This window comes from Pedobacter antarcticus (assembly GCF_900103515.1).
Lineage (GTDB): Bacteria > Bacteroidota > Bacteroidia > Sphingobacteriales > Sphingobacteriaceae > Pedobacter > Pedobacter antarcticus.
In genome coordinates this window covers 410,343-525,685 of the sequence record NZ_FNGZ01000003.1, presented here as the reverse complement: position 1 = coordinate 525,685, position 115,343 = coordinate 410,343, and the positions used below count along the sequence as shown (strand labels likewise).

The 115,343-nt window shown below is 40.8% G+C and carries 103 protein-coding genes and 7 tRNA genes (2 of these 110 cut by a window edge); 47 read left to right on the top strand and 63 right to left on the bottom strand.

Annotated elements, in window-relative coordinates; genetic code table 11:
- A protein-coding gene (locus BLR53_RS09585; protein WP_244889474.1) for a lipocalin family protein crosses the window boundary here: on the bottom strand, positions 1-292 show its 5' portion. 92 nt of this gene lie to the left of the window's left edge; only the first 292 of its 384 coding nucleotides appear in the window; the start codon lies at positions 290-292; its stop codon lies beyond the left edge, outside the window.
- Complete coding sequence (locus BLR53_RS20225; RefSeq protein ID WP_280513382.1) at positions 292-414, bottom strand: hypothetical protein; 123 nt, start codon at positions 412-414, stop codon at positions 292-294. The genes BLR53_RS09585 and BLR53_RS20225 overlap by 1 nt, the downstream gene beginning before the upstream one ends.
- 198 nt (positions 415-612) lie before the next feature.
- Here BLR53_RS20225 and BLR53_RS09580 point away from each other — a divergent pair, with 198 nt between their 5' ends.
- Together BLR53_RS09580 and BLR53_RS09575 are read left to right on the top strand one after the other, a co-directional pair.
- Positions 613-1,551 (top strand): malate dehydrogenase, encoded by a 939-nt coding sequence (locus tag BLR53_RS09580; protein WP_037439855.1) that lies wholly within the window; start codon positions 613-615, stop codon positions 1,549-1,551.
- A complete protein-coding gene (locus BLR53_RS09575) occupies positions 1,552-2,007 on the top strand; it encodes an aspartyl protease family protein (RefSeq protein WP_051759783.1) in 456 nt (151 codons plus the stop codon). It begins immediately after the preceding gene.
- 69 nt (positions 2,008-2,076) lie between these two features.
- Here BLR53_RS09575 and gyrB read toward each other — a convergent pair whose 3' ends face one another.
- Positions 2,077-4,035, bottom strand: a complete 1,959-nt coding sequence (gene gyrB, locus BLR53_RS09570) for a DNA topoisomerase (ATP-hydrolyzing) subunit B (protein ID WP_037439870.1) — start codon at positions 4,033-4,035, stop codon at positions 2,077-2,079.
- A gap of 183 nt (positions 4,036-4,218) precedes the next feature.
- On the opposite strand from gyrB, the gene BLR53_RS09565 reads away from it, so the two are divergent.
- Positions 4,219-4,824, top strand: coding sequence for an OmpH/Skp family outer membrane protein (locus BLR53_RS09565; protein WP_037439857.1), 606 nt, complete (start codon positions 4,219-4,221; stop codon positions 4,822-4,824).
- Positions 4,825-4,909: 85 nt separating this feature from the next.
- Here the strand turns inward: BLR53_RS09565 and BLR53_RS09560 are convergent, their stop codons facing one another.
- Positions 4,910-5,311 carry an RNA-binding S4 domain-containing protein gene (locus tag BLR53_RS09560; RefSeq protein ID WP_037444008.1) on the bottom strand — a complete coding sequence of 134 codons (402 nt, stop codon included), beginning with the start codon at positions 5,309-5,311 and terminating at the stop codon, positions 4,910-4,912.
- Between the two features lie 77 nt (positions 5,312-5,388).
- Here BLR53_RS09560 and BLR53_RS09555 point away from each other — a divergent pair, with 77 nt between their 5' ends.
- The 6 genes from BLR53_RS09555 to miaA all read left to right on the top strand — a co-directional run bounded on the left by BLR53_RS09555 (position 5,389) and on the right by miaA (position 11,271).
- Positions 5,389-6,207 (top strand): 2,3,4,5-tetrahydropyridine-2,6-dicarboxylate N-succinyltransferase, encoded by an 819-nt coding sequence (locus BLR53_RS09555; RefSeq protein WP_074589187.1) that lies wholly within the window; start codon positions 5,389-5,391, stop codon positions 6,205-6,207.
- A 212-nt stretch (positions 6,208-6,419) separates the two neighbouring features.
- On the top strand, positions 6,420-7,565 hold the full coding sequence (locus tag BLR53_RS09550) for a glycosyltransferase family 4 protein (protein ID WP_074589184.1): 1,146 nt from the start codon (positions 6,420-6,422) through the stop codon (positions 7,563-7,565).
- 32 nt (positions 7,566-7,597) lie between these two features.
- Entirely contained in the window at positions 7,598-8,164 is a 567-nt protein-coding gene (locus tag BLR53_RS09545; RefSeq protein ID WP_074589182.1) for an L-threonylcarbamoyladenylate synthase, read from the top strand.
- Between the two features lie 66 nt (positions 8,165-8,230).
- On the top strand, positions 8,231-9,652 hold the full coding sequence (locus BLR53_RS09540) for a CCA tRNA nucleotidyltransferase (protein WP_037444000.1): 1,422 nt from the start codon (positions 8,231-8,233) through the stop codon (positions 9,650-9,652).
- Between the two features lie 45 nt (positions 9,653-9,697).
- Positions 9,698-10,342: an IS1096 element passenger TnpR family protein gene (locus tag BLR53_RS09535; protein ID WP_037443997.1), complete on the top strand. Its 645-nt coding sequence runs from the start codon at positions 9,698-9,700 to the stop codon at positions 10,340-10,342.
- A gap of 8 nt (positions 10,343-10,350) precedes the next feature.
- A complete protein-coding gene (gene miaA, locus BLR53_RS09530; protein ID WP_074589180.1) occupies positions 10,351-11,271 on the top strand; it encodes a tRNA (adenosine(37)-N6)-dimethylallyltransferase MiaA in 921 nt (306 codons plus the stop codon).
- On the opposite strand, the gene BLR53_RS09525 is transcribed toward miaA, so the two are convergent.
- From BLR53_RS09525 to BLR53_RS09425, 21 genes are all read right to left on the bottom strand, one after another.
- Positions 11,255-11,569 (bottom strand): DUF3467 domain-containing protein, encoded by a 315-nt coding sequence (locus tag BLR53_RS09525; RefSeq protein ID WP_037443991.1) that lies wholly within the window; start codon positions 11,567-11,569, stop codon positions 11,255-11,257. The two genes, miaA and BLR53_RS09525, sit on opposite strands and share 17 nt — an antisense overlap.
- Positions 11,570-11,690: 121 nt before the next feature.
- Positions 11,691-15,983 (bottom strand): DNA-directed RNA polymerase subunit beta', encoded by a 4,293-nt coding sequence (rpoC, locus tag BLR53_RS09520; protein ID WP_074589305.1) that lies wholly within the window; start codon positions 15,981-15,983, stop codon positions 11,691-11,693.
- A gap of 84 nt (positions 15,984-16,067) precedes the next feature.
- The gene (gene rpoB / locus BLR53_RS09515) at positions 16,068-19,871 is read right to left on the bottom strand and encodes a DNA-directed RNA polymerase subunit beta (RefSeq protein ID WP_037443988.1); all 3,804 of its coding nucleotides are present in this window, start codon (positions 19,869-19,871) and stop codon (positions 16,068-16,070) included.
- Between the two features lie 153 nt (positions 19,872-20,024).
- The gene (gene rplL, locus BLR53_RS09510) at positions 20,025-20,399 is read right to left on the bottom strand and encodes a 50S ribosomal protein L7/L12 (protein WP_037443985.1); all 375 of its coding nucleotides are present in this window, start codon (positions 20,397-20,399) and stop codon (positions 20,025-20,027) included.
- Positions 20,400-20,462: 63 nt separating this feature from the next.
- Entirely contained in the window at positions 20,463-20,984 is a 522-nt protein-coding gene (gene rplJ, locus BLR53_RS09505; protein WP_037443983.1) for a 50S ribosomal protein L10, read from the bottom strand.
- 2 nt (positions 20,985-20,986) lie between these two features.
- Positions 20,987-21,685 (bottom strand): 50S ribosomal protein L1, encoded by a 699-nt coding sequence (gene rplA, locus BLR53_RS09500; protein WP_037443981.1) that lies wholly within the window; start codon positions 21,683-21,685, stop codon positions 20,987-20,989.
- A gap of 23 nt (positions 21,686-21,708) precedes the next feature.
- Positions 21,709-22,152 carry a 50S ribosomal protein L11 gene (rplK, locus tag BLR53_RS09495; protein ID WP_037443979.1) on the bottom strand — a complete coding sequence of 148 codons (444 nt, stop codon included), beginning with the start codon at positions 22,150-22,152 and terminating at the stop codon, positions 21,709-21,711.
- Between the two features lie 77 nt (positions 22,153-22,229).
- Entirely contained in the window at positions 22,230-22,772 is a 543-nt protein-coding gene (nusG, locus tag BLR53_RS09490; RefSeq protein ID WP_037443977.1) for a transcription termination/antitermination protein NusG, read from the bottom strand.
- Between the two features lie 8 nt (positions 22,773-22,780).
- On the bottom strand, positions 22,781-22,978 hold the full coding sequence (gene secE / locus BLR53_RS09485; protein ID WP_037443976.1) for a preprotein translocase subunit SecE: 198 nt from the start codon (positions 22,976-22,978) through the stop codon (positions 22,781-22,783).
- Between the two features lie 13 nt (positions 22,979-22,991).
- Positions 22,992-23,062 (bottom strand) — tRNA-Trp (locus BLR53_RS09480).
- A 77-nt stretch (positions 23,063-23,139) separates the two neighbouring features.
- Complete coding sequence (tuf, locus tag BLR53_RS09475; protein WP_037443975.1) at positions 23,140-24,327, bottom strand: elongation factor Tu; 1,188 nt, start codon at positions 24,325-24,327, stop codon at positions 23,140-23,142.
- Positions 24,328-24,461: 134 nt separating this feature from the next.
- Positions 24,462-24,533 (bottom strand) — tRNA-Thr (locus BLR53_RS09470).
- A gap of 71 nt (positions 24,534-24,604) precedes the next feature.
- Positions 24,605-24,677, bottom strand: a tRNA-Gly gene (locus BLR53_RS09465).
- Positions 24,678-24,688: 11 nt separating this feature from the next.
- Positions 24,689-24,771: transfer RNA gene (locus BLR53_RS09460), tRNA-Tyr, on the bottom strand.
- A gap of 38 nt (positions 24,772-24,809) precedes the next feature.
- Positions 24,810-24,882, bottom strand: a tRNA-Thr gene (locus tag BLR53_RS09455).
- Positions 24,883-25,057: 175 nt separating this feature from the next.
- Positions 25,058-25,405 carry a ribosome hibernation-promoting factor, HPF/YfiA family gene (gene hpf, locus BLR53_RS09450; protein ID WP_037443974.1) on the bottom strand — a complete coding sequence of 116 codons (348 nt, stop codon included), beginning with the start codon at positions 25,403-25,405 and terminating at the stop codon, positions 25,058-25,060.
- Positions 25,406-25,419: 14 nt separating this feature from the next.
- Positions 25,420-26,304: a tyrosine-type recombinase/integrase gene (locus BLR53_RS09445; RefSeq protein WP_037443971.1), complete on the bottom strand. Its 885-nt coding sequence runs from the start codon at positions 26,302-26,304 to the stop codon at positions 25,420-25,422.
- A 689-nt stretch (positions 26,305-26,993) separates the two neighbouring features.
- Positions 26,994-27,188 (bottom strand): 30S ribosomal protein S21, encoded by a 195-nt coding sequence (rpsU, locus tag BLR53_RS09440; RefSeq protein WP_008243148.1) that lies wholly within the window; start codon positions 27,186-27,188, stop codon positions 26,994-26,996.
- Between the two features lie 216 nt (positions 27,189-27,404).
- The gene (locus tag BLR53_RS09435) at positions 27,405-28,577 is read right to left on the bottom strand and encodes an acyl-CoA dehydrogenase family protein (protein ID WP_074589177.1); all 1,173 of its coding nucleotides are present in this window, start codon (positions 28,575-28,577) and stop codon (positions 27,405-27,407) included.
- Positions 28,578-28,737: 160 nt separating this feature from the next.
- Positions 28,738-29,265, bottom strand: coding sequence for an adenine phosphoribosyltransferase (locus BLR53_RS09430; protein WP_074589175.1), 528 nt, complete (start codon positions 29,263-29,265; stop codon positions 28,738-28,740).
- Entirely contained in the window at positions 29,258-30,157 is a 900-nt protein-coding gene (locus tag BLR53_RS09425; RefSeq protein WP_074589172.1) for a ComEA family DNA-binding protein, read from the bottom strand. The genes BLR53_RS09430 and BLR53_RS09425 overlap by 8 nt, the downstream gene beginning before the upstream one ends.
- A 78-nt stretch (positions 30,158-30,235) precedes the next feature.
- Here BLR53_RS09425 and BLR53_RS09420 point away from each other — a divergent pair, with 78 nt between their 5' ends.
- Positions 30,236-31,987, top strand: coding sequence for a bifunctional lysophospholipid acyltransferase family protein/GNAT family N-acetyltransferase (locus BLR53_RS09420; protein ID WP_037443283.1), 1,752 nt, complete (start codon positions 30,236-30,238; stop codon positions 31,985-31,987).
- A gap of 60 nt (positions 31,988-32,047) precedes the next feature.
- Here BLR53_RS09420 and BLR53_RS09415 read toward each other — a convergent pair whose 3' ends face one another.
- The 9 genes from BLR53_RS09415 to rpsT all read right to left on the bottom strand — a co-directional run bounded on the left by BLR53_RS09415 (position 32,048) and on the right by rpsT (position 43,126).
- Positions 32,048-33,496 (bottom strand): hypothetical protein, encoded by a 1,449-nt coding sequence (locus BLR53_RS09415; protein WP_074589169.1) that lies wholly within the window; start codon positions 33,494-33,496, stop codon positions 32,048-32,050.
- Positions 33,497-33,639: 143 nt separating this feature from the next.
- Entirely contained in the window at positions 33,640-36,429 is a 2,790-nt protein-coding gene (locus tag BLR53_RS09410; protein WP_074589167.1) for a TonB-dependent receptor, read from the bottom strand.
- A 114-nt stretch (positions 36,430-36,543) separates the two neighbouring features.
- Entirely contained in the window at positions 36,544-37,071 is a 528-nt protein-coding gene (locus tag BLR53_RS09405; RefSeq protein ID WP_037440502.1) for an Mpo1 family 2-hydroxy fatty acid dioxygenase, read from the bottom strand.
- Between the two features lie 80 nt (positions 37,072-37,151).
- Complete coding sequence (gene rny / locus BLR53_RS09400; RefSeq protein ID WP_074589165.1) at positions 37,152-38,714, bottom strand: ribonuclease Y; 1,563 nt, start codon at positions 38,712-38,714, stop codon at positions 37,152-37,154.
- A 252-nt stretch (positions 38,715-38,966) separates the two neighbouring features.
- Positions 38,967-39,257, bottom strand: a complete 291-nt coding sequence (locus tag BLR53_RS09395) for a cell division protein ZapA (protein WP_037440512.1) — start codon at positions 39,255-39,257, stop codon at positions 38,967-38,969.
- Positions 39,258-39,289: 32 nt separating this feature from the next.
- Positions 39,290-39,580, bottom strand: coding sequence for a hypothetical protein (locus BLR53_RS09390; RefSeq protein ID WP_037440500.1), 291 nt, complete (start codon positions 39,578-39,580; stop codon positions 39,290-39,292).
- A gap of 51 nt (positions 39,581-39,631) precedes the next feature.
- A complete protein-coding gene (pheT, locus tag BLR53_RS09385; protein ID WP_074589163.1) occupies positions 39,632-42,031 on the bottom strand; it encodes a phenylalanine--tRNA ligase subunit beta in 2,400 nt (799 codons plus the stop codon).
- 81 nt (positions 42,032-42,112) lie between these two features.
- Positions 42,113-42,811, bottom strand: a complete 699-nt coding sequence (gene radC / locus BLR53_RS09380) for a RadC family protein (protein ID WP_037440498.1) — start codon at positions 42,809-42,811, stop codon at positions 42,113-42,115.
- Between the two features lie 60 nt (positions 42,812-42,871).
- On the bottom strand, positions 42,872-43,126 hold the full coding sequence (gene rpsT / locus BLR53_RS09375) for a 30S ribosomal protein S20 (RefSeq protein ID WP_037440496.1): 255 nt from the start codon (positions 43,124-43,126) through the stop codon (positions 42,872-42,874).
- A gap of 406 nt (positions 43,127-43,532) precedes the next feature.
- On the opposite strand from rpsT, the gene purN reads away from it, so the two are divergent.
- From purN to rodA, 7 genes are all read left to right on the top strand, one after another.
- The gene (purN, locus tag BLR53_RS09370; protein WP_037440494.1) at positions 43,533-44,111 is read left to right on the top strand and encodes a phosphoribosylglycinamide formyltransferase; all 579 of its coding nucleotides are present in this window, start codon (positions 43,533-43,535) and stop codon (positions 44,109-44,111) included.
- Positions 44,112-44,184: 73 nt separating this feature from the next.
- Positions 44,185-45,711 (top strand): bifunctional phosphoribosylaminoimidazolecarboxamide formyltransferase/IMP cyclohydrolase, encoded by a 1,527-nt coding sequence (gene purH, locus BLR53_RS09365; RefSeq protein WP_037440492.1) that lies wholly within the window; start codon positions 44,185-44,187, stop codon positions 45,709-45,711.
- 85 nt (positions 45,712-45,796) lie between these two features.
- On the top strand, positions 45,797-46,819 hold the full coding sequence (locus tag BLR53_RS09360) for a rod shape-determining protein (RefSeq protein ID WP_037440490.1): 1,023 nt from the start codon (positions 45,797-45,799) through the stop codon (positions 46,817-46,819).
- Positions 46,820-46,886: 67 nt separating this feature from the next.
- Positions 46,887-47,726 (top strand): rod shape-determining protein MreC, encoded by an 840-nt coding sequence (mreC, locus tag BLR53_RS09355; RefSeq protein ID WP_037440488.1) that lies wholly within the window; start codon positions 46,887-46,889, stop codon positions 47,724-47,726.
- Positions 47,716-48,231 (top strand): hypothetical protein, encoded by a 516-nt coding sequence (locus BLR53_RS09350; protein WP_037440486.1) that lies wholly within the window; start codon positions 47,716-47,718, stop codon positions 48,229-48,231. Before mreC ends, BLR53_RS09350 begins: the two co-directional genes overlap by 11 nt.
- On the top strand, positions 48,231-50,150 hold the full coding sequence (gene mrdA, locus BLR53_RS09345; protein ID WP_074589159.1) for a penicillin-binding protein 2: 1,920 nt from the start codon (positions 48,231-48,233) through the stop codon (positions 50,148-50,150). The genes BLR53_RS09350 and mrdA overlap by 1 nt, the downstream gene beginning before the upstream one ends.
- Positions 50,150-51,415, top strand: a complete 1,266-nt coding sequence (rodA, locus tag BLR53_RS09340; protein WP_074589154.1) for a rod shape-determining protein RodA — start codon at positions 50,150-50,152, stop codon at positions 51,413-51,415. The genes mrdA and rodA overlap by 1 nt, the downstream gene beginning before the upstream one ends.
- On the opposite strand, the gene BLR53_RS09335 is transcribed toward rodA, so the two are convergent.
- Complete coding sequence (locus BLR53_RS09335; protein WP_143007853.1) at positions 51,412-52,614, bottom strand: hypothetical protein; 1,203 nt, start codon at positions 52,612-52,614, stop codon at positions 51,412-51,414. The genes rodA and BLR53_RS09335 overlap by 4 nt on opposite strands.
- Before the next feature lie 102 nt (positions 52,615-52,716).
- Between BLR53_RS09335 and BLR53_RS09330 the strand changes: the two genes are divergently transcribed.
- Entirely contained in the window at positions 52,717-53,292 is a 576-nt protein-coding gene (locus tag BLR53_RS09330) for a thymidine kinase (protein WP_037440482.1), read from the top strand.
- A gap of 151 nt (positions 53,293-53,443) precedes the next feature.
- Here BLR53_RS09330 and BLR53_RS09325 read toward each other — a convergent pair.
- Positions 53,444-53,516, bottom strand: a tRNA-Phe gene (locus BLR53_RS09325).
- 224 nt (positions 53,517-53,740) lie between these two features.
- Between BLR53_RS09325 and BLR53_RS09315 the strand changes: the two genes are divergently transcribed.
- The 3 genes from BLR53_RS09315 (at position 53,741) to BLR53_RS09305 (ending at position 58,319) form a co-directional block, all read left to right on the top strand.
- Complete coding sequence (locus tag BLR53_RS09315) at positions 53,741-54,325, top strand: RNA polymerase sigma-70 factor (protein ID WP_074589142.1); 585 nt, start codon at positions 53,741-53,743, stop codon at positions 54,323-54,325.
- Positions 54,326-54,399: 74 nt separating this feature from the next.
- Positions 54,400-55,389, top strand: coding sequence for a FecR family protein (locus BLR53_RS09310; protein ID WP_074589137.1), 990 nt, complete (start codon positions 54,400-54,402; stop codon positions 55,387-55,389).
- A gap of 131 nt (positions 55,390-55,520) precedes the next feature.
- Positions 55,521-58,319 carry an outer membrane beta-barrel protein gene (locus BLR53_RS09305; protein ID WP_074589134.1) on the top strand — a complete coding sequence of 933 codons (2,799 nt, stop codon included), beginning with the start codon at positions 55,521-55,523 and terminating at the stop codon, positions 58,317-58,319.
- Between the two features lie 126 nt (positions 58,320-58,445).
- Here BLR53_RS09305 and BLR53_RS09300 read toward each other — a convergent pair.
- Positions 58,446-58,518: transfer RNA gene (locus BLR53_RS09300), tRNA-Phe, on the bottom strand.
- A 211-nt stretch (positions 58,519-58,729) separates the two neighbouring features.
- Between BLR53_RS09300 and BLR53_RS09295 the strand changes: the two genes are divergently transcribed.
- Genes BLR53_RS09295 through BLR53_RS09285 form a run of 3 tightly spaced genes read left to right on the top strand, consistent with a single transcriptional unit; the run spans position 58,730 to position 61,691 of the window.
- A complete protein-coding gene (locus BLR53_RS09295; RefSeq protein ID WP_074589130.1) occupies positions 58,730-60,025 on the top strand; it encodes a 4Fe-4S dicluster domain-containing protein in 1,296 nt (431 codons plus the stop codon).
- Positions 60,026-60,049: 24 nt separating this feature from the next.
- A complete protein-coding gene (locus BLR53_RS09290) occupies positions 60,050-60,850 on the top strand; it encodes a (Fe-S)-binding protein (protein ID WP_037440466.1) in 801 nt (266 codons plus the stop codon).
- A complete protein-coding gene (locus BLR53_RS09285; RefSeq protein WP_074589124.1) occupies positions 60,840-61,691 on the top strand; it encodes an MBL fold metallo-hydrolase in 852 nt (283 codons plus the stop codon). Before BLR53_RS09290 ends, BLR53_RS09285 begins: the two co-directional genes overlap by 11 nt.
- Here BLR53_RS09285 and BLR53_RS09280 read toward each other — a convergent pair.
- The gene (locus BLR53_RS09280) at positions 61,618-62,091 is read right to left on the bottom strand and encodes a hypothetical protein (RefSeq protein WP_037440464.1); all 474 of its coding nucleotides are present in this window, start codon (positions 62,089-62,091) and stop codon (positions 61,618-61,620) included. The two genes, BLR53_RS09285 and BLR53_RS09280, sit on opposite strands and share 74 nt — an antisense overlap.
- 136 nt (positions 62,092-62,227) lie before the next feature.
- Between BLR53_RS09280 and BLR53_RS09275 the strand changes: the two genes are divergently transcribed.
- Positions 62,228-62,707, top strand: a complete 480-nt coding sequence (locus BLR53_RS09275; protein ID WP_037440463.1) for a hypothetical protein — start codon at positions 62,228-62,230, stop codon at positions 62,705-62,707.
- A 31-nt stretch (positions 62,708-62,738) separates the two neighbouring features.
- Here BLR53_RS09275 and BLR53_RS09270 read toward each other — a convergent pair whose 3' ends face one another.
- Both BLR53_RS09270 and mtgA read right to left on the bottom strand, forming a co-directional pair.
- Positions 62,739-63,770, bottom strand: a complete 1,032-nt coding sequence (locus BLR53_RS09270) for an isoaspartyl peptidase/L-asparaginase family protein (RefSeq protein WP_143007852.1) — start codon at positions 63,768-63,770, stop codon at positions 62,739-62,741.
- Complete coding sequence (gene mtgA, locus BLR53_RS09265; protein WP_051760059.1) at positions 63,770-64,522, bottom strand: monofunctional biosynthetic peptidoglycan transglycosylase; 753 nt, start codon at positions 64,520-64,522, stop codon at positions 63,770-63,772. Before mtgA ends, BLR53_RS09270 begins: the two co-directional genes overlap by 1 nt.
- 101 nt (positions 64,523-64,623) lie before the next feature.
- Here mtgA and tal point away from each other — a divergent pair, with 101 nt between their 5' ends.
- Both tal and BLR53_RS09255 read left to right on the top strand, forming a co-directional pair.
- Positions 64,624-65,718, top strand: a complete 1,095-nt coding sequence (gene tal / locus BLR53_RS09260) for a transaldolase (protein ID WP_074589122.1) — start codon at positions 64,624-64,626, stop codon at positions 65,716-65,718.
- A 96-nt stretch (positions 65,719-65,814) separates the two neighbouring features.
- Positions 65,815-66,108, top strand: coding sequence for a hypothetical protein (locus tag BLR53_RS09255; RefSeq protein ID WP_037442652.1), 294 nt, complete (start codon positions 65,815-65,817; stop codon positions 66,106-66,108).
- A 65-nt stretch (positions 66,109-66,173) separates the two neighbouring features.
- On the opposite strand, the gene rplI is transcribed toward BLR53_RS09255, so the two are convergent.
- The 4 genes from rplI to BLR53_RS09235 all read right to left on the bottom strand — a co-directional run bounded on the left by rplI (position 66,174) and on the right by BLR53_RS09235 (position 68,095).
- A complete protein-coding gene (gene rplI, locus BLR53_RS09250) occupies positions 66,174-66,617 on the bottom strand; it encodes a 50S ribosomal protein L9 (protein WP_037444029.1) in 444 nt (147 codons plus the stop codon).
- A gap of 10 nt (positions 66,618-66,627) precedes the next feature.
- Positions 66,628-66,891 carry a 30S ribosomal protein S18 gene (gene rpsR / locus BLR53_RS09245; protein WP_008244392.1) on the bottom strand — a complete coding sequence of 88 codons (264 nt, stop codon included), beginning with the start codon at positions 66,889-66,891 and terminating at the stop codon, positions 66,628-66,630.
- The gene (gene rpsF / locus BLR53_RS09240; RefSeq protein ID WP_037444035.1) at positions 66,891-67,253 is read right to left on the bottom strand and encodes a 30S ribosomal protein S6; all 363 of its coding nucleotides are present in this window, start codon (positions 67,251-67,253) and stop codon (positions 66,891-66,893) included. Before rpsF ends, rpsR begins: the two co-directional genes overlap by 1 nt.
- A 98-nt stretch (positions 67,254-67,351) precedes the next feature.
- A complete protein-coding gene (locus BLR53_RS09235; RefSeq protein WP_074589120.1) occupies positions 67,352-68,095 on the bottom strand; it encodes a ThuA domain-containing protein in 744 nt (247 codons plus the stop codon).
- Between the two features lie 104 nt (positions 68,096-68,199).
- Here BLR53_RS09235 and BLR53_RS09230 point away from each other — a divergent pair, with 104 nt between their 5' ends.
- Positions 68,200-70,029 carry a DNA polymerase III subunit gamma/tau gene (locus BLR53_RS09230; protein WP_074589118.1) on the top strand — a complete coding sequence of 610 codons (1,830 nt, stop codon included), beginning with the start codon at positions 68,200-68,202 and terminating at the stop codon, positions 70,027-70,029.
- 8 nt (positions 70,030-70,037) lie between these two features.
- Here BLR53_RS09230 and BLR53_RS09225 read toward each other — a convergent pair whose 3' ends face one another.
- Positions 70,038-70,463 (bottom strand): hypothetical protein, encoded by a 426-nt coding sequence (locus BLR53_RS09225; protein ID WP_037444037.1) that lies wholly within the window; start codon positions 70,461-70,463, stop codon positions 70,038-70,040.
- A gap of 130 nt (positions 70,464-70,593) precedes the next feature.
- Between BLR53_RS09225 and BLR53_RS09220 the strand changes: the two genes are divergently transcribed.
- The 3 genes from BLR53_RS09220 to BLR53_RS09210 all read left to right on the top strand — a co-directional run bounded on the left by BLR53_RS09220 (position 70,594) and on the right by BLR53_RS09210 (position 75,569).
- Positions 70,594-71,829, top strand: a complete 1,236-nt coding sequence (locus BLR53_RS09220) for an isocitrate dehydrogenase (NADP(+)) (protein ID WP_037444039.1) — start codon at positions 70,594-70,596, stop codon at positions 71,827-71,829.
- 360 nt (positions 71,830-72,189) lie between these two features.
- Positions 72,190-73,512 (top strand): PQQ-dependent sugar dehydrogenase, encoded by a 1,323-nt coding sequence (locus BLR53_RS09215; RefSeq protein ID WP_074589116.1) that lies wholly within the window; start codon positions 72,190-72,192, stop codon positions 73,510-73,512.
- The gene (locus tag BLR53_RS09210) at positions 73,512-75,569 is read left to right on the top strand and encodes a TonB-dependent receptor (protein ID WP_074589114.1); all 2,058 of its coding nucleotides are present in this window, start codon (positions 73,512-73,514) and stop codon (positions 75,567-75,569) included. The genes BLR53_RS09215 and BLR53_RS09210 overlap by 1 nt, the downstream gene beginning before the upstream one ends.
- Positions 75,570-75,627: 58 nt before the next feature.
- Here BLR53_RS09210 and BLR53_RS09205 read toward each other — a convergent pair whose 3' ends face one another.
- Positions 75,628-75,963 carry a single-stranded DNA-binding protein gene (locus tag BLR53_RS09205; protein ID WP_074589112.1) on the bottom strand — a complete coding sequence of 112 codons (336 nt, stop codon included), beginning with the start codon at positions 75,961-75,963 and terminating at the stop codon, positions 75,628-75,630.
- A gap of 162 nt (positions 75,964-76,125) precedes the next feature.
- Here BLR53_RS09205 and BLR53_RS09200 point away from each other — a divergent pair, with 162 nt between their 5' ends.
- From BLR53_RS09200 to BLR53_RS09185, 4 genes are all read left to right on the top strand, one after another.
- Positions 76,126-76,488 (top strand): hypothetical protein, encoded by a 363-nt coding sequence (locus BLR53_RS09200; protein ID WP_037445249.1) that lies wholly within the window; start codon positions 76,126-76,128, stop codon positions 76,486-76,488.
- A 144-nt stretch (positions 76,489-76,632) separates the two neighbouring features.
- Complete coding sequence (locus BLR53_RS09195) at positions 76,633-77,346, top strand: YqjF family protein (protein WP_037445247.1); 714 nt, start codon at positions 76,633-76,635, stop codon at positions 77,344-77,346.
- A gap of 6 nt (positions 77,347-77,352) precedes the next feature.
- Entirely contained in the window at positions 77,353-77,985 is a 633-nt protein-coding gene (locus tag BLR53_RS09190) for a hypothetical protein (protein ID WP_037445244.1), read from the top strand.
- Positions 77,986-78,041: 56 nt separating this feature from the next.
- Positions 78,042-79,247: an MFS transporter gene (locus BLR53_RS09185; RefSeq protein WP_037445241.1), complete on the top strand. Its 1,206-nt coding sequence runs from the start codon at positions 78,042-78,044 to the stop codon at positions 79,245-79,247.
- On the opposite strand, the gene lgt is transcribed toward BLR53_RS09185, so the two are convergent.
- Positions 79,237-80,073 carry a prolipoprotein diacylglyceryl transferase gene (lgt, locus tag BLR53_RS09180; RefSeq protein ID WP_037445238.1) on the bottom strand — a complete coding sequence of 279 codons (837 nt, stop codon included), beginning with the start codon at positions 80,071-80,073 and terminating at the stop codon, positions 79,237-79,239. The two genes, BLR53_RS09185 and lgt, sit on opposite strands and share 11 nt — an antisense overlap.
- A 129-nt stretch (positions 80,074-80,202) precedes the next feature.
- Between lgt and BLR53_RS09175 the strand changes: the two genes are divergently transcribed.
- The 5 genes from BLR53_RS09175 to BLR53_RS09155 all read left to right on the top strand — a co-directional run bounded on the left by BLR53_RS09175 (position 80,203) and on the right by BLR53_RS09155 (position 90,573).
- Positions 80,203-82,107, top strand: a complete 1,905-nt coding sequence (locus BLR53_RS09175) for a 7TM diverse intracellular signaling domain-containing protein (RefSeq protein WP_037445236.1) — start codon at positions 80,203-80,205, stop codon at positions 82,105-82,107.
- A 332-nt stretch (positions 82,108-82,439) separates the two neighbouring features.
- On the top strand, positions 82,440-85,331 hold the full coding sequence (locus BLR53_RS09170; RefSeq protein WP_037445233.1) for a SusC/RagA family TonB-linked outer membrane protein: 2,892 nt from the start codon (positions 82,440-82,442) through the stop codon (positions 85,329-85,331).
- A 12-nt stretch (positions 85,332-85,343) separates the two neighbouring features.
- A complete protein-coding gene (locus BLR53_RS09165; protein ID WP_037445231.1) occupies positions 85,344-86,762 on the top strand; it encodes a RagB/SusD family nutrient uptake outer membrane protein in 1,419 nt (472 codons plus the stop codon).
- Between the two features lie 57 nt (positions 86,763-86,819).
- Positions 86,820-89,114: a glycoside hydrolase family 3 N-terminal domain-containing protein gene (locus BLR53_RS09160; protein ID WP_074589109.1), complete on the top strand. Its 2,295-nt coding sequence runs from the start codon at positions 86,820-86,822 to the stop codon at positions 89,112-89,114.
- 43 nt (positions 89,115-89,157) lie between these two features.
- Entirely contained in the window at positions 89,158-90,573 is a 1,416-nt protein-coding gene (locus BLR53_RS09155) for a glycoside hydrolase family 30 protein (RefSeq protein ID WP_074589107.1), read from the top strand.
- An 88-nt stretch (positions 90,574-90,661) separates the two neighbouring features.
- On the opposite strand, the gene BLR53_RS09150 is transcribed toward BLR53_RS09155, so the two are convergent.
- Together BLR53_RS09150 and panB are read right to left on the bottom strand one after the other, a co-directional pair.
- The gene (locus BLR53_RS09150) at positions 90,662-91,348 is read right to left on the bottom strand and encodes an RluA family pseudouridine synthase (RefSeq protein ID WP_037440811.1); all 687 of its coding nucleotides are present in this window, start codon (positions 91,346-91,348) and stop codon (positions 90,662-90,664) included.
- A 40-nt stretch (positions 91,349-91,388) separates the two neighbouring features.
- Positions 91,389-92,204 carry a 3-methyl-2-oxobutanoate hydroxymethyltransferase gene (gene panB, locus BLR53_RS09145; RefSeq protein ID WP_037440810.1) on the bottom strand — a complete coding sequence of 272 codons (816 nt, stop codon included), beginning with the start codon at positions 92,202-92,204 and terminating at the stop codon, positions 91,389-91,391.
- Between the two features lie 257 nt (positions 92,205-92,461).
- On the opposite strand from panB, the gene carA reads away from it, so the two are divergent.
- From carA to BLR53_RS09120, 5 genes are all read left to right on the top strand, one after another.
- Entirely contained in the window at positions 92,462-93,574 is a 1,113-nt protein-coding gene (gene carA, locus BLR53_RS09140) for a glutamine-hydrolyzing carbamoyl-phosphate synthase small subunit (protein WP_074589105.1), read from the top strand.
- Positions 93,575-93,662: 88 nt separating this feature from the next.
- Positions 93,663-94,430 (top strand): ABC transporter ATP-binding protein, encoded by a 768-nt coding sequence (locus BLR53_RS09135; RefSeq protein ID WP_037440808.1) that lies wholly within the window; start codon positions 93,663-93,665, stop codon positions 94,428-94,430.
- A 21-nt stretch (positions 94,431-94,451) separates the two neighbouring features.
- Entirely contained in the window at positions 94,452-95,543 is a 1,092-nt protein-coding gene (locus BLR53_RS09130; RefSeq protein WP_037440807.1) for an ABC transporter permease, read from the top strand.
- Between the two features lie 110 nt (positions 95,544-95,653).
- A complete protein-coding gene (gene eno, locus BLR53_RS09125) occupies positions 95,654-96,946 on the top strand; it encodes a phosphopyruvate hydratase (protein WP_037440806.1) in 1,293 nt (430 codons plus the stop codon).
- A 187-nt stretch (positions 96,947-97,133) separates the two neighbouring features.
- Positions 97,134-97,433, top strand: a complete 300-nt coding sequence (locus tag BLR53_RS09120) for an FtsB family cell division protein (RefSeq protein ID WP_037440804.1) — start codon at positions 97,134-97,136, stop codon at positions 97,431-97,433.
- Here BLR53_RS09120 and BLR53_RS09115 read toward each other — a convergent pair.
- From BLR53_RS09115 to truA, 12 genes are all read right to left on the bottom strand, one after another.
- Positions 97,430-98,041, bottom strand: coding sequence for a trimeric intracellular cation channel family protein (locus tag BLR53_RS09115; protein WP_037440800.1), 612 nt, complete (start codon positions 98,039-98,041; stop codon positions 97,430-97,432). The two genes, BLR53_RS09120 and BLR53_RS09115, sit on opposite strands and share 4 nt — an antisense overlap.
- Before the next feature lie 108 nt (positions 98,042-98,149).
- Entirely contained in the window at positions 98,150-98,893 is a 744-nt protein-coding gene (fabG, locus tag BLR53_RS09110; RefSeq protein ID WP_037440799.1) for a 3-oxoacyl-[acyl-carrier-protein] reductase, read from the bottom strand.
- Between the two features lie 81 nt (positions 98,894-98,974).
- Entirely contained in the window at positions 98,975-100,030 is a 1,056-nt protein-coding gene (locus BLR53_RS09105) for an agmatine deiminase family protein (RefSeq protein WP_074589102.1), read from the bottom strand.
- Positions 100,014-100,889, bottom strand: a complete 876-nt coding sequence (locus tag BLR53_RS09100; protein WP_037440794.1) for a carbon-nitrogen hydrolase — start codon at positions 100,887-100,889, stop codon at positions 100,014-100,016. Before BLR53_RS09100 ends, BLR53_RS09105 begins: the two co-directional genes overlap by 17 nt.
- A 62-nt stretch (positions 100,890-100,951) precedes the next feature.
- Positions 100,952-101,155 (bottom strand): cysteine-rich CWC family protein, encoded by a 204-nt coding sequence (locus BLR53_RS09095; protein ID WP_074589099.1) that lies wholly within the window; start codon positions 101,153-101,155, stop codon positions 100,952-100,954.
- Positions 101,156-101,302: 147 nt separating this feature from the next.
- Positions 101,303-103,681, bottom strand: coding sequence for a ribonucleoside-diphosphate reductase subunit alpha (locus BLR53_RS09090; protein WP_037440793.1), 2,379 nt, complete (start codon positions 103,679-103,681; stop codon positions 101,303-101,305).
- 55 nt (positions 103,682-103,736) lie between these two features.
- Positions 103,737-104,714, bottom strand: coding sequence for a ribonucleoside-diphosphate reductase small subunit (locus tag BLR53_RS09085; RefSeq protein ID WP_037440826.1), 978 nt, complete (start codon positions 104,712-104,714; stop codon positions 103,737-103,739).
- Positions 104,715-105,024: 310 nt separating this feature from the next.
- A complete protein-coding gene (locus BLR53_RS09080; protein WP_037440824.1) occupies positions 105,025-105,408 on the bottom strand; it encodes a septal ring lytic transglycosylase RlpA family protein in 384 nt (127 codons plus the stop codon).
- A gap of 109 nt (positions 105,409-105,517) precedes the next feature.
- A complete protein-coding gene (locus BLR53_RS09075) occupies positions 105,518-106,006 on the bottom strand; it encodes a methionine-R-sulfoxide reductase (RefSeq protein WP_037440791.1) in 489 nt (162 codons plus the stop codon).
- A 159-nt stretch (positions 106,007-106,165) separates the two neighbouring features.
- Entirely contained in the window at positions 106,166-107,038 is an 873-nt protein-coding gene (sucD, locus tag BLR53_RS09070; RefSeq protein WP_037440790.1) for a succinate--CoA ligase subunit alpha, read from the bottom strand.
- Positions 107,039-107,121: 83 nt separating this feature from the next.
- Positions 107,122-108,894, bottom strand: a complete 1,773-nt coding sequence (locus BLR53_RS09065) for an ABC transporter ATP-binding protein (RefSeq protein ID WP_176763531.1) — start codon at positions 108,892-108,894, stop codon at positions 107,122-107,124.
- A 1-nt stretch (position 108,895) separates the two neighbouring features.
- On the bottom strand, positions 108,896-109,681 hold the full coding sequence (truA, locus tag BLR53_RS09060; protein ID WP_244889472.1) for a tRNA pseudouridine(38-40) synthase TruA: 786 nt from the start codon (positions 109,679-109,681) through the stop codon (positions 108,896-108,898).
- Between the two features lie 52 nt (positions 109,682-109,733).
- Here truA and BLR53_RS09055 point away from each other — a divergent pair, with 52 nt between their 5' ends.
- Positions 109,734-110,192: a DUF4293 domain-containing protein gene (locus BLR53_RS09055; RefSeq protein ID WP_037440787.1), complete on the top strand. Its 459-nt coding sequence runs from the start codon at positions 109,734-109,736 to the stop codon at positions 110,190-110,192.
- Between the two features lie 84 nt (positions 110,193-110,276).
- Complete coding sequence (locus BLR53_RS09050) at positions 110,277-112,148, top strand: DEAD/DEAH box helicase (protein ID WP_037440779.1); 1,872 nt, start codon at positions 110,277-110,279, stop codon at positions 112,146-112,148.
- A gap of 380 nt (positions 112,149-112,528) precedes the next feature.
- On the opposite strand, the gene ggt is transcribed toward BLR53_RS09050, so the two are convergent.
- Both ggt and BLR53_RS09040 read right to left on the bottom strand, forming a co-directional pair.
- Entirely contained in the window at positions 112,529-114,226 is a 1,698-nt protein-coding gene (gene ggt / locus BLR53_RS09045; protein ID WP_074589094.1) for a gamma-glutamyltransferase, read from the bottom strand.
- 159 nt (positions 114,227-114,385) lie between these two features.
- Positions 114,386-115,343, bottom strand: the 3' end of a protein-coding gene (locus BLR53_RS09040; protein WP_074589092.1) for a TonB-dependent receptor. Its footprint extends 1,823 nt past the window's final position; only the last 958 of its 2,781 coding nucleotides appear in the window; the start codon falls outside the window, past its right edge; the stop codon is at positions 114,386-114,388.

Sequence of the window (115,343 nt, the reverse complement as noted above, 5' to 3'; positions counted from 1 at the left end):
CTTTGCGACGACAGCGTTCGATGATTTCTGCTGCTAGTTCTTCATCCAGAAATGGTTTCCTGGACAAGATGCAGAGCTGCTTTTGCTTGGGATGTCCAACAACAGCATATGAATAATCTTCTGCCAGTTCTATAATCCAGTAATCCATTCTTACCGGCCATACAAACTGTGATTTCATCTCAGCATTCCCAGTTCCCCGGACCACAAAAAGTTTCGACCTCACATATTTTTGACCGTCATCGCCTGGTAACCGGTACGTGGTAAAGACAGCGTAATAACCATCAGGATGAATTACATAGGTTTCCGTATAGTATCTCTCCAGCTCTTATCTACTGTTGCGGGAAGCGCATATATGACAAACCACCTTCCTGCATAAGACATGATATCGACTTTTTCTACCGGTGTATTATCCATGATATGATTTAATGTTTTGCGGATATAAAGCAAATGTAAATTCTTTAAGATAAAACCACGAAGCATACATAAAGTTTTAAAAAGCGTTTTTTAAAACTCCCTTAATTTTTCTACCTTGTGCGAATTGTCAGGCGTTTTAACGGGTGTTTTTTAGCCCCAAATTTCCTGATATATTTGATCATCATTTAAATATTAACTATGAAGATTACGGTTGTAGGTGCAGGAGCCGTCGGTGCTACCTGTGCAGATAATATCGCCCGCAAAGATCTGGCTGAAGAGTTGGTTTTATTAGACATCAAAGAGGGTTTTGCCGAAGGTAAAGCCATTGACATGATGCAAACTGCTGCTTTACTCGGCTTCAATACCCAGGTAAGCGGAGTAACTAATGACTATAGCAAAACAGCAGGCTCTGCTGTCGCAGTAATTACTTCCGGTCTTCCCCGCAAACCTGGCATGACACGTGAGGAACTCATTGGAATTAATGCTGGTATTGTTAAAGGCGTTGCTGAAAATATCCTGAAATATTCACCGGATGCGATTATTATCGTGATCAGTAACCCGATGGATACAATGACTTACCTGGCTCTGCGTTCTTTAGGTCTTCCTAAAAACAGGATCATCGGTATGGGTGGTACCCTGGACAGCGCACGCTTCAGGTATTACTTGAGTGTTGCCCTGAAATGCAATGCCAACGACCTGCAGGGATTTGTAATCGGCGGACACGGAGATACAACAATGATCCCACTGACAAGATATGCAACTTACCAAAGTTTACCGGTATCGGAATTACTTGATGAGGCTACTTTAGCAAAGGTTGCTGCCGATACAATGGTAGGTGGAGCGACGCTAACCGGCCTGATCGGAACTTCTGCATGGTACGCGCCTGGTGCTGCCGGAGCTGCTCTGGTAGAAAGTATCGTCCGTGACGAGAAAAAATTATTTACCTGCTGTGTATCTCTGGAAGGAGAATATGGTCAGCAGGATATCTGCCTGGGTGTACCGGTAATCATCGGCCGTAACGGATGGGAAAAAATTATAGACTTTAAGCTGGATGATGCAGAGAAAGCTGCATTTGCCAAAAGTGCTGACGCAGTCAGAAGCATGAATGCTGTACTTAAAGAAATGAATCTTATCTAAATGCAGCGGATTAAAATTCCTTTAAGGCTCATTAGCCTTAATGATGACGGTTTCCACCTTTTGGTGGAAATTGTTGTTTACGGGCAGAAAAGCTGGGCTGTACTGGACACCGGCGCCTCACGTTCTGTATTTAATAAATCGTTTATTCAGCAATACAGTCTTGACTATGCGACTACAGAAACAGGAGCCACTACATTATTCAGTACGACCGATACCGTCCAGACCGTCTTCCCGAAACTTAAGATCGGCAAGCTAAAAATCAAGAATTACACTGCTGTCGGCCTTGACCTGGATTCGGTAAATGAGGCGTACCAGCAAATGGGGCACCCTGCTGTGGTAGGAATCGTCGGTTGTGATATTTTGCAGACCTACAAAGCGATTATCAACTGTAGCAAGCTGCATATGACATGCAAGCCCAGCTTCGCAAAGAAGAGTAAGAAAAATAAAAAGAAGTAGAATAAGATTTTAACAAAAAAAGGTTCCTCTATTATGGAGGAACCTTTTTTGTTTAATATGTTTTTCTGACTATGCGTCGATCTTAGCATATTTTGCATTACGCTCAATGAACTCTCTTCTTGGTGCAACCTCATCTCCCATTAACATAGAGAAAGTATGGTCACATTCTACAGCATTTTCAATTGTAGCCTGCATTAAAGTACGTGTAGCCGGATTTAAAGTTGTTTCCCACAGTTGTTCTGCGTTCATCTCTCCTAAACCTTTGTAACGTTGAATATGTACGCTTTCTTCTTTACCCTGTCCTTTAAGACGTTGAACAGCTATATCACGCTGCTGATCATTCCAGCAATATTCCTGCTCTTTACCTTTTCTAACCAAATAAAGTGGTGGCGCCGCAATATAGACGTAACCGGCTTCGATAAGTGCTTTCATATATCTGAAGAAGAATGTCAGGATCAGTGTCGTAATGTGTGATCCGTCAATATCAGCATCCGTCATAATCACAATCTTGTGGTAACGCAGCTTAGTTATGTTTAAGGCTTTATCATCTTCAGGAGTACCGATACTTACACCTAAAGCAGTAAACATATTCTTGATCTCGTCATTTTCATAGATCTTATGTTCCATTGCTTTCTCAACGTTCAGAATCTTACCTTTTAATGGAAGGATAGCCTGGAAATTACGGTCACGGCCTTGTTTCGCCGTTCCACCCGCTGAATCTCCCTCGACAAGATACAATTCGCATTTAACCGGATCACTATCAGAACAATCTGCAAGTTTACCAGGTAAACCCGATCCACCCATTACGCTCTTACGCTGAACCATCTCACGGGCCTTCCTTGCTGCAGCTCGCGCTGTTGCTGCCAGAATAACCTTATTAACGATCATTCTCGCTTCTTTAGGATATTCTTCCAGGTAAATACCCAATGCTTCACCAACTGCAATATCGACAGCCCCCATAACCTCTGTATTACCCAGTTTAGTCTTGGTCTGTCCTTCAAATTGAGGCTCCTGAACTTTTACAGATATAACCGCAGTCAGTCCTTCACGAAAGTCATCACCGGTAATCTCAAACTTCACATTTTTCAGTAATCCAGATTTCTCAGCATAGGCTTTCAATGTACGTGTCAGACCTCTTCTGAAACCTGCAATATGCGTACCCCCTTCATGTGTATTAATGTTATTCACATAAGAGTGTACATTTTCTGCGTAACTGTCATTGTATTGCAGTGCAAGTTCTACAGGGATACCGTTTTTAATTCCTTCTACATAAATAGGTTCAGGAATAAGGGAAGGGCGTCCGCCGTCAAGGAACTGTACAAATTCTTTTAATCCGCCTTCTGAATGAAATACTTCATTCAAAAATGTGCCATCTTCCAGCTCTTCACGTTCATCTGTCAGCGTAAGCGTAATTCCTTTATTCAGGAATGCAAGTTCTCTCAGACGTGAAGCTAAAGTATCATAACGGTACTCTGTAGTCTGTGTGAAAATTTCGTCATCCGGTGTAAAAGTGATGATAGTACCTCTTTTATCAGTTGTACCTACTACTTTAACATCATATTGAGGTTTACCTTTGCTGTACTCCTGAACAAAAACTTGTCCTTCGCGATGTACTTCGGCCTTCAAATGAATAGAAAGTGCATTTACGCAACTTACACCTACACCGTGCAAACCGCCAGATACTTTATAAGTGTCCTTATCGAATTTACCACCAGCATGCAGAACCGTCATAACGACTTCCAGTGCTGACCTGTTCTCTTTCTTGTGGATTCCTGTTGGAATACCCCGGCCGTTATCTTCCACGCGAATGGAATTATCTTTCAGGATATTAACATAAATGGTATCGGCATGGCCGGCAAGTGCCTCATCGATAGAGTTATCTACTACCTCGTATACTAAATGGTGTAAACCTTTAAATCCTGTATCTCCTATATACATCGAAGGGCGCTTACGCACCGCTTCTAAACCTTCTAATACTTGTATATTATCTGCCGAATAATTTGACTTTGAATCTTTTTCTTCGCTCATAAATGTTAATAAAAAATAAGATTCAAAAATAACCATTTAAGCCCAATTAAAGGCAAATGTGGATAACTATTTGATGCTAAACCGCTAATAATGACGCAAAAAAAACTACATATTTAGGATACTAATTTTGAAATTTTATATTTGCTGAAATTTGAATTGAAAACATTTAATAAATTACCATAAATGAACAACAAATCCTTTAAACTAGGCACTCTGGCTACAGCTGTAGCATTAGTTTCCGTAATGGCATCCTGCCAGAATAAAGACAATGGCGCAGCGACAGGCAGTACCGCTAAAACTGAAACAGCTTCAGTTAAAAGTGGAGAGCCGATTGTTTACGTTGATTCGGACTCTTTATTAACAAAATACCAGTATTTCAAAGATTTAAAAGTGAAACTGGATGCAAAATCTAAATCTGCACAAACTGACCTGGCTTCTAAGCAACAAGCCTTTCAACGTGAAGTAGCGCAATACCAGCAATCACAAAATACGATGCCTGCTGACCAACGTGCTTCTACTGAAGAAAGATTAGGCCGTAAGCAACAGGAATTACAGACTTATCAGCAAAACGCAGGTGCAGCATTACAAAATGAGCAAGCTGAAGAACAGGAAAAACTGTACAACAAAATTGCAGATTACCTGAAAGTATATGCTAAGGGTAAAGGTTATAAAATGGTGCTGACTTACCAAAAAGGTAACAGTGCAATCCTATTTGCTGATGCATCACTGGATGTTACAAGTGAAGTTATTGTAGGTTTAAACGAAGGTTATAAATCAGACAAAAAATAAACGTCACGGTATTAAAACAAAAAATCCCTGCCATATAGCGGGGATTTTTTGTTTTAATTGTATTGAATAAGTATCCCGCACTAGATTATTTATCTTCCTCAAACAGGTTATCTGTAAGGTCGTCAATTTCACGCCTGTCCCTCTTAGTCGGTCTGCCTGCGCCTCTATCTCTGATCAAAACCGGAGAATGAAATACAGATTTATAACCTTGTGTTTCTTCCAGTGGAGTAATATCTTTGTATTTGGTTACCGCAATCTTTGACTCCACTCTGTTATAAAGGAGTTCTACTACTTCTATGATTTTCTTTTCTATACCTTTAGATACCTGATAAACATCTCCCGGTTTAACTATCGCCGAAGCTTTGATATTTTGCCCGTTCTGTTTTATCCTTCCAGCTTTACATGCTTCAGTTGCTAAAGTTCTGGTTTTAAACAATCTTATTGCCCATAAGTATTTGTCTATCCTTAGTTTTTCCTGCTCTGCCATAAAAATCAAAAATACAGCAATAAAAGATCGCTCAATACATAAAATTCATTTATTTTGCGAATAAATAAAATTTAACAATGATTCAGGATTTGAAAAAATTAATCGAGGCTGCCTGGGAAGACAGGACCTTGTTAGAATATCCACAATATTGTGAGGCGATTGAAACCGTAGTCATGCACTTAGACAGTGGTGAAATGCGCGTTGCAGAACCAGTATTAAATTCATGGGGAATTAACGAATGGATTAAAAAAGCGGTTATCCTTTATTTCCCGATCCGGGAGATGAAAGAAATTCAGGCCGGTCCTTTCGTGTTCCATGATAAAATGAAATTAAAAACCAATTATAAAGAACTAGGTGTACGTGTTGTACCTGGAGCAAGTGCGCGTTTTGGTGCGTATATCGCTAAAGGTGTAATTCTGATGCCTTCTTATGTGAACATTGGTGCTTATATTGATGAAGGTACAATGGTTGATACCTGGGCGACCGTTGGTTCATGTGCACAAATTGGGAAAAATGTTCACTTAAGTGGTGGTGTTGGTATCGGTGGTGTACTGGAGCCGATTCAGGCTGCACCGGTTATTATCGAAGACAATTGCTTCCTTGGTTCAAGAGCAATCGTTGTCGAAGGTGTGAAGGTAGAAACTGAGGCTGTTTTAGGCGCGAATGTAGTTTTAACTGCTTCAACGAAAATTATCGATGTTTCTGGCAGCACTCCTGTGGAATATAAAGGCGTTGTTCCGGCAAGATCTGTAGTTATTCCTGGGAGCTATACTAAGAAATTCCCTGCTGGTGAATACCAGGTTCCTTGTGCGTTAATCATTGGTAAACGTAAAGAATCTACAGATAAAAAAACTTCTTTAAATGATGCGTTGAGAGAAAACAATGTAGCTGTTTAATCAGATCTGGCCAGGGTTTTGTAAATGTGCAAACATTCAATACTCCTGGCCAATCTTATTTTTCAGATTTAATCTTCCGCCCCCCGGCAGATAATTCATAAGACTCGAAGCGAAGATCCCAGCTTTCATTATGTGTATTTTTCATTCTTCCGCCAGCTTGTCGAAATATGGTGCGCATAAATAAATTAGTATAGCAAAAGCGAAATGAAACCATGAAAATAGGCTTTGACGGAAAACGGGCTGCGAATAACCTGACAGGTTTAGGTAACTACAGCAGATCCCTGATTGAACAGTTAGCCGGATATTTCCCGGAAAACACATATTTTGTTTATACGCCTAAAATTAAATCTTCCGGACAGATCGGCGCTTTCTTCAAGTTACCGGGCATCCATTTGTGTCTTCCGCCTTCAGGCACCTTACTGAAAGCATTGTGGAGAAGCATTGGTATAGGCAGGCAGCTGATAAAAGATAATATCGACATCTACCATGGCCTGAGCAATGAAATCCCTTTGCAGATTCCCGTAGGTACAAAAAAAGTTGTCACCATCCATGATCTGATCTATTTGCGTTTCCCTCAGCATTATCGCTGGACGGACCGTCTCATTTATAATATTAAAAGCAAATATGCCTGTCGGCATGCAGATCTGATTATTGCTATTTCAGAAAGAACAAAAGAAGATATCATCCATTACTATCAGACGCCTGCAGACAAAATCAAGGTGCTCTACCAGAGCTGTGATGATAGTTTTAAAACACTTTTACCTACAGATCAGAGAAATGCTATTCTGAGTAAATATAGTCTGACAACGCCCTCGGGGGAGCCTGTAAAATACATTCTTAATGTCGGTACTATAGAGGCCCGGAAAAATTTATTGCTGATCATTCGCGCTTTACCAAAAATAGACACTGCCTACAAACTCGTTGTAGTTGGAAAAAAACAGGCCTATGCAGTCCAGGTTGCCGAAGAGATCTCAAAACTGCAATTACAGGACCGTATTATCTTTCTCGAAAACATTCCTTTTACCGACCTGCCTGCTATCTATCAGGGTGCCGCTTTATTTATATATCCTTCATTTTACGAGGGTTTCGGTATTCCGGTTATTGAGGCCATGTACAGTGGTATTCCAGTTATTGCTGCGACAGGATCTTGCCTGGAGGAAGCTGGCGGGCCAGATTCCATTTATATCAGTCCGGATGATCCAGAGGCTCTTGCTGAAGCCGCGAACAAGGTTATACAATCGGCAGAACTTACATCGCAGATGATTAGCGCTGGTTTTAAATACCTGGAAAAGTTTAATACAGCCGGATTGTCCTCTCAGCTGATGTTCGCCTATCGGGATCTGATCTATAAGTCCTGATTCCTGCGGAATATTTAATAAATTCGCATATTATGTTAAAGCAGGAAATAGAAAAGGCACTTAGTGTGCTTAAAAATGGTGGAATAATCCTATACCCTACTGATACAATCTGGGGTCTGGGCTGTGATGCAACGAACCCGGAAGCTGTCGACAAAATCAGCAGGCTGAAAGGACGTGGTCAGGATAAGAGTTTCATCATTCTACTGGATAATGATAATAAGCTGCAGAGTTATGTAAAAGAGGTACCTGAAGTGGCTTATGATTTGATTGAATACGCAGAAAACCCACTGACAATCATTTTTTCCGGCGCAAAAAATCTGGCGCCGAACGTGATCAATTCCGATGGATCAATTGGCATTCGTATTGCAAAACATGAGTTTGTCGAGTCGCTGCTTCAGCGATTCCGTAAGCCTATTGTGTCTACTTCCGCTAATATTTCCGGCCACCCTTCCCCTGCTTTTTTTGATGAGATTGAGGAAGAAATTATCAATGGTGTCGACCATGTGGTCGATTGGGAACAGGAAAACAGAACTCCGCGCAAACCATCAACAATCATGAAACTGGGACCATCAGGTCAATTTTCCTTCATAAGGAAGTAAGTTTTTGTACTTTTGCAAATCCATTTAACCTTTCTGGGGTTGACCGGGTAAACAATTATATACACATTGAAAAATAATCTAGAACACCCTGTTTTTAATATCCTTGCCGATATCGCTGCTGAAAATAACATTGAGGCGTATGTGATCGGTGGTTATGTCAGGGATATATTTCTGAACAGGCCTTCCAAAGACATTGATATCGTTGTATTGGGGAACGGAATTGAATTTGCAGAACTCAGCGGCAAACAGCTGAAAAGCAAAGTTTCCGTATTCAAGAGCTTTGGGACTGCTATGTTACGTTACAAGGATCTTGAAATAGAATTTGTAGGGGCAAGAAAAGAATCTTACCGGGCTGATTCCAGAAAACCCATCGTAGAAAACGGTTCTATACAGGACGATCAGCTAAGAAGGGATTTCACCATCAACGCACTGGCTTTATCGTTAAATAAAAACAACTTCGGACAACTGGTAGATCCTTTCATGGGACAGGAAGATCTGGAACGAAGAATCATTCGTACTCCACTGGATCCGGAGCTTACCTTTTCAGACGATCCGTTGCGTATGATGCGCGCAATCCGTTTCGCAACCCAGTTAAATTTTGAAATAGAGGAGTCTGCATTGGCAGCTATCGCAAGTCAAAAAGACCGGATCAGCATTGTTTCAAAAGAACGTATCACCGACGAACTGAATAAAATCATCAGCGCACCGGTTCCATCTATAGGATTTAAACATTTATTTAATACAGGTTTACTCCAATTGATATTTCCGCAAATGGCAAATTTGTATGGTGTAGAGATCATTAAGGGTAAAGGTCATAAAGATAACTTCTATCATACGCTTCAGGTGCTGGATAATATCTGTACAGTGACTTCAGACCTGTGGTTAAGGTGGGCAGCGATTTTACACGACATTGCAAAACCGCCCACTAAACGTTTCGAAGAAAAACAAGGCTGGACGTTTCACGGGCATGAGGACCGGGGAGCGAAAATGGTACCTCAAATTTTTGCTCAATTAAAACTTCCGCTGAATGAAAAAATGAAGTTTGTTCAGAAATTGGTTCAGCTGCACTTGAGACCAATCGTACTGGCACAGGAGGTCGTAACCGATTCTGCGGTAAGGAGACTGCTCTTCGATGCCGGAGACGATATCGAAAGTCTCATGCTTCTCTGTAATGCAGATGTAACCACTAAAAATGAATATAAGGTAAAGAAATACCGAAACAATTTTGAACTGGTTAAACAAAAATTGAAAGATGTAGAGGAAAGGGATAAAATCAGGAACTGGCAACCTCCGGTAACGGGTCAGGATATTATGGACTATTTTGGTCTGCCCGCCGGAAAAGAGGTCGGACTGATAAAAAATGCAATCCGCGAAGCGATTCTGGAAGGTGATATAACCAATTCTTATAGTGACGCCCTTGCTTTTATGCTAAAAAAGGGCAAAGAGTTCGGTCTTAGTCCTGTCAGAACCCCGGATTCTGCTAATTAATATATTTAATTTTTATAATTTTATAGATCGAAAATCAGCTTAACAATGGCAATTTATAGATTCAGACTTACTTTTGATGATTACGATGAAGTGATCAGAGAAATCGATATTAAATCCAATCAAACTTTTGAGGATTTACATAAGGCCCTACACCGCTCTACAGGATATAATTCTGAAAAATCTTCGTCTTTTTATGTGAGTTCAGACCATTGGATAAAAGGTGACGAAATTGCATACCTGCCTAACCAGAAAAAAGTAGACAGAGGCGTGGCTACCATGGAGAAATCAAGATTGAGCAACTTTATTGAAGACCCACACCAAAAATTTTATTATATATATAATTTTGACCGCCCTTATGACTTCCATGTCGAACTGGTTAAGATTATTCTACAGGCAGATGCCAATATTGAGTATCCTGTGCTTTTTAAAAGTATTGGAGAAGCGCCTAAAATTTTTGATGCTAATAATTTTACGGCAGCAACAACTACGGCTGCAGTCTCAACCGACTTTGATTTCTTGAATGAAATGGACTTTGTACCTGAAGATACAGAAGAATTGGAAGCTATGGATGGTCGCGGTATTTCTACTTCATCTAAAAGTGATGATCATGAAGACGAGTCGGAAGAAGATGAGTTTTCTTCCGGAGATGATTATGATGCTGAAGACTACGACAGCAAAGAGGATTATTAAGCCAATATATGGCCTTATATAAAACACTTATCGTTATTGCGGGCCCTACGGGCATTGGTAAGACAGCTCTTGCCATTACCCTGGCCCGCCATTACGCAACTGAAATCCTATCCGCAGATTCAAGGCAATTCTTCAAAGAAATGTCCATTGGCACCGCAAAACCGGATGAGACTGAACTCGCTGGCGCAAAACACCATTTTATCGATTCGCATTCTATACACGATTTCTTTAGTACAGGAGATTTCGAGATCAGCGCATTGCAAACGCTTGAGGAAGTATTTAAAGTTAATGACCTTGCGATTATGGTAGGCGGTTCTGGATTATATCTGGATGCAGTAACCAAAGGTCTTGATGTACTACCTGAAACGGATATGAAGATCAGGGAAGAGTTAAATACACTTTTTAGGCAACAGGGACTAGATTCCATACGCGAGCAGCTATCCGCTGCCGATCCTGAATATTATGCAAAAATAGATCAGTCCAATCCTCAGCGAATGATCAGGGGACTAGAGTTTTTCCTCTCTACAGGAAGCAAAGTTTCGTCTTACCTGACGAATTCTAAAAAAGAAAGGCCTTTTCAGATTATCAAGATCGGCCTGAATACAGAACGGGCTAATCTTTACGCAAGAATCAATAAACGAGTTGATCTGATGATAGCCCAGGGTCTTCTTGACGAAGTAATAGGTTTGACAGATTACCGTGAACTGAATGCTTTAAAAACAGTCGGCTATGCAGAACTCTTCCGCTACCTTGATGGTGCAATTACATTAGAAGACGCAATTGTACAGATTAAACAAAATACCAGGAGGTTTGCAAAAAGACAGCTAACCTGGTTCCGCAGAGACTCCGAAATTAACTGGTTTGAACCGGGAAATGATAATGCTGTTATCTCACTGATTAATGAGCAGCTAACTAAGCCTGCGCAGTAGGGCCACCAAAATTCATTGGAAAACCTTCATTCTCATCGGGTGATTTAATTCTGCCATTAATATTCTCGAACTTTTCTATATTATCCTCTAATGCTGTCATTAGTCTTTTGGCATGTTCAGGCGTAAGTATGATTCGGGACTTCACTTTAGCTTTTGGAATTCCGGGCATCACGCGAATAAAATCAACTATAAATTCAGTATTAGAGTGGGTAATTATCGCAAGATTTGAGAATATACCTTCAGCTATCTCCTCGGACAGCTCAATATTAAGCTGGGTGGCATTTGGTTGATTTTCCATATAGCAAAAGTACCTTTTTATCTGGATTTAGTGGTAATTAACGTTAAAAAATTAGCTTAAATGTTAACAAAAAAAAGAGGGTACCTCTTCAGGCACCCTCTTTTTTCTCTACTGGAGATAATTATGCATCAACTTCTTCTTCTTGTTTAGAAGCCAGTAATTTATCGTATTCTTCCTGAGAACCTACAATAATACGTTCGTATCCGCGTACACCTGTTCCCGAAGGAATTAAGTGACCTACGATAACGTTTTCTTTCAGTCCCAGCATATTATCACGCTTACCTGCGATAGCAGCCTCGTTCAATACTTTAGTTGTTTCCTGGAAGGAAGCAGCTGAAATGAATGACTTGGTACCTAATGAAGCACGGGTAATACCTTGCAGTACTGAACTTGCAGTTGCAGACCTCGCATCACGAACCTCAATCTGTTTCAGGTCTTTACGTTTTAACTGAGAATTTTCATCTCTTAGTTTACGCATAGACAGAATCTGACCTGGTTTAATCGTATTGGAATCACCTGCCTCAACTACTACCTTTTTATCATAGATCTCATCATTTTCAATCATGAAGTCCCAACGATCTACAGAATTATTCTCTAAGAATGTAGTATCTCCCGGATCTTCAATATGAACTTTCTGCATCATCTGGTGAACAATCACTTCAAAGTGTTTATCATTGATCTTCACACCCTGAAGACGATAAACTTCCTGAATACCATTTACAAGATACTCTTGTACAGCAGCAGGTCCTTTAATCGCTAAGATATCAGCAGGAGAAATAGATCCGTCAGATAAAGGCATTCCAGCCTTTACAAAGTCATTATCCTGAACAAGGATGTGTTTAGACAATGGAACTAGGTATTTTTTGATCTCACCATCTTTTGATTCGATAGTCATCTCTCTATTACCACGTTTCACACCACCAAGTGTTACCACACCGTCAATTTCAGTTACAACTGCAGGGTTAGATGGATTACGCGCTTCGAATAACTCCGTTACACGTGGTAAACCACCAGTAATATCCCTTGTTTTACCGGTTGCACGAGGAATCTTAACCAAGATCTGACCAGTTTTCACAGCATCTCCATCATCAATTGAAACGTGTGCTCCTACCGGAATGTTGTATTGTCTGATCAACTCACCTTTTTTATCTAATACCCTTACAGAAGGATTCTTAGTTTTATCACGGGTGTCAATAATCACTTTTTCACGGTGACCAGTCTGCTCATCAGATTCTTCACGGAAAGTTACACCCTCAATGATTGCGTCAAATTCGATCTTACCAGCAAATTCAGAGATAATAACCGCATTGTATGGATCCCATGAACAGATCTTATCACCTTTTGAAACTTTAGCACCTTCCTCAATATAAAGGAATGAACCATAAGGGATATTGTTGGTCATGATTATTTTACCAGTACCTTCTTCAACGATTTTAAATTCGCCGGAACGTCCAAGTACAATTTGTTTAACACCTTCTTCACCAGTATCATTCGCTACAGTACGAACATTTTCAAATTCGATGATACCATCAAATTTAGCATTGATCTGAGATTCTGCAGCAATATTGGAAGCTGTACCACCGACGTGGAACGTACGTAATGTTAACTGTGTACCCGGCTCACCGATTGACTGAGCAGCAATTACACCGACAGCCTCACCTTTTTGAACACGTTTACCTGTTGCAAGGTTACGTCCATAGCAAAGTGCACAAACACCGCGTTTGTTTTCGCAGGTTAATACAGAACGGATTTCAACACCTTCTAAAGGAGATTCTTCAATAGCCTTAGCGATATCTTCATCAATGTCCTGACCAGCTCCAACTAACAATTCACCATCAAGCGGATTGAAAACATCATGTAGTGAAATACGACCTAATAATCTGTCATATAACGGCTCTACGATATCTTCATTATCTTTTAATGCAGTTGTGTACATACCTCTCAGCGTACCACAATCTTCTGCATTAACGATCATATCCTGTGCTACATCATGTAAACGACGCGTTAAATAACCCGCATCTGCCGTTTTTAATGCCGTATCCGCCAAACCTTTACGCGCACCGTGGGTAGAGATAAAGTACTCTAATACCGACAGTCCTTCTTTAAAGTTTGAAAGAATTGGATTTTCAATAATTTCACCACCTGAACCAGATTTCTGAGGCTTAGCCATCAGTCCCCTCATACCGCAAAGCTGACGAATCTGCTCTTTGGAACCACGGGCACCAGAGTCAAGCATCATATATACAGAGTTAAAGCCCTGGTTATCGCTCGATAACTGCGTCATCACGAATGATGTTAAACGGTTATTAATACGAGTCCAGATATCGATAATCTGATTGTAACGCTCATTATTAGTAATGAAACCCATGTTGTAGTTATTTCTAACCTCTTCAACTTCTGCAGAAGCCTGTTCTAACAGAATTTGTTTCTCAGCAGGAATATTAACATCCTGTAAGTTAAAGGAAAGACCACCACGGAATGCCATCTGGAAACCTAATTCCTTAATATCATCAAGGAACCTTGAGGCGCGTGCCATACCAGTTACCTTAACAACATCACCGATGATATCTCTCAGGGATTTTTTAGTTAACAACTCATTGATATAACCTACTTCTTCAGGTACCATTTGATTAAACAGTACACGTCCAACAGTTGTATCAGTAAGTTTATTTACAATAATTCCGTCATTGCCCTTCACGTTTACCTTTACTTTAATAAAGGCATGCAGGTCAATACGTTTTTCATTATAGGCAATGATAACTTCTTCCGGAGAATAGAAAGAAGAATCCTGTCCTTTAACTACACGACCTTCGTCAGTTCTACGGCCTTTAGTAATATAGTAAAGACCCAAAACCATATCCTGAGACGGTACCGTAATAGGCGTACCATTCGCAGGGTTTAGAATATTGTGTGCAGCAAGCATCAGTACCTGGGCTTCCAGAATTGCAGCATGACCTAAAGGTAAATGCACAGCCATCTGGTCACCGTCAAAATCCGCGTTAAATGCAGTACACACTAATGGGTGCAACTGGATCGCTTTACCTTCAACCAATTTAGGCTGGAAGGACTGGATACCCAATCTGTGCAGCGTTGGCGCACGGTTAAGTAACACAGGATGGCCCTTTAAAACATTCTCCAGGATATCCCAAACTAAAGGATCCTTTCTGTCTACAATTTTCTTAGCAGATTTTACTGTTTTAACGATACCACGCTCGATCATCTTGCGAATGATAAACGGTTTGAACAGCTCAGCTGCCATATCTTTAGGTAAACCACATTCATGTAACTTCAGGTTTGGACCTACGACAATTACAGAACGCGCAGAATAATCCACACGTTTACCCAGTAAGTTTTGACGGAAACGACCTTGTTTACCTTTCAGAATATCAGAAAGGGATTTCAGGGCACGGTTACCTTCAGTTTTTACTGCGTTAACTTTACGTGAGTTATCGAAAAGAGAATCTACAGCTTCCTGTAACATCCTTTTCTCATTACGTAAAATTACCTCCGGTGCCTTAATCTCGATCAAACGTTTTAAACGGTTGTTACGGATAATTACACGACGGTATAAATCATTTAAATCTGAAGTCGCGAAACGACCACCTTCAAGTGGTACTAATGGACGCAATTCAGGTGGAATAACGGGAACGATCTTGATGATCATCCACTCCGGATTATTTTCAATACGGGTTCTTGCACCACGGAAAGCCTCTACAACCTGTAAGCGTTTTAAAGCTTCATTTTTACGTTGCTGAGAAGTCTCAGTTGCAGCCTGGTGACGCAGATTGTATGACAAAGCATCCAAATCGATACGTTTTAATAAATCCTCTAATGCTTCAGCACCCATTTTGGCGATGAATTTATTAGGATCTTTATCATCCAGATATTGATTTTCTTTTGGTAATTTATCCAAAATATCCAGGTACTCTTCTTCTGTTAAGAAGTCCATATACTGAATACCTTGTTCTTCCATTAAGCCAGACTGAATAACTACATAACGCTCGTAGTAAATAATCAGGTCTAATCTCTTTGTAGGAAGTCCTAGTAAATAACCGATTTTATTAGGCAATGAACGGAAATACCAGATATGCGCAACAGGAACAACTAAATTGATGTGCCCCATACGTTCTCTACGTACTTTTTTCTCCGTTACCTCAACACCACAACGGTCACAAACAATACCCTTATAACGAATACGTTTATATTTACCGCAATGACATTCGTAATCTTTAACCGGACCAAAAATACGCTCGCAGAACAAACCATCACGTTCAGGTTTGTAAGTCCGGTAATTAATAGTCTCAGGTTTTAACACCTCACCACTAGAGCGCTCTAAAATAGCCTCCGGCGACGCCAAACTAATGGTAATCGAGGTGAAATTGCTTTTTAATTTATTATCCTTTTTGTAAGACATAGCTCTGTTGTTTGAATTTGAAAATTTAAAAAGCCGGAACGGCATCGGGTTGCCCCTGCCGTTCCGACATTAAAAAATTCAACATTAGTCTAACGTAATATCTAAACCTAAGCCGCGCAGCTCATGTACCAGTACATTGAATGACTCAGGTACACCAGGCGTAGGCAGGTTCTCACCTTTTACGATGGCTTCATAAGTTTTAGCTCTTCCGATAACATCATCCGACTTCACAGTCAGGATCTCCTGAAGAATATTAGCAGCACCGAATGCCTCTAATGCCCAAACCTCCATCTCACCAAAACGCTGACCACCGAATTGAGCTTTACCACCCAACGGCTGTTGTGTAATTAATGAGTACGGACCGATAGAACGGGCGTGCATCTTATCATCAACCATGTGACCAAGTTTCAGCATATAGATAATACCTACTGTAGTCGGCTGATCAAATTTCTCACCTGTTAAACCGTTATGCAGATAAGTTCTACCTGAAGCTGGAACACCAGCCTTAGCAATCCATTCTTCTACCTCGTAATGTTTAGCACCATCAAAGATCGGAGTTGCAAATTTTACACCTAGTTCTTTTCCAGCCCAAGCAAGTACTGTTTCATAGATCTGACCTAAGTTCATACGTGAAGGTACACCCAGTGGGTTCAACACGATATCAACAGGAGTTCCATCATCCAGGAACGGCATATCTTCATCACGAACAATCCGGGCTACAATACCCTTATTACCGTGACGACCAGCCATCTTATCACCTACTTTTAACTTACGTTTCTTAGCTACATATACTTTAGCCATCTGAACAATACCTGAAGGCAGTTCGTCACCCACACTAATCGCAAACTTATCGCGTTTGTACGCTCCAAGTTCTTCGTTTACACGAATACCATAGTTGTGAATCAATAATTTGATCTGATCGTTTTTATCATCATCAGTTGTCCATTTGTATGGGTTGATGTGCGCAAACTCCAGGTCAGCTAAACTTTTTTGAGTGAATTTGGCGCCTTTAGGGAACAACAGTTCTTTATAGACGTTATAAATTCCCTGAGAAGTTTTACCGTTAACAATCTGGAAAAGTTTGTCAACAAGTTCATTTTTCAGGTTGGTTGTAGCCAGATTATATCTCTTATCTAATTTTTCAATCGCTGCTTTTTCTTCAGCTTTTGTAGTTTTTTTAGCTCTTGAGAATAATTTGGTATCAATTACCACACCTTTAATTGAAGGCGGAGTTTTAAGGGATGCATCTTTTACATCGCCAGCTTTGTCACCAAAGATCGCGCGTAATAATTTTTCCTCCGGAGAAGGGTCAGATTCACCTTTAGGTGTGATTTTACCGATCAGAATATCACCTTCTTTTACTTCAGCTCCAACGCGAATGATACCATTCTCGTCAAGATCTTTAGTCGCTTCTTCTGAAACGTTAGGGATATCTGGTGTCAGTTCTTCCTCGCCACGTTTAGTATCACGAACCTCCAGTTCAAATTCTTCAATATGAAGTGAAGTGAAAATGTCCTCACGAACGATACGCTCGCTGATTACAATCGCATCCTCAAAGTTATATCCCTGCCAAGGCATGAATGCCACTTTTAGATTACGACCAAGGGCTAATTCACCATTTTCAGTCGCATAACCTTCACAAAGCACCTGACCTTTAACAACTTTTTGGCCTTTTTTAACAATAGGTTTTAAGTTGATACAAGTGTTCTGATTGGTTTTTTTGAATTTGATTAATTTATAAGTTTTGCTATCACCTTCAAATGAAACCAGACGGTCTCCATCATTTCTGACATATTTGATTGTGATTTCATTAGCATCAACATATTCTACAACACCATCACCTTCGGCGTTGATCAGCGTTCTGGAGTCACGCGCTACACGTCCTTCCAGTCCTGTACCAACGATCGGTGCTTCAGGACGTAATAAAGGCACGGCCTGACGCTGCATGTTGGATCCCATCAGGGCTCTGTTCGCATCATCATGTTCTAAGAAAGGAATCAATGAAGCTGCAATAGAGGTAATCTGATTTGGAGCAACATCCATCAAGTCTAATTTCTCAGGCTCGATAATCGGGAAGTCACCTTCATAACGTGCTTTAACACGTGGAGTTGTAAAGTTACCTTTGTCATCATACTCAGCATTTGCCTGTGCGATAGTTTTACCATCTTCATCTTCAGCAGATAAATAGATAACGTCTTCGTCAACAGCAACAATACCATCTCTTACAATTTTGTAAGGTGTTTCTATGAAACCTAAAGTATTGATCTTGGCATGTACACACAGAGAGGAGATCAGACCAATATTTGGTCCCTCAGGAGTCTCAATCGTACATAACCTTCCATAGTGAGTATAGTGAACGTCACGTACCTCGAAACCAGCTCTCTCACGAGAAAGACCACCGGGCCCTAAGGCTGACAGACGACGCTTGTGCGTAATCTCCGCCAGTGGATTCGTTTGGTCCATAAACTGTGACAACTGGTTCGTACCAAAGAATGAATTAATAACCGACGATAAAGTACGGGCGTTAATCAAATCAGTTGGTGTGAATACCTCATTGTCACGAATGTTCATCCGTTCACGGATAGTACGTGCCATACGTGCAAGACCGACACCAAACTGAGCGTATAATTGCTCACCTACGGTACGGACACGACGGTTTGATAAATGGTCAATATCATCGACCTCTTCTTTAGAGTTGATCAGTTTAATCAGATATTTAACAATCGCAATGATATCTGCTTTTGTTAATACCTTTACGTGATCAGGAGTATCCATCTTCAACTTACGGTTGATTCTGTAACGACCTACATCACCCAGATCATAACGTTTGTCCGAGAAGAACAGACGCTCTATGATACCCCTTGCAGTTTCCTCATCAGGTGGTTCTGCATTACGCAAAGCACGGTAGATGTTTTCCACAGCCTCTTTTTCAGAGTTGGATGTATCTTTTTGTAAAGTATTATATATAATTGTATAATCTGCCTGACTTGCACCATCATCTTTAGATAAGATGATAGTTTTTACGCCGGCATCAATGATCATATCAATGTGTTCGTCTTCTAAAACAGTATCCCTGTCAAGAATCACTTCGTTACGATCAATTGAAACTACCTCACCGGTATCCTCATCAACGAAATCCTCAACCCATTTTCTCAGTACCCTTGCAGCAAGTTTACGACCGATATATTTTTTCAGACCAGATTTGCTAACCTTAACCTCATCGGCAAGATCAAACAGTTCCAGAATGTCTTTATCAGAGTCGTAACCAATTGCACGAAGCAGTGTGGTAACAGGGAACTTTTTCTTACGGTCAATATATGCATACATGACGTTATTTACGTCAGTAGCAAATTCGATCCATGATCCTTTAAAAGGAATAACACGTGCAGAATACAGTTTGGTACCGTTAGTGTGACGGCTCTGGCCGAAGAACACACCTGGTGACCTGTGCAACTGAGAAACAATAACACGTTCAGCACCATTGATCACAAATGTACCTTTAGGGGTCATATATGGAATAGTACCCAGATATACATCCTGAATAATGGTTTCAAAATCTTCGTGCTCCGCGTCGTTACAGGAAAGCTTTAATTTAGCTTTCAACGGAACACTATAAGTTAACCCACGGTCAATACACTCTGGTATATCATAACGCGGTGGATCAATAAAATAATCAAGAAACTCCAGAACAAAAATATTCCTGGAATCAGTGATTGGAAAATTTTCAGCAAACACTTTAAACAACCCTTCAGTGTGACGGTTGTCTGATGTAGTTTCTATCTGAAAAAATTCTCTGAATGATTGCAACTGTACATCAAGAAAATCGGGATAATCGATGATGTGCTTACTTCGTGCAAAATTTACTCTTTGGTCGACTTTATTTGCCAAGGTACTAAAGTTAATTTAGTTTAAGAATAAACTATTTGTTTGGTTTGCCGTGAGACATTTCACCAACCAAACTTAGATGAAATGTATATAAACAGGTATAGACTCCGACTATATAGTCGGAGTCTATGTTTAATTTATATTGAAATTAAGTGATTACTTAACCTCAACTACAGCTCCAGCTTCTTCTAATTGTTTTTTCAAAGCTTCAGCTTCGTCTTTAGTAACGCCAACTTTTAATTCTTTTGGTGCACCATCAACTAAGTCTTTTGCTTCTTTTAAGCCTAATCCAGTTAAGTCTTTAACTAACTTAACAACAGCTAATTTCTGACCACCAGCTTCTTTAAGGATTACATCAAAAGAAGTTTTTTCTTCAGCTGCAGGAGCAGCATCACCAGCAGGACCTGCAACAGCAACTGCAGCAGCAGCTGGTTCGATACCATACTCGTCTTTAAGGATTTGAGCTAATTCGTTAACTTCTTTAACTGTTAAGTTTACTAATTGCTCAGCAAACGCTTTTAAATCTGCCATTGTATAGAGTTTTTAAAATTTTACGTAAAATAATATTAATTTATAGAACTTATGAGGTGTTCCTTAACCTTCTCTTTCCTGAAGAGTTTTAACAATTCCTGCGATTTTACCGCCACTAGATTTCAATGCTGAAATAACATTTTTAGCTGGTGATTGTAACAAGCCAATGATATCTCCGATTAACTCTTCTCTTGATTTCAAGCTAACCAGGGCATCTAAATGATCATCTCCAACAAAGATAGCAGTGTCAATATAAGCTGCTTTCAATAATGGTTTGTCAGAACCTTTTCTCAAGGCTTTGATCAGCTTAGCCGGACCATTACCAGTTTTTGAGAATAATAAAGCCGACTGACCTTTTAAAGCTGCAAAGATATCTGAGTTATCGCCTTCTAATCCTTCAATCGCTTTTCTGATTAAAGTATTTTTAGCAACCTGCATTTCAATACCGCTTTCGAAACATTTGCGACGGATGTTGTTAACTTTCTCAACAGACAAGCTTGATGTATCGGCAATATAAAAATTACCAAATTCCTGCATCTTCTCTTGAAGAGCCGAAACTACTTCGTGTTTTTCTTCTCTGTTCATAATTAGATCCCTGCTACTGATTTAGTTTCGATTGCAATCCCAGGACTCATTGTAGAAGAAACATGAATGCTCTTAAAATAAGTTCCTTTAGCAGCAGATGGTTTTAGCTTAGAAATTACCTGAAGTACTTCTAATGCATTTTCATATATTTTTTCTGCTGGGAATGATACTTTTCCTACTGAAGCGTGTATAATACCACTTTTGTCAACTTTAAAATCAATTTTACCGCCTTTTACATCAGTAACTGCTTTTCCAACTTCGTTGGTTACAGTTCCTGATTTAGGGTTTGGCATAAGGTTACGTGGACCTAAAACGCGGCCCAGTTTACCTACTTTTGCCATACAAGCAGGAGTAGTGATAATAATGTCAACATCAGTCCATCCACCTTCAATCTTGGCTACATATTCGTCTAAACCTACGAAATCTGCACCTGCTGCTTTAGCTTCTTCTTCCTTATCAGGATTACAAAGTACTAAAACACGTACAGTTTTACCTGTACCATGAGGTAAAGTAGCGATACCACGTACCATTTGATTCGCTTTACGCGGATCAACACCTAAAGAGATGTCGATATCAACCGAAGCATCAAATTTGGTGGTAGTGATTTCTTTTACCAAAGCAGCCGCATCCTTTAAAGAATACGTTTTACCAGATTCTAGTTTAGCATGTGCCTTTTTTTGATTTTTTGTTAATTTAGCCACTGTTGTAAACTGTTTTTTGTTAATTAATTTGTCCAGGGTGCATCGCCGCTAACGGTGATTCCCATACTGCGTGCTGTACCGGCAACCATACTCATTGCCGATTCGATAGTGAATGCATTTAAATCAGTCATTTTATCTTCAGCAATTGACTTAACCTGATCCCAAGTCACCGAACCAACTTTCTTACGGTTGGGCTCAGCAGAACCACTCGCTAATTTAGTTGCATCTTTTAACTGGATAGCAACAGGAGGGGTTTTGATGATAAATTCGAAAGACTTGTCAGCATAAACAGTAATTACAACAGGTAATACTTTACCAGGCTTATCTTGGGTACGAGCATTAAATTGCTTGCAAAATTCCATGATATTAACACCTTTAGCACCTAATGCAGGTCCTACTGGTGGTGATGGATTTGCAGCTCCTCCTTTGATTTGTAATTTAACAAGCGCACTGACTTCTTTTGCCATTTTCTGATTTGTTAATTGTAATACTCAATGTTATAATGTTGGAAGCAAGTAACATTTAAGATTTTATATAGGTTGAACTATTCTTTTTCAACCTGCATGTAGTTAAGTTCAAGCGGGGTTTTTCTACCGAAAATCTTAACCATAACTTTTAATTTCTTTTTCTCTTCGTTAACCTCTTCGATTACTCCGGTAAATCCGTTGAATGGACCGTCCATAACTTTGACATTTTCACCAACATAATAAGCCACATTCATGGTCTCACCCTGTTGACTCATTTCATCAACTTTACCTAAAATACGATTAACTTCAGCTTGACGCATAGGAACTGGATTCCCGCCTTTATCTCCTAGAAAACCGATAACGCTGTTTACATTTTTGATAATGTGTTCTAACTCTCCGTCCAGAGTAGCTTCGATAAGCACATAACCAGGATAGAAGTTGCGCTCTTTTGCAATTTTCTTTCCTTCTTTCATCTGGTAGTATTTCTCCATAGGTATTAAAACCTGAGGAACAAGGTGGGAGAACCCTAAACGACTAATTTCAGAATCGATGTATTGTTTAACCTTCTTCTCTTTTCCGCTAACCGCCCTAACTACATACCATTTTAACTGATCGCTCATTTACCTATTTAATTAGAAAGTGATTTATAAAAAGTATCCAACACAAATGTAGACCCTTTATCCATCGCAAAGATAACAATTGCAATGATAAACGACGCTACCAGAACCAGCACTGCAGAATTTTGCAATTCTCCCCATGTAGGCCAGGTAACCTTCTGGGTCATTTCTTCATACGATTCTTTAATAAATTGAACTACACCAGCCATATTTAAGTTTTTGCACGGGAACAAGGATTCGAACCCTGATCAAAGGTTTTGGAGACCTCTATTCTACCATTGAACTATTCCCGTGTTTAAAACAAAGTACTCAGGCTCAGCACCTGAGTACTTTGTAGTATTTTAATTAGCTTGCCTTATGGCCTGCTTAATTATTTTACGATTTCAGTAACCTGACCAGCACCTACTGTTCTACCACCCTCACGGATAGCGAAACGTAAACCTTTTTCCATTGCGATTGCGTTGATCAATTTAACATTGATAGTAACGTTATCACCTGGCATAACCATTTCAGTTCCTTCAGCAAGAGAGATCTCACCGGTAACGTCTGTGGTACGGAAGTAGAATTGTGGACGGTATTTGTTAAAGAATGGAGTGTGACGTCCACCTTCAGCTTTTGATAATACATAGATCTCAGCAACGAAATCTGTGTGAGGAGTTACAGAACCTGGTTTACAGATAACCATACCACGACGGATATCAGTTTTCTCAATACCACGTAATAATAATCCTACGTTATCACCTGCTTCACCATAATCAAGGATCTTACGGAACATCTCAACACCTGTAACAGTTGATTTAAGATTTTCTGCACCCATACCCAAGATCTCAACTGGATCACCAGAGTTGATTACACCACGCTCAATACGACCAGTTGCAACAGTACCACGACCAGTGATCGAGAATACGTCCTCAACAGGCATCAAGAATGGAAGCTCAGTTAAACGTGGAGGAATTGGAATGTAGCTATCTACAGCATCCATTAATTCCATGATTTTACCAACCCATTTAGCATCACCATTCAAACCACCTAATGCAGATCCTTGAATAACAGGGATTTCATCACCAGGGAAGTCATAGAAAGATAATAATTCACGAACTTCCATCTCTACTAATTCAAGTAATTCAGGATCGTCAACCATATCCACTTTGTTCATGAATACTACTAATGAAGGAACACCTACCTGACGAGCTAACAAAATGTGCTCGCGAGTTTGTGGCATCGGACCATCTGTAGCAGCTACAACGATAATAGCACCATCCATTTGCGCAGCACCAGTAACCATGTTCTTTACGTAATCCGCGTGACCTGGACAGTCAACGTGTGCGTAGTGACGGCTAGCTGTTGAATACTCAACGTGTGATGTGTTAATAGTGATACCTCTTTCTTTTTCCTCTGGAGCAGAGTCAATCGAATCAAATGAACGCGCCTCAGATAAACCAGCATCAGATAACACTTTAGTGATAGCTGCTGTTAAGGTTGTTTTACCGTGGTCAACGTGACCGATTGTGCCGATGTTTAAGTGCGGCTTACTGCGGTCAAACTTTTCTTTTGCCATGTTTTTATACTTATTAGTAGGTTAACTTTTATTTTTAATTATTGTTTTGATACAATTTCAATACAAAAAACCTTGTTGATTCTGCACATTTACTAACAGATTTAACAAAGCTTTTTCATTTTTTTTCATTCCTGAGCCAACGATGGGACTTGAACCCATGACCTCTTCCTTACCAAGGAAGTGCTCTACCGCTGAGCTACGTCGGCTTATTTAATCCTTCACGACATACCGGTATGGTATTACTCGTGACCATCTTACCGACTACTCTTTGAATCAGAGCGAAAGACGAGGTTCGAACTCGCGACCTATAGCTTGGAAGGCTATCGCTCTACCAACTGAGCTACTTTCGCTTATTTAAAAGTGGGGGGAGAAGGATTCGAACCTTCGAAGTCTTGCGACAACAGAGTTACAGTCTGTCCCATTTGGCCACTCTGGTATCCCCCCATTCTCTAAATCGCCACACCTTCGTGCGGATCTAAGAGAGCCTCCTATCGGGATCGAACCAATGACCTACTGATTACAAGTCAGTTGCTCTACCAGCTGAGCTAAGGAGGCTTTTAATTATTTGTTAAACATTCACAGAACAAACCAACTCTTCAAAGCTTAACACCTGTTCTGAATTGGAATGCAAATATACAAGCATATTTTATAAATGCAAAACTATTTTCAAAAAAAAACCGGCAGTTTTAATGCTGCCGGCGTTCTTGATAAAGGCTGTTAAAATATACTCCTAATAATCAGATACTTCATTCGCATTTATTAAAACCTTATGCTCAGAAAGTTTTGCACGAGTTTTATCTTTATGTTTAGTTATTTGTTTTCTTAAGGATTCAATTGACAAATCTGTCGCTTCTTCGAAGCTTTTGCATTGTTCTTTTGCAAACAGTATTCCGCCCGGTACTATCAGTTTGATTTCACTAATTTTATTGGCTTCATCTTCTACATTTTCTAATTTAAGGTAAACTTCACCACTGATAATCTGGTCATGGAACTGATCCAGCTTGTCAACTTTTTTCTGAATGAAGTCTAGTAATTTGTGATCTGCATTGAAATGGATTGATTGAACTGTAATTTTCATTTTTTCCTCCTTTTTTATGCCTTTGGATGGGCTTGTTTATATATTGATTTTAGTCTCGCAATAGAATTATGGGTATAAACCTGAGTGGCAGCCAGACTGGCATGCCCCAATAGCTCTTTTATAGCATTTAAATCTGCCCCGCCATTCAACAGACTGGTCGCATACGAATGACGCAATACATGGGGACTTTTCTTATCCTGTGTGGATATATATGTCAAATAACGTTTCACCAGCAAGTATACAAACATCGGATACGCCGGCTTTCCTTTATCAGTAACGAATAAGGTCGTGCATTTGTTATTAAATTTCTGCAAAGATTTTTCAGTGAGATATAATTTCACCTGCAAAATCAGCGACCTGGTCATCGGTACAATTCTTACTTTACTGCGCTTACCGGTAACCCGGATTGTTTCCGTGTAGAAGTCCATATCATCGTCTTGCAAACCAAGTAGTTCAGATAATCTGATTCCAGTACCAAACAGCAATTCAATAATAGTCTTATCTCTGACGCCTCCAAAACCAGACGAAAAAATATCTTCGCTGTCAAGAAGGCTGTTCATCTGCGCGTCAGGAATAAACACAGGTAATCTGGATGGTATCCTAGGGGCACGAAGCAAATTTGCCGGATTCATAACCACTTCCCCACGACGCAGCAAAAACTTGTAATAACTTTTAATTACAGATAACTTTCGCCCTACCGAGCCAGGACTCGCCTGTTTTTCTACCAGGCTAACAAGATAGTCCCTGATATGTACGGCCTTCGCATCAACAGGTAATATCTCCAGTGTCTCTGAGAGATAAGTTATATATTGAAGCAGATCTGTCCGGTAAGCCAGCAATGTATGCGGAGAGTACCGCTTTTCATGTTCAATATAGTTTAAATAGGATTCCGCTGGCATATCATCTTTTTTTTATCCCGTAGATCAATGTACAAATTATGTCCATAAAAACGAATTTATCTCCGTTAATTTTAATTCTTAATTCAGAAATAAAATTGATATAAAGAAACGGCAAGTTTCATTCTGACTTTATTAAAGCCTACACTTCTAATCGGATCATCTGGTATTGTTTGTCGCCAATGCACACCTGTTTTCTGAAATCTACCAGGTTGACTTAAATTAAATGAGGTCTAAATGGGTAAACGTTAAGCCAACCCCCGGTAAAAAATGGGCTAACTAAGAGCATGGCTCTAACAAAACTCTAACGAGATACAAACAGATGCTTAAGTTGAGTTGGGTGGGTTATTCAGGTTCTGAAGCAGTGCTATTTGGTGGTTTTAGTCAAAAGCTCGTAACTAACCGACTATAATACTCCACCTTGTGGGGTCGCTATGGATAAGTGTGGGTTTCTTGTGGGTATGGTGTGGAGTTCAGTCGAACAAGATTAAGAGAACAATCAAACGAGACCCGAACAAGACATGACCAGAAGTTTATTCACCAGGCTGTCACCAAATTTGCCCCCGTGAAAGTGGCCACACAGGCTAACCTAACGACCTGAGCAGGACACAGACCGGATTTGAAAAATTTCGAACAAAAAAAAGAGGACATCTTTGCAGATACCCTCTCTTGAAATATATATAGGATCAGAACTAGATAGTTCCTTCTAATTGCATATTTTGTTTGTAAATCGCATGTTTTACTAGTGTACGACGAGCTACAGATTTTTTTTCGTATGCCTGACGACTACGAAGTTCTCTTAATACTCCGGTTTTTTCGAATTTCTTCTTGAAACGTTTCAGCGCTTTATCTAATGATTCGCCGTCTTTAATGTTGATTATGATCATAACGTAAAATACCTCCTCTCGTTGTTTTTGGGATGGCAAAGATAGAATAATTATTACGATTATCCGAACGTTGCGTCTTTTATTTAAATAAAAATCTGTTTTTTAGGTTGTTGACGGACAAAACCCCATACATTCTTTTTAGGATAGAAGCGAAAAAGCCGGTACAAATTTGCACCGGCGGATTGATATATTTGGTTAGAATATGGCAATTAATTATTATCCCTTCATAATCTCACGGGCAATGACTATTTTCTGGATTTCCGAAGTTCCCTCCCCTATAGTGCATAATTTACTGTCTCTGTAGAATTTCTCCACCGGGAAGTCTTTAGTGTAACCGTAACCACCGAATATCTGCACAGCTTCTGTCGCTGAACGTACCGCAACTTCTGAAGCAAAATATTTGGCCATCGCCGATTCTTTTGTCATTTTAAGACCTTTATTCTTCAGGTCCGCGGCCTGCCGGATTAAGAGCTCCGCAGCCTCAATCTCCGTCGCCATGTCAGCCAGTTTAAAACTAATTGCCTGGAAACTGGAAATTGGCTGTCCGAACTGATGACGTTCCTGTGCATAAGCCAAAGCGGCCTCGTATGCTCCTTTTGCAATTCCAAGTGAAAGCGCCGCGATAGAAATCCGTCCGCCGTCCAGTACTTTCATCGCCTGCTTGAAACCTTCCCCTACTTGTCCCAGCAGATTTTCTGCCGGAACTCTGCAGTTATCAAAGATCATCTCAGTAGTCTCTGAAGCACGCATTCCCAATTTATTCTCTTTCTTTCCAGCGGCAAATCCTGGTGTACCGCGTTCAACAACGATAGCAGATATACCTTTTGAATCTCCTTTTTCTCCAGTTCTTACCATGACCACCGCAACATCTCCGGACTTGCCATGCGTAATCCAATTCTTTGCGCCATTTAAGATGTAATGATCACCATCAAGCGTTGCCGTAGTCATCATGCGAAGTGCATCTGATCCAGTATTGGCCTCAGTAAGCCCCCAGGCACCAATCCATTGTGCTGTGGCTAGTTTAGGCAACCATTTGGATTTTTGCTCTTCTGTTCCGAAGGTAAGAATATGCCCTGTACATAATGAATTGTGTGCAGCCAGCGAAAGGCCTATGGAACCGCAAACTTTAGACACTTCAACAATGACGTCAACATATTCCTGATAACCGAATCCTGATCCTCCGTAAGTTTCAGGAACGAGTACCCCCATCAAGCCAAGTTCACCTAATTTTTTAAACACTTCCAGAGGGAAATGCTGGGCCTCATCCCACTCCATTACATGGGGACGAATATGCTTTTCAGCAAAATCCCTGACCATATTTTTCACCATCTCCTGGTTTTCAGAAGAACTGAAATTGAACCCTGTATCTTGCGTTATTGTATCCTGCATAGTTGTATCTGATTGTGACAAGTATAATTAATAACGTACAGAACAGGCAATCGAATATTTGTTACGGAACAGAACGTTTTGGTATTTAGTTCATTTTAGGCGCGGACTACATTAAGCGGCCCAGATATCTGGAGATAAATATTTTAAATAAAAAATGATATTAATAGGAAGCTAATGAATAAACTGGCGCAGTAAAACCTTCCAGCCTTTCTCTTCCTTTCAAAAAGTCTAATGCTATAATAAAAGAATAACCTGCTATTTCACCGCCAAGTGTCTCAATAAGTTTAGACGCTGCGACAACGGTTCCTCCGGTTGCTAACAGATCGTCATGTATCAATACACGCTGTCCAGCAAAAATAGCATCCTCATGCAACTCAAGTGCGGCGCTTCCATACTCCAGATCATACTCCTGACGGACTGTCTTATAGGGAAGTTTACCCGATTTTCTCATCGGCACAAAAGGTATACCCATTAAATTAGCCAGCGACATCCCAAAAAGAAACCCCCTGCTTTCTATACCGGCAATCAAATCAATCTTCATTTCCTTAACCTGCTCCTGAAGGGCAGCAGTAATTTCACGACAGAGGCCAGCATCCTTAAGAATCGGCGTAATGTCTTTAAAAATAATACCAGGTTTAGGAAAATCTGTAACGTCGCGTACGGTCTGTTTAATTCGTAATTCAATCATATTCAAAAGAAATATATGGAGCGATCTTGTTTAGCGTAACTGCAGATAACACAATTACTTTGCTCAGACTGGCAAAATTAATATAATTTCCATGTTGTTTTCTGTACTCTGCCAAGACCTGTGCTTGTTTATATCCAATATAAGGATGTAACCTTAATTCTATGACAGAAACTTTATTAATAGCTATTTTTCTAATCAAACCTGTATCTATTGCGAGCTGCGGACTTAACTGGTTCAGCCGTAAGCTATCCATCCCAAATACTTCCAGTAATTGTTCCAGCTGAACAAAACCACCAAGGCGCTCCCTGTACTTTAATATCCTGCCCGCAAATACAGGGCCGATACCTTTTACCTGTAATAACCCCAAACTATCTGCATCATTAAGGGAAATCACATTCAAATTTTCTTTTCTGTAAGGAAGCCCCGGCCGGGCAGGAAACTTAGGAAGCTCTTTTTCAGTTTCCCGGGATACAGCAATTTTAATATAAGGAAACAGGCGCTCATAAAGACCAGGACTAATTGTATACATCTTCTTCAGTTCTTCCTTCTCCCGGAATACGCCCCCCTTGCTCCGATAGTTCAGAACGGACATAGCTTGCTTTTTACTTAAACCCAACCTCACCCATCCGGCTGCATCAAGCGTATTCGGATCAAAAACAAACAGACTTTTTTTTTCTGGTGAACCGGTTATTTTTACTTCTACCCGATCTGCCATTGATTTATAATACTCCACAAATAGTTTTTCATTTTCAGGACTCAACGGCGCTTCAGGCATGATCTTTTCATAGATATACGGTACGAACTGCAACAGCATCAGTATCAGTAGTAAAAGTAGGATTCCCTTCTTTTCCCTGGCATTGAAGCCAAAGTAGATTTTTAGCCATTTTCTCATGATTCCAATGTACTTCCGTTATTTAAGAATATAAATCTTATTTTTGGGGTCGATAGAATTGTACTTATAAAATCTGATATGAAGATCATTACGACCAAGGAGTTTGCCAAAGCAACCAAAATTGATAAACTCGGGGTTCCTGGACTGGCTGCTTTGCTGATGGAGGTCATGAAGTTAAACGATATCAACGAAGTCTTTTCACGCAACCAGCACTTCAACGGACTCGAATTTGTAGACAAAATTCTCGAGACAATTGGCGTTTCTATAGACTTTGATGAAGATGATCTGAAGCATATTCCTAAAACCGGGCCTTTTATTGCTATTGCCAACCATCCTTATGGCGGTGTAGAAGGGCTTGCATTAGTTAAGTTACTTTGTACAGTAAGGCCAGAGTCTAAAGTCATGGTGAATTTCATTCTGCAAAAAATCCCGAATCTGAATGAATTCTTTGTGGCAGTAAATCCATTTGAAAATGTACAGCATTCATCCAGTATAAGTGGCCTGAAAGCTACTTTCGATCTTTTGAAAAGTGGTACACCTATCGGTATTTTTCCAGCAGGGGAAGTTTCCACTTTTAACCTGGATAAACAAGAAATTACAGACCGTCTGTGGCATCCTGTTGTGGGTAAACTAATTGCCCGGGCTAAAGTACCCGTTGTGCCTATATACTTCCATGGTAATAATGGTGTGCTGTTTAATATTCTCAGTTTTATCCATCCAACATTAAGAACAGCTAAACTTCCTTCTGAATTCCTGAATAAACAAGGACTGAAAATGAAGGTAAGAATTGGAAAGCCAATTCATATTGAGGACATATCTTATAGTAACAATACAAATAAATTGCTGGACTTTCTACGTGCACGCACCTATGCACTAGGTACTGCCATTGAACAGGAAAAGAAACTTTTCAATCCTATCAACCTTTTTAAGATTAAGAAAACTCCAGAGCCCGTAATTGAAGAAACAAGCCGGATAAGTATTACTGAAGAAATTAGTGGACTTGAAGCTTACCGCGTATGGTCAGAAAAAAACTATGAGGTATACATCTCTCCTACAGCCAATATTCCTAATGTATTAAGAGAAATCGGCCGCCTGCGGGAGATCACTTTCCGGGAAGTAGGTGAAGGGACCAATAAAAAAATAGACCTCGACAACTACGATATTTATTATCATCATTTATTCATCTGGGATAAAGATCTGCAGAATATTGTAGGCGCCTACCGTATTGGTAAGGGAGACGACATTCTAAATACAATGGGCAAGAGAGGCTTTTACCTCTCGGAACTGTTCAAAATCAAAGAACCTTTTTATCCAGTGCTACGACAAGGAATTGAACTTGGACGCTCCTGGATCAGAAAAGAATACCAGCAGAAGGCTTTACCGCTTTTCCTGCTCTGGAAAGGTATCTTAAAATACCTGCTTGATAACCCGCAATACCGTTATATGTTCGGCCCTGTTAGCATAAGCAATAACTTTTCGAGCTTCTCAAAATCATTGATCGTTGATTTCATCACGAAAAACCATTTTGATTATGAACTTGGACATTATGTAAAACCACGTAATAAATTCAAGGCAGATTTGTCCGCAATTGATAAAGGTTTGCTTATCGAAAGCAGCGAATCCCTTAAAGATCTCGATGTGTTGATTTCAGACATCGAAAATACGCATATAAAGATCCCTGTACTTTTACGTCAGTATATGAACCTGAACGCGAAAATCATTTGTTTCAATATCGATCCTAAGTTCTCTGATTGTCTTGATGGCTTTCTGGTTGTGGACATGCAGAACATTCCAGCTGAAATGCTGGAGAAGATTGGCAAAAACTTCTAATAACAAAAAAAGGGCTGCAAAAATGCAGCCCTTTTTTTGTTATTATTATCCGTTCCGTTTCTATTTTACAACTCCCGGAGTAGTGTAAGGAAGCACCTGTGGATTAAAACTTGCCCATCCAGCTGTCCAGTCAGTAGTACCAAAAGCGCCTTTATAAGCCACCTTTTCAAAGAAATTATCAGTTAATTTAGCATTGCTAAAATCAGCTCCCGCTGCAGCTGCAGATCCAGCAACTACTGTAAAGTTCGGTACGCCTTGTTTACCTGAAGATGAAGAAACTAAATCGGCTGAGTACTTGTAAGGATCTGTGATTACGCTGGCAGCATATGCGTCCGGTGTAAATACATTTCTAGATAACAATGTAGGACTAATCAACGCCAAAGTAGTAGCATTAGATGCTTTAATTTGATTGCCTTTACCATTAGACCCTAATATTAGGTTATTTGCAAATACAGATTTACCACTCAAATAATTTGATGATGAATTTTGTGTTCCGCCAGCAGGTAAAGTATCGTCATAAAAAATACCTTCTGTGTAACCAGCAAACACAGAGTTCATAATACTGATAGCTGAATTTCTGCGAATCTGTGCAGCATGCTGATAGTTTGCATTGATACTTCCGGCGCCTGCTTTGTCTACAGGACCTATAATAGTTACGTTAGAGAAAACTGAAGAAGTTTGCGGGCTGCTGTTATCGCCTGCACCCATATTATCTGATTCAAATCCGTTTGATCCGGATACATCTGCAGTAGAAGCCAAACGCTGTGCAAGCGCAAACTGAATTTTACCTGAATAGCCATTGTCAGTATCGAAATCGTCATCCCATGTTGCTACAGCTATTAAGTGTTTTGCATTTACTGAACCGCCAAACCATTCAAATGCATCATCTCCTGAACGGTAAACCTGTACGTAGTCTACAGTTGTACCAGAACCCACGCTACCGAAGGTAATACCATTGATTTCATTATCTGGACCTAATGGTATACCCGCAAATTCAACACGTACATATTTTAATGTACCGGAATTATCCGCGTCATCGGTTCCGCCATGCTTACCTTTATCTGTTGCATCTGAAATACCTTCGATAGGCACAGATGTACCCAGGTTATTTTTAGCTTTACCTAACAGAATTAAACCACCCCAGTCACCAGCACTTCTGGCTCCAGCAGCTATACTTGAGGTAAATACAATTGGTTTATCTACTGATCCGGCAGCCTCTATCTTAGCACCTCTGGTGATAATTAAAGCTCCTTTTGTTGATTTATCTCCTTTTATTATTGTACCTGGCTGAATAGTAAGTGTAACATTGTTAGTTACGAAAACATTTCCTTTTAACAAGTAGATTTTATCGGCAGACCAAGTCGTAGCCGATGTAATATCCCCTGTCACTTCCACTACTCCACTTCCTGGATTAACTGGATCTCCGCCTCCATCTGAATTCTCACTTTTGGAGCAGCTTGCGAAAAAGACAAGCAGGCTTAATGCAGATGCTAATAGTTGTTTTTTCATTCGATTATTTTGTTTTTATTGGTTTATGAAAATGGATGTCCCTTTATAGGTTATACAAATCTACCGTTGGAATTTATGTTCATTGTGAACCCCATTTTAAATTTCTATTAACTTTCTTATTGTTACTTAACCTGGATTTAACCTTAAAAGGTATAAGAAAAAGATACAGAAAGGTTTCTGCCGGCACGATAGCTACTCAAGGTGTCATCAGCAGGACCTCCATCATACTTCTTGTTTGCATTCTGATCATAGTATAAGGTATTGCGTTGATTCAGAATGTCGCCCGCATTTAATTTAACCTCTCCTTTGTTTTTCATCACTTTCATGCTTAACTGCAAATCAATGACATCTCTTGGAGCCTCCCATACGGCTGGATAAACAACGCCTGCAGCGATAGCCAGCCTTCTGCCTACCTTGTTGTACAGTGCATTGAAGTTCAATTTATCACCAAGGAAACTATGCTGCAGACCAGCATTAATTACATAAGGCGCTTGGCCTACCATGGGACGGTCTGTGTCTTTGAGATTCAAACCACTCCCGCTTGGATTACTTACTTTAGACTTAACCAGGGAGACATTCGCATAAGCAGTAGTCGCTTTCAAAAAGTCGTTCTCGGCGATAAAATCAAGAGATTTCCTTAATTCAAATTCGACACCAAATACAGTTGCTTTATCAGAGTTGAAATAAGTGATTGTTCTGGTTGAAGTTGCGTCGCTGTTTAACGTCTCTATTGCATTCTTGAATTTCTTGTAGAAAGCAGAGACTGACACAATCTGTCCTGCAGAAGGATATAATTCGAAACGAATGTCAGCATTGTCAATTGAGGTTCTTTTTAAATCTGGATTACCTTGTTGAAAAGCTAGTAATTCGTAATCATAATAAGAGGAAATGGACAGCTCGCGGAATTCAGGTCTGGCGAGTGTGCGGTAGTAAGAGGCGCGGAGATTTATCTTATCAGTAAGACTATAGGTGAAATTTGCCGAAGGTAATACATCTATGTAATTCTGTTTTACTTTAGAGAGCGATGCCTGCTTCGCCTGAAGATCGAGATTAAACTGCTCAACTCGGGCTCCCCAAACTAGCCTGGCTTTATCTCCTATTTTATTATCAAGCATTAGATAACCTGCATTGGTCAACGAGTTCCCAGTGTAAGAGTCCTGGAAATTAGGAATTTCATCAAGTTTATAAATATTTGCATCCAGTAAGTCTCTACCGAACAACTGATTTAACGGCCTTTCCCGGATATCGGTGTCATCATTTCTTAGCAATAAACCAAGAAACCTTACATCGAAGCTACGATCTCTGTATTGTGAAGTCAGACCAGCTTTAAATGTAGCCTTCTGACTAAACAGCTCAACCGGCAAACTGTAATTAACAGCTGCTGCATAGCTATTCTCATTCAACTTTGAGAATAAGCGCGTATTCTCCTTACCTAAAGTGGAGACGTTCGCGGAATAGCCTACATCAGGGTTATTTGCATCAGCGAATAAACGTGTATAACTTACCTTACGCTGGTCCGGCTGATCATTCAGAATATTACTATAACTTAAAGACCAGTTCAACTTCGCGTTCCGCTCACCAATCTGATGATTACCTTCCAGAGTCGACTTAAATAAAGATTTTTGCAATAAATCAAATGCATAGAATTTCACATCACTTTGTGTATTCTGGTTAGTCCCGGTTCTTGACAGAAACTGATCATCGTAAATCCGGTTGTATATATTTTTGAAAGTAATTTTGCTCTTTCCATAAGTATAAGCAAAGTTAGCGAGCGCACCGATATTCGTAGAGAATTTATAGACATCATCGCGATAGTTATAGTCGTAATAATCACGGATAACATCCTTATTGATAGTCTGGGAATTACGGTAAGTTAAAGAGAGGATCGCACCTAACCGCCCCGAATTTTTCAATTCTTTCACCCGACCCACTGTAAACTGATAGTTTTGGGTCGGCAAAGCAGATCTCGAATAAATATTCCAGTCGGTAGGTAAACTTCTCAAAGCCTTCACATTTTGTTCCGGAGTCAAGACATTAATAATTTGTGAGCTAGTTGGAAAATTAGCCGGCAATTGCTTTTTGCCATTGTCAAATCCGAAATAATCAGAAGCATTTCTTGTACCACTTCTGAAATTCTTAAAAGTTGAAGCACTGTTGTAACCCGCGCCTACGGAGAAGTTGAAAAAGTTTTGCTCCGGAATGTCTTTGGTTTGTATCTGAATTGCCCCCCCCGTGAAATCTGCAGGCAGATCTGGTGTAGCTGTTTTATTAATAATCAGGTTTTCAACTAGACTGGATGGAACAATATCAAATGAGAATGCTTTTCTGTTAGGTTCAGTACTTGGCAAAGTTCCGCCGTCCAGCATTGCTGAATTATAGCGGTCACTCAATCCACGGATCACAACAAATTTATTATCTTGTATAGTTGCGCCGCTCACACGTTTCAGAACATCGGAAGTGTTTTTATCCGGAGACCTTTTAATGAGTTCTGAACTTATACCATCAGAAATTACTGCACTATTTTTTTGTTGGGCGTATAATGCGTTAATACTTTCTTTTTTGAAAGAACCTTTGATCACTACCTCACTAAGATTTTGGCTGCTTGCTTCCTCCAGTACGACATTCAGTACCGTGTTTCTGGCGGCATTGACCTCTACCTCCGATATTTCCTTACCGGTATAACCAATATACTGAAACACCAATGTGAGCTTTCCGCTGTTCAGTCCGGTCAACGCATATTTACCGTCAACATCTGTAGCAAGTCCTTTTGCTGTGCCTTTTATTTTAACGGTTACTCCTATTAATGTTTCTCCCGTTTTTTTATCACTTACGGTACCGGTAATCTTTCCATTCCCCTGTGCGAATAATGCTGCGTTAAAAAAAATGCAGAGAAGCGTCAGAATTATTTTTCTGAATTGTAGATGTAGTTTCAATTTTTGCCTGAATTAAAGTTTAGACAAAAGTATTACCACAGTATTACTAGCAGATCAACTGTACATTACCATTCATTAAAGTATATGTTAATAAATTGTAAACCATCTTAATGACTAATAACTTAGCCCCGTTTTTTTACAGATGAAGTGTAGTAACCAAATCGGTCCTATTAACAAAAACTTTACATCCTGTAAAAATGAAGGTCTCCTACCTTCTATTTTATGGCCTATAAACTGCCCTACCCAGGAGAATAAAAAGATAACTGCACATACCAACCAGACTGCCGGCCCTCCGGCAGCCTCCCATTTTTCCAGTTGAACTATTCCAATGGCTAAAATAAAGACCAACAGAATCATCATATAGGACAACACGGGGGACAGACGATAATAATAGTATCCAGAGAAAGCAATCAGAAAAGATGCCCAGTTCACAAATCCATTATACCTCCCTAAAAATTCGAGGTGAGGAAAAGGGATAGACCAGACCAGACCAATTAGACTAAAGATAATCAGCGGCACACATACCCAATGAATAAGTTTATTAGATGGATGCTGATGACTTACCGCATATTCATCGAAAAGAACATCTACTTGTCTACGCTGTCTTGTGCTGGTTTTAATACGCTGTTCTTTCTTCATCATGCAAAAATAAAAAAAGCGACAGGATAACCTATCGCTTTATAATTTATATATACCTGTAAATACAAGCAGATTCTGTATTCTTATTTCGCAAATGCAACAGATCTGGTCTCCCGGATTACTGTTACTTTAATCTGACCCGGATAAGTCATTTCAGTCTGAATACGGTTTGAAATATCTGCGGCGAGTAATTCTGCCTGCTGATCTGTGACCCGCTCACTTTCAACTACTACACGCAGTTCTCTTCCTGCCTGTATAGCAAAAGTTTTTTCTACACCAGGATAAGAAAGGGCAAGTTCCTCCAATTCTTTTAATCGCTTAATATAACTTTCAACGACTTCCCTTCTCGCGCCGGGACGTGCACCTGAAATAGCGTCACATGCCTGAATAATCGGTGAAATCATAGAGGTCATTTCAATTTCATCATGGTGGGCACCGATTGCATTACAGATTTCAGGATGTTCTTTATATTTCTCAGCAAGCTGCATACCTAAAATTGCGTGAGGCAATTCTGGATTATCATCAGGCACTTTTCCTATATCGTGCAGTAATCCTGCACGTTTCGCCATTTTCGCATTTAGCCCTAACTCAGCAGCCATGGTAGCACAGAAATTGGCCACCTCACGTGAGTGATGCAGCAGATTTTGTCCATAAGATGAACGGTAACGCATACGTCCAACCATCCTGATAAGCTCAGGATGTAATCCGTGGATACCTAAATCAATAACAGTCCGTTCTCCGATTTCAACGATCTCATCTTCTATCTGCTTTTTAGTCTTTGCAACGACTTCCTCAATACGCGCTGGATGTATACGACCATCTGTAACCAGACGATGTAAAGCCAAACGGGCAATCTCTCTTCTTACCGGATCAAATCCCGAAAGGATAATTGCTTCGGGTGTATCATCTACAATAATTTCAATTCCTGTAGCAGCTTCCAGCGCACGGATATTTCTTCCCTCACGCCCAATAACACGCCCCTTAATCTCGTCGCTTTCAATGTGAAATATAGAAACCGTGTTTTCTATAGCCGCTTCAACAGCGGTACGTTGTATAGTTTGGATTACAACCTTCTTAGCTTCTTTAGTCGCAGTTAATTTGGCTTCATCTACGATATCCTTTACCTGAATCATCGCTTGAGTACGCGCCTCCTGTTTCATGTTCTCCACCAATTGGTTTTTCGCTTCTTCTGCACTTAATCCGGCAATAGTTTCCAGTTGCTTGACGTGTTGATTTTTGAGGATCTCAACCTCTTCCTGCTTTTTAACTGCAAGATCAGTTTGTTTCTCCAGATTCTTTTTGTGATTGTCAAGCTCCTGTTCCTTACGGTTCATGTTTTCCAATCTCTGGTTTACAGACTGTTCTTTCTGTTTAATGGCATTTTCACGTTGATTAACCTGATTATTTTTGGTATTTACTTCCTGCTCATGCTCGGCTTTAAGCTGTAAAAATTTCTCCTTTGCTTCCAGTAATCTATCCTTCTTAAGAATTTCAGCATTACTCTCTGCTTCCTTCAAGATCTTCTTAACTTTCGTTTGCGCTGCAATCTCTTGAGACTTCAACAAATTACGAAGCAGATATCTGCCTATTAAAACACCAACCACCAGACCGGTGAGTACATATCCTATTATTCCTACTATTTCCATTTTAATTTATATATAAAAAACCTGCATGAACATTCAGCATCATTTGAATATGGTGCTCATGCAAGCGTGGTTATTCTTAATTTCTTATCTCAAAAAAAAAACCGGATCCAGTTTTAAGTTTCGTTACAGCCTCTGAATATAAAACACTTTATTTGCTGAATTGAGCTTTAAAGTATAAAATCTTCTTAATCGCGAAAATGAAACTTAAAACTTAACCACGGTTAAATTTAATTGCTATGAATATATGAATGTCTATTTAGTAAAAAAGTCATTCAGTAAACTATCTAATTCCTCGACCTTTTCAGCTACTGCAGAATCCTGGTCCTGAACTTTATTCTCTACCCTAAGTACTGCTGTTGCATAATGTAGAACTGCCATAGAAAGTAAATCCTGCTTATCTCTAACGGCATAATTCTCCTGATAATCTTTTATGCGTTCGTTAATAATTTTGGCTGCTCTCCGGACAATTTCTTCCTCTTCCATATTTACCTTCAGCGGGTAAATGCGGTCAGAAATAGTTATTTTAATCGAGATTTCTCCCATTTTTAGCTTTGTTTCAATTTCGTGTATCCTATTTATTTTTTCAGTAAGACTACACATTTATCGATTTCACGCACAAAATCGTTAATTTTTTGCTTTATATCAAGCGTCTTCTCACTGGTTCCCTCTATACTCTTGGCAAGCTTAAGCACCCTCATTTTCTCATCAAGATCAGAGATTTTAACCTTCGAAGAATTTAATGCAGCCTTAACAGCATCATTCTCTTGCTTCAATAGGTCATTCTCCTCCTGTAAAGCATGGCAAAGCTCTATCAGCTGGGCTGTTTTCTGTAATACGGAATTTAGTTTATCGGCAACCGAAGACATTAGATATAATTAGTGTGAGCTTTAAATTTATGCTAAAAGTAGCAAATATATTTACTTTCTGATCTCTGCTTTCGCTGATTGTTCCAAATTAGCAATAATCTTCTGCATAACTGAATCAATCTGTTTATCAGTTAACGTCTGCTGATCATCCTGCAAAGTGAAGTTCAGTGCGTATGATTTTTTTCCTTCCGGCAATTTATCACCCACGTAGACATCGAATACCTGCACCTGTTTCAACAGTTTCTTTTCCGTTTTAAAGGCTACGGCTTTTAATTGTTCAAATGTGACGCTAGCATCTACCAACATAGAAAGATCTCTTCTCACTACCGGGAATTTGGGGATTTCTTTAAAGATCACCTTATTTTTCCTGACGATATCAAGCAAAAGAGACCAATCAAAATCGGCATAATATACTTCCTTGTCTACATCAGCCAGTTTTTTATCAGCAGCCGTCACAGCACCGAAAGTAACAATAGTCTGTTGTCCTCTAAAATATCTCAACCCGAATGCATAATGTGCATCACTGATTTCTTCAATTTGATAATTTGCGATCCCTAAGCGGCCGATCACGGCCTCGACGGCAGATTTCAGATGATAGAAGGATAGGCCTTCATTTTTAGTGCTCCAGTTTTCTTCTCCCATTGCACCGGACATCACCAATAAAAGCCTCGGTCTTTCCACATAAGCATCATTGATTAAATGATATGTCTTGCCAAATTCATAAAATTTAACATCCGGGTTCCTCCGGTTCTGGTTATAAGCCACGCTCTCTAATGCGGGCGGTAAAAGGCGCTGGCGCATAACATTCAAATCCGAACTCAGCGGGTTTAGAATTTGTACAGCCTCCTCTTTTGGATCTGCATAAATACCCTTTGTTAGGGAATTACACCAGATTTCAAGGAAACCATTCGCCGTCAGTAAATCTGCAATCACATGCTGAGTTTGTTCCTTATCAGGCTTAGCTGTGAATGCCAGGGAAGCATTAATCTTAGTTGGAATTGCAATATTGTTATAACCATAGATCCTCAGCACTTCTTCAGTTACATCACATTCACGGGTTACATCTACTTTGTATGCAGGAATCTCGAGAGAAAGTCCCTCCTCATTTTCCTCTATAATTTTAATTCCCAGGGCAGAAATAATGGATTTGATTTCTTCGTCCGGTATAGCCGCTCCGATCAGTTTATTGATATTATGATAAGTTACTTCGACTTTGGCAGGATTAATAGGATCAGGATAAATATCAGAAATCTCGGAAGAAATATATCCACCACCCAATTCGCATATCAATAAAGCGGCTCTCTTTAACGCAAACACCGTCATTTCAGGATCAGTACCTCTTTCATATCTGAATGAAGCGTCAGTTTTTAGACCATGTCTTTTAGCGGTCTTACGAACAGATACTGCATTGAAATAAGCACTTTCAAGAAAAATATGAGTTGTTTTTTCAGATACACCAGAATTCTTTCCGCCGTATACACCGGCAATAGTCAGGGGCCTCTCTGCGTCGCAGATCATCAGATCTTCCGCACCCAATTTGCGTTCAACACCATCCAATGTGATAAATGATGTTCCTTCAGCACATTTTTTTATACTTACCTGTTTCCCACTGATCTCGTCTGCATCAAATGCATGGAGAGGCTGGCCAAGTTCGTGTAAGATATAGTTTGTTATATCTACAATATTATTAATCGGACGAATGCCAATTACTTTCAGCTTATCCTGTAACCAGTCAGGTGAAGGCTGAACTCTAACGCCGCTAATCGTAACGCTGCTATATCTAGGACATGCAATAGTATCCTCTACATTAACGTTGATTTCCAATGATTTATCTGCAGCTTTAAATGCAGAAACATCTGGCATTTTCAAATTCTGTTTTAAATACGCAGCCAAATCTCTTGCTACACCGTAGTGAGATGCCGCGTCTGCACGGTTAGGTGTTAAACCTATTTCAAACTGAAAATCATCTTCCAATTTGAAAAATTCACTTGCCGGAGTTCCAGGAACTGCATCTTCTTCTAGCACCATAATACCAGCGTGGGAATCACCCAGCCCAATCTCATCTTCTGCGCAGATCATACCCTCCGATACTTCACCCCGGATTTTTGATTTATTAATTTTAAACGGCTCCCCTTCATTCGGATGAACGGTTGTACCTACAGTAGCTACAACAACTTTCTGTCCGGCTGCAACATTAGATGCACCACATACAATCTGAACAGCTTCAGCTGCGCCTACATCTACCGTAGTAACACTCAATCTGTCTGCATTCGGGTGTTGTATGCGTGTCAGTACGTGTCCTATCACCAGACCTTCAAGCCCACCCCTTACCGGCTGAACTTTTTCCAGGCTTTCCACTTCAAGTCCTATATTGGTAAGTATCAATGAGAGTTCCTGTGGGGCGAGTTCCGTTGATAAGAATTGTTTAAGCCAATTGTATGATATCTTCATTTTTATATGCTGTCTAAAATGCAAAGATATAAAATAATGCTTTGCTGAAAATGAAATAGCCAGATAAACAAACTAGAACGCTCAGAAACATCCTTCATCTGCCAGACTATAATAATTGCCATTCACCAGAATTAAATGATCCAGCACCAGCAGGTCCAGTAACTTCCCGGCGTCTGCGAGTTTTCTAGTAATGAAAAGATCCTCTTTGCTTGGACGGAGATTTCCAGAGGGATGATTATGAGCAAGTATAATAAAAGTGCCCTGATTATCTATAGCCGTCTTGAAAATAATCTTGGGATCCGCAACAGTGCCTGCCCTCCCACCTTTACTGATCATATGTTTGCTTTTCACATAATTCGCCTGATTTAATAAGAGTATCCAGAACTCTTCATGATCTAAATCGGTGAATATAGGATGGAGATGCCTATAAGCATCATGTGAAGAATCTATTTTCTGCGGGCCGGCGGGAATAATCCCGGTACGTCTTCTACCTATTTCCAGTGCCGCTATGACGTGGAGTGCTTTGACTCTTCCTACTCCAGAGAAAGCAGTCAGATCCTTAACCGAGAGCTGACAAAGCCTGTCAAGATCATTTCCACAGGCAGAAAGAATCCGCTGGCTGAGCGAAACTGCATTTTCATTTCTATTCCCTGTACCGATCAGAATAGCCAGCAGTTCTGCATCAGAAAGATGTCTTCTGCCATAGAGTAACATTTTTTCCCGTGGTCTGTCTTCGGGAGCCCATGATTTAATGGTTATTTTGTCTTCTGCTTTAATCATAGACAAAAAAAAACGGGACAAGCAATGCTTGTCCCGTTTCCTTATATCTTAAAGATATTACTATTTTAAGCGATTAACAAATTTAGTTAATTTAGATTTGTTGTTAGCTGCTTTGTTTTTATGAATTACATTTTTCTTTGCTAAACGATCTAACATAGAAATTACTTTAGGCAATAACTCCTGACCTGATTGTCTATCTACAGAAGCACGCAATCTTTTAATAAAAGTACGAGTAGTTTTTGCCTGGTACCTGTTGCGTAAGCGTTTAGTCGCGTTAGCTCTTATTCTTTTTAAAGATGATTTATGATTTGCCATTTTTTAGTATAATAATATTTTATATGTAAAGGGTGGTGACTACGCCTGAATCCCCATTATCCTTATTTTATTCTCTTTTTTTCGGACTGCAAATATAGAACTTAACTTTCTAAATGCAAAACGATATTATAAATAATTTTAATATTCAAATTGGAATACTGAATAAAATCGATTATTAAAGTTTCTGTTTTAGAGTCGGATACAAATATAAGGAAATAAATGCAATGGAGACTGGTCGTATACCATATTGCTATATCTGCTCTGGCGAAGCATTCTACACAGACCAGATAATATTTAGGATAAAAATCCCGGGAACAGCACCTAAAATGCTATTTTTGAAAAAATGTATTTACTCAGGCGTTGTTCGAGAAACTTCTCATCACCGTATCGAGACAAATTTATTCAGATGAAAAAACGCATAGCCATATTTGCCTCCGGATCCGGATCCAATGCCCAGAAAATTATGGAACTGTTCAAAAACAATTCTGATGCAGAAATTGCAATTGTGCTGACCAACAATCCAGATGCCTACGTTTTGCAGAGGGCAGATAATTTTGAAATACCTACGCACATTTTTGACAAAAGGGAATTCAGAGAAACCAGTACTATAGTAGACCTACTGCAGAACCTTGATATTGACCTGATCGTTCTGGCGGGATTTCTATGGTTGATACCAAAACAACTTATCGCTGCTTATCCAGGAAGAATAATCAACATACATCCCGCCCTTCTTCCAAAATTCGGCGGAAAAGGTATGTACGGAGATCATGTACACAAAGCAGTAATGGAAGCTGGAGAATCAGAAGGCGGGATCACCATACATTATGTAGATGAAAATTATGACGAAGGAGAGTTTATCTATCAGGCGAAATATAAAATTGACAAAAATGACAATCTGGAAATGATAAAATTTAAAGGTCAACAACTTGAACATCAACATTATCCCCGTATTGTGGAAAGTATTTTAAAAAAGATAAATAAATAACACTTTTTTTATGAATATGATCTGAGGATTATCGCTTAAAAAGCCTATTTTTGCGGCTCAAAATCAACACCCAATGAGTCAACAAATTAAGATCAAAAACGCTTTAATCTCAGTATATTACAAAGATGGTCTGGAACCACTTGTCCGCCTGCTAGCTTCACAGGGAGTACAATTATTTTCAACCGGTGGTACAGAACAGTTCATCAAAGACCTGAATCTGCCAGTTACAGCAGTTGAAGATCTGACCGGTTATCCCTCAATTTTGGGTGGCAGAGTCAAGACCTTACATCCTAAGGTATTTGGTGGCATTTTAAACCGAAGAAATCTGGATGCAGACAAGGCTCAGATCAATGAATTTGAAATCCCGGAAATTGACCTGGTAATTGTAGACCTTTATCCTTTTGAGGAAACACTTAAATCAGGTGGGACAACAGAGGAAATCATAGAAAAAATTGACATTGGTGGTATCTCCCTGATCAGGGCAGCTGCCAAAAACTTTAACGATGTTGTTATTCTGGCGTCGAAAGACGATTATTCAAAACTGCACGAGCAGCTGGAAAACCAAAATGGAGAAACAACTTTAGAGCAGCGCAAAAGTTATGCAAAAAAAGCGTTCCATACTTCCTCTCATTACGACACTGCGATCTTCAACTATTTCAATACTGAAGACCCGCTAACTGTTTTCAAACAAAGTTTAAACACAGCAAAAACTTTACGTTACGGAGAAAACCCACATCAGAAAGGTGTTTTCTATGGCGATCTGGATGCGATGTTTAGCAAACTTAACGGTAAAGAGCTATCCTATAATAACCTGGTAGATGTTGATGCAGCTGTCAGCCTAATTGACGAATTCCAGGAGCCTACTTTTGCGATCTTAAAACATACCAATGCATGCGGTGTAGCATCAAGACAAACTATAGCACAGGCATGGAATGACGCACTGGCATGTGACCCCGTATCTGCATTTGGCGGCGTACTGATTGCAAACCGGGAAATCGACCTGGAAACAGCAACAGAAATTAACAAATTATTTTTCGAAGTACTCATTGCACCATCTTACCAGCCGGAAGCTGTAGAGCTGTTTAAAGCTAAAAAAAACAGAGTAATTCTTCAGCGTAACCCTGTTGAGCTAAGTACGAAGCAATTTAAAACTTTATTGAACGGTGTAATTGAACAAGATAAAGACCTCATTATAGAAAACACAGATCAAATGGTTACTGTAACTGAAAAAACACCAACGCCAGCTGAGCTGTCCGATCTATTTTTCGCTAACAAAATCGTTAAACACACGAAATCAAACACCATTGTATTTGTTAAAGACAACACTTTACTTGCAAGTGGTGTAGGCCAAACTTCAAGAGTTGATGCATTGAAACAAGCTATTGTAAAAGCAGATGCTTTCGGGTTTAGCCTAATTGGTTCAGTTATGGCTTCGGATGCATTTTTCCCTTTCCCAGATTGTGTAGAAATTGCAGCAGGAGCAGGTATAACTGCTGTTTTACAGCCAGGAGGATCAATTAAAGATGCTGACTCTGTAAATATGGCAAATGAAAAACGTATTGCTATGGTAACCACTGGAATTAGACATTTCAAGCATTAATTTTTTCTCCTTGAATACAATAAAAAGATGTAGTTTTACATTATATAGTATACAGAATTTTTAATCTATAACTTATCACCTATAAATGGGTTTATTTAACTGGTTCACACAAGAGGTTGCCATAGATTTAGGCACCGCAAACACCCTGATTATACACAATGATAAAGTGGTTGTTGATGAGCCTTCGATAGTAGCTTTTGACAGACAGACAAATAAGATCATCGCTATCGGCCGTCAGGCTATGCAAATGGAAGGTAAGACACACGATAATATACGTACAGTCAGACCTTTAAAAGACGGCGTAATAGCTGACTTCAACGCTGCTGAAGCCATGATCAAAGGAATGATCCGCATGCTTAACGGCGGTAAAGGCTGGATGTTCCCTTCCCTGAGAATGGTAATATGTATTCCATCCGGTATCACTGAAGTAGAAAAACGTGCAGTTCGTGACTCAGCTGAAATTGCAGGCGCGAAAGAAGTTTACCTGATTCACGAGCCGATGGCTGCTGCTGTAGGGATTGGCATTGACGTAGAAGAACCTATGGGTAACATGATTATAGATATCGGTGGTGGTACTACTGAAATTGCTGTAATCGCACTTTCCGGTATAGTTTGCGATCAGAGTATTCGCGTAGCCGGAGACAACTTTGACTCAGATATCGTCAACTATATTCGTCGTCAGCACAACATTATGATTGGTGATCGTACTGCGGAAAAAATCAAAATAGAAGTTGGTGCCGCTTTACCTGAATTATCAGACCCACCTGCAGATTTCGCTGTACAAGGAAGAGATCTGATGACAGGTGTACCGAAGCAAATTACTGTTTCTTACACTGAAATCGCACATTGTCTGGACAAATCAATTTCTAAAATTGAAGAAGCAATTTTGAAAGCTCTTGAGATTACACCTCCTGAACTTTCCGCTGACATCTATCAGACAGGAATTTATCTGACTGGTGGCGGTGCTTTACTGCGTGGTTTGGATAAACGTGTAGCAGCAAAAACAAAATTACCGGTACATGTCGCGGAAGACCCACTAAGAGCAGTTGTACGCGGTACAGGTATAGCACTTAAAAACATCGGGGGATATAAATTCCTGATGCAATAAATAAAGAATAGCATAAAATGTGAGTATAGCTAGAGGCTGTACTCACATTTTTCATAAGGAAATTAACATGCGTAACCTTTGGATCTTCATAAACAGATATAACGCATTTTTCCTGTTCATAATCTTTTTTACAGCGGGTATCATACTAACTGTAAGAAACAATGCTTATCAGCGCAGCGTAACCTTTAATTCTACCAATGCAGTTGTTGGCCAGGCTTACGAGAAACTGAACGTATTTAAGCGATATATGAACCTGGGTACTGTCAACGACAGCCTCGCCCTGGAAAATGCCAGGCTCAACACCAAAATACTAGCGATCCAAAGCTTGGATACCGCAAAAAACACCCTGGTTAAGGACACAGCAAATCATGTGCAGTATACCTATCTCGCCGCCAGAGTTATTAAAAACTCCATTACTTTAAGAAATAATGTAATCACAATTAATAAGGGATCTGCTGATGGAATTCAGAGTGGCATGGCCGTGATTTCTGCTGGCAGAGGGGTTGTAGGGATCATCAGAGACGTTTCAGATCATCTTGCCACTATTGAATCCCTCTTGAATAAAGATGCCAAGATCAGTGTAAGTATTAAATCTACCAACGCACTGGGTTCGCTTGTTTGGGGAGACCGTAATTCAAATTATCGTAAAGCCTACATTAAGGATATTCCAAATCATTTTAAAGTTAAATTAAAAGATACTGTCGTAACTTCCGGTTTTGGTTCATTTCCAGCTGGAATTGAAGTTGGTACGATTAGTAACAGGGGAATTTCTACCGGAGATAATTTCCTGACTATACAGATTGACCTCTTTAATGATTTCAGTACCTTGCAGTATGTGTATGTGATCAAGGATAAATTAGCACAGGAACAGAAAACACTAGAATCAAAGTTACCAAATGAACAGTAAAATCATACTAATTAATATTTTAAGGTGGTTTATTCTGCTTTCTGTGCAGATCCTGTTACTTCGTAACCTGAGTTTTTATGATCTGGCTACTCCTTTTACATACATTCTTTTCTTACTGCTGCTCCCATTCGGTATTCCCAATCTTGTTTTATATCTAATTGCGTTCGGCACTGGCTTAACATTGGATACATTCTTTGATACACTTGGTGTTCATACAGCAGCATGTGTTGCTCTGGCTTTTGTACGCATTTCGTTTATCTCAATTACGGTAAGCCGTGACAATTTTGACGAGCCGGAACCTACACTTGGGAATATGGGGTTTAAATGGTTTTCTCTTTACGCCCTGTTGTGCACATTCTCACATCATTTAGTTTTGTTTCTTTTAGAAGCATTCCGATTCACAGAACTGTCCTACACCCTAGCGCGGTGTTTATTAAGCGGCACCTTTACATTGTTTACTGTATTCATGATAGAATTTATATTCTATAATAGAAAAATGCGCTAATGGATAATCTGTTCAATAGAAAATATATCGTTCAGGGACTCTTTATAGTGGTTGCATTAATTCTTGTCGGCCAGCTTTTCTATATTCAGGTCGCTAGTGATCGGTATTTCTTATCAGCAAACAGCAACGTCTTAAGAAAAAAATATACGTTTCCGGCTAGAGGCGTGATCTTGGACAGGAATAATAAGGTTATCGTTCAGAATGAACCAGTATATGATCTGATGGTTACCCCAAACCTTGTCAAAGAATTTGATACACTTGCTTTCTGCAATATTATCGGCATAGATATGAAAGGATTTCATAAGCGTTTCGATAAAGCCAGAAATCAGAGCAGATATCAGCGTACCGTCTTTGAAAAACAGCTCTCCGTACAGACATATGCTGCACTTCAGGAGAGACTTTCCCGTTTCCCCGGATTCGAAACACAAAACAGGACAGTCAGACATTACCCCGATAGTATTGCAGGGCAGTTTTTTGGTTATGTAAAAGAAGTATCGGCGAAAGATATAGAAGACAGTGAAGGATACTATCGTCCAGGGGATTATATAGGTAAATCTGGTGTGGAGCGGGAATATAATGACGTTCTCAGGGGTGAAAGAGGTGTAGAGAACACGATATATAATGCCAAAAACGTACCTCAGGGAAGTTATCTGGATGGTAAATTTGATACGCTAGCTGTGTCTGGCGAGACTTTAATCTCATCACTGAATATTGACATTCAGAAGTTGGGTGAGCAGCTTATGCATAATAAAGTTGGTAGTATCGTTGCTATCGAACCTTCTACCGGAGAAGTCCTGGCATTTGTTAGCAGTCCGACTTACGACCCTAATTTGATGGTTGGCCGTCAACAGGGAAATAATTATATGGATATCTTTCGTCAGCCGAATCGACCTTTTACAGTAAGACCACTTTCAGGTTATTATTCACCAGGATCATCCTTCAAACCGCTGGATGCATTACTTGGTCTGCAGGAAGGCGTTATAGATCCAAATACTACGTTTAACTGCCCCGGTTATTACTGGGCCGGAAATCACCAGGTTAAATGCGAACATGTTGATGGAAATATATCTTTGCGAAAAGGTCTAGCCAGATCTTGCAACACCTATGCGTGTTATGTCTTTCAAAAGTTGATGACACAGAAGAAATTCAAGAATAAGATTGAAGCCTATGATTCCTGGGAGGCTAAAGTAAGAAAGTTTGGTTTAGGCTCGAAACTAGATCTTGATATGCCTTTTGAGAGAAAAGGCAGGCTGTTTACTTCCGAAGAATATACTAAAAGATTTGGAAAATACTGGGGCTATACCACTATCATTTCACTGGCAATCGGCCAGGGTGAGATGAGTGCAACACCATTACAGATGGCAAATATTATGGCTATTATTGCCAATCGTGGTTATTATATGAAACCTCACTTGATTAAAGGCATCGGAGAGAAGAAGAACGTAAGAAAAGAATACCTGACTAAAAACTATGTGGACGTCGACACCAGACATTTTGAACCTGTAATTGATGGGATGCAGGATGCTGTTAATGCTGCATACGGTACAGCAAGAGCTTCGGCTATTCCTGATATACTCTTTTGTGGAAAAACCGGAACCGTACAGAACCCGCATGGAAAAAATCACTCCGTCTTTATCGGATTTGCACCAAGGGATAATCCTAAAATTGCAATAGCTGTAATTGTGGAAAATGCAGGATTTGGTAGTTCATATGCGGCACCTATAGCCAGTTATATGACTGAAAAATATCTGACAGGTAAACTTTCCGGTAACCGCGGAGAAAGAGCAGAATGGATGAAGAAGCAAGTTATTTTACCTGACATGCCAAAACCAAAGGTTAAATTACCGCCATATCAGGCAGACAGCGTAAAGCCAGTACCAGTTCAGCAACCAGTAAACCAATCTACATCAATTAACTAATGAGTACACAACAAGGCGGCCGTTTTTTCTTCAATGTAGACTGGATCACAATTCTAATCTATATAGCCTTATGCGCGGTTGGATTTGTAAATATTTACGCGTCTATTTATAACCCGGATAATTCAACCCTGTTTAATTTCAGCAGTAATTACGGTAAACAACTCATTTTTATTATTACGGCGCTGATAGTAGGCTTCTCCATATTGCTGATGGATGCAAAGTTTTTCAGTGTCTTTTCACCAATAGTTTATGGGATAACCATGCTGTTGCTTGTAGCCGTACTTTTAGTTGGCCGAAAAGTCGCCGGAAATCAAGCCTGGATTCCCTTGGGTTCTTTCAGGCTCCAGCCTTCAGAGCTAGCCAAATTTGGTACAGCCTTATTACTGGCCAGATACGTCAGTAGCTTCAATCCTAAGTTTAGGGACTTCAAATCTATAATGTTTGCTGCATTAATCGTTTTATTTCCATTAATGCTGATTATGCTGCAACCAGACACAGGATCTGCACTGGTATTCCTATCCTTTATGTTCCCTTTATACCGGGAAGGACTTTCGGGGTATTTTTTATTGATTTTTCTGGGGATGATCGTCTTGTTTATTGCAGACTTCCTGTTACCCATTACACTCATTATCCCGGTGATATTGGTTATTGGTGGAATATTCGTCTATCAGAACAGAAGAAAACAGAAAGTCATGTTTTCTATCATATTGACGACTATAATAGCTATCGCCTATTTATTCTTGGTCAGGGTAGCTTATGAAAAAGTATTGGAACCGCATCAACGGACAAGGATTGAGATCATGCTTGGCCAGAAAACAGATCCGAAAGGAGCAGGTTATAATGTGATCCAGTCAAAAATTGCTATCGGCTCGGGTCAGATCACCGGACGGGGATTTCTAGAAGGTACACAAACCAAATATGGTTATGTCCCTGAACAGAGTACAGACTTTATTTTCTCAACAATCGGTGAAGAATGGGGCTTTGTGGGCTGTACCATCGTAGTTGCGCTCTATCTTTTTCTACTACTCAGGTTAATTAATCTGGCAGAACGTCAGCGATCAACTTTTTCCCGGGTGTACGGCTACTGTGTCGCTAGTATTATATTCTTCCATTTCTTTATTAACATAGGTATGACTATCGGAATAATACCGGTTATAGGAATCCCTCTTCCCTTTATTAGTTATGGAGGGTCTTCCTTATGGAGCTTTACCGTGTTACTATTTATCTTCCTGAAGCTGGATTCAAATCGTATGGGCTTTATTTAATGATTAAAGCGTTGCTGCAATAATTCATAAAACTGATCTGCAGTTTCCTGTTTACCTTCCCAATTATGCTTCACCGCATAATTGTTCTGAAGAAACTGGTGGGCACTTTCCAGGTCAGGCATTTTATTAAGCAGATCAATAGCTTCTGAATATGCCAGATTGTATCCGTTGAAAAGATCCTTAATATAGCGCATCTTGTCATTCAAACTTATCGCTTGCTTCAAGTCGTGAATAACCGCTTTCTTTTGTTCACTCGTCGTATTTCTGGTATTCTGGCTGGATAGTAAATCATTCAAAGTTAGTTTGGGCACGGTATTGTCGACATTTTCAGTTTGTTTACGCTCGAGTTCGCGACTGCCTGCCTTAACTGACTCTGGCTGCTGAAAGGATAAAGGAGTACTCAACTTCTCTCTTTCCGGAACAGATGGAGGAATGGACAGGTCGGGCTCTGTATGTTGCGCAACAGAATCCGGCAATGGAGAAGCAGGAGTTGCTGTTGCGGTATCGTGGTCAGTCTGGAAAACCTCTATCGGTCGTTCCTGAACCGGGTAATCCGTTTTCACTTCAGTTTCGACAGGCAAATGAACTATGGGCTCGACAATAACAATTTCCGCGGGAGTAACTGCGTCTAATGGCACCTCCTGTACCTCCGCTAATGTAAAAGCCGTTTCGGAATCAGCTGATACGAGAAAGGGCTCCGGTCCTATTTCATCATCTTCATCAGTTACGGGCTCAACCATTAAGCTATCTTTTTCTCGAAGCTTTTGCTTTTGTGCAATTATATGCTCCTCTTCTGCACTTAGTGCCCTGTCAAATATTTCCCCTACAGCTTTTTCTTCGAAATCAAACAGATCTGCTGATGGCTTGTCATTAAGAATGAACTCAAACTTCGACGGCTCATTGTCAGGTTTGAATATTTCCTTTTCCAGTACAGGTATAACCGGTTTGATCTCCACTGTGGAAACCTCATCCTGATTAATATTTTCCTGCGGCTTGTCCTTATTTACAGGTGGATTCTTAGCCTTACTCATCTTCTGAAATACCTGGACATGCTCCGCTAAAAAATTAGCATTAGCCTGGAAAAGATCCAGTTCAAAGCCATTCCAGTCACGCGGGTGCTCTTCGAGATATTGGTATTGATCTGTCAACTCATTGAGTATCTGTCCGATTTTTTTAAAAATATCCTCCTGGTTCATCATAGTATAATAACGTTCAAATTGATCTTTTATGTTGATAACTAAACATTCAAAAGTAGCACAAAATTTCGATATTCGTCCGACAGTTATCCCCCAGTTTTCAGCATGTTATTTAGTGAACAAAACTATTCCAGAGGCCAGTTTGGCGGCAGCATAGAAGTGATATGCGGCTCTATGTTTTCAGGTAAAACCGAAGAGCTGATCCGGAGACTGAAGCGCGCAGAGATCGCTAAATTAAATGTTGAAATATTTAAACCCGCTACCGATATACGTTATGATGAGACAGCAGTTGTCTCTCACAATTATAACTCCATCCAATCTACACCGGTAAGTCATTCATCTGCCATCCTGTTATTACGTTCTGACACACAAGTTGTCGGTATTGATGAAGCGCAGTTTTTTGACGATGAACTTCCTGAAGTTTGTAATAAGCTCGCCAATAAGGGCGTGAGGGTTATTGTTGCAGGACTGGATATGGATTTCAGCGGTCAGCCGTTTGGACCGGTGCCCGCATTAATGGCCATAGCCGAACTGGTAACCAAAGTAAATGCAGTTTGTGTACGGTGTGGAAGTCCGGCGATGTATTCTTTCCGGCACGTAGCCAGTGAAGCAAAGATTTTATTAGGCGAAAAAGAAAGCTATGAGCCGCGTTGCAGGCCATGTTATCATGCTAAAGACTAAGATCAAATTCCATCTTATCCACAAAACCCATACTTATTCACATTAAAATGTGGATAAGTATGGGTTTTATTTCCACGCTAATGAGACGCACAAGAAAAGCGATATACCAAAACAGCCTGTCTTCATTACGAAAACAGGCTGTTTGTTAGAGTGGTGTGGGCCGGGATCGAACCGGCGACACAAGGATTTTCAATCCTTTGCTCTACCGACTGAGCTACCGCACCATCTTATTAAACATGATTTAAAGCATGCTCCACCTCGGTAGGTGGGCTGCAAATGTAGTTTCTTTTTTTGAAATACAAAATCAATCTTCTATAAAATTATCCAAAAAAGAAGTGTCAATCTCCATCCCCCTGATTTTCAGCATACACTTTTTTCAACCGGAAGCGAAAAATTTAAACAACACCATAAAAATGGCTGTAAATACTACATTTGTCCTAACCGGCCAATGAAAGCATATGCTACTTTAACTGATCTGCAATTAACCGACCTTCTTAAAAAAGATGATGAAGCGGCTTATAAAGAAATTTATGCGCGTTATGCACCCCTATTAGCAGACTTTACTGCGTCAAGATTATTTAGCCTGGATGATACGAGAGATATCATCCACGATGTATTTCTCCTGCTCTGGGAGAAAAGAAAGACACTGGTTATCAACCTGAGCCTGAAAGCATACCTTTTTGCAATTGTCCGCCATCGCATTATTGACCGTATTCGCAAAAATGTGACTAGAGAAGAATATGCCGTTATGCTGCAGGCGCTGGCAACGGCTTATGAACCTGGAGTAGAACAACAAATCGCAGCAAAAGAGCTTCAGCAGACAATCAATCGCGCACTGAAAAGCCTCTCGCCAAGGATCCAGGAGATATACCGGCTAAGCAGAGAACAAAACAGAAGCGTATCTGAGATTGCAAATCTGCTCGGATTATCTGAACAAACAGTCAAGAATCAACTGACCGCAGCACTCAAACATTTAAGAAAGTCGCTGGCTGTCGTATCCACACCAGCCTTCCTTTTCTGGCTACTTTCATAGACAAATAAAAAAATATCGTTTTCCGATGGTACTACCTCTCCTTTCATCCGACTACAGTTCAAATGCAGGATTAAATGAACCGTCAACAAATAGAATCTTTACTGGATAGATATATCAAGGGTGAAACTACTACCGCAGAGAATACCGTTGTGGAGACATGGCTTGAGGAAAACCTACATTCGAATTCGCCGTGGAGCGGTCTGGACGAACAGGAAAAGTCAAGCTGGCTTTCCGGCATCTATCAGGATTTGGAGCAGAGTAGAGAGAAAGCACCAGAAAAGATTATTCCTGTAAAAAAGAAAAAAGCACCTTACCTGCAATTCATTGCGGCAGCCGCAGCCCTGATCGCAGTACTTTTCGCGATTTATCTGCAATCTTCCGACGAATATCATACTAACCAATCCCTAAAACTTACAGCGTTAACTGTTCCTGCAGAACAAACCAGGCAGATTATGCTTCCAGACGGAAGCAAAGTCTGGGTAAATGCCGGATCAGAACTTAAATTTCCTGAGACCTTCGGCGGTGAGACCAGGGAAGTATATCTCTCGGGTGAAGCCTATTTCGATATTGCTCATAATCCCGATCGTCCCTTCCTCATTCACGTAGGAAAAATAACAACGAAAGTACTCGGTACAGCTTTCAATATTAAAGAAGATAAGGATCAGCACCTGGTCACTGTAACTGTCACACGCGGTAAAGTAGGCGTTGCGGCCGGCACCAGACAACTGGGGATCATAACCCCCGATCATGAGCTCAGCTTCAATTTACTTAATGAAAAGGTGATCAGGCGTAAAGTCGATGCACTTACCTCTATTGCCTGGCAGCACAGGGAACTTCAATTTGAAGATGTCACCTTTGAGCAGGCTGTATCACAACTGGAAAAACGCTTCAATGTGAAGATAACTTTTAAAAATAACCAGCTGAAGAACTGTAGGTTCTCCGGCACCGAACCTTCCGGCGCCGGTCTGGAACAATTATTAAAAGTAATATGCGCCATTAACCATGCAACCTACCAGACCAGCGAAGATGGAAGCATTCAAATAGACGGAAAAGGATGTAATTAAATTTTTTGAACCTAAGACGATACTCCAGGAATAGCGTCTTAAAATAACCTGTAAGCCGGCGGGAATCGGCTCACAGGTATCCCGGTAAACCGGGGTTTAATCGATTGGAAATCAATAAAACATTTAAAAGTATGAATATTTCTGCGAAAAAGCGGGATCAGGGAGACCTATGCTCCAGATTAAAGACTAACAGCGTTACTACACCAACAATAGCCATTCAATTTATGCGAATCAGCTTTATCTATATATTACTAACAGCTGCAACACTGAATATGTTAATGGCTTTTGATTTGAAGGCGCAGGACATGAATACGGAAACTATAAGGCTGGAGCTTCACCAGGAAAATCTTTTAACAGCCATCAGAAAAATAGAAAAGCAAAGTAGTCTCAGGTTTTTTTTCAGAAGCAGCGACATTGAAGCAGTCAAACCATTAAATTTCAGCTCAGGACCCCGTACGATCCGACAAACCTTAACCGAAATACTAAAAGGATCCGGCCTGACTTTCCGGCAGGTTGATCAAACAATTCTGATTGAAAAAAAAAGCCAGCAGCAGAAAAACCAGATCGAAGGAAAAATAACAGGAACTGATGGCCTGCCTATCCCCTATGCTACTATTGCCCTTAGAAAAACCAATGAATCCGATATACTAAAGACGGTCAGTACCGACAGCCTTGGTAATTACAAATTCGATTTGCCAGAAAACGGCGATTACCTGCTGGACATTTCGGCTATTGGTATGCAGAAAAAAACCGTTAGCATTACCATTATAAATCAGGAGACCACCATACTGGAAGACATCATGCTAAGCGATCAGGCCGGTAATTTAAAGGAAGTTACAGTGATCGGCAAAAAAGCATTTATAGAACAAAAGATAGATAAAACTGTGATTAATGTTGGTAGTCTGATTTCCAATAATGGAGCTAATGCACTGGAAGTACTGGAGAAATCGCCGGGCGTAGTGGTTGACGGAAATGGTACGATCAGTTTTAAGGGGAAACCAGGCGTTACTATATTCCTGGATGGAAAACCAACCTACCTATCCGGAGCGAATCTTGCTAACTATTTGAAATCTATACCTGCCTCATTGCTGGAACAGATAGAATTGATGGATAACCCTCCAGCGAAATTTGATGCAGCGGGTGATGCCGGCATTATTAATATCACTACTAAAAAAACGAAAACTGCCGGATTCAACGGCTCTGTCGCCGCAAATTACAGCCAGGCACATTACGGTCAGACCAGTGAAAGTGTAAACCTAAATTACCGGGTCAACAAAATAAATCTGTTTTCCAGTGCTTCCTACGCACTTAAGCAAGAGTTCCGACAGTTTGGAGAAACCCGGGAATATTTTGACAAACAGGGTCTGTTACGGAATGTTTTTGAGGTAAATGCACATATGAAACCAGTCAGTAATAGTGGCAACCTTAAAATTGGAATGGATTACTACCACTCCCCTACAACGACCTGGGGCATTATTTTTACCGGATCATTATCACCAAGAAAGGAAACCTTTACAGGAGAAACCCGGCTACAAAACCAAAACAGAGGACTCGACTCCATTATTTATGCAAAAAATACAGGCAAGGCTCATTTTAACAATGGAGGTGTGAACCTAAACTACAGCCATCAGTTTGACAGCCTGGGAAGATCAATTACATTTGACCTGGACGGGCTAACTTATAGCTCCACCAATAAACAACGCTTTTTCAATCAGAGTTTCGATGCGGTAGGCAATCCAGGTCATACACAAATCATTACCGACAATCTTCCAACCAGCATCCAGATCTATTCGGCAAAAACAGATTATACCCGTCCTTTAAAGGGAAAAGCGAGAATAGATGCAGGCTTAAAGACCAGTTATATTGAAACAGATAATCAGGCTAACTATTTTAATCAGATCAATGGAGAATCCATCACCGACCCCAACTTCACGAATCACTTTCTCTATAGAGAGAACATTAATGCGGGATACCTGAATTTTAATACCTCCTTCAGAAGATTCGCTTTACAAACAGGTTTAAGGGTCGAGAATACCAATTCCAAAGGCCATCAAATAGGAAATGAGATACGGGCAGACTCCTCTTTCACAAAAAGTTATACCAATCTGTTTCCCACAGCTTACCTCTCTTATAAATTAGATTCCGCAGGTAGGCATTTACTGATCCTTTCATTTGGGCGCAGAATTCGCAGGCCATTTTATCAAGATCTGAATCCTTTTGTGACCATTATTGATAAGTACTCTTATTTTTCAGGAAATCCATTCTTGAAACCACAGTTTTCAAACGCATTAAAAGCATCTTACAGTTATAAAAGCTTACTGACAGCTTCGCTCCACTATATGAAGACCAAAGACCTTCAAAATGAGGTAATCAGGCAGGATGGTGATATTTTTATAGATGGAGTCGGAAACATAGGTACTGCGAAATACCTCGGTGCCTCCCTTACCCTATCCCTCGCACCATATCCCTGGTGGATGACCAATACTTATATGCAGGTTTTTAACACCTCATTTAAGGGGCGTTTATTCGACACCTTTCTGGATGAATCCAGAACTATGGGAGAAATTAATATGACGAATATTTTCACCTTACCAAAAGGCTGGGGAATGGAACTCAGTGGCTTCTATGTTTCAAAGCGCAGTGTAGCTCAATTCATAAATAACGGTACCGGGCAGTTAAATGCAGGTATACAGAAAAAAGTCTTGGAGAATAAGGGTACCATCTCTTTCAATGTCCGTGATATCCTGAAAACATATAATAACAATGGGATTACTACTAATATCCCAAATGCGACTGAAGCATTCAGAAACAGATACAACTCACAGTCCTTTACTTTAGCCTTCAATTATAGCTTTGGCAGTTCAGGTAATAAAAAGTCGAAGCGTGAAACTGGAAGCGCAGACATAGAAAAAGCCCGTATTAAACAATAACGGGCATCCGCTGCATGAATTTCCCAATCCGTTCATTGATCCTGAAGGGATGGCAGATTTCCAAAACGAACAAAACCTGATAAACAAAAAAAGCTTCAGATTTCTCTGAAGCTTTTTTTGTTAGAGTGGTGTGGGCCGGGATCGAACCGGCGACACAAGGATTTTCAATCCTTTGCTCTACCGACTGAGCTACCGCACCATCTTTATTAATATGTGATTCACATATTCCCCTCGGTTGGGATTGCAAAGGTAGATTCTTTTTCTGGAAAACAAAACTTTTTTGAAAATAATTTAAAAAGGGGTAATAATCAGCTTAAAAGAGTTCTAAAATTAAAATAATATGCAAGCATAGTAATTTGTTTATAGTATAATTTTTACCTTAGCAATACTGTAAAAAGATTCACCAGCACATGATTTCACAAATTCTATTTATAGCCATCACCATTGCGGCCGTCATACTGTTTAGTATAAATGTAAAAAAAGTGATCCGCAATATCAGATTAGGGAGAGATGCAGATCGATCCGACCAGCCGTCTAAAAGACTGATAACCATGCTAAAAGTTGCTTTTGGACAGAGCAAAATGGTGGTTAGACCAATTCCTGCTGCTTTACACTTTGTTGTTTACGCCGGTTTTGTAATTATCAATATTGAGGTCCTGGAGATCATGATAGACGGAATATTCGGCACCCACCGTATTTTCGGCGGGCTCGGCACCTTATACAATTTCCTTATCGGATCGTTTGAAATTCTGGCATTAGGTGTATGGTTAGCATGCGTTATCTTCCTGATTCGCAGAAACATCCTAAAGCTTAAAAGATTTATAGCCTCTGAGCTGGAAGGATGGCCAAAATCAGACGCCAATTATATTCTTTTCACGGAGGTCCTGTTAATGACAGCTTTCCTGCTGATGAATGCAGCAGATGCCAAATTACAGACATTAGGTGTTTCCCACTATACCACAGCAGGGTCATTCCCGGTAAGTCAGTTTTTGATTCCATTGCTGCCAGATCAGCCATCGGCATTAATTGCACTGGAAAGAGGCTGCTGGTGGTTCCATATTATCGGAATTCTAGCATTTTTAAATTACCTGCCTTATTCCAAACACTTCCATATTCTATTTGCATTTCCAAATACCTATTATTCCAATCTGGAGCCCAAAGGTGAGTTTACTAATATGCAAAGTGTCACTAATGAAGTAAAGGCTATGCTTGACCCCTCTTTTGTTCCTGCAGAAGCAGCGGCAGGAAGGTTCGGCGCAAAGGATGTGAATGATCTGACTTGGATTAACCTCATGAATGCCTATACCTGTACCGAATGCGGACGCTGTACATCTGTGTGCCCGGCAAACATTACCGGCAAACTTCTTTCACCACGAAAGATCATGATGGATACCAGGGACCGGATGGAAGAAGTGGGCAAAAGCCTTGATCAGAAAGGACCAGGCCTGGAAGACGGAAAATCTTTAATAGACGATTATATCACCAGGGAAGAAATCTGGGCATGTACAAGCTGTAACGCCTGTGTAGAAGCTTGCCCAATTAACATAGATCCTCTGGCTATTATTACAGAACTCAGAAGGTACGCAGTAATGGAAGAATCACAGGCACCTTCCAGCATTAATACTATGCTTGGAAATATTGAAAACAACGGCGCCCCATGGAAATATTCACCAGCTGACCGATTTAACTGGGCAAAAGAAAATTAAGACAGATTTTAAACGAGCTGAACAATGAGCGAGAAACTTAATATAGAAGTACCTACCATGGCAGAATTAGTTGCCAGAGGTGAACAGCCGGAAATTTTATTCTGGGTGGGCTGCGCAGGCAGTTATGACGAAAGAGCGCAAAAAACCACCAGAGATATCTGTAAAATATTACACCACGTCGGCATTAAATATGCTGTTTTAGGAACTGAAGAAAGCTGTACAGGCGATCCGGCCAAACGTGCAGGAAATGAATTCCTCTTCCAGATGCAGGCTATGACCAATATTGAAATATTGAATGGTTACGATATTAAAAAAATAGTTACCGGATGCCCGCATTGCTTTAATACCATCAAGAACGAATATCCCGGTCTTGGCGGAAATTATGAAGTAATTCACCACACCCAGTTGATTCAGGATCTTATTACTGAAGGTAAACTGAAAGCAGAAGGTGGCGAAAGCTTCAAAGGTAAAAAAATCACCTATCATGACCCTTGCTATCTTGGTCGTGCCAATGGCGTCTATGAAGCTCCCAGAAAAGCGCTGGAAGTACTGGACGCACAATTGGTAGAAATGAAAAGATGCAAATCCAATGGCCTGTGCTGCGGAGCAGGCGGTGCGCAAATGTTTAAAGAACCGGAAAAAGGTAACAAAGACATCAATATCGAAAGAATTGAAGAAGCTCTGGAGACCAATCCCGGAATCATTGCTGCAGGATGCCCTTTTTGTATGACAATGCTCAGCGATGGCGTTAAAATGAAAGACAAAAGCGACCAAGTTCAGGTATTGGATATTGCAGAAATAACGGTACGCGCAAATGGATTATAGCCCGCTACATATTGCCTCCCTAAATTCCGGAAGTAATGGAAACTGCTATTATATTGGTAATGCAGAGGAAGCAGTGTTAATTGATGCAGGAATCTCCTGCCGGGAAACGGAGAAGAGAATGCTGCGTATGAACCTTTCCATAGACAAGGTTAAGGCAGTATTCGTCTCTCACGAACATACGGACCACATTCGTGGACTGCAGGTATTAGCAAAAAAATATAGAATTCCGGTTTATATTACGCCGGGGACCTACCAGAATAGTAAGCTTGCTATTCCGGAAGAGCTTTTGCTGCATTTCAATGGCTGCCAGCAGATTACAATTGGCAAGCTTCAGGTTCATACCTTTCCTAAAATACATGATGCTGCAGATCCGCATAGCTTTATGGTCTGCCAGGGAGAACTTAAAATAGGCATATTTACAGACTTGGGAGATGTGTGTGAGAATCTAAGCCATTATTTCTCCCAATGTCATGCAGCCTTTCTGGAGACCAACTATGATACGGATATGCTGAGTAACGGAAGTTACCCGTATTATTTGAAACGAAGAATCAGCGGCGGCAAGGGACACTTGAGTAACCTGCAGGCTTTGGAGCTATTCAAAACTTGTCGTTCTTCTCGACTGAGCCATCTATTATTAGCTCATTTATCCAGGGATAATAATCATCCTGATGTTGTGGAAAAACTGTTTCAAACCGATGCCGGATTAACTAAAATAGTAGTGGCTTCCAGAAATGAGGAATCTGCAGTATATACTATAAACGGAAACTTCAGCGAAGTTTCGCCTGCAGCTGCCGGAACTTTTCCTGTAGCAGCTCAAGATCTTCAGGTTCCATGTTTTTAAGTGGAATCGCCAGACTTGTGGCCATACTATCTATATCGCCTCCCCTTTTTTCTCTGTAGGTTTGCACGATCACATCGTCATTTAAAGTATGCAGATATAAAATCCCGTTTGTGCTGCTTCCCACATAGTCAGCCGCCTTATATTTGAGGAAATGGAATGAAAAGTATTCCTGCTTACCATTTTGATAATATTTCTTATACCGGCAGAAGCCCGTACCACTCACCTGAAGCTCATATTTTTTGAGTGCCGGCGCATCCGGAAGAATAGCGTAGTGTGTGTTCAGCATCTCCTGCACGAAACCGGCTTCCTCATCTGCAGGGCCATTTGCAGAAAAAGAAAGAAAAACCGGACAAAGAACAATGAAAATGATTATTTTAGATTTACGCGTAAACTTTTTCATCAGCCTGGCTATTATATAATAATCTTATAAGGTACCATAAATTAAGGCTTGAAGAGTTTAAATCTGCAAAATTCATGTGCAGGTAATTTTTGTACAAGCGCTTAGTTCAAGTTAATTAAAATCTTAAATTTGTTATATGAGTTTTTCTCCACAATCAAAAGTATGGATCTATCAGTCTGACCGTGAATTCAGCGATCAGGAAGTCCAGCAATTACAAAAGCAGCTGGACGAATTTACCGAACAATGGAAAGCACATGGCCACCAGTTACAGGCAAAAGCAGAAATACGTTATAACTATTTCATTATTTTTATTGTAGACGAAACAGCTGCGGGAGCTACCGGTTGTTCTATTGATGCATCAGTTCGTGTGATCAAAGGATTGGAGGAGCAATACAGTGTTGATCTCTTTAACCGTTTCAATATGGCCTATAAAGTTGATGACAAAGTCAACGTGGTCAATAAAGAAGATTTCGAAACACTGATCAGTATCAAAAACATAACCCCTGAATCTACAGTATTCAATAATATGGTCCAGACGTTGGATGAATACGAAAATAAATGGGAAGTGCCATTCAAGGATAGCTGGCATCAGAAAGTATTTGCCGACCTGCTGTAGTAACAGGCCGGCAAATATGCCTGTCTAAGGTTTAACGGTAAATGTTAACATCTATCTGACCATCAGCCGTAACCGTTCCGCGGTACATACCGGCTGTATTGAAAGGCATAGTTACATTGCCCTTATTATCGAGTGCAATCAAGCCACCGTCACCACCTAGTTTTTCCATCTTGGCCAATGCTTTCGCTGCTGCTTCCTGCAGGGATAACTTTTGATATTCCATCATTGCTGAAATATCGTAGGCCACTACTGAGCGAATAAAAAACTCTCCCCAACCTGTGCAGGAAATACCAGCAGTTGCATTGTTAGCATAAGTGCCGGCCCCGATGAGCGGAGCATCGCCAACACGACCATATTTCTTATTAGTCATTCCTCCTGTAGAAGTTGCTGCTGCCAGATTACCGGCCTGATCAAGTGCCACTGCACCAACAGTACCGAACTTATTATCTTTATTTACTGTACCCTTTAATTCAGAACTCTTATTTCCATGGTCCAGCACTGCTTTAACGGAATCTTCAGCTAAAGCTTTCTGTAACCCATTCCAGCGCTCCGGAGTATAAAAATAAGACGGATCGACAATTTGCAACCCGACGTCTTTTGCGAAACCTTCTGCACCCCTGCCAATCATCATCACATGTTCAGAGCGCTCCATTACAGCCCGGGCAGCTAGAATTGGGTTGCGTATCGTGGTCACACCAGCAATTGAACCTGCTTTAAGAGTCTTACCGTCCATGATAGCCGCGTCCATCTCATTTTTCCCGTCATGCGTAAATACAGCCCCTTTTCCTGCATTAAACAAAGGACTGTCTTCCATTACCAGAACGGCTGCCTGCACTGCATCAAGGCTTGGTTTCCCAGCCTTAATCTGATCATAACCCGCTTGCAATGCTTCACGGAGCTTACCAAGGTAGGCTTGTTCTTTTTCCGGTGTCATATTCTTTTTCAGGATAGTACCAGCACCGCCGTGAATCACCATGACGTATTTTTGTTTTTGCTGGGCTGCTGCTGTGAATGCTAAGAAACTGCAGATAAACAACAGACCGAGACACATAATTTTGTTCATTATTTTTTGTTTTTTGGTTTAGATTCTTGCTGTGTACCCAGCTTTAGCGGCCCCATCTGTTTAATGCTTCGCATAATCTGATATTGCCGGTGCCGGATATAGGTTGTTGGTTTGGCAGGAGTCCAACGTAATGGATTCGGTAAGCAGGCTATAATTAACGCAGCTTCAGACCTGTTCAGGTTAGTACAGGTTTTACCAAAATAGTTTTGCGCCGCCGCTTCGGCACCGTAAATGCCATCGCCCATTTCAATAACGTTCAGATATACTTCCAGAATACGCTCTTTACTCCAGAACAACTCAATCAGTACCGTGAAGTAGGCCTCAAATCCCTTCCTTATCCATGACCTGCCAGGCCAAAGAAACACATTTTTGGCAGTCTGCTGGGAGATTGTACTTCCTCCTTTAATCTTACCGCTTCCGCCCTTATTAGACTTGTATGCTTTATCTATAGCTTTGAGATCGAAACCATGATGAGTCGGAAATTTCTGATCTTCGGATGCAACCGCAGCCCTTTTCAGTTGCGCAGATATCTCGTCATAATCAATCCAATCCTTCTCAATTTTAAATGTTTTACCATCTGCTTTTCGTTCAAAATTCCGCTTAACCATTAACAGAGTAATCGGGGGATTAATAAATTTATAAGCCAGCACCCAACCGATAGATGCCAGTAAAAACCAAATTAAAATTTTCAGCCCGAGCCATTTTACACGATTTAATATAGAACCCGGAGCTACCGCACGTTTTTTTGCCATTCAAATAATTATATAATACAAGTTTGTCTGTACTTTGCCAGTTTTTAGATTTTGGGAAACAAAGCGCAGCTGAACCTGTTCTGCTGTAAAAATACAAGATCATGGAAAACAATCGTGTAAAAAAGATATATGATTATGGACAAAGTATCTGGCTGGACTTTATTGACCGTCAGCTCATCAGTTCAGGTCAGTTGAAGAAGCTAATTCAGGAAGATGGTATTCGAGGAATAACCTCTAATCCAGCCATTTTTGAGAAAGCTATCAGCAGTAGCAATGACTATGATGCAGACATTCATAAATATGCTGAAGAAGAACTTAGCGATGAAGATATCTTTTATCAGCTTGCTATAGCTGATATCAGAAGTGCCGCAGACCTATTTTTACCTGTCTATGAAGAGAAACAGCAAGGTGCCGACGGTTATGTAAGTCTGGAAGTATCACCACTCCTTGCAATGGATACAGAAGGTACAATAGAACAAGCCCAGGAATTATGGCATGCTGTAGACCGTAAAAACGTAATGATTAAAATTCCTGCAACCAAAGCCGGGTTACCGGCTATACAAACCAGTATTGCAGCGGGGATTAATATTAATGTTACTTTATTGTTTAGTCTTGAAAGATATGAAGCAGTAGCAGAAGCATATCTGAGTGGATTGGAAGAACGAGTAGACCAAGGTAAACCGATAAATGGCATTTCATCTGTAGCTAGTTTCTTTCTAAGCCGGATAGACGTATTGGTTGATCCGATCCTGCATGAAAAGAACCTGCAGAATCTGGAAGGTAAAGTTGCTATTTCGTCTGCGAAAAAAGCATATGAAATTTACAAACAGAAATTCAGCGGGGAACGCTGGGAGAAACTGGCAGCTAAAGGTGCAAGACCGCAACGCTTACTCTGGGCAAGTACGGGAAATAAGAACCCGGCATATAGTGATGTCAAGTACGTAGAAGCACTGATTGGGCCTGATACCGTAAATACCATTCCTATGGAAACCCTTGAAGCATTCCGTGACCATGGAGACCCTGCAGTAAGACTCGAACAGGACCTGGAAGGTGCGAGCTCAGTGATTTCACAACTCCATCATGAGGGCATAGACCTGGGCAAGCTGATGCAGCAACTGGAAGATGAAGGGATCGAGAAATTCAACACGCCTTATCGCAAACTTTTGGCAGCAATCGCCAGCGAAAAAAACAACTAGGGTTAATGTCCGACGCATCCAAAGCTTTTGGATCTGCACAGATGATAGAATAAGCAAAGCTTTTGCTAAATTCGTGAAAAATTAAAAAATTATCTGATGAAATTCACAGCATCAAGACTATCCGAGGGAAACAAGATGTTCCCAACAGAAATCCATTTGGAGGAAAACTCAATAGAGATTAAAGCTCCGGGACTTTTCAGTGGAGATTCAAAATATCTCAATTATGAAGATATAACTTCGATTGAAGTGGATTCACCTATGGTTGGTTTCTCGAAGTTACGGTTGTTTATGAACGGTAATAAAATAGAGGTCCATGGCTTTTCAAAAAGCGATATTAAGGAAATCCGCAAGATTATAGATGAACATCGCTCCAGGAAAAGGGGAGTATAATTCTAAAAATCAGACATAAAAAAAGCGTTCCGGATGGAACGCTTTTTTTATGTCGAATGAGATGATTACTCAGCTACAACTTCGAAAGGAACTTTAACTTTCACTTCTTTGTGTAAGTTTAAGTTAGCGATATATTCACCAACAAATTTAGGCTCAGTTTCGAAAGTGATACGGCGACGGTCAACTTCAAAACCTTGTTGTTTTAAGGCTTCAGCAATCATGATGGTATTAACTGCACCAAAGATTTTACCGGTTTCACCAGCTTTAGCACCGATAGACAATTTAACTTCAGTTAAACGTTCTGCGATACCTTCAGCATCTTTCTTAATTTTATCTTGTTTAAACGCTGCTTGCTTCAGGTTTTCTGCTAATACTTTTTTAGCAGATGGAGTAGCTAAAGCACCAAATCCTTGTGGGATCAGGTAGTTACGGCCGTAACCTGGCTTTACGTTTACAATATCATCTTTCTCTCCAAGAGATTTGATGTCCTGTTTTAATATAATTTCCATGTCTCAGCTCCTATTTTAATTGGTCAGCAACGAAAGGTAACAAACCAATGTGGCGAGAACGTTTTACCGCCTGAGCCACTTTACGTTGAAATTTCAATGAAGTACCGGTTAAACGGCGTGGTAAAATTTTACCTTGATCATTGATGAATTTTAACAGAAAGTTTGCGTCTTTGTAATCGATATATTTAATTCCGTTCTTTTTGAAACGGCAATATTTTTTTCTGTTATCGTCCACTTTTGGAGCGGTAACATATTGTATCTGATCTTTAGCCATTATGCTGCAGCCTCCTCTTTCTTAGGTTTTTTGTTAAAAGCACCACTGCGTTTCTTCTCATTATAAGCAACCGCATGACGGTCTAATCTAATGGTCAGGAAACGAAGAACACGCTCATCGCGTTTTAGTTCTAATTCCAATTTGTTAATTAATTCACCTGAAGATTTGTACTCTGTAAGGTGGAAGAATCCGCTTGCTTTTTTTTCAATCGGATACGCTAATTTTCTCAAACCCCAATTGTCCTCTTGAACAATTTCGGCTCCGCTATCAGTGATGATTTTGCTGAATTTCGCTAATGCTTCTTTCGCAACTTCTTCTGACAACAACGGGGTAAGAACGATAACAGTTTCGTACTGATTCATTGTTATAATTATTTAATGTTAATTACCGTATAAAACGGGCTGCAAATGTAACGATAATAATCTTGAGTTCAAAATCTAAGCCCGAATTGAATTGATCTTTATTTATGCATAGGCTTTTGACCCATAGCATATTGGATGCCGCCGAGCAGGTGCTTTAAGAAGAGCGGATCTGTATAAGACTCATCAACATGCCCCAGCCCGGTATAAAAGGCTCTTCCCCCATCATAATCGTGATACCACGCAATCGGGTGGAACGCACCATTTGACCCTCCTTTATAAGATTTCTCATCGAGTTCAATTAAGACCTTGATATCCGGATTAATATTTTTAAAGTTATACCACTCGTCCTTTCTCGACCAGGTAGCAGGAAGATGTGCAGTTGCTGCACTCTTACGGTCTTTGACAATTAAACTCGCAACCTGTTGCTCCGGATGTTTTACAAAATAAGCGCCGACCAATTTACCATACCATGGCCATTCATATTCCGTATCTGTTGCGGCATGCACACCTACATATCCGCCACCGGCTTTAATGTATTGCTCGAAAGCCTGTTGCTGTACGTCATTCAGTACATCTCCTGTTGTATTCAAAAACACAACAGCTGCATATTTTTTTAAATTTTCAGAGGTGAATAACGCTGAATTTCTCGTGGTATCAACATCAAAACCATGCTCGGTACCCATCTTCTGCAAGGCTGGTAAACCTACCGCTATGGACTCATGGTGAAAACCTGCTGTTTTGGCAAAAACAAGAATTTTTCGGCTTTGTGCATTTACAGTACCGGTGAAAGAAAACAGCGTCAGCAGGCAGATCAATACAACGGGAATAATATTTCGCTTCATTACGTATTTGGTTAGGTTAAATCTAAGCTAAGAAAAATTCTGCAAATCATTTATTTCCCAATTATCCATGCTGCTCCCTAAAAAATTTATAATTTCGCATCTAAATGGAAAATTTTATTGTCTCGGCCCGTAAGTATCGTCCGGCAACGTTCGAAACCGTTGTAGGTCAGCACCACATTACCGGAACTCTAAAAAATGCGATTAAAAACAATCAGCTTGCCCAGGCATTCTTGTTCTGCGGACCAAGAGGTGTAGGTAAAACTACCTGTGCCCGGATTCTCGCAAAAACCATTAACTGTACTCAGCAGACTGCAGATATGGAAGCCTGCGGAAAATGTGAATCCTGTGTATCCTTTCAGACGGGACATTCTTTCAATTTCCATGAGCTGGATGCAGCTTCCAACAACTCGGTAGATGACATTCGAAGCCTGATTGAACAAGTAAGAATACCTCCTCAAGCCGGAAAATATAAGATCTATATTATAGATGAGGTGCATATGTTGTCAGCAAATGCCTTCAATGCTTTCCTTAAAACGCTGGAGGAACCTCCTGCATATGCCATATTCATTCTGGCGACTACAGAAAAACATAAAATATTACCTACCATACTTTCACGTTGCCAGATTTTCGACTTTAACAGAATCCAGGTAGACGATATTGCGCTTCATCTTCAGAAAATTGCAGAACGCGAACAAATCAGCGTAGAAACAGACGGCTTACATATCATTGCACAAAAGGCAGATGGTGGATTGCGTGACGCGCTGTCCATGTTTGATCAGATCGTTAGCTATACCAACAAAAACCTGACTTATAAAGCAGTAATTGAAAATCTGAATATTCTGGATTACGATTATTATTTCCGCCTTACAGGATTTCTGACCAGTGCAGACGTCAGTCTGTCGCTGCTGCTTTTCGATGAAATCTTAAATAATGGGTTTGACGGCAATAACTTTATTAACGGGCTCGCCAGTCACTTAAGAAACCTGCTGGTTGCCAAAGATCCGCAAACAACAAGTTTACTGGAAGTAAGTGAGAATATCCGTAAAAAATATCTGGAGCAGAGTCAGCAGACATCCGTTTCTTTTATACTTACAGCACTCAACCTGGCAAACCAATGTGACCTGATCTACAAAAACAGCAAGAATCAGCGCCTGCAGGTAGAGCTCTCGCTGATAAAAATGTGTCACATCCCGTCAGTCATCCAACTCGCGCAGCAACCGCTGCCTGCTGCAAACCAGCAAACTGACGAAGCTCAGCTTAAAAAAAAAACTAATTTAATTCCTGCACCTGTACAGAAACCGGAACCACCGGTAGCAGCACCAGACCCGCTTCCGGCACCTTCAGGTTACAGCCAGGTGATCGCACAACCAACGGCACAACCTGCTGTACAACCCGTGACACCAAAACCCAGGCCCGATCTAAATACAAGCCAGAAGATTGTGTTGAAACCCAATCCGATGGGCGCAGGGAACGGAGCCACACTCATCCCTTCTCTAAATGCCTTAAACGCAATCGCGGAGGGATTGGATAATGATAAACCGAAATTTGTAGTAGGTGAAGCAGCAGAGCCCTTTACTCATGAAGGACTGATGGAATTATGGAAAATCTATATCCAGAAGGCAAAAACAGAAAATAAGATTAATTTCTATACCATTCTGAACACAAATGAACCAGAATTGAGTGGATCAAATGAAATTACAGTGCATATTACTAACCTTGCACAGGAAAGTATTCTTCAGCAGGAGCTGGTAGAATTTTTAAACTTTCTGCGCACCAGGTTAAATAATTATGCCATTAACATTAAGACTAAAAAAGTCGAGGGTAAGCTTGAAAACAGACTTTATACCAGTATTGATAAATATCATTACCTTTTGGAGAAAAATCCAAAGTTAGAAGATCTCCGTAAAAAATTCAATCTGGACCTGCTTCCATAAACCGCTGTTTACTTCAGGGGTTCCGCGTCATTAATCGGGTACCCCTCTTCATCAAGATCATCACGGTCGTCCTCAGGTGTACGAGCAAGAAATTCATCTTCCGGATTTAACTCAACGATTTCACCCTTATCCACATGCATACCAAGGGTTTCTAGATCAGACTCCTGCTGATCCTGTTTAGACGCATATTCATCGCCTATATAAGGGTTCGCCTCATCATAGTCTGAATTATCATCTCCCCCATTTTCTGCCGTAGTTTCGTAAGGGAGCGGATGATCATAGTCCTTGTCCTTACCTTTGACATCAAGTTCAAAACTATTTTTATCCTTATTGAAGGACAATTCGTTAAAATCTTGTGTTTCACCAAGATCCGAAGGATGAATTTTATCGTTTGAACCTTGCCCTTTTTCGGTACTGTTTTTATTTGCTTCCATATCAGGTAATTAATGTCAATACAACGTTACAAAATCTGTATTTGTTTTTGTAATTTACGCATTGAATGGGCAATAGGCACAAAATCCTTATCTTTAGCCCAATTCATAAGTTTAAATAGAAAACCATAATATGTCTGTACAAAAAATTAAAGTAGACCAGCCAGTAGTAGAGTTAGATGGTGATGAAATGACCCGCATCATCTGGAAATTCATTAAGGATAAACTGATTTTACCTTATCTTGATCTTGATATCAAATATTATGATCTTGGTGTAGAATATCGTGATGAAACCAACGATCAGGTTACCATTGATGCTGCTGAAGCCATTAAAAAATATGGTGTAGGTATTAAATGCGCAACTATTACTCCTGATGAAGAACGTGTTACAGAATTCAATCTGAAACAAATGTGGAAATCACCAAACGGTACTATCCGTAATATTCTGGATGGAACAGTTTTCCGTGAACCGATTGTAATGAGTAATGTACCACGTCTGGTTCCAAACTGGACTGCTCCTATCTGTATTGGCCGTCACGCATTCGGTGATCAATACCGTGCAACTGATTTAGTAACTAAAGGTAAAGGTAAATTAACCCTGACTTTCACACCGGAAGATGGTGGTGAAGTACAGTCTTTCGATGTTTATAACTTCCAGGGAGATGGTGTTGCTTTAGCAATGTACAATACTGACGAAAGTATCCGTGGTTTTGCACATGCTTGCTTTAACCAGGCGCTGATTAAAAAATGGCCTTTATACCTTTCTACAAAAAATACGATCCTTAAAAAATACGATGGTCGTTTCAAAGATATCTTCCAGGAAATTTATGAAAATGAATTCCTTACCAGATTCAAGGAAGCAGGAATCACTTATGAGCACCGTCTGATTGACGACATGGTTGCTTCTGCGTTAAAATGGAATGGTAACTTCGTTTGGGCTTGTAAAAACTATGATGGTGACGTTCAGTCTGACACAGTTGCACAAGGATTTGGTTCATTAGGATTAATGACATCTGTACTGGTTACACCAGACGGAAAAACAATGGAAGCTGAAGCTGCACATGGTACTGTAACACGTCACTACCGTGAGCACCAGGCCGGAAGACCAACTTCAACTAACCCTATCGCTTCAATCTTTGCCTGGACAAGAGGTCTTGAATTCCGCGGTGTTCTTGACAACAACCAGGAACTGATTAAATTCTGCCATGCTTTAGAGCAGGTATGTATCGAAACTGTCGAAAGTGGTAAAATGACCAAAGATTTAGCAGTTTGCATCCATGGTAACAAAGTTCAGCATGGTAAAGATTATTTGTATACGGAAGAATTCTTATCTGCAATTGATGAGAACCTTAAAGCTAAATTAGCTTAATTCTTTCCTAGCTTTAAAAAGCGTGCAACCTTAACGGCTGCACGCTTTTTTTTTGAATCAGATCTTGTACTGGCTAAGATAACCGACTAAATTACTCCTGCAACCCTGAGGCTGTTATTCGGGGTTGCCATACCCTTGCGATACCCTTGGTATACCGTTGGGATACCCTTCCTTTACCCAATGGGTATCGCAACGGTATGGCAACGGTATACCAAGGGTAAAGGAACCCCGCAGAACAGTGACACCTGAGTAACCATAATGCATTGCCATACTCAATGTAATATTTCAGCAAACAAGCTATAAATCTGCGTGTTGTTATTATATTCAACAGATTTACATTAACCCATAACCAATAAGCTAATGAAAACGTATTTACTTTTAATGGGTGCAGCAGCCTTGCTTACCGCCTGTAATTCTTCCCCGAAGAGTACAGACCAGCAAAACGATTCGAGCCAGGTTTCCTCCGCAGCAGGCAATGACCTGAATCTTCCCGCACCTGATACTACAGCATCAAAAAATAATTTCAGTAAAGTAATCGGATGGCCTGAGGGTAAAACCCCTGTTGCGCCTGCAGGTTTCACCGTATCAAAATTCGCGAGTGGAATTAAGAGCCCGAGAAATATCTATGTAGCACCAAATGGAGATATCCTGGTTGTGCTCTCCAATTCTGAGCGTAATACTAAAGAAAAGATCGCAAATGCACTGAGCGGAAAAGATAAAGCAGAAGTAAGTGGTTCAAGCGCAAACACTGTACTGCTCTATCGTGACGCAGATAAAGATGGCAAACCTGAATTACAAACTACATTTCTTTCTGGACTGGACCAGCCTTATGGAGTATTAATTATAGGTAATCATTTCTATGTAGCCAATACTGACGGCTTGTACCGTTACCCTTATCAGACAGGTGATACAAAGATTACCGGAAAAGGCGAGAAAATTGTCAGTCTGCCTGCAGGCGGTTATAACAACCACTGGACACGTAACCTGATTGCAAATGCCGATAATTCCAAAATTTATATCACTGTCGGCTCCGGAAGTAACGTAGGAGAAAATGGAATGGAATATGAAGTAAGGCGTGCAAACATTCTGGAAGTTAATCCTGATGGAACAGGTGAAATAATTTATGCCTACGGTTTGCGGAACCCAGTGGGTGTAGACTGGGCACCGGGAACAAAGACATTATGGACTGCCGTTAATGAACGTGATGGTCTGGGAGATGATCTTGTTCCAGATTACATTACAAGCGTTAAACAAGGTGGCTTTTACGGTTGGCCCTACTCTTATTATGGTCAGCACGAAGATCCGCGTCTAAAAGGTAAAAATTCGGAGTTAGTTAAATCTGCAATCGTTCCGGATCTGGCAGTAGGATCACATACTGCCTCTTTGGGTCTGGCCTTCTACAAAGACAAAAAATTCCCTGAGCATTACCAGGGTGGCGCTTATATCGGCCAGCATGGTTCATGGAACCGCTCCACACTAACAGGCTATAAAGTGGCATATGTACCATTTAAAGATGGAAAACCAGCGGGCAAGCTAGAAGATTTCTTAACCGGATTTATTGCAAATGCAGATAAAAGTGAAGTGTACGGCCGCCCGGTTGGTGTGGCAGTTGCACCGGATGGCGCCTTATTGGTAGCCGATGATGTGAGCAGTACAGTATGGAGGGTCGCTGCCAATAAATAATGAAAATTTTAGCAATAATCCTATGCTGTGCAGGCCTTCAGGCTAACAGCCAGATCAAGTCCGACACAGCCCATATTTTAAACGAAATTACAATCAGACCCTATTTCAGTCCTCAGCCCTTGTTAAGAACAACAGGGGCTGTCGCTGTTATTGAACCCGGACAAGCGGCTCTTCAACCAGTGAAATCTTTTGTTCCGGTGATGAATACAATCGCTGGAGTAAGAATGGAAGAACGCTCTCCGGGGAGTTACCGGCTTTCAATCAGGGGAAGTTTATTACGGTCACCGTTTGGCATCAGAAATATCAAAATTTATGTCGAAGATTTTCCTTTGACAGATGCAGGAGGAAATACCTATCTCAATGCAATGGATATAACCGCCGCGGGTAACATCACCGTACTAAAAGGCCCACAGAGTGGCATTTATGGGGCAAATTCGGGTGGTGTAGTTTTATTGAACCCTTCGGCACTGCTAACCCAGGATAGTCTGCAACTTTCTGCGGCATTAAGCGGCGGCTCTTTTGGCCTTTTTCGCGAAAGTATAGCGATTGGTAAAACGGGTAAAAAATACAGTTTTAACCTGCAACACAGTTACCAGCGTTCGGATGGTTACCGGGATAACAGTGCCATGAAACGTAATTACACCCAATTATTCCAGCAATGGAACTATTCCTCCAAAGCAAATCTGTCAGCTTTATTATTTTATTCCGATCTCGCTTACCGCACTCCTGGTGGTTTAACTGAGGCACAGTTTGCAGACAACCCTGCTGCTTCCAGACCCGCAGCAGGTAAAATACCGGGCGCATCGGAACAGCGGGCCGGTATTTATAGTAAAACACTATTCGGCGGAATAACCAACCAGTGGGACATTAGCTCAAAATTCCGTCAGGTAACGTCGGTTTTCGCGTCTTACACAGACTTTAAAAACCCATTTATTACGAATTATGAACAACGTTATGAGTCGACACTCGGGCTAAGAACATATGTAGAATATGTGGAAAACTCCACTAACCTGAACTGGAAGTTCAACTTGGGGTTTGAACATGCAAAAACGCATTCAGACGTCAGAAACTACGATAATAACCAAGGAACTAGAGGCACTAGACAGAAACAAGATGAACTAAATGCGGCAGGAACTTTTGGTTTTGCACATATAAATGTGGATATCTTTAATCGGATTCTTATCGAATTTTCGGCCAGCCTGAATGATTACAGGTACCATTATAGCAGCAGTTTTCCAAAGGAGATTGCACAGCGGAAGCAGGTACTGGACTTACAGCTGATGCCCAGAGCCGCTGTATCCTGGCTGATCACACCAGATCTTGTCTGGAATGCCAGTTTGAGCAGAGGTTATTCTCCTCCAAGCTTAGCTGAAATCAGGGCTTCCGATCAGGTAATCAATACCGATCTTCAGCCGGAAAAAGGATGGAATCTAGAAAGTGGCTTTAAATATATCCCGGCAGCTGGATTTTTCCAGTTGGATTTTACTGCATTTAGCTATAGACTCAGCCAGGCGATTGTTAGGCGTCTGAATGAAAATGACACGGAATATTTTATTAATGCAGGTGGCACCCGTCAGAATGGATTAGAGGCCAGTACTTCATTCTTTCTGCTTAAAGACAGAAAAAATGGTCTGATAAGGAAACTTACACTTCGCAATGCAGCAACTTTCAGTCATTTCCGTTTCGCAGGGTATAGTAATACAAACCAGGATTATTCAGGTAAGAAGCTAAGCGGAGTGCCTGCGTTTGGTCTGGTTAGTGGTCTGGAGGGAACTTTGCCACAAGGATTTTCGACTTTCATACAGCATAACTATACAAGTTCAATTCCTTTGAACGATGCGAATACGGCTACAGCTAAAGCCTATCACCTTTTACAAATGGGAATAAATTTCAGAAATACCAGTATCGCAGGATTTCCGCTTGAAATTTTCGCAACTGCCGACAATATCCTTAATGAACGTTATAGCCTTGGAAACGATCTGAATGCAGCAGCAGGGCGTTACTATAACGCCGCGACCCTGCGGAATTTTTCCGCTGGCGTAAAAGTGAGTTTGTAAAAATAAATGAAGAAGCTGTTCCTGGTCGTTTACACCTTAAACGCAGGAACAGCTTGTTTCAGGAATGGGGTTTTAACTCCATTTTTTGAACTACAATCTCTGTACTGTACCGCTTAACACCATGCTTATCTATATAATGCTGCGCGCTTAGTCTGCCTTCTATATATAAATGTGCGCCCTTACGCACGACTTGCTCTACTAACTCGACTTTTCCATTCCAGAAAATAAGACTGAACCACAATGTCTGCTCTATCATCTCTCCCAGACTGTTCCGGAAAAATTCGTGTACACCGAGATTGACCCTGGCCATTTTCTTATCTTCTGCGAAATAAACTATTACCGGATCTGCGCCCGCAAAGCCGGTTAGACATACACTATTTTGATTCTGATTCATAAGTTTGAAAATATTAATTATTAGTTAATTATAAAGATTACATTCAAACTTAATGCGGAATAACCGTATTAATTAATATCCAAACGTTTATAGCCGGTTAAAAAATACCTAGATTTTAATAAAAAACTAACTTTGAATTAACCGAATTCAAATCAGAGAACCATGGAATATTGTATAGATTGTGGAAACAGAATCAGGGGCAGGACCGACAAAAAATTTTGTAATGATCATTGCCGGAGCCACTATCATAACGCCCTTAACAGAGGCCGGAATAATGTATTTAAAGAAGTAAATCACATCCTGAAAAAGAATACGGCTATTCTGGACCAGTTTGTTCAGCAAGGTGTATTCCAGATCGAAAAACAAACGCTTGCCGCCACCGGATTTGACTTTACTTATTTTACGAATTTCATTAACGGCCCTTTAGGAGAACAGTATTATGGTATATATCATTATGCCTACCGCCAGCATCCGGCTGAACAGGTTGAATTGGTTCAGACAGCAGAGATATGGCCGGAAACTTAGTCACATCTATGTTTAAAATATTCAGCGATATAACTTGTAAAACATAATTAGATCGTCAGATTATTTAATTCAGAAGGCTTATCGCTGCGAAATTTCTTTTTTTTAGTATTTTGGGCTAATCAATTGTACTAGAACTAACCAAAAATGAGTTTCTTAACTGCAGAATGGAGAAAGGTGGCTATAGCCAATTTCCCCATCGACAAAAATATCCTGACCCCCTACCTTCCGGCAGGGACCGAACTGGATTTACACAATGACACCTGCTATGTCAGCTTAATCGGTTTTTTATTTAAAAACACGCGGCTGTTAGGCTTTAGTGTACCATTTCATGCCAGTTTTGAACAGGCAAATCTCCGGTTTTATGTCAAAAGAAAGGACGGAGATCAGATTAAAAGCGGCGTCGTTTTTATTAAGGAGATTGTTCCGCGTTTCGCACTTTCTGTAGTTGCAAATACCATTTATAATGAGAATTATGTTTCGATGCCTATGAACCATCGTTGGGCAGAACAGGACGAAGAAAGAGAAGTTGAGTACAGATGGAGAGTCAAGAAAGAATGGCAATCTTTCAGTATCAGGGCAAATAAAGCATTATCAGAAATTCAGGCCGATACAGAAGCTGCTTTTATTACACAGCATTATTGGTGTTATGCACGCTATTCTGATACCAAAACAAATGAATATGAAGTCCGTCATCCAAAATGGGCACAATATAAAGTTAAAGACTTCAGTATTAATGTAGATTTCGGCATCAGCTTCGGCAAAGAATTTGCCTTCCTGAATGGAAAAGAACCGGTTTCAGTGTATCTGGCTGAAGGTTCTGATATCTCTGTAGAAAGAAAAAATATAATTGAAGTATAATAAGCCATGATCTCCACTGCAAATCCTGTACTTCCACATTGGGAACAACTTAAAAACTACTGTAAGGCAATGGCAGTGCTTGACGCCATTCTTTCACCGGAATGGCAATACCGTTATTATTCTTACAACAGCGATTGGTCCGAAGACGAAGAGTTTTTTGAAATGCGTAATGGAGAAGGTGCCCAGCTCCTTATGTTATTTCTTAAGGATGGCGCAGTGATCAATGGGTTCAGCGTTGAGGAAGATGCTGCAGATAAAGATCTTCTTCTTCCACTCCTGCCTGAACAATTTCACGAATTTATCTACGGAGAGCCGGTGCAATCTGCCGGCACATCATTCTGTCTCTGGCAGTCTAATGGTGAAGAAAGCTGGCAGACTCCTCAGCCTGCAGCCGCTCTGAAAATATCCACAGAACTATTGTCTCCTTTCGACGGGGCTCCGCTTACCTATAAACAATGGGCAGATAGCTATTTCGAAAGTAACGGTCTTCCGGCAGGTATTCCTCTGGAAGCTGTTAAACAGATATTCGCCCATCAAAGACTAGATAAAGATATGGTTCTGGCCATCTCACCGAACTTTACTGACTGGGAACAACTGAAAGAAGATCTGGAAGAAATTTCATACAATTATCATTTATAAACTAAATAGTTTCAGCATCATAGAAATATCCTACTTTTGCAAAAAAATTCGTGGATATGAAATTACTGAAACTGATTACCAACACCAAGGCGAGTCTGATTACTTTATGCCTGGGCGGTATCAGCCTGGGAATGACTGAGTTTATGATGATGGGTGTTTTACCCGATGTTGCCAGATCCCTTAAAATCAGTATACCGGAAGCGGGTAACCTGATTACCGTTTATGCGCTTGGCGTAATTATAGGAGCACCCGTAATGGTAGGTATCCTCGGTAAGTATCCACCAAAGAAAGTCTTAATGGCGTTAATGCTAATCGTAGCCCTCGGAAATATCCTTTTCAGTATTGCTCCAACTTATGAATTATTAATCGTAGCACGCCTCCTGGTTGGCTTACCACATGGTGCATTCTTCGGAATTGGTGCGGTTGTAGCAGCCCGCCTCGCCGATCCGGGTAGTGAAGCCAAATCTGTGTCTGTCATGTTCGCAGGACTAACGATCGCCAATATTTTTGGAGTTCCACTAGGTACTTTTATTGGACATAACCTAGACTGGAGAATCTCTTTTATGGTTATTTCTGCAATTGCCATTATCACTGTGCTCAGCATTAAACGCTGGTTACCAGCCTTACCATCACAATCAGATGTGAAGTTCTCAGACAGTCTTAAAGTTTTTAAGAAAGCAGAATTGTGGATCATTATTGCAATTTCAGCTATCGGAACAGGAGGTTTATTTGCATGGATCAGTTATATCGCGCCATTGATGACAGAGGTTGCGCATTTCAGCGGAAATATGATCACCCCGATTATGATTATCGCCGGACTGGGTATGGCAGTCGGAAACTTTATTGGCGGAAGACTTGCAGACAAATTCTCACCCTTAAAAACTACAGCTTTCCTATTACTTGCCATGGTTTTCACATTAGTTCTCGTAGCAGAACTGAGCCAGTTTAAAGCAATGGCTTTACTGCTTACTTTTATTACCGGAGCTTTGGCATTTGCAGTGATAGCACCAATGCAAATGCTTATGATCGGAGCAGCGAAAGGTGCAGAAATGCTGGCTTCTTCAGCTATGCAGGCAAGCGCGAATACTGGAAATGCTCTGGGTGCATTTCTTGGCGGAATTCCTATCGCAGCCGGATACGGTTATACTTCCCCGGAGTATGTCGGTTCATTAATGGCTTTAAGTGGTTTCGCTTTATGCATCTGGCTTTCATTCCGCTTTGCCGGGAAAGCCAAAATGCAGACTGCACAGGCTAGCGTATAAACGCTGCTTTTTCCGGAGCCTCCGGTTTGCCCCTTTTAAGATACATGATAGTCAATCCACACAGAATAAAAGGTATGCTTAAAATTTGCCCCATGTTCAAGAGCATGCCAGCTTCGAAGGCACTTTGATCTTCTTTTATAAACTCAATACCCATCCGGAAACAGAAAATCAAAAAGATCACCAAACCAAAGGTATAACCCGAGGCTTTTGGATACCTTTTCATCACCTGATACACAAAAATAAAGATCAATAGGTAAGCAACAGCTTCATAGAGTTGCGCCGGATGACGTGGAATCTTATCCACCTGCAGAAAAACAAAACCCCAGCTTTCTCCAGTCGGTTTTCCAATAATTTCAGAGTTCATCAGATTTCCCAATCTAATGAACATACCCGCCAGGGGTACTACAAGTGCAATCTGATCTAGCAGAAACCAAAGGTTGAGCTTAAACTTCCTGCTAAACAAATATAGACTGAACATAATTCCCAGCCCTCCACCATGACTGGCAAGCCCCTGAAAACCAGTTATTTTAAACTCTGGTGTAAAAGTAAACGGAAGGATAATCTCCAGCGGATGTTTAGCATAATATGCAAAATCATAGAAAAGGCAATGCCCGAGCCGCGCCCCAATTAATGTACCCAATACAACATAGATAGTTAGCGAGTCCATCAGCTCAACGGGCAGATGGTGTTTGACGAACTGTTTCTTCACAACTATGTAACTCGCTACAAACGCAAGCAGGAAACAAAGCGAATAGTATCTTAAAGCAAAAAAACCAAGGTCTATCAATGAATCTCCGGGGTTCCAGATGATGGTATCTATCAGCATATCCTGTATTTATAATGGGTAGATGCAAATATAGTGCATCTGCTGACATTTGCAACGGCGTCCATCTTATTCCTTTTGCGTAAAAAATCATACCTTAGCAGATAGTTTTTATACTGGTTTCTGTAAGCTATGCACAAGCGATTTATACTGTTTCTATTCTCTGGTTTACTCCTTACGGGCTTGCTTTTTTCAACAGTAACAGTCCAAGCCCAGCAAACTGTAGCTATATCAGATCAGGTGGATCAACATATTTTCAATCACGCTGAAATAGAATGTCTGCAGGATCCTCAGAATAAACTCACTTTTGAACAAGTTAGCAGTGATGCTTTCAGGAATCGTTTCGTTCCAAGCAAAACTTCCACTCCGCAGACACTGAACAATAAATCCACTTACTGGTACCGAATCCGTATTAAACATAAGTCCACAGCAGAAAAGAGATTTATGCTGGAGTTTTTTGACCAAACTATTGACCATGTTACTGCTTATCTCCCTCAAAAAGACGGGAGCTATACCATACATACACTCGGAGATGCCTACCCATTTCGGCAGCGCGAACTGCATCATAAGAACTTTGCCCTTTATATTGACCACGAAAATGACCTGACTCAGGATTATTACTTTCGTTTTAAGTCGGCACAGATTGCAGATGTAATTATTGTACTGCGCAGCGTCGACTGGTTCATCTCTTATGCACTGGATGAATACTTCTATTTTGGCGTTTTCTACGGCATGATTTTAGTTTTCAGTTTTTACAATCTGGTCATGTTCATTGCCATACGTCAGCGGCAATACCTTTATTATGTACTCTATAATCTGAGCGTCGGACTGTTTGAGATGAGTTCCGACGGAATCGCTTATCAGTATTTATGGGGAAATTCTCCGGTATGGAACCAGAATGCTTATGCTTTTGCCCTATATTCGACAAGTATATTTGCCTTACTATTTACAAGGGAGCTCTTATTTGTCAGGGCGAAGGCGCCGAATCTGAATAAGCTAATCGTCTGGATCATCGGGATCCGTACTGCGCTGTTTATCTATGCCATGTTTATAGACCAGGATTTGCTAACCTATAAATTCATAGAGTTCATTCCACTTTCTGTCGCCTTTTATACCGGAATTCATATTATGCTCAAAGGTTACAAACCTGCGCGCTTCTTTGTATTAGGCTATAGCTTTCTCTTCATGGGATTTATCCTGAAGTTTTTTATTATGCTGGGCTATTCATGGCTAAACTTCGGTGTGGTCGCCTATTATAGTCTCAGTATCTGTTTTATTCTGGAAATGGTATTCCTATCATTCGCTATCGGTGACAAGGTCCGGATTCTCAAGGCCAAAAAGGAAAATGCACAGCGTCAGATGATTCGTCAGATGGCTGAACACGGCAAACTCAAAGATCAGTTGAACCACCAGCTAGAAGCTAAAGTCGAAGAACGAACGAAGGAAGTATTCCACAAATCCCTTATCATTGAAGCGAAAAACTCTGAACTGCAGGAAGCAAATGACCGTCTGCAACAACAGGCAGAAGAGATTATCCGGATGAATGTCTTACTTGAGCAAGACAACCAGGAGCTGCAGACGAATGTAGAAAAGGTAACCCGAGACCGGGTGATGTCTGCAGATGTTGATTTTGAAGAGTTCAGCCGGATTTACCCAGATAAGGACAGTTGTTTTCTCTTCCTTTCCGAACTAAAATGGAATGACGGCTATACCTGCAGAAAATGTAAAAGCAATCATTTTTATCCAGGGCATATTCCTTATAGCCGTCGTTGCAGTAAATGTGGCTATGAAGAATCGGTTACGACAAATACCGTCTTCCAGAATACACGTATCCCTATAAACAAAGCCTTTTACATGATCTTTCTGATCTATACTACTAAAGGTAAAATATCCTCGCATAAGCTGGCAGAGATTCTGAATATCCGCCAAAGTACCTGCTGGACCTACGGTTCTAAAATAAAACTACTCATGGAGGAGCGCAAAGCGATTCTTAAAAAGGCCAATAAAAATGGCTGGAGCAAGCTTGTTTTAGAATAAACCAGCGTTATCCCGCCCCTGTTTTTCACCATTTTCAATCAATTAGAGCCAAAATTCCTTTCAGAACGGAGGTCTACAGGGATTTATATGCATTTTTTTTTAACGGTATGGAACCGTATCATTCCAGCAGCCGTTCTCACTTTCAGAATTAGTCTAAGCGCTGTAAATCAGCGATAAACTCCAAAACACCTTACGGTATCGAAGCGTATCATTTACAGTGTATATACTTATATATCAGTGACTTATATCACTTTTATTTCATCAAACACTTGAATTAACCTAATATTGATCTTAACTTTATGCACCAAATAATTTTTAAACAAAGAACGATTATGAGAAGAAAAATTACTCTAATTATTACTTGTCTTTTATTCAGCATCACTGTAGCAATGGCTCAGGATGTTCAGATTAAAGGCCAGGTGAAAGATCAGCAGGGACTTCCGCTACCTGGAGTTTCTGTAAAAGTCAAAGGCGGCAGTCAGGGTGTGGTGACTGATGCAAACGGCGCTTATACCTTAACCGCTCCTGCAGCTTCTACCTTAACATTCACATCCATTGGGTACACTGCTATTGAACAGCCTGTAAATAACAGAACAACGATCAGCGTTAACCTCAGTGACGACAATCAGCAACTCAATGAAATTATCGTTGTCGGTTATGGAACACAGACTAAAAAAGATTTAACAACTGCTGTAGTTTCGATCTCTTCAAAAGATATCGAAAACCAGCCGATCACCAATCCAATGCAGGCTTTACAGGGTAAAGCTGCCGGTGTTCAGGTAACTTCTCAGTCTGGTAAACCAGGGGCAGGAATTACAGTAAGTATTCGTGGTAATACTTCCATCACGGCATCTAATAGTCCGCTGTATGTAATTGACGGGGTCACTTCCAGAGACGCAAGCTTTATCAATCCAAACGACATCGAGTCCATGACCATCTTGAAAGATGCATCGGCTGCTGCAATTTATGGTTCCAGCGGTGCAAATGGTGTCGTGCTGATTACAACGAAAAAAGGAAAACAAGGCAAATTAAGAGTAGGTTTCAATGCCTTTACCGGTTTTTCTAATTTCTGGAAAAGTTATGATGTATTAAACCGTGATCAGTACATCAATTTGATGAATGAGTTAGGTTATGAGTATGGCAATGCAAATACGGACTGGCAAAAAGAAACTTTCGGTACCGGCACTCAAAACAGCTATCAGGTTTCCCTGGCAGGTGGTGTTAAAGGTGGCGAATACTATTTTTCTTCTGGCTATCAACAGGATAAAGGTGTCGTTGCACCGGCCAAACTGGATCGTTATACCATGAACTTTTCAGGCACTCAGAAACTAACCAGCTGGTTTAAATTAATAGGTAACGCTGCACTTACCTTCAATAAATCTGTAGATGTCCCGGATAATGCTGGGATAGCCAGAGGTGGTGTAATTTTAGGTGCATTAACAGCTCCGCCAACAATCGGTATTTATGAGCCGAATGGCAGTTATACACCGGTACCAGGTGGATATGAGCATCCTATAGGAAGTGCTTTCGGCTCCAGAAATCAAAACAGAGAGTTCAGATTTATCGGTGCTTTCGGTGGAGAAGTCAATATTACGAAAGATCTGTCTTTCAAATCGACTATCAGCACTAATCTTAAACAAGCATTCTATAACTATTACCTGGACCCGTATAAAACTGTTTACGGCCGTACAGAGCGTGGTATTTATAACAATAACCGTACTAAGGACAATGTATGGCTAAATGAAAATATTCTGAATTACAATAAAACTGTAGGTAAAAATGTCTTTGGCGCAATAGCTGGTTATACGATCCAGTCGTCTGATTACAACTACGACAACTATTCAGAATCAAGATTTATCGACACGCAGGGCAATAATATTGCACCTTCAGTAGCATTGACCGTCCCACAACGTTCGCAATGGTCAAAACGCTCTTACCTCGGTCGATTCACTTATGCTTATGACAGTAAATATCTCTTCAGTTCTAATTTCCGTGCAGACGGCTCTTCCCGTTTTGCCAAAGACCAGCGTTTTGGTTATTTCCCTTCCTTCTCTGCTGGATGGAGAATTTCCGGAGAGAACTTCCTGAAAGACAGCGAAACTATCAACGACCTGAAAATCCGTGGTAGCTGGGGTAAAGTTGGTAATGATGAAGGTATCGGAGATTATGCTTACATGAAACTTTATCAGATCACTGCACAGAATTCATACACGCTTTCTCAGCCTGCTAATGAATATCTGACCTGGGAAAAAACAACACAAACCAATATTGGTCTGGATTTAACAATGTTTAATAACCGTGTGACATTTACTGCAGACGCTTATATCAAAAAAACAAATGACCTGTTAATTAATGTGCAGCTTCCGCCGTCTACGGCTTTGGGTACGCAAGCGCAGAATGTTGGCTCAATGGAGAACAAAGGTTTGGAGTTCGCTTTATCAACAAAGAACTTTCAACGCCCTAACTTTACCTGGTCTACTGATCTGAATATTTCCTTTAATAGAAATAAAGTTACCAGCCTTGGTGAAACGACGAAATCATTAAATTTCGGTGGTTTATATGAACGTGACGCTGCTGTACGTGTAGAGACTGGCCGTCCATTGGGTAGTTTCTACGGTTACGTATTCGAAGGTGTTAACCCTAACAATGGTAATGCAGTTTATACCGACCTGAATAACGACGGTAAAATCGATGCCAATGACCGGACGTTCCTGGGTTCTGCACAAGCTAAATTCAACTATGGTGTTAATAATAACCTGACTTTAGGTAACTGGGGATTGTCTGTTTTCTTCCAGGGTGTACAGGGAAACAAGATATTCAACGCATCCCGTATTGAAACAGAAGGTATGTATGATGCAAAAAATCAAAGTGCGGTTGTATTGAACAGGTGGACTACACCCGGCCAGATTACAGATGTGCCACGTGCATTGAAACAGTCTTCTCAGAATTCATTGACTTCCAGCAGATTTGTTGAGAATGGCTCTTACCTGCGTCTGAAAACTGCGACGTTTTCTTACAACTTCGGCGCAACCACACTGGGTAAATGGAAAATGGATAAGCTGATGGTATTCGCTACTGGTTATAATATACTGACTTTCACTAAATATACAGGTCTGGATCCTGAGGTTAACCGTTATGGTGCGAATGGTCCTGACATGGGTGTGGATTACGGTACTTATCCGCAGGCTAGAAGTTTTCTGTTTGGTATTAATGTTGGATTTTAATTTTTGTTAAAGATGAGATATAGAATATATACGCTGATCGCAGCCGGGGCTTTTGTCCTTTCAGTTCAATCTGGCTGTAAAAAAGATTTTCTGGATAAAACTCCTTTTAACCAGGTTACAGGTGACAAAGCATTTGTTGATGCTGCTGGTGCCGAGAAATTACTACGCGGTGTTTATGACGGCATGTATAATGATTACCATATCTGGGATTTCATGACCAATGGTGACGTGATTTCAGATAATGCTTATGCCGGTGGAGACAACCAGGCTAACATCCAACTAGACCTGTTCACAGCCAATTCTACCAATGGTAATGTTGGCCGTGACTGGGGCGCATTATATAGCGACATCAAAAACTGTAATGAGGTACTTGAAAATGTTCCCAATATTCAGGATCCCGCTTTGGATGCAAATGGAAGGAGAGATCAGATTCTGGGTGAAGCTCACGGAATCCGCGCTTATATGTATTTTAACTTAGTACGCTTGTTCGGCGCTGCTCCATTAATACTAAAAACACCAAGTAACAGTACAGAGATGCAGGCTCCAAGAGCAACGGTAGATGATATTTATAAACAAATCATTTCCGATCTTGAATTTGCACTGGCACATACGAGCACAACTGCAGTGAATAAAGGCATATTCACGAAAAATGTAGCCAATGCCTTGCTTGCAAAAGTTTATGCAACTATGGAGACCAAAGATTGGGCAAAGGTCAATCAATACGCCGACGCGACTATCGCTGGCGGATACAGCCTGTTCCCTTCCTTTGATGGCCTGTTTCTGGAAGCAAATAAAAACAATTCTGAATCTATCTGGGAAATGCAGTATGATGGTTACGGTGGCCAGCACGGCAACTGGATGCCAGGCGTTATTATGGGTAGCGGATGGAAAAGATTTAATACCCCGTCAAATGACCTGGTTAGGGCTTATGACAATGAGAAAGACGAGATTCGCAAAAAATCAAGTCTTGTTTTCAGGAATGTAGCTACAGAAGGCTGGTCGGATGATTACTGGACTAAAGCAAACTATCCTTTTATCAATAAGTATCGTGCAGATGATAAAAGCAATAGCTATATGATCCGTCTGGCTGACATCATGCTGCTAAAAGCTGAAGCTGTTAATGAACTGAGCGGCGGCGGCTGGGCACAAGCAAAAACGCTGGTCGACCAGATCAGAAAAAGAGTAAACCTTGCCGGAACTTCGGCCGGTAATCAGGCTGAAATGCGTTTGGCTATTGAAAAAGAACGCAGGCTTGAACTGGCTTTTGAAGGTCACCGCTGGTTTGACCTGCTGAGAACAGGCCGTGCAATTGAAGTAATGAATGCGCAGACAGATGGAGCAGGAAAAAACCTGAACTATAATGTGACCGCAGCTAAACTTCTGTTCCCGACACCTCAAACAGAGATTGACCGGAATCCGAATCTCAAATAATGCAATTTAATAAACCAGGAGCCCGGTTAGCTCCTGGTATTTCACCACACAAATATCATGTACAAAAAATTTAATTTCTGCCTGCTCCTGTTTTTGGGAGGTAGTTTATCTCTGCAGGCACAGCAAAACACCAGCACAAAAGTTGAAGCCCTGATCGGTAAAATGACCCTGGAAGAAAAGGTTGGTCAGATGGCACAGATCACACTTGATGTAATCGGTAAAGGGAATGATCGTTTTACCAGTGCTGAACCGTTTAGTCTGGACAAACAGGCGATGGAAAAAGCATTGTTGAAATATAAGTTAGGTTCTGTCCTGAACACCTCAAATAACCGCGCAAGAACACCTGCAGTCTGGTTCGATATTATCAGCCAGATTCAGAAAACTGCCATGAAGAATAAGGGTATCCCTGTGATTTATGGTATCGATGCAATTCACGGTGAAACCTATACTGCCGGAGCAACTATGTTTCCGCAGCAGATTGGACAGGCAGCCTCTTTCAACCGTCAGCTGGTGCACAGAGCAGCAGAAATTACAGCGTACGAAACTAGGGCAAGCTCAATTCCCTGGGCGTTCTCGCCCCTTTTGGACCTCGGTGCAGACCCACGTTTTCCACGTCAGTGGGAAAGTTTCGGAGAAGATCCGTATCTAATTGCCCAAATGGGAGTTCAGGCTGTAAAAGGTCTGGAAGGCGAACATAATGATGTAGGTAATCCTATTCGTGTGGCTTCGTCCGTTAAACACTTCCTGGGTTACCAGGTACCAGTTTCAGGAAAAGACCGTACACCGGCTTTCATCTCTGACCAGGCTTTAAGAGAGTATCATTTACCTCCTTTTAAAGCTGCGATTGATGCGGGCGCAAAAACGATTATGGTGAATTCAGGCCTGATTAACGGTGTCCCAGTTCATGCTAACCCTAAAATTTTAACAGACCTGCTAAAAAAAGAGCTCGGCTTTAAAGGTCTGGTTGTAACTGACTGGGGTGATATCGAAAACCTCTATCAGCGCGACCGTGTAGCTAAAGATAATAAGGAGGCGGTTATGATTGCAATTAATGCTGGGATTGATATGTCTATGGTTGCTTATAATTACGAACCTTTCTGTGATGACCTCGTAGCCCTTGTAAAAGAAGGGAAAGTCTCTATGGAAAGAATCGATGATGCTGTACGCCGGATCCTGACCTTAAAATTCGAATTGAACTTATTTGAAAAGCCGGTCACAAATCCTAAAGATTATCCTGAATTTGGTAGCAAAGCCTTTGAAGACGCTGCCTATCAGGCTGCTGCGGAGTCTTTAACTTTACTTAAAAATAAAGATCAGGTACTACCTTTAAAAGCAGGTACTAAAATTCTGGTTACTGGCCCTAATGCAAACAGTATGCGTACGCTGAATGGCGCCTGGACTTATTCCTGGCAAGGTGAAAAGGTAGAAGAGTTTGCAACGGCCTATCACACGATCCTGAAAGCTATGCAGGACAAAGCTGGTAAAGAGAATGTAACGTATGTTCCGGGTGTCAGCTATAAAATGGATGGTAAGTATTTTGAGGAATACGAAGACCAGCTGGATGCTGCTGTGGCAGCTGCCGCAAATGTAGATGTTATTGTACTTTGCCTGGGTGAAAATTCTTACACTGAAACTCCGGGAAACCTGAGTGATCTGTATATTTCAGAGCTACAGACTAAACTAGCGACACGTCTCGCTGCTACCGGAAAGAAAATAGTTCTTGTTTTAAATGAAGGCCGTCCCAGGGTAATTAGCAAATTCGAACCGCAGATGGCTGCTGTGCTCCAAACTTACCTGCCCGGTAATTTTGGAGGTATAGCTATTGCAGACGTCTTGTTCGGTAAAGTAAATCCGTCAGGCAAACTGCCATATACGTATCCTCAATTCCCGAATGCGCTGTTCACCTACTATCATAAACCATCTGAATCACGTTCAACGACTGAAGGTGTTTACAATTACGATGCAGATTATAACCCGCAATATGTGTTCGGCCAGGGTATGAGTTACACTACATTCGCATACAGCCCGATTAAATTGAGTTCTGAGGTGTTAAAGGCCAATGAAAAACTGACAGTTTCTGTTGAAGTCACCAATACAGGTAAAGTTGCAGGAAAAGAAAGCGTTCTACTTTTTAGTTCGGATTTAGTCGCAACTTTAATTAGCCCCGATGCGAAAAGGCTACGTGGTTTTGACAAAATTGAACTCCAGCCTGGTGAAACAAAAACAGTGATTTTCCAGCTTAGCCCACAGGATCTGAGTTTTGCACAGGCAGATGGAAAAATAATTACTGAAGCCGGTGAATTCAGCCTGCAAATCGGTAATCAAAAAGTTAACTTTAATTACGTACCCTAATCAAATATCAAATTTTCTGGTACCATCATCAAAACTATTGTCTATGAAGAAATACATTTTATTTGCCGCTGCGATTGCCTTAACAGCCTGTTCAACCAAAAAAACAGGAAATCCCACCGGACATACCGGTACTAAAACGGATATGGAACTCTGGTTAACCACTGGTAACCGCTCATCCCTGCTTGAATTGCAAAAACAACCATTAAATTTTGGTAATGGTGAGGCAGGACTGGCAACAATCACAGTGAATGACCAGAAAAAATATCAGACTATTGATGGTTTCGGTTACACTTTAACCGGTGGAAGTGCCAGCCTGATTAACGGGCTTGACAACAACACAAAGGATGCCCTGCTGAAGGAGCTTTTCTCTCTTGAAGGAAATGGTATCGGTGTAAATTATCTTCGCGTAAGTATTGGTGGTTCCGATCTGAGTGCAGATACTTTTACCTATAATGAGTTACCTAAAGGTCAGACCGATATTAATCAGGACAAGTTCTCCATGGCGGAAGAAATGAAAGACCTGGTTCCTATACTTAAAAAGATCGTGGCATTACAGCCTGATATAAAAATTCTGGGTTCTCCCTGGACAGCACCCACCTGGATGAAAACCAATGGGAGTTTTAAAGGTGGTGAACTGAAGCCTGAGTATTATGTTTCCTATGCTAAATACCTGATCAAATATATTCATGCGATGAAAAAAGAGGGTATTACCATTGATGCAATCACGATTCAGAACGAGCCTCTGCACCCTGGAAATGTACCTAGTATGTATATGGAAGCCAAGACGCAGGCTGACTTTATCAAAAAAGCTTTAGGCCCTGAATTTAAGGCTGCAGGGATTAAAACTAAAATTATTATTTACGACCACAATGCGGACAGACCTGATTATCCGATTGATATTCTGAATGATCCGGAAGCTAAAAAATATGTAGATGGTTCTGCCTTCCATTTATATGGTGGCGACATCTCTGCATTGTCTAAAGTTCATGAAGCACATCCTGACAAAAACCTTTACTTCACAGAACAGTGGGTTGGTGGACCAAGCAAATTCGATGAGGATCTGAAATGGCATGTTTCTACACTAATCATTGGTGCTACACGAAACTGGAGCCGTAATGTACTGGAATGGAATATAGCTGCTGATCCGGCTTATAAACCGCATACAGTTGGTGGTTGTACGACCTGCCTGGGTGCAATAACGATCAGCCCTGAGGTGAGTAGAAATGTGGCTTACTATGTTATCGGGCATGCATCGAAATTCGTTCCTGCCAACTCAGTCAGAATTGAATCTAATCTACCTGAAGCATTACCGAATGTCGCTTTCCTGCGCCCCGATGGTAAAAAGGTAGTTATCGCGGTAAACAATGACCATACTGAAAAACGATTTAACATCGCTGACAAAGACCGTCAGGTAACCGTCAGCTTGCCTGCGGGTGCCGCTGGTACGTTTGTCTGGTAATAAATAATTCAATCCAATAAAAAAGCCGGTCTCTTCCAAAAGAAGACCGGCTTTTTTATATGTTTTAATTTCGTTTATGATTTGAAGGCTAGAAATCTTCAAAACGTTCCCAAAAACCGTCTACTGGTAATTTGGCAAAAATATGCACAGGTTCTTTTTTAACAGGATGTATGAACTGAAGCCTTCTTGCATGCAGGCAGATACTCCCCTTGCGGCTGCCACGGGGATAACCATATTTGTTATCTCCTACAATGGGACATCCCATACTGGCCAACTGTACACGGATCTGATGTGACCGGCCCGTCAGCGGATCTACCTCAAGGAGATAAAACCCACCTAATTCACCAATGAGCTTATAGCTGAGTTCAGCACGCTGACTACCTACAACTTCTTTCTGGTGAGCGGTTACTACGTTGGTCTTTGTATTTTTCACCAGCCAGTGTATTAGCGTAGCGGATAACTGAGGTGGTTTATTACGGACAACTGCCCAATATGTTTTTTTGACTTCCCTATTCTTAAAGATGGCATTCATCCGCTCCAGTGCTTTACTGGTCTTGGCAAACAAAATAACTCCGCTTACCGGGCGGTCCAGCCGGTGAACAACCCCTAGAAAGGCGCTGTTTGGTTTATTATATTTAACAGCGAGGTATTGCTTGACCTTTTCATCCAGCGGCTCATCCTTCGTTTCATCTACCTGTACAATATCTCCAGCTCTTTTAGAAACAGCAATAAGGTGGTTGTCTTCGTAGAGTATATCTTTATCGGTAACAGGCATGTCTTTGGTATTCCTTTATTTTGGTTTTGTTTTGTTTCTCTTAGTACTGCTCTTTCTCGTTCGGAAAATCTTTACGCTTTACATCCTGGATATAAGATTTTGCAGCTTCCAGAATTCCTTCATATAAATTCGCATACTGACGCAGAAATCTAGGTTTAAATCCCTTGGTTAATCCAATCATATCATTGACAACCAATACTTGTCCGTCGCAGTCCGGTCCTGCACCAATTCCAATTACGGGAATCACCAGGCTTTCTGATACTTCTTTGGCCAGAGCAGCCGGAATTTTCTCTAAAACGACAGCGAAACATCCAGCTTCCTGCAGGGCAAGTGCGTCTGTCTTCAACTTTTCGGCCTCCGCTTCTCCTTTTGCCCTCACGGTATAGGTTCCGAATTTATAAATAGATTGTGGTGTCAAACCAAGGTGTCCCATCACAGGAATTCCGGCAGTAATTATCCGCTGAATAGAGTCAACGATTTCAGTTCCTCCTTCTAGCTTTACACCATGCGCCCCGGATTCCTTCATGATTCTGATTGCAGAACTTAATGCTTCTTTACTATTTCCCTGATAAGATCCGAAAGGCAGATCTACCACTACAAATGCTCGTGTCGCACCTCTTACTACACCCTGCGCATGATAAATCATTTGATCCAGGGTAATAGGCAGGGTCGTCTCATGACCTGCCATAACATTGGAAGCAGAATCTCCAACCAGCAATACATCCAATCCGGCATCATCCAGAACAGTTGCCATTGAATAATCATATGCAGTTAACATAGAGATCTTCTCCCCGCTTGTCTTCATCTCCTGAAGGATGTGGGTCGTAATACGCTTCACTTCTTTGTGTATAGACATATATTTCTAATTAAGCTACCAAAATTAGCGTATTCAGCCGAGAATCGAACGCCTTCGGTAGTTTTTCTGGGCCAATGCAGCATGTCCGCATATTCGTTCAAAAAAAAATATGAAAAGCCTGTTCAAAATCATATCTTTGTATCCCGAAATGAAGGGGTTATACAACACCATATCTGTAAATCAGCTCAGCGCTTACAATCGCGCAATTCCTCTTTCATTAATCCCTTTTTTAATCTTTATTTTTCATTTTAATTACAATGACTAACTACACCAAGTTACCTGCGATCCTGTTATTGGCAGATGGCACTGTTTATCACGGTAAAGCTGCCGGTAAAATCGGTACTACAACGGGAGAGATTTGTTTTAACACAGGTATGACGGGTTATCAGGAAGTTTTCACTGACCCTTCTTATTTCGGACAAATTATGGTCACTACGAATGCCCATATTGGTAATTATGGTATTCACAAGGAAGAAGTAGAATCTAACTCTATCAAAATTGCAGGTCTTGTTTGTAAAAACTACAACATTGGCTACAGTAGAAAAGAGGCTTCGGAATCTATCCAGGACTATTTCCAGAATGAGAACATTGTCGGAATCTCAGATATCGACACCCGCGCACTGGTTCGCAAGATCAGAGATCAGGGAGCCATGAACGCTATTATCTCCTCTGAAATTACCGATATCGAAGAATTGAAAAGCAGATTGGCAGCAGTCCCTGAAATGGATGGCTTAGAACTATCTTCTCAGGTTTCTACTAAAGAACCTTATTTCTTCGGCTCTCCTGATGCAACTTTAAAAGTAGCTGCGCTGGACTTCGGTGTGAAGAAAAATACACTTCGTAATTTCGTAGAGAGAGATATCTATGTACAGGTCTTCCCTGCAAAAACATCTTTCGAAGAAATGGAAAAATGGGGTGCTGATGGTTATTTTGTATCTAACGGTCCTGGTGACCCTGGTGCAATGCCATATGCTGTTGAAACTGTAAAAAGCATTCTTGCAGCAGACAAACCATTATTTGGGATCTGCCTTGGCCACCAGTTACTGGCGCAGGCTAATGGTATCGGAACAATGAAAATGTTCAACGGACACAGGGGCTTAAATCACCCGGTGAAAAATATAATCAGAAACCAGTGCGAAGTTACTTCACAAAACCATGGTTTCGGTGTTATTCCTGAAGATGTCAGAAGCTCTGACAAAGTAGAAATTACACATATTAACCTGAATGACCAGAGCATCGAAGGAATTCGTGTAAAAGGTAAAAAAGCATTCTCAGTACAGTATCACCCGGAGTCTTCTCCAGGCCCGCACGATTCGCGCTACCTGTTTGACGAGTTTGTAGATGTGATCACTGGCAAACTGAGCTGGTAACAAGGAATACAATCATTATACAGCCATTTTTAGAAGGAAGTGATCACGGTCACTTCCTTTTTGTTTTAAACCTTGTTACATTTATGCTATGGATCAACCTCATGCGATAATCAGTGTACGCAATCTGATCAAAAATTACGCAGATTTCAATGCGGTAAAAGGTATAAGCTTTGATGTTTATAACCATGAAATATTCGGTCTGCTAGGACCAAACGGTGCCGGAAAAACTACCACACTGGAAATTATAGAAACGCTGCGGGAAAAAACTTCCGGCGAAATTTACGTTGATGGTCTGTCAGTAGATAAAGATGCGAATGCTATCAAAAGAATTATTGGCGTTCAGCTGCAGGCGGCGGGCTATTACCCGAACCTGAATCTCGTAGAGCTGCTGGAGCTCTTTGCGGGCCTTTACGGAGTGAAGGTAAAGCCAATGGAAATGCTCGAAAAAGTTAACCTTCAGGACAAAGCGAAAGCGAAATACAAGGCATTATCCGGCGGGCAGAAACAACGCTTCTCTATAGCGACTACCCTGCTCAACTCTCCTAAAATTATTTTTCTTGATGAACCGACAACCGGACTTGATCCGCAGGCACGCCGTAATCTCTGGGATCTGATTTCAGAAATCCGAGATCAGGGGACAACTATTGTACTCACTACACATTATATGGATGAGGCGGAACAGCTGTGTGATCGCGTCGCTTTTGTAGAAAGCGGAAAGATCATCGCACTGGATTCTCCGGATAACCTGATTGACCAGCTCATCAGTTCTGGTTTTGAACGTAAAAAAGAGGTAAAGAAAGCAAACCTCGAAGATGTCTTCATTAATTTAACCGGCCAGCAGTGGCGCGAAGGCTAAGCAGCCTATTTAATTTCTATAATGAATAAACCATACAATCATACTACAGCTACGCTTGCGCTCGCGAAAGCTAGTTTCCGCTCTATCATGCGCAGTCCTTCTGCCGTAGTCTTTACACTTGCTTTTCCATTAATCTTTATTCTTGTATTTGGATTTCTTGGTGGCGGGGGTGTTAAAGTAGATCTCGCTGTTGCACCCGGTTCAGATGTACAGAATCCGGTTATGCAGGCATTAGAAAACACAGCTGTGATCAGACTGATCAAAGATAAAAATAATGACGAAATCCAAAATGAGCTGGAAAAAGGTCATTATGCGGGCGTAATCAACATTCAGAAAAGCGGTATTGAAAAGCCTGAATATCTGGCAAATGTGAGCTATAGTGCCGCATCAATAGATAAGGGAAATATCCTTAAATCGGTTTTAAATAATCTGATGTACACCCTGAATTCCAAGGATCTCAAACCTGCTGTTGCAGAAATTCGCGAGAGCACGGTTCAGGGAAGAACCTACAGAACTATTGACTTCATCCTGCCCGGACAATTAGGGTTTTCGTTGTTGAGCACGGGTGTTTTTGGTACAGCCTTTGTATTTTTCAATTTGCGACAGACCCTGGTTATCAAACGTTTCTTTGCTACGCCGGTACGCCGTTCCAGCATTATTCTGGGTGAAGGACTTGCCAGGATCGGTTTCGCGCTGTTGGGTGCAGTTTTTATTATCGTCGTTGGTCATTTCTTTTTTAATTTTACGCTGATCCATGGTGTCACTACCGTATTAAACATGCTGATTCTATCCATAATAGGCCTTGTAGTTTTTATGGGTTTTGGATTTGTAGTATCAGGAATTGCCAAGAGTGAGAGTACAATTCCGCCTATCTCCAATATAATCACCCTCCCTCAATTCCTGCTTTCCGGTACTTTTTTCTCTATTGATAATTTCCCTTCATGGCTGCAACCAATCAGCAAGGCACTGCCACTCACCTATCTGAACGATGCGATGAGACTAATTGCTTTTGAAGGTGCAGGACTGTGGGATGTAAGGCAACAGATACTGATTATGCTGATCTGGGGTATTGGTATCTACGCGCTGGCAGTCAAAGTGTTTAAATGGGAATAATTTTATCCTCAATTCCAAGCCTTTAAGTCTAAATTTTATTTTAACTTTGAACATAACCTAGTAATTGTAATATTTACACTAAGGATATAAAACAACTTAAAACAAATCAAATGAGTTTAATTATTGATGTTCATGCAAGGCAAATCCTCGATTCACGAGGTAATCCTACTGTTGAAGTAGAAGTAATCACTGAAAATGGCCAGATGGGCCGTGCTGCCGTACCTTCTGGTGCAAGTACTGGTAAACATGAGGCTGTTGAGCTCAGAGACGGAGATAAAAACGTCTACATGGGTAAAGGAGTACTTAAAGCAGTTGAGAACGTTAACAAGAAAATTGCTAAAGAACTGCAGGGTATCGATGTTTTCGAACAAAACCTGATCGATAAAGCTATGATCGACCTTGATGGGTCTGAAAATAAAGGAAACTTAGGTGCTAATGCAATTTTAGGCGTTTCACTTGCGGTAGCTAAAGCAGCAGCACAAGAAAGCAGACAACCATTATACCGCTATATAGGTGGTGTAAATGCAAATACATTACCTGTTCCGATGATGAACATTCTGAATGGCGGTGCCCATGCAGATAACAAAATCGATTTCCAGGAATTTATGATCATGCCTTTAGGTGCAAGCAGTTTCTCTGAAGCACTTCAAATGGGTACTCAGGTCTTCCATCACCTGAAAGATGTATTGAAGAAAAAAGGTTATTCAACTAACGTTGGTGATGAAGGTGGTTTTGCACCAAACATCGGTTCAAATGTTGAGGCTATCGAAACTGTACTGACGGCTATCGAAACTGCTGGTTTCACACCGGGTAAAGATATCTGGATCGCTATGGATGCTGCTGCATCTGAAATGTACGATTCAAAAACAAAAACTTATAACTTCCACAAATCTTCAGGCGAGAAATTATCTTCTGATGAGATGGTGAAATACTGGGTAGACTGGGCTAATAAATACCCGATCATCTCTATTGAAGATGGTCTGGATGAAGATGACTGGGCTGCATGGGAAGCATTAACGCTTGCTATCGGTAACAAAGTACAGTTAGTAGGTGATGACTTGTTCGTAACTAACGTAAAACGTTTACAACAAGGTATTGATAAGAGCATTGCTAACTCTATTCTGGTTAAAGTAAACCAAATCGGTTCCCTGACAGAAACTATCAATGCAGTTTCATTAGCTCAGAACAGTGGTTATACTTCAGTAATGAGTCATCGTTCAGGAGAAACTGAAGATACAACGATAGCTGACCTTGCAGTAGCATTAAACTGTGGACAGATCAAAACCGGTTCTGCTTCACGTTCTGACAGGATCGCGAAATACAACCAGTTGATACGTATTGAAGAAGAATTAGGTTCTGCAGCACGTTTCATTGGAAAAGACTTCAAATTCCTGAAAAAATAAGCTGACCTTCAGCATTATAAGGGATTTTAATCCTTTAAAAACATCCGCGAAATACCAGCGGATGTTTTTTTTTATCTATTTCCTGCATAAATGATATTTTCATGGGTTGAGGAGAGACCGGTAAATCTTTTTTATATGCAAGGCAATTATATTGTACATAAAAAGGAATTTATGTAAGTTTGATACAATGAACAGATTATTCGACATTTTCAGAAACAAATACTTCCTGTCAACCGCAGCGTTTGCGGTATGGATGTTATTTTTCGACAAGAATGATATGCTCTCTCAATATGAATACCGCACAGAAGTCCATAAACTCCAGCAAGAGAAAGATTTTTATGAGATAGAAACCGCCAAGGTAAAAAAGGATCTCAACGAATTGAACACCAATCTCAATACTGCAGAGAAATTTGCCCGCGAAAAGTATTTCATGAAAAAGGATAACGAAGATGTCTTTGTGATTATCCGCGAAGATGCTAAAGACTAGTAGCCGAATTTAGGCAGCGCCAGTTTATACCTTACTACAAATATCCGCAAAGCGAAAATAAATACAATCACCAGGATCTTGGTTACATCCGCTTTCAGGTTAAACTGCAGCAGAGCGAAATAAAGTAACCCTCCACTAATACAAGCAGTCGCGTAGATCTCTTTTCTGAAAATCAGTGGTATAGTGTTCAACAACGTATCCCTGATAATTCCACCAAAACATCCTGTAATCGTTCCAAGGGCAATGCAGATACCCGGGCTGAGCCCAAAGGCTATCCCCTTTTGAATGCCGAGTACCGTAAAAAGTCCGAGTCCCAGTGAATCGAACAGGAAAAGGGTGATCTTGAATTTCTTGATATGAGTTTTGAAAAAGATAGTCAGCAGGGACGTAATCAGAATCAGCAGACAGTAATTCACATCCCGCATCCATTTAACCGGAGTATCGCCAAGCAGCATATCCCTTACAGTACCTCCACCGATAGAAGTCACAAAAGCTATGATCAATACTCCGAACGGGTCAAGACGCCGCTGCATAGCCGCAAATGAGCCTGAAATCGCAAAAGCAATCGTCCCCAATATTTCAATTGTTTGTGTGGTGGTGAATTCCATATCTTACCCTAATGTGCGAATTAAACCTGATGAAGAAAAAGAAAGCGCATAAAAAAAGGTAAAGCCCCATAATCTATGAAGCTTTACCTTTTTTATATTAATTCGAGCCTATAACATTCCGCCGCAAACAGACAGTACTTGTCCGGTTACATAAGCACTCATATCGGACGCTAAGAATACACAGACATTAGCCACATCTTCGGCTTCTCCGGCACGTTTCAATGGAATACCATCTTCCCAGCCTTTAACCACTTTAGGATCGAGTACTTCAGTCATTTCTGTTCTGATAAAGCCAGGAGCCACGACATTTGTACGGATATTTCTCGAACCCAGCTCTTTAGCAACTGATTTAGAAAAACCGATAATTCCTGCCTTTGAAGCCGCATAATTAGCCTGCCCCGCATTACCCTGAACACCAACTACAGAACTTAAATTGATAAATACACCCTTCCGGTTTTTCATCATAATTTTCGAAGCTGCCTTAGTCACATTAAATACAGATTTAAGGTTCACATTCAATACATCATCCCAGTTCTCTTCGCTCATACGCATCAGTAAACCGTCTTTCGTAATCCCTGCATTGTTAACTACAATGTCAAGTGTTCCAAAATCTGCAATGATATCAGCAATCAATTTTTCAGCTTCATCAAATTTAGATGCATCGGAACGATACCCTTTTACCGTTGTACCGTATGCCTGAAGTTCTTGCTCTAAAGCCTGCCCTTTCTCGACAGAAGATAAATAAGTAAACGCTACATGAGCTCCCTGCTCCGCAAATTTCTCCGCGATCTTACGGCCAATCCCTTTAGAAGCACCAGTAATCAATGCTGTTTTTCCTGCTAATAATTTCATTCGTATATTTTTTTAATCTGTGCTGATTCTGCGACCACCACATTTTCAATTAGTTTATTTCAGTATGCCGTTTGCCAGCAATTAAATAGCCGGCTCCTGCTGACTAAGGCAGTGAAAGCTTCCTAGTCCCCAGATGATGTCAGTCGAATCAATACCAACAACTTCCCTATCGGGAAATGCCTGACGGATAATTTCCAATGCAGGTTCGTCATTTACATCACGAAAAGTAGGTACAATTACTGCAGCATTTGCAATATAGAAATTTGCATAGGAAGCAGGTAACCTTGTATCTTCATAAATCACAGGTGAAGGCATAGGTAACTTTAGAATGTGTAAAGGCTCTCCATTTAATAAGCGCATAGCCTTTAACTCTTCCAGGTTTTCCTGAAGCAAGAGATAATTCTCATCAAGAGGATTAGATTCTACCACAGTTAATACCGTATTAGCGTTTACAAATCTGGTGATATCATCAATATGCCCATCAGTGTCATCACCGACAATACCGTCTCCAACCCAAAGTACCTGTTCAGCTCCGTAACACTCCTTCAGAAAGGTTTCGATCTGTTCCTGGTTCAGTTCCGGGTTTCTATTCTCGTTCAACAAACATGCTCTGGAAGTCAAAATAGTACCAGCCCCGTTAAACTCCACAGAACCTCCTTCCATAACTATCCCAGGGTGAAATACAGGCAGACCAAAATGATCACCTATGCGTGTTGGAATAACGTCATCCTGCTCAAAAGGAGGATATTTACCTCCCCAAGCGTTATAACCCCAGTCCGCGATCATTTTAGGTTCAGCAGCTCCAGGATTTACCAGAAATGCAGGCCCGTGATCCCGGCACCAGGCATCATTACTTGGATTAAAATAGAATTCAATCTGACTAAGGTCTGCGCCAGCTTCCACTAACTTACTGGTAGCAAAAGCTTTGGTAGCTTCGTCATTCACATTGATTCTTACCTTTTCACCTTTAGCCACAACCTTAATGAATTCGCAATAAGGCGCATAAATCTTATCCAGTTTTCCAGGCCATGATGCCTCTTTATGAGGCCATGTCAGCCAGGTAGCTTCATGTTTTTCCCATTCAGCCGGAAAGCGGTATCCCGCTTTCTTCGGCGAATTATCAAATAGACTCGTCATCTAAATATCTTTTAGTGATTTGTCCGTAACTATCAATTCTTCTGTCCCTTAAAAAAGGCCAGTGTGTCCGGTAACTATCCGACTTAGAAAGATCAAGTTCTACAACCTTCAATTCCTCTGCACTATGAGAAGCCTGGTATAACAACGAGCCAAAAGGATTAGACACAAAGGAACCTCCCCAGAAAGAAACACCTGCTTCTTCTCCCACACGGTTAATACTAACTACAGGTATGCCATTGGCAATAGCGTGGGAACGCTGAATAGTCTGCCATGCGTTATACTGCTCTTTATTGGTTTCTTCATCCTGAGTAGTTGCCCAGCCAATAGCTGTCGGGTAAACCAGGAAATCTGCTCCCATAAGCGCTGTTAAACGAGCAGCTTCAGGGTACCACTGATCCCAGCAGATCAATACACCAATTTTCGCATATTTAGTTTTGAACACCTTATAACCAAGATCACCAGGTGTAAAATAAAATTTCTCATAAAATCCCGGATCATCAGGAATATGCATCTTACGGTACTTACCAAGGTAAGCGCCATCAGCATCCAGTACAGCAGTTGTATTGTGGTAGATTCCAGCTGCTCTTTTTTCAAAGAGAGAAGCAATGATTACCACGTTCAGTTCTGCTGCAATTACCGATAAGGCATCTGTAGACGGACCCGGAATACTTTCTGCCAGTTTGAAGTTGTCATAGTTCTCTTCATCGCAGAAATAAAGCGAGGTAAAAAGCTCCTGCAGACAGACAACCTGTGCCCCCTGTGCTGCAATTTCACGGATTTTTACGATTGCTTTATCTAAATTTTCTTGTTTGTTACTGGTACAACTCATCTGCACCAATCCAACTTGTACTTTAGCCATTCTTTATCAACAAATAATTTATTGCAAAGTTAGCCAAAAAAAATAAAAGATGTGTGTAAGCTTCAGGAACCAATAGTGTCTCTGTATTCCTGCTGTAAAGCGAAAAGGCAGGCCGCACAAAGGCAGCTCTCATAGTTTTCACTAATGTACTGTACTTCATTCAGGTCCAGATGAACCACACTGCACTGGCATTTGGTATAAGAATTGGCCTTACACTCTATAGGTGTACCACAGCGTTCGCAAGGTATGATTTCGTGTTTAGCCATTATTACAAAGATACAAGATCAGGAATTAATGCAATTCTGCTTGCCGTTTAAAATGACAATAGGTTTACGGCATAATAAATTCCCTTTTAAATAAAAAGGCTGCTTAACAGAGTTAAACAGCCTTGTAAATTATAATATAATTATGAATTAACCTGAACAGCTAATACAACCTTCTTCCATTGAACATACCGGGCCATCAGTAATTTCCTCCACTGCCTGATCAATCTGAGCCGGAATAACGGGTTCCATATTTTTACCAGCCTGATTCTCTACAGTAAATTTAACCGCTTGGGAGGCAGCCTGCGTACGTAAATAATACATACCTGTTTTCAAACCTTTCTTCCAGGCATAGAAATGCATCGAGGTCAGTTTAGAAGTATTTGGAGCATTGATAAACAGATTCAGCGATTGTGACTGGCAGATATAAGCTCCCCTGTCAGCAGCCATATCGATGATACTGCGCATTTTAATTTCCCATACTGTTTTGTAAAGTTCTTTGATATAGTCAGGAATCTCTGCAATATGCTGAATAGATCCGTTAGCGAGGATAATCCTGTCTTTCATAGCCGGAGTCCATAAACCAAGAGCGACCAGGTCTTTCAACAAATGTTTATTAACGACGATAAACTCTCCGCTTAATACTCTTCTTGTATAAATATTTGACGTATATGGCTCAAAACATTCATTATTACCCAGAATCTGAGATGTCGATGCAGTAGGCATTGGCGCTACAAGCAGCGAGTTACGTACACCATCTTTCATTACTTTGGTACGTAAAGTTTCCCAGTCCCAACGATTACTTTCCGGTTTAACATTCCAAAGATCAAACTGGAATTTACCTTTTGACAATGGAGAACCCTCGAAAGTCTGATAAGCACCTTCTTTAACTGCCAGATCATGAGAAGCAGTCATTGCAGCAAAATAGATCGTTTCAAAAATCTCTTTGTTGAGCTCTTTTGCAGCTTCACTCTCGAAAGGTAAACGCATCAGAATAAAAGCATCTGCCAATCCTTGTACACCCAGCCCAACCGGACGGTGGCGCATATTGGAATTTCTTGCTTCTTCGATTGGATAGTAATTGTGATCTATGATTTTGTTCAGGTTAATTGTAACCTGGTAAGTGACGTCATATAAACGCTGATGATCGAACTCCCCGTTAATAACATAACGCGGCAATGCCAGGGAAGCCAGGTTACAAACAGCAACCTCATCTTTAGACGTATATTCAATAATTTCGGTACAAAGGTTAGAGCTTTTGATTGTACCCAGATTCTGCTGATTAGATTTACTGTTCGCAGCGTCCTTATATAACAAATAAGGCGTACCGGTTTCTATCTGTGAATCCAGAATAGCAAACCATAATTCCTGCGCTTTGATAGTTTTACGCGCTCTTCCTTCTTTTTCGTAACGCTCGTATAAAGCATTAAACTCTTCACCGAAGCAATCTGCCAGACCAGGAGCTTCATGCGGACAGAATAAACTCCAGTCCTCATTAGCTTCCACACGTTGCATAAACAAATCACTTACCCAAAGGGCATAGAATAGGTCACGCGCACGCATTTCCTCTTTACCATGATTTTTACGCAGGTCCAGGAATGCGATTACATCAGCATGCCATGGCTCAAGATAGATAGCAAAAGCACCTTTCCGCTTGCCACCACCCTGATCTACATAACGAGCAGTATCATTAAATACCTTTAGCATAGGAACAATACCGTTACTGGTTCCATTGGTACCGCTGATATAAGAACCAGTAGCACGCACATTATGAATACTCAGTCCGATACCACCTGCACTCTGAGATATCTTAGCAGTTTGTTTTAACGTATCATAGATTCCCTCAATACTATCATCCTGCATAGTTAACAGGAAGCAGGAAGACATCTGTGGTTTTGGAGTCGCTGCATTAAATAACGTAGGGGTAGCGTGTGTAAACCAACGCTCACTCATTAGGTTATATGTAGCAATTGCACTTTCGATATCTGATTTGTGGATACCTACAGCAACACGCATAAATAGATGTTGCGGACGCTCCACAATCTGACCGTTTACTTTAAGCAAATAAGATTTTTCAAGTGTTTTGAACCCGAAGTAATCAAAACCAAAATCACGGTCATAAATAATAGTGCTGTCCAAAAGGTCTGCATTCTCCTGGATAACCTCCCAAACGTCTTCTGCAATTAGCGAAGCAGACTTATCCGTTTTAGGATCTATATATTTGTACAACATTTCCATCGTCTTAGAAAACGACTTCGTGGTGTTCTTATGTAAATTTGACACAGCAATTCTTGAGGCAAGCAAAGCATAATCCGGATGCTTTGTAGTCAGGGAAGCTGCTGTTTCCGCAGCCAGGTTATCCAGCTCGGATGTGGTAACGCCGTCATACAGACCTTCAATTACCTTTTTAGCCACATCAATAGGATCAACCAGCTCTGCATTAAAGCCATAGCAGAGTTTTTCGATGCGTGCTGTAATTTTATCAAACCGCACGGCTTCTTTGCGGCCATCTCTTTTTTCTACGAACATATCTCTTTATTTTTTGACCATGCCGGTGCAAGCCGGCCGGAAATTAATTAATTATCTAAAAATCATCATCAAGTGAGAAAGCCGATGCTTTGTCTTCCGAAGAAGTTAATACTCCACTTTTCTGATAGTCACCAACCCTTTTCTCAAAGAAGTTTGTTTTGCCCTGCAGGGAGATCATCTCCATGAAATCAAACGGATTAGTTGCATGATATATTTTATCATAGCCGAGTTCAGCTGACCATCTGTCTGCTACAAATTCAATGTACTGAGACATTAGTTTTGCATTCATACCAATTAAAGCAACAGGCAATGCATCAGTCACAAATTCTTTTTCAATTTCAACTGCATTTTTGATGATACCATGTACTGCTTCCTGTGTTAACCTGTTCTTCAGCATTTTGTACAGCAGGCAGGCGAATTCGCAATGCATCCCCTCATCCCTGGAGATCAACTCATTACTGAATGTAAGCCCTGGCATCAGACCACGTTTTTTCAACCAGAAGATTGAACAGAAACTTCCGCTGAAGAAAATACCTTCAACAGCAGCAAATGCAACCAATCTTTCTGCAAAATTTCCGTTGTCAATCCAGCGCAATGCCCATTCCGCTTTTTTCTTTACGCAGGGAACCGTATCTATTGCATGGAAAAGCCTGTCTTTTTCTGCTTCATCTTTAATATAAGTATCGATCAGCAAAGCGTAAGTTTCCGAATGAATGTTTTCCATCATGATCTGGAAACCATAAAAACAGCGGGCTTCCGGTAACTGCACTTCGCTCATGAAGTTTACCGCCAGGTTTTCGTTTACAATACCGTCGCTCGCAGAAAAGAAGGCCAGAATATGAGAAATGAAGTGACGCTCACCATCATTCAGATTATCCCAGTGTTTCTGATCGTCAGAAAGATCAATTTCTTCAGCGGTCCAGAAACTGGCTTCGCTCTTTTTGTACATCTCCCAGATTTCAGGATACTTGATGGGCAAAAGCACAAAACGGTCTTTATTTTCTCTCAGTAATACTTCTTCTTCTTCTACCATAGGATTTATTTTTATTTGACGTCTCTCCAGCATGACTTCACCACTACATTCATTCCTTCGGCAGGCGGAGTGGATTTTTTAAAACGTGAAGCTGGCATAGAAAAACTTAATGATTTAACAATTAAACGTTTACACGTAAACTACGGACTAACCCCCGGTTACTTTTGTTATAAACAAATATAATCCCTGCGACTTTCAAACAATAGCAATAGTTGTTCACAAGCGGACGTAGTTATCCACACTGTGCGAAAAAACTGACAGATTGTTTACGGATTAGATTTGGACTATGAAGGTGTCGCTGTTGAAGAAATTACGATTCAACGTCGTAGGAGATCTTTACTTTAGAGTGGCCTTTGCCAAAAATACCTATTTCTTTCGCGGCACTCTCGGAAACATCAATAATGTATTTTTTGGTGAAGGGCCCGCGGTCGTTGATTTTTACCGTAACGCTTTTCCCATTACTTATATTGGTAACCGTAACCATTGTTCCGAAAGGGAGGGAACGATGCGCAGCTGTAAAACGACTCTTCCGATACCGGACACCACTGGACGTTTTGCGGCCCTCAAACTTTCTATGATAGTAAGTAGCAAGACCACTTTTTATAGTTGCTGTACTGTCTAACCCTGTAGTATCTTCCTGCGCCTGAACTTTTAAAAACAGGAATATGCTGCATAAAAGCAAACAATATTTCATATCATTTTTGTTGGTGAAGAGCCAAAGATAAACAAAAAACATCTACCCCTCCAAAACAAAAATACCCAATGACCTGATCATCGGGTATTTACGTAATTCCGAACTTGCTTTACTTCGCGTCAGGAACGAAATTCATAGAGACTGAGTTGACACAATGACGTGTACTTTTAGCGGTAAATCCTTCACCAACAAATACGTGTCCGAGGTGGGCTTTACAGTTTGCACATACGATTTCGGTACGTGATCCGTCAGCATCCGGAATACGTAAAACGGCCCCTTTTATCTCATCGTCAAAACTTGGCCATCCGCACTGTGCATCAAATTTAGTCTCTGAACGGTACAAAGGTGCATTGCATCTTTTACAGGTATAAGTACCTTTTGCTGTATTATTGAGTAATTCACCGGTTCCCGGATACTCGGTCCCTTTGCGGACAATTACATCTTCTTCTTCCTTGGTTAATTTATTCCATTCCATAGCATTCGTGTTTTTTTTAACCGGAACCTGAGCAGGTTTCTGGGCACATGCCTGCAGACTACCCAGCAAGAGGAATCCGGCAAACAGTACTAAATTATTGATTATTGAACTTAAACGTTTCATATGTATGTAATTGTTTTAAGAGAATGAACAAACTGGATTCCCAGGGATCTTCTGTGTCATTTCATATACGGCTAACGCAAACATCCGGATTTAATTACAGGGCAAAAAAAAACCTTCCCGGATTTGCCGGAAAGGTTTTGAGGATGATTAATCCAAAAACTATTTTTTAAGCAGTTCAGCCATAGCTTCACCGATTTCAGCAGGACTTTCTACCACACGGATACCACACTCAGCCATAATTTTCATTTTGGCAGCAGCAGTATCGTCAGCACCACCAACAATCGCACCGGCATGACCCATTCTACGGCCTGCAGGAGCAGTTTGTCCAGCGATAAAACCTACAACTGGTTTTGTGCCATTTTCTTTAATCCATAAAGCAGCTTCTGCTTCCATACCACCACCGATTTCACCAATCATGATGATACCTTCAGTTTCAGGATCGTTCATTAGCAATTCAACCGCTTGTTTGGTTGTTGTACCAATGATCGGGTCACCACCAATACCGATAGCAGTAGTAATGCCTAAACCAGCTTTAACAACCTGGTCAACTGCTTCATAAGTAAGCGTTCCTGATTTAGAAACAACACCAACTGTACCTTTTTTGAAGATAAAACCTGGCATAATACCAATTTTAGCTTCATCAGCAGTAATGATACCAGGACAGTTAGGACCGATTAAACGGCAGTCTTTATCAGCAATATATTCTTTAACCTGAATCATATCCTTTGTCGGGATACCTTCAGTAATACATACAATAACTTTAATTCCAGCTTCAGCAGCTTCCATGATAGCGTCCGCAGCAAATGCTGGTGGAACAAAGATGATAGATACATTAGCGCCAGCTTTATCAACTGCATCTTTAACCGTGTTAAAAACCGGTCTTTCCAGATGAGTTTGTCCGCCCTTACCAGGAGTAACCCCGCCAACTACATTAGTTCCGTATTCTATCATTTGTGAAGCATGGTAAGTACCTTCATTTCCGGTAAAACCTTGTACAATTACTTTCGAATCTTTATTTACTAAAACACTCATGTATCTATTTTTTTTTATGCAAATCTAAGATTATTGAATGGAATGCCAAATCCTATTTGTCACAATAATAAAAAGAAAAAAACTTAAGATTTCACTATCCCGCCTGAATGGAACTGAAGATCATACAACCGTTTATAATAGCCATCTATTTTCAATAATTCCTGATGCGTTCCCCGCTCCATAATCTCGCCCTTTTCCAGCACAATAATCTGATCTGCTTTCTGAATAGTAGAAAGACGGTGAGCAATGACAATTGAGGTACGATCCTGCATCAGATTATCTATAGCGTGCTGAATAAGCATTTCAGTCTCCGTATCAACAGACGAAGTAGCCTCATCCAGCACTAATATGGAAGGGTTATGAACGAGTGCCCTGATGAACGAAATAAGCTGCGCTTGTCCCGCAGAAAGTGTGGCACCACGCTCCATTACATTATACTGATAACCACCCGGCAACTGCATAATAAAGTCATGTGCACCCACTTTTCGAGCCGCATCCACTACCCGATCCAGGCCGATATCCGGATTATTTAATGTAATATTATTATAGATAGTGTCGGAAAACAGGAAAACATCCTGTAATACAGTAGCAATATGTCCACGGAGGTAGCTCAATTCATAATCCCTTATCTGGTGCCCATCGATAGTAACTTCCCCGCTGGTAATTTCATAAAATCGATTTAAAATATTTATAGTTGAAGACTTTCCTGCACCCGTGGCACCTACCAGTGCGACCGTCTGCCCAGCCTTAACTTCAAAGCTCAGATCACGCAGTACATGCTGTCCTTCCACATAGGAAAACCAAACCTTATTGAAGCGGATATTCCCTGCCATTACCGCAGGTTGAAGTGTTCCTTCATTCACTGTCATTTCCTGCGTATCCAGCACTTTAAATACACGCTCTGCTCCGACCATCCCCATCTGAAGAGTGTTGAATTTATCTGCAAGTTCACGGATCGGGCGGAATAACATACCGATATATAGAATAAATTCCGCAATGGTACCTGGTGTTACATCCAGTGGTTTAGCGAGGATACTTTTAGACCCGTACCAGACGAGCAGTCCTAATGACATTGCCGAGATGACCTCTACAACCGGAAAAAATATAGAATAATACCAGTTGGACCGGATATTCGCATCTCTGTAACGTTCATTGATCTGTACGAATTTGCGGTACTCTTGCTTCTCCCTCGCAAAATACTGGATAATGGAAATTCCGGTGATATGTTCCTGGAGATAAGTATTCAGGTTAGACACTTCCGATCTGATCTCCTGGAATGCAGATTTAATCGCCTTCTGAAACACAGAAGTAGCGACCATTAAAATTGGCATCGGCAATAGTACAACGACAGTAAGTTCCCAGTCAGCATAAAACATCACCCCGATAATGACAATAACCTGCAGTATATCTCCGATAATCACGATCAGGCCTTCAGAGAAAATATCAGAAATTGTTTCCAGATCTGAAACAGTTCTGGTAATCAGCTGCCCAATTGGTGTCTTATCAAAATACTTTAGTTTTAGCCGGCTGATATGGTTAAACACATTGATCCGAAGATCGCGGATAGCCGATTGTCCCAGCGTATTGGTGAGTAAAGTATGACTGTATTGTACTACACTCTGCAACACCAGCAGTACCAGCATCACAACGGTCATCATTAATAGTCCGTTGTACTCCCCTTTCAGGATATAGTTATCGAGCGTATATTTAATCAGAAACGGACGGACTGGCGCAAGCAATGCCAGTAAAATCGTAAGGATAACAGACCAGATAAAAATACGCCTGTAGGGTTTAACATACTGAAAGACCCGTTTCAGCAAACTCACATTAAATGCATCGCCCGTAATTTTTGACATATTAATCTACATATGGATAAACAATCCTGACCAGATAAAGACCACAGGCAGGCACCGACTGGCCGGCGTTGCTCCTGTTTTTGCTGCGTATAATCTCTTCCAGTTCACTGGCACCAATCTCGTGTCTTCCTACCATGACCAGCGTCCCTACAATTGCCCGGACCATGTTACGCAAAAAACGATCTGCAGTGATACAAAAAACGAGACCATTTTCGGTTTCCCTGAAAGAGGCCGCGGTAATCTTACAATTATTTGTTGCAGTTGAAGTGTTCGATTTACTGAAACTGCTGAAATCGGTATACTGCATCAGTTGTGCAGCAGCGACATTCATCGCTTCGATATCGAGTACTCCCTTATATAACCAGGATCTCCCCAGGCTAAAAGGATCTTTCCGGAAATGGAAATGATATTCATAAGAACGGGCAGTGGCGTCGAAACGTGCATGCGCAGTTTCATGAACTTTAAAGATCCGGCTGACAGCAATCTGATAGGGAAGCAAAGCGTTGATATTACTAACAGCGGAAACCGCACGCTCTTCACTGATCCCTGCCAGGTCTGCATGAGCAAAAAATTGCGTTGCATGCACGCCCGCATCAGTACGGCCACAGCCAAGTGTTTCTATCGGCTGCCTAAAGAAAACAGAAAGTGCGCGGTCCAGCTCCTGCTGAACGGTTACCGCATTTGGCTGCACCTGCCAGCCATGATATGCTGTGCCGTCATAAGCCAGTTCAATAAAAAAACGTTGCGTATCCAATATCAGACAAAAATACTTTTTTCCAATTAACAAGACAGGCGTTTAATTGTGATTTAATATATTTGTTGCAAATTATTAAATTGATATGATACAAAGAGTACAGTCTGTATGGCTTTTTCTGGCAGCAATTACATTGCTTATCCTGTTGATCCTTCCATTAGTTACTCGTCAGGCTGAGGCTGGAGAAATCTGGTTTCAGATAGGCGGAATCTATGAAAAAACCAATACCGCTTTCCGCCAAGTGGTTTCTCAGACTGCGCTTTTCGGATTGACCCTTGTAACTGGCCTGCTTTGTCTTGTCAATATCTTTTTTTTCAAAAACCGCGACCTGCAGAAAAAACTAATCTGGTTGATTTCCGTCTTCATTATTGGATTATCAGTGTGGGCAGGTATGGCAGCAACCGCACTTCCGGGAGGACTTGAAGGTGCTTCATTCCACGTGGGGGTAGGACTTCCTGTAATCGCATTGATATTTTGTGCACTGGCTTACAGGGGAATCCGTCAGGATGAGCTCCTTATTCGTTCTGCTGACAGACTCCGATAGACCCCTCTATATTATTATTTGGTTATGTACCAAACAAATACCGGAAAATAAGCGTACCTTTGCGGCTTAATAAATAAAGTTATAATGACAAACCCATTTAAATTATTGGGGATAAGTGATGACGTTGTTAATGCCGTAAAGGATTTAGGTTTCGAAAATCCAACACCTATTCAGGAACAAGCTATTCCTGTGCTGTTAGAGGGCAATAACGATTTTGTTGGTTTGGCCCAAACAGGAACAGGAAAAACGGCAGCATTCGGATTGCCGCTTATTGAACTGATAGATTTCAATACGAACAAGCCTCAGGCATTAATTCTATGCCCTACCAGAGAGCTTTGCTTGCAGATCGCTAGCGACATCAAAAATTATTCAAAAAACACGCCTGGTGCTAGTGTTGTTGCCGTATATGGTGGCGCAAACATTATGCAGCAATTGCGTGAAATCAGAAACGGTGTACAAATAGTTGTGGCTACACCGGGTCGTATGTTAGATATTATCGGTCGTAAGGCTATTGATTTCAGTAATGTGAAATACGTAGTTCTTGATGAAGCTGATGAAATGCTGAACATGGGCTTCCAGGAAGACATTAATGATATTTTGTCTACTACTCCTGACGACAAGAAAACATGGTTATTCTCAGCGACTATGCCGCCTGAGGTAAGGAAAATAGCCCGGAACTATATGGATAACCCTACGGAGTTAACCATGGGAACCAAAAATACTGGTAACGTAAATATTGAGCATGAGTACTATATCGTACGTGCAAGAGATAAATATGCTGCTTTAAAACGTATTGTAGATTTTAATCCTGAAATTTTCGCTGTTGTTTTTTGTAAAACCAAAATGGATACACAAGACGTAGCTGAAAACCTGATTAAAGACGGCTATAACGCCGATGCTTTACACGGTGACCTTTCACAACAACAACGTGACAAGGTAATGCAGCGTTTCCGTGACCGCAATATGCAGTTATTGATCGCTACAGACGTAGCAGCACGTGGTATTGACGTAAACAACGTAACACACGTAATCAACTATTCCCTTCCGGATGAAATTGAAAGTTACACACACAGAAGTGGTCGTACAGGAAGAGCTGGTAAAACAGGTATCTCAATCTGTATCATCAACTCTAAAGAGATCGGTAAAATCCGTCAGATTGAGCGTATAATTGGTAAATCATTTACCAAAGCTGAATTGCCTACAGGATTTGACGTGTGTGAAAAACAACTGTTCTCCCTGGTTCATAAAGTTCACAATGTTGAAGTTAATGATGGCCAGATTGACCAGTACATTCCAAGAATCATGGATGAATTTGCTGAATTAAGCAAAGAAGACGTGATCAAACGTTTTGCTTCACTCGAGTTTAACCGTTTCCTGGAATATTACAAAAACGCACCGGATCTGAATGCAGCTGCAGATGATCGTGGCGATCGCGGAGAACGTGGTGCCAGAGGCGCGAGAAACAGTGATTATACCCGTTTATTTATCAACGTTGGTTCAGTAGATGAATTCACCAGAGGTGACTTATTATCTTTTGTTTGCAACAACGGTAAAATCAGCGGTAAAAACATTGGTAAAATTGATCTTAAAGGTGTTTATTCATTCTTCGAGGTTGAAAATGCAAGTGTAGATACCTTATTCAGCAATTTCAAAGACATCCAGTTTAACAACCGTGGTGTAAGAATCGAAAAATCAGGTGATGCAGCTGAAAGCACAAGCCGCGGTGGTGGCGAACGCAGAGGCGGTTTCGGTGGTGGCGAAAGAAAAAGCTATAGTGGTGGCGGAGAACGCAAAAGTTACGGTGGTGGCGAAAGAAAAAGCTACGGTGGCGGTGACAGAAGATCATCTGGCGGAAGCGGCAGACGTGAAGGTGGCAGCAGCACTGGTGGCGGCGGATTCAGAGATTTCTCTGGAAAACCACGTGAGGGCAGCGGTGAAAGAAGACGCAGATCTTAATCATCTCCCATTCAATCCAAATAAAAAAAGCCAGGCATATCGCCTGGCTTTTTTTATTTGGATTTACGGCTAATAGTATATGCCTGTACTTCACGGAAGTATTAACCAGAGATTAACAGAGTCATGTGCTGGTTTCGTCAACATATCCTTCATAGTTCGTTCACTGTTTCTTCGGACTTCCTTCGTACTTCCTTCGATCGGATTTGAAGAAAGTATGAAGGAAGATAGAATGTAATCGCAACGAGATTCGATACAATGACGAAACACACTCTATCGTATGACGATAATTGAATAGAAGCTTTTACAAAAAGACTGACAAAAAAAAGAGAGGGTATATCATTGTCAAAACATGATATACCCTCTCTTTTTTTTGTTCTTTTTTAATAGCCTGCGCCGGTATCATTTCCCCTCGGATCGGCACCCGTTTCCAGTAAACCATCCTTTCGGATCAGGATCGCATCTACCCTACCCATCGGACCTCTTGGCGTTATCTTATAACCTTTACCCTCGAGATTTTTACGAGTTTCCGGGCTAATTGCTCCTTCCTCTACATACACCTCATCCGGCAGCCATTGATGATGGAACCTTGGGGCAGCAACTGCAGACTGCATGTCTTTACCAAAGGCTAGTACATTCAATATAGTCTGATAAACTGAGGTTATAATAGTCGATCCTCCCGGCGTTCCCACAACCATTCTAAGCTGCCCGTTTTCTTCTATTATAGTGGGAGTCATTGAGCTCAGCATTCTTTTACCTGCAATAATTGAATTAGCTTCTCCTCCTACAAGGCCATACATATTAGGTGTACCCGGTTTCACAGAGAAATCATCCATTTCATTATTCAGAATAAAACCACCACCATTAACAACCACCAGCGAGCCATAGGAACCATTCAATGTCGTGGTAGCAGAAACAGCATCTCCTTGATTATCGACGATAGAATAATGAGTTGTTTGCTCACTTTCATAAACTGGCAATTTACCTTCGCTAACCTCAGAACTTGGCGTAGCCTTGCTAAAGTTCAGATCTTTTATTCTGGAAAGCATGTAATTTGTATCTAATAATGCTTTTTGCGGCACTTTAAAGAAATCGGGATCACCAAGGTATCCAGCGCGGTCGGCATAGGCTCTTCTTTCCGTTTCTACCATCAACTGAACGGTCGAATCACGCTGGAAACCCCATTCCTTTAAAGGAAAACGGGAAGCTTGTTTAAGCATAGTTAGCAGAGCAATCCCGCCACTGGAAGGAGGTGGCATAGAAATCACATTATAATTCAGATAGGAACCTTTTAACGGCGTTCTCCATACAGCCCTGTAGTCTTTCAGATCTGCAGCGGTGATCAGTCCTGAAGTATGTGCCATAGACTTCACTATAGCCGCAGCTACAGGTCCGTCATAGAAACCTCCACGACCTTTATCACGGATGAGTCTTAGCGTCTTAGCGAGTTGCGGCTGTTTAAGCAGATCGCCCTCTTTCCAAAGCCCGTCCTTTACAAAAGCTGGTTTGTAATCATTGTATTTTAAAAAACCTTCTTTATTCTTATTCAGCTCAGCAGCCTGTTGGCTGGTTAACTTAAAACCGTTAGCAGCGAGATCTATAGCTGGCTGCAAGTCTTTCTTCCAGCTGATTTTACCATATTTAAAATGGGCGCGGACCATGCCGTCTACTGTACCAGGGACACCAGATGCCAGTGCACCATATAAACTTTTATCTGTAATCGCGTTTCCTTTCTCATCAAGATACATATCTCGTTTCGCCTTACCAGGAGCCTTTTCCCGATAGTCTAATGCATCGGTCAGGCCTTTGCTATTTCTGTAAACCAGAAAACCTCCACCTCCGATATTGCCTGCATTCGGATAGACTACAGCTAGTGCAAACTGTACAGCCACAGCAGCATCTATAGCATTGCCACCCTTTTTCAAAATCTCCACGCCCACTTTGGAAGCCTCAGGATGTGCAGTAACTACTGCAGCGTTTTTAAATTGGTTTTGCCCTTGAGCAAAAGCGGCAGTAACACTGAAGCCTTCCAGAAGCACTGCATAGAACACTGCTGAAAGGACTACTTTTTTGAATTTCATTGATAATAGATTTTATTTTATCAGCTTACAGCTACGGCGTTCAATCCGCATCTTTCATGCCATAAAGGTTGTAATAAAAAAGAGTTTTCCAAAGGTATTCAGCCTTCGGAAAACTCTCTTCCACACATCTTAAATATTCTTTACAGAAAAACCGGTATTTTATAATGTCAGAGAAAGACGGGTAAATACATATCTGCCCAGGAATCCGAATTGCGGAGCCTGATTAGGATATAAAATACCTGAAGTTCCCTGAGAACCCAATAATAATTCCTGAGGATATACGTCAAATATATTATTAGCACCGACTGTTAGCTTCAGGCTTTTAGTAAAGTTATAACCGGCACCAAGGTCGGTAATAACTCTGCCTGTCAACACCTGACGATTAGCATCTACGTTAGTGGGCTGTTCAACCTTTCCAAAATATACATTCCGGATAAAAGCATTCCATTTGCCAATTGTGTAGTCAAATGTAATATTGGATTTCATACGCGGCGTTACTTTTTCGATAAGAATACGGCTGGCATTATCCAGATAAATGTTTTCTTTTCCTGCAAGCAGCGGAGATGCATGAACCGGGCCTACAATACTGGTTTTGGTAAAAGTGGTTGCCCAGTCTGCACGTAGGTTTCCTTTACCCAGCGCTGTATTATAAGACAAGACAACATCCAGACCTTTGGTCTCTGTATTTACTGCATTGGCGAAAAACCTTGCCGTTGTTGCATTGGCCAGACGTAGCAGGTTGAAAATCTCCTTATCCTGATCAGAAGCTGTAGGTGAATTATTACCCACGAATTGTCCGGTATAAATTACACGGTCATTAATTCTAATGAAGTACCCGTCGACAGTAATTTTCAGTTTACCCAGGTTGGAAGTAAAACCTGCACTGATACTTTTTGAAGTTTCTTGTTTCAATTTCGGAATACCCAGAAGCTGGGCAATACGGCTGTCATTCGCAAATGTGCCCGACTCTACGATATTACCATCCACATAAACTGAAGATGTAGAGCTAAAATACTGCTGATGTAATGACGGCGCCCTAAAACCCGTACTCGCTGCTGCACGCAACAGGAAAACATCTGAAAATTTATAACGCGCTGCCAGTTTTCCATTCACCGTG

What these genes read in the sequence shown, in the direction of transcription:
- BLR53_RS20225 (WP_280513382.1), bottom strand. Translation starts at nt 414, where the DNA reads ATGGATAATACACCGGTAGAAAAAGTCGATATCATGTCTTATGCAGGA.
- BLR53_RS09580 (WP_037439855.1), top strand. Translation starts at nt 613, where the DNA reads ATGAAGATTACGGTTGTAGGTGCAGGAGCCGTCGGTGCTACCTGTGCA.
- BLR53_RS09575 (WP_051759783.1), top strand. Translation starts at nt 1,552, where the DNA reads ATGCAGCGGATTAAAATTCCTTTAAGGCTCATTAGCCTTAATGATGAC.
- gyrB (WP_037439870.1), bottom strand. Translation starts at nt 4,035, where the DNA reads ATGAGCGAAGAAAAAGATTCAAAGTCAAATTATTCGGCAGATAATATA.
- BLR53_RS09565 (WP_037439857.1), top strand. Translation starts at nt 4,219, where the DNA reads ATGAACAACAAATCCTTTAAACTAGGCACTCTGGCTACAGCTGTAGCA.
- BLR53_RS09560 (WP_037444008.1), bottom strand. Translation starts at nt 5,311, where the DNA reads ATGGCAGAGCAGGAAAAACTAAGGATAGACAAATACTTATGGGCAATA.
- BLR53_RS09555 (WP_074589187.1), top strand. Translation starts at nt 5,389, where the DNA reads ATGATTCAGGATTTGAAAAAATTAATCGAGGCTGCCTGGGAAGACAGG.
- BLR53_RS09550 (WP_074589184.1), top strand. Translation starts at nt 6,420, where the DNA reads ATGAAAATAGGCTTTGACGGAAAACGGGCTGCGAATAACCTGACAGGT.
- BLR53_RS09545 (WP_074589182.1), top strand. Translation starts at nt 7,598, where the DNA reads ATGTTAAAGCAGGAAATAGAAAAGGCACTTAGTGTGCTTAAAAATGGT.
- BLR53_RS09535 (WP_037443997.1), top strand. Translation starts at nt 9,698, where the DNA reads ATGGCAATTTATAGATTCAGACTTACTTTTGATGATTACGATGAAGTG.
- miaA (WP_074589180.1), top strand. Translation starts at nt 10,351, where the DNA reads ATGGCCTTATATAAAACACTTATCGTTATTGCGGGCCCTACGGGCATT.
- BLR53_RS09525 (WP_037443991.1), bottom strand. Translation starts at nt 11,569, where the DNA reads ATGGAAAATCAACCAAATGCCACCCAGCTTAATATTGAGCTGTCCGAG.
- rpoC (WP_074589305.1), bottom strand. Translation starts at nt 15,983, where the DNA reads ATGTCTTACAAAAAGGATAATAAATTAAAAAGCAATTTCACCTCGATT.
- rplL (WP_037443985.1), bottom strand. Translation starts at nt 20,399, where the DNA reads ATGGCAGATTTAAAAGCGTTTGCTGAGCAATTAGTAAACTTAACAGTT.
- rplJ (WP_037443983.1), bottom strand. Translation starts at nt 20,984, where the DNA reads ATGAACAGAGAAGAAAAACACGAAGTAGTTTCGGCTCTTCAAGAGAAG.
- rplK (WP_037443979.1), bottom strand. Translation starts at nt 22,152, where the DNA reads ATGGCAAAAGAAGTCAGTGCGCTTGTTAAATTACAAATCAAAGGAGGA.
- nusG (WP_037443977.1), bottom strand. Translation starts at nt 22,772, where the DNA reads ATGAGCGATCAGTTAAAATGGTATGTAGTTAGGGCGGTTAGCGGAAAA.
- secE (WP_037443976.1), bottom strand. Translation starts at nt 22,978, where the DNA reads ATGGCTGGTGTAGTTCAATTTATTAAAGAATCGTATGAAGAAATGACC.
- tuf (WP_037443975.1), bottom strand. Translation starts at nt 24,327, where the DNA reads ATGGCAAAAGAAAAGTTTGACCGCAGTAAGCCGCACTTAAACATCGGC.
- hpf (WP_037443974.1), bottom strand. Translation starts at nt 25,405, where the DNA reads ATGAAAATTACAGTTCAATCAATCCATTTCAATGCAGATCACAAATTA.
- BLR53_RS09445 (WP_037443971.1), bottom strand. Translation starts at nt 26,304, where the DNA reads ATGCCAGCGGAATCCTATTTAAACTATATTGAACATGAAAAGCGGTAC.
- rpsU (WP_008243148.1), bottom strand. Translation starts at nt 27,188, where the DNA reads ATGATCATAATCAACATTAAAGACGGCGAATCATTAGATAAAGCGCTG.
- BLR53_RS09435 (WP_074589177.1), bottom strand. Translation starts at nt 28,577, where the DNA reads ATGCAGGATACAATAACGCAAGATACAGGGTTCAATTTCAGTTCTTCT.
- BLR53_RS09430 (WP_074589175.1), bottom strand. Translation starts at nt 29,265, where the DNA reads ATGATTGAATTACGAATTAAACAGACCGTACGCGACGTTACAGATTTT.
- BLR53_RS09425 (WP_074589172.1), bottom strand. Translation starts at nt 30,157, where the DNA reads ATGAGAAAATGGCTAAAAATCTACTTTGGCTTCAATGCCAGGGAAAAG.
- BLR53_RS09420 (WP_037443283.1), top strand. Translation starts at nt 30,236, where the DNA reads ATGAAGATCATTACGACCAAGGAGTTTGCCAAAGCAACCAAAATTGAT.
- BLR53_RS09415 (WP_074589169.1), bottom strand. Translation starts at nt 33,496, where the DNA reads ATGAAAAAACAACTATTAGCATCTGCATTAAGCCTGCTTGTCTTTTTC.
- BLR53_RS09405 (WP_037440502.1), bottom strand. Translation starts at nt 37,071, where the DNA reads ATGATGAAGAAAGAACAGCGTATTAAAACCAGCACAAGACAGCGTAGA.
- rny (WP_074589165.1), bottom strand. Translation starts at nt 38,714, where the DNA reads ATGGAAATAGTAGGAATAATAGGATATGTACTCACCGGTCTGGTGGTT.
- BLR53_RS09395 (WP_037440512.1), bottom strand. Translation starts at nt 39,257, where the DNA reads ATGGGAGAAATCTCGATTAAAATAACTATTTCTGACCGCATTTACCCG.
- BLR53_RS09390 (WP_037440500.1), bottom strand. Translation starts at nt 39,580, where the DNA reads ATGTCTTCGGTTGCCGATAAACTAAATTCCGTATTACAGAAAACAGCC.
- pheT (WP_074589163.1), bottom strand. Translation starts at nt 42,031, where the DNA reads ATGAAGATATCATACAATTGGCTTAAACAATTCTTATCAACGGAACTC.
- radC (WP_037440498.1), bottom strand. Translation starts at nt 42,811, where the DNA reads ATGATTAAAGCAGAAGACAAAATAACCATTAAATCATGGGCTCCCGAA.
- rpsT (WP_037440496.1), bottom strand. Translation starts at nt 43,126, where the DNA reads ATGGCAAATCATAAATCATCTTTAAAAAGAATAAGAGCTAACGCGACT.
- purN (WP_037440494.1), top strand. Translation starts at nt 43,533, where the DNA reads ATGAAAAAACGCATAGCCATATTTGCCTCCGGATCCGGATCCAATGCC.
- purH (WP_037440492.1), top strand. Translation starts at nt 44,185, where the DNA reads ATGAGTCAACAAATTAAGATCAAAAACGCTTTAATCTCAGTATATTAC.
- BLR53_RS09360 (WP_037440490.1), top strand. Translation starts at nt 45,797, where the DNA reads ATGGGTTTATTTAACTGGTTCACACAAGAGGTTGCCATAGATTTAGGC.
- mreC (WP_037440488.1), top strand. Translation starts at nt 46,887, where the DNA reads ATGCGTAACCTTTGGATCTTCATAAACAGATATAACGCATTTTTCCTG.
- BLR53_RS09350 (WP_037440486.1), top strand. Translation starts at nt 47,716, where the DNA reads ATGAACAGTAAAATCATACTAATTAATATTTTAAGGTGGTTTATTCTG.
- mrdA (WP_074589159.1), top strand. Translation starts at nt 48,231, where the DNA reads ATGGATAATCTGTTCAATAGAAAATATATCGTTCAGGGACTCTTTATA.
- rodA (WP_074589154.1), top strand. Translation starts at nt 50,150, where the DNA reads ATGAGTACACAACAAGGCGGCCGTTTTTTCTTCAATGTAGACTGGATC.
- BLR53_RS09335 (WP_143007853.1), bottom strand. Translation starts at nt 52,614, where the DNA reads ATGATGAACCAGGAGGATATTTTTAAAAAAATCGGACAGATACTCAAT.
- BLR53_RS09330 (WP_037440482.1), top strand. Translation starts at nt 52,717, where the DNA reads ATGTTATTTAGTGAACAAAACTATTCCAGAGGCCAGTTTGGCGGCAGC.
- BLR53_RS09315 (WP_074589142.1), top strand. Translation starts at nt 53,741, where the DNA reads ATGAAAGCATATGCTACTTTAACTGATCTGCAATTAACCGACCTTCTT.
- BLR53_RS09310 (WP_074589137.1), top strand. Translation starts at nt 54,400, where the DNA reads ATGAACCGTCAACAAATAGAATCTTTACTGGATAGATATATCAAGGGT.
- BLR53_RS09305 (WP_074589134.1), top strand. Translation starts at nt 55,521, where the DNA reads ATGAATATTTCTGCGAAAAAGCGGGATCAGGGAGACCTATGCTCCAGA.
- BLR53_RS09295 (WP_074589130.1), top strand. Translation starts at nt 58,730, where the DNA reads ATGATTTCACAAATTCTATTTATAGCCATCACCATTGCGGCCGTCATA.
- BLR53_RS09290 (WP_037440466.1), top strand. Translation starts at nt 60,050, where the DNA reads ATGAGCGAGAAACTTAATATAGAAGTACCTACCATGGCAGAATTAGTT.
- BLR53_RS09285 (WP_074589124.1), top strand. Translation starts at nt 60,840, where the DNA reads ATGGATTATAGCCCGCTACATATTGCCTCCCTAAATTCCGGAAGTAAT.
- BLR53_RS09280 (WP_037440464.1), bottom strand. Translation starts at nt 62,091, where the DNA reads ATGAAAAAGTTTACGCGTAAATCTAAAATAATCATTTTCATTGTTCTT.
- BLR53_RS09275 (WP_037440463.1), top strand. Translation starts at nt 62,228, where the DNA reads ATGAGTTTTTCTCCACAATCAAAAGTATGGATCTATCAGTCTGACCGT.
- BLR53_RS09270 (WP_143007852.1), bottom strand. Translation starts at nt 63,770, where the DNA reads ATGAACAAAATTATGTGTCTCGGTCTGTTGTTTATCTGCAGTTTCTTA.
- mtgA (WP_051760059.1), bottom strand. Translation starts at nt 64,522, where the DNA reads ATGGCAAAAAAACGTGCGGTAGCTCCGGGTTCTATATTAAATCGTGTA.
- tal (WP_074589122.1), top strand. Translation starts at nt 64,624, where the DNA reads ATGGAAAACAATCGTGTAAAAAAGATATATGATTATGGACAAAGTATC.
- BLR53_RS09255 (WP_037442652.1), top strand. Translation starts at nt 65,815, where the DNA reads ATGAAATTCACAGCATCAAGACTATCCGAGGGAAACAAGATGTTCCCA.
- rplI (WP_037444029.1), bottom strand. Translation starts at nt 66,617, where the DNA reads ATGGAAATTATATTAAAACAGGACATCAAATCTCTTGGAGAGAAAGAT.
- rpsR (WP_008244392.1), bottom strand. Translation starts at nt 66,891, where the DNA reads ATGGCTAAAGATCAGATACAATATGTTACCGCTCCAAAAGTGGACGAT.
- rpsF (WP_037444035.1), bottom strand. Translation starts at nt 67,253, where the DNA reads ATGAATCAGTACGAAACTGTTATCGTTCTTACCCCGTTGTTGTCAGAA.
- BLR53_RS09235 (WP_074589120.1), bottom strand. Translation starts at nt 68,095, where the DNA reads ATGAAGCGAAATATTATTCCCGTTGTATTGATCTGCCTGCTGACGCTG.
- BLR53_RS09230 (WP_074589118.1), top strand. Translation starts at nt 68,200, where the DNA reads ATGGAAAATTTTATTGTCTCGGCCCGTAAGTATCGTCCGGCAACGTTC.
- BLR53_RS09225 (WP_037444037.1), bottom strand. Translation starts at nt 70,463, where the DNA reads ATGGAAGCAAATAAAAACAGTACCGAAAAAGGGCAAGGTTCAAACGAT.
- BLR53_RS09220 (WP_037444039.1), top strand. Translation starts at nt 70,594, where the DNA reads ATGTCTGTACAAAAAATTAAAGTAGACCAGCCAGTAGTAGAGTTAGAT.
- BLR53_RS09215 (WP_074589116.1), top strand. Translation starts at nt 72,190, where the DNA reads ATGAAAACGTATTTACTTTTAATGGGTGCAGCAGCCTTGCTTACCGCC.
- BLR53_RS09210 (WP_074589114.1), top strand. Translation starts at nt 73,512, where the DNA reads ATGAAAATTTTAGCAATAATCCTATGCTGTGCAGGCCTTCAGGCTAAC.
- BLR53_RS09205 (WP_074589112.1), bottom strand. Translation starts at nt 75,963, where the DNA reads ATGAATCAGAATCAAAATAGTGTATGTCTAACCGGCTTTGCGGGCGCA.
- BLR53_RS09200 (WP_037445249.1), top strand. Translation starts at nt 76,126, where the DNA reads ATGGAATATTGTATAGATTGTGGAAACAGAATCAGGGGCAGGACCGAC.
- BLR53_RS09195 (WP_037445247.1), top strand. Translation starts at nt 76,633, where the DNA reads ATGAGTTTCTTAACTGCAGAATGGAGAAAGGTGGCTATAGCCAATTTC.
- BLR53_RS09190 (WP_037445244.1), top strand. Translation starts at nt 77,353, where the DNA reads ATGATCTCCACTGCAAATCCTGTACTTCCACATTGGGAACAACTTAAA.
- BLR53_RS09185 (WP_037445241.1), top strand. Translation starts at nt 78,042, where the DNA reads ATGAAATTACTGAAACTGATTACCAACACCAAGGCGAGTCTGATTACT.
- lgt (WP_037445238.1), bottom strand. Translation starts at nt 80,073, where the DNA reads ATGCTGATAGATACCATCATCTGGAACCCCGGAGATTCATTGATAGAC.
- BLR53_RS09175 (WP_037445236.1), top strand. Translation starts at nt 80,203, where the DNA reads ATGCACAAGCGATTTATACTGTTTCTATTCTCTGGTTTACTCCTTACG.
- BLR53_RS09170 (WP_037445233.1), top strand. Translation starts at nt 82,440, where the DNA reads ATGAGAAGAAAAATTACTCTAATTATTACTTGTCTTTTATTCAGCATC.
- BLR53_RS09165 (WP_037445231.1), top strand. Translation starts at nt 85,344, where the DNA reads ATGAGATATAGAATATATACGCTGATCGCAGCCGGGGCTTTTGTCCTT.
- BLR53_RS09160 (WP_074589109.1), top strand. Translation starts at nt 86,820, where the DNA reads ATGTACAAAAAATTTAATTTCTGCCTGCTCCTGTTTTTGGGAGGTAGT.
- BLR53_RS09155 (WP_074589107.1), top strand. Translation starts at nt 89,158, where the DNA reads ATGAAGAAATACATTTTATTTGCCGCTGCGATTGCCTTAACAGCCTGT.
- BLR53_RS09150 (WP_037440811.1), bottom strand. Translation starts at nt 91,348, where the DNA reads ATGCCTGTTACCGATAAAGATATACTCTACGAAGACAACCACCTTATT.
- panB (WP_037440810.1), bottom strand. Translation starts at nt 92,204, where the DNA reads ATGTCTATACACAAAGAAGTGAAGCGTATTACGACCCACATCCTTCAG.
- carA (WP_074589105.1), top strand. Translation starts at nt 92,462, where the DNA reads ATGACTAACTACACCAAGTTACCTGCGATCCTGTTATTGGCAGATGGC.
- BLR53_RS09135 (WP_037440808.1), top strand. Translation starts at nt 93,663, where the DNA reads ATGGATCAACCTCATGCGATAATCAGTGTACGCAATCTGATCAAAAAT.
- BLR53_RS09130 (WP_037440807.1), top strand. Translation starts at nt 94,452, where the DNA reads ATGAATAAACCATACAATCATACTACAGCTACGCTTGCGCTCGCGAAA.
- eno (WP_037440806.1), top strand. Translation starts at nt 95,654, where the DNA reads ATGAGTTTAATTATTGATGTTCATGCAAGGCAAATCCTCGATTCACGA.
- BLR53_RS09120 (WP_037440804.1), top strand. Translation starts at nt 97,134, where the DNA reads ATGAACAGATTATTCGACATTTTCAGAAACAAATACTTCCTGTCAACC.
- BLR53_RS09115 (WP_037440800.1), bottom strand. Translation starts at nt 98,041, where the DNA reads ATGGAATTCACCACCACACAAACAATTGAAATATTGGGGACGATTGCT.
- fabG (WP_037440799.1), bottom strand. Translation starts at nt 98,893, where the DNA reads ATGAAATTATTAGCAGGAAAAACAGCATTGATTACTGGTGCTTCTAAA.
- BLR53_RS09105 (WP_074589102.1), bottom strand. Translation starts at nt 100,030, where the DNA reads ATGACGAGTCTATTTGATAATTCGCCGAAGAAAGCGGGATACCGCTTT.
- BLR53_RS09100 (WP_037440794.1), bottom strand. Translation starts at nt 100,889, where the DNA reads ATGGCTAAAGTACAAGTTGGATTGGTGCAGATGAGTTGTACCAGTAAC.
- BLR53_RS09095 (WP_074589099.1), bottom strand. Translation starts at nt 101,155, where the DNA reads ATGGCTAAACACGAAATCATACCTTGCGAACGCTGTGGTACACCTATA.
- BLR53_RS09090 (WP_037440793.1), bottom strand. Translation starts at nt 103,681, where the DNA reads ATGTTCGTAGAAAAAAGAGATGGCCGCAAAGAAGCCGTGCGGTTTGAT.
- BLR53_RS09085 (WP_037440826.1), bottom strand. Translation starts at nt 104,714, where the DNA reads ATGGTAGAAGAAGAAGAAGTATTACTGAGAGAAAATAAAGACCGTTTT.
- BLR53_RS09080 (WP_037440824.1), bottom strand. Translation starts at nt 105,408, where the DNA reads ATGAAATATTGTTTGCTTTTATGCAGCATATTCCTGTTTTTAAAAGTT.
- BLR53_RS09075 (WP_037440791.1), bottom strand. Translation starts at nt 106,006, where the DNA reads ATGAAACGTTTAAGTTCAATAATCAATAATTTAGTACTGTTTGCCGGA.
- sucD (WP_037440790.1), bottom strand. Translation starts at nt 107,038, where the DNA reads ATGAGTGTTTTAGTAAATAAAGATTCGAAAGTAATTGTACAAGGTTTT.
- BLR53_RS09065 (WP_176763531.1), bottom strand. Translation starts at nt 108,894, where the DNA reads ATGTCAAAAATTACGGGCGATGCATTTAATGTGAGTTTGCTGAAACGG.
- BLR53_RS09055 (WP_037440787.1), top strand. Translation starts at nt 109,734, where the DNA reads ATGATACAAAGAGTACAGTCTGTATGGCTTTTTCTGGCAGCAATTACA.
- BLR53_RS09050 (WP_037440779.1), top strand. Translation starts at nt 110,277, where the DNA reads ATGACAAACCCATTTAAATTATTGGGGATAAGTGATGACGTTGTTAAT.
- ggt (WP_074589094.1), bottom strand. Translation starts at nt 114,226, where the DNA reads ATGAAATTCAAAAAAGTAGTCCTTTCAGCAGTGTTCTATGCAGTGCTT.